Raw genomic sequence first — 91,638 nt, 5'->3', positions numbered from 1 at the left:
ACTTTGACGCGGCGGCGTGACGGCATCTGCTTCGTTGCTCCTCAGTTACAGAGCGCTGGCGGCTATGCTCCTTCGTCGCGCCTCGCATCTGCCGCCACGGCGCTCGCGCCAAAGTGTAAATCTTATTTCCTGACAGCCCCTAACTTAACTTGATGCGCCCCGGTGGTCGCGGCGGATCTTCTGGGCCCGGAGGGGGGCGCCGGCCGGTTTCTGCTTGCCCGGCCAATTCGAGCAAGATACACTTTCCCACTCGGAAGACTTGCGAAAGGCTATCGAAAATCAACGGCTCTCATCGGTCTTTCGATTCTCGCGGCGCGCTTAGCTCAGCGGTAGAGCACTTCCTTCACACGGAAGGGGTCGCAGGTTCAAACCCTGCAGCGCGCACCAGAAGTGCCGGCGGGGGTGACTATCCCGGTTGGATTTCGTTATGCCGTTAAAGGCACTTGACTCCGCAGGTCAATAGCGCCTATTCTCTGGAAAATCCGAGGCATATGCGGCTGCACGAGTGATTTCGATATGTACCCGCGTGGGACGCATATCCGTTGCTTTTGTGTCTGCGTTTTGGCCTCGAAACAATCGGGAGAGAAGTATATGGCAAAAGGCAAAGTCAAATGGTGGGACAATAAGAAGGGTTTGGGCTTCATCGCTCAGGATGGGGGGCAGGATGTGTTTGTGCATCATACCGCCATTCTTGGGAATGGCTTCAAAACCCTCCGTGAAGGCGAGGAAGTGTCGTTTGATGTGGTAACTGGTGAAAAGGGACCCAAAGCCGAGCACGTCCAGCGCCTTACCGCTCAGTAACTGACGCGCCCCATCCTGTTTGGTGGGACGCTTGTTTTTCCGGCAGCCTCTCCGGCGCAGAGAGAGAGAGTGGCAGCAGCGGGAGGGCGCTGTCACTTTGCCGGCGCGCATTTTAGACCCCAGGTAAATGAATATACAGGTGGCAGTGCTGTGTGACGCGGCAACTGATGACAACGGCAAATTAAACCTGCTGGGCGCTTTTGACACAATTTACACCCAGCAACTCCCGGCCGTGCACCCGCAGTGTTCCGTGGCCCTGCGCGTGACGTTCTTCAACGGGGATGAAGGCAAACACAATTTGCGATTTAATTTCGTCGATGCAGATGGCCGATCGATAATGCCCGATTTCCCCCCTATCCCTGTCGAGGTGGCCCTCCCCGAGGACATGCATTTCGGGACGCGCAATTTCATTGTTAATATCCAGCAACTCAAGTTCGAGAATCCCGGTCTTTATTCGATTGATATTTCACTCGATGACCAGCCCCAAGCGAGCATCCCGCTGCTCGTGAAGCATAATCCACCCTCCACCTAGCTAGAAAGAGTCTAGTGTATCTATCGGGAGGCACGATTCGAGGATGGTCAGGTAACCCTTATCCTCCACGAGCTACATGAGCGAGGTCCTGGACGCCGAGGATGGCCACGTCGATCTATCGCACCAAGGCCACACTCTGACGGTCGTCGTGGGCGTTAACGAATCTCGTCGGCGGCAATGCCGGTTGCGGTAGGATAGAGCGCCTTAATCATCGCAATCGCCAGCGATTGGCTCGGCGCGTCGATGGCCGTCTGCTGCCGGATGCCAAATAAGGTGAATCTGACTTTCCATTTCTTCATAAAGTGGGGTGGATGTTGAAGTATTTTTGAGCCTCTTCTTGGTCTTGAGCGACCAGTAGTTCGACCGGATTTTCTCGGGCGAGTTGCCAGCCAACTTTGCCGTACGACCGATGTCGTCGTGCAGTGCCAAGTGATACTCGGGTTAGCAGGTCTCGGTACGACGCAGGGCGAAGCTCACCGCTGGCCAGTTGGGTTTCTTTGCAGGACAAGAACTGGCTGGCGAGGTCGCCGAAAGGGGTCTCCTTGACTGGGGCCGGGGGAGGCGTCTGCGGGGCCTGCCCGCCAAGTTCCTTGATGACCTTCTGGATGGCCTTCTCAGCCACGGCCTGGAGGCGAGCCTCTTCAGCCTGCACGGGCGTCAGTACCGGCTCCGTGAGCCTGCTGGCGGCTTGCCTGGCCTTCTCGATGGTGCGGGAGCACTTGGCTTTGCGCTTACCTGTTGTCGGGTCTTTGTAGTCGAAGCGGAACTCCCAATGGTCGGTAAGCCAGTAGCGGCGCACAGGAACCAGGCGGCCCTGCACTTGGACGTGTTCAACCAAATTGTCTGCAATCGTCTTCACTGTTGTCATGCAGTGAAGAACGGGATTCATGATAAGAGCTATCATCCGGCGATGTTAGCCCATGTTAGCCCCAAAACCCCTTGAAAATCAGGTAATTTGGAGCGGGTGATGGGAATCGAACCCACGTGGCCAGCTTGGAAGGCTGGAGCTCTACCATTGAGCTACACCCGCGCTTGAACCAAATAGTAGGCAGGCATGGAAAAATGTCAATTCAGAGGCTGTTCTCTGTTCTCGGGTAACAGCTACTTTTGGCGCGCGGGGCTCAGAGCGTGTGTTGGCTGTTTTCAGCCAGGGTTTTTACTCTGCCGCATTGAGTTTTTCGCGAGCTTTTCTCTTTATCGATTGCTTTGAGGAATGATTGAGGATTGTTTCGAGGGCGTTTCTGCGTTCTTCTTTTGATACACCGGGCAGGTCCTTGCCTGCCAAATCCAGGATAGCTGAGCAGGCCTCGTCCGAAATCCCGGGGTCGCCCGCGAAGTTCATAAGAGGTTGGAGCGCCCCGGCGCTTGAGCTTTCGCGCAGCACGGCAATGGCCAGGCGCTTTTCTTCTGGCCGCTGGAGCAAGGGCAGCACCTCGCCCAGGTTCGTTACCTTCTGCTTATCGTTGAGTTTTTTGTCGCCTTGCAGGAACTGCAGATACCCACGCAACGCCAATACCTGGTAGGAGCTTTTCTTGTCCGAGCGCGCCAGTTTCAATAGCGGCTCGGCCACCGAACCATCCTCCGGCCATGTATTGGGCCAGCTTGCCAGGGTCCGCACCGCCTCGGCTTGAACATTTTCGTCCGGGTCCTCGATGGCTGCGGTGACGGCATCCAAGGCTTCAGGTCCGCCTGCCGAGGCCAGTGTGTGCAGGCCCACTGCGCGGAGTGTGCCGTCGTTGCTCTTCAACAGGGGCAGCAAACTCGGCACGCAAGAAGACCCTTCACGGCTGCTGATGTCCATCAGGGCATTCTCGATGGGCGAAGTTTGGGTGTCCTGGCCGGACTTCAAAAGCCTCACCAGGCCGGGTATCTCTTTCCGAGTGCCGAGGATGCCGATGGCCTCGACAGCGGCCACCCGGACTGCGGTGTCTTTGTCACCTGCGGCTTGCAATATGACGGGCAGACTGGCCCCAATCTGCCGTTGCGCCGCGACCCGGACCAGCACCTCGCGAGTTTTGCCTGAAGCATTCTGAAGCCGGTCGATGACCGCGCTATCCACTTCAGCCCCCGGCAAGCGGATTAACGCCGCTGTGGCTGCTTTTGCCAACGGCTCGTCCGCTCCCACGGCGTCCTCGAGCAATACGGGAAAACTCGCGCTGTCCCCTGCGCGGTCCAGAACCTGAACGGCGACCAGGCGCAGCCTGGGCGAACCGGTCCTTGCCGCGTCGAGGATGGCGGGGTTTGCCGCGGGGTCATGTCGCCCAGCCAACGCCAGCAGTAGCATGGGCTGGCGATCGCTGCTGGCGCGATGCATCTCCGTAACAATGGCCCGGGTCGCTTCGGGGCCGGCCAGCTCGCGCGCGGTGCGCAAGCCGATCCCGAATTGGGCCTTGTTGGTCGAGCGGAGCGTCGCTATCAATAGCCCAACGCCTTTCGGGCCGCGGGCCAGAATTGCCCCGCGCGTGGCTTCCAAAACCCTTTCTTCGGCCACTTTGGCCTTGCGAACGGCATCATAAAGCTTCACGGCTTGGGCCGAGTTTTGTTGCTGCATGAATCCTTCGGCGCACCGGATGCAACCCTCAGCGATTCCTGAGCGGGCATCCTCGGGCGCGCGCGCGAGGGAATGCTGCAGGGCCTTTGCCACCCGCGCGCCGCCAATCCGTCCCAGGGCATCAGCCGCCGCCGCGACGGTTTGCGCGTCGGCATCGTTTAATTTCAAGACCAATGCATCGACAGCATTGGGGTCCTTTCGGACGCCAATGGAATTGATGGCGCCAATCAGGAGCCGGCCATGCAAATTGGGCAGGGCTGTGCGCAGCGCCTCGTCCGCCTCGGGACCGGGGATGACTTCCAGCGCGATTCGTGCCCAGGAGGCCAGTTCCTTATCAGCCAGCAAAGGCGCAAGCACTGGAACCGCCTGGCTGCTGCCGTAAATGGCTAATTTTTTGCAAGCGATCGCTTTGTCACCGGGGGCAGCGTCTGATTTGAGTATGGCAATCAGGTCGCCTTCGGTGGGCGGCGGTTGATCCTCGGCAGCGAAGGTCTGACCGGCAATCAAGCTGAAACCCAGGAAGGTCAAGGCGTACAGCGCAGCGAGTCTGCGATTAAATCGCGCTAAGCATGCCGGGTGTGAGGCATCCCGCCGCTCGTCCAAGGCCGCATGCTGTCTTCGGCTGGCTTGATTCGCGTGAATGGTTAAGGGGGATAGAAAGCGAGCATCCATAAAGTTAAGATTTCTGTTGGTTCTCGCGGGTCCCTTCGAGGTGAAGCTGAAGACGCCCGCAAGGTTCAGTGGTTTAAATTCGCCACGGTTCCCGCAAGGCTTCGGAGCGGAGACGATTGGCCTGTTCATCACCGATGAACTCGCTCTTCACCGGATCGAAGTTCACCTTGCGATTCAAGTAGAGGGCGATATTTGCGGCGTGGCAGGTGATGTGCGAATAGCACATCGCGTCAGCATTGGCCCTGGTCTGGCCACGCGTTTTGACGCAATCCAGGAAATCCCGGATGTGGAAGTTGGCGGGGTAACCCGTGACTTTGGCGCCTTCGCCGACCAGCAGTGCTTTCGAGCTGGCCACCAGGTCCCCATCGTCGCCGGTCTCCACCCAGCCGGTCTCGCCTTCGAACCGTACCGGGCACGAGCCCAATCCAATCCAGCCGTCGTCGCGCATGACCAGGTTTACGCCATTGGCGTAGCGGGCGTGCAACTCCTTGCCGGCCGGCTCGTACTCGACGGGGGAAGTGCCATCGGCGTCATTGGCCCACTGGCAAAGATCGACGCAATGCGAGCCCCATTCCAGGCAGCCCCCGCCAACCATCCCCCCGCCTTTTTCAAAATTAAAACCGTCCAGCCACCGTTTGTTAAAGGGTCTCCAGGCGGCCGGTCCTAGGTACAAATCCCAATCCACTTTTTCCTTGGGCGGCTCGGGTTCTGCCGGCGCCCAACCGCTCATCGTGGTGGCCAATCCGTCGGGATGCGCGTACACCGTTTTGAGCTTGCCGAGCTTGCCGCGCCGGGCCAAATCGACGGCGAAAGCGAAGTTGGGCAGGCTCCTTCGCTGGGTTCCGGCCTGGAACACGCGCCCGGTGCGGCGGATAGTGGCAGCCAGGGCGAGGCTTTGGACGATGTTCTTGGTGCATGGCTTTTCGCAATACATGTCCTTGCCTGCGTTGGCGGCCAAAGTCGCGGCCGTCGCATGCCAATTGGGGCCGGTGGCAATGAGCACCGCGTCAATATCCTTGCGGGCAAGCAACTCCCGCATATCGCGGTACATGGCGCAATCCTGGTTGCCGTATTTGTCGTCGGCCTTTCTCTTGACGGCTTCTCGCCGCTCGGCTTTCACGTCGCAAACCGCGACGAACTGCACGTCGGGCTCTTCGAGGAAACACCCCAGGTCATAGGTGCCCCGGTGGCCGATTCCGATGCCGCCCAAGACAATCCGGTCGCTTGGCGCTACCCCGCCATCCATGCCCAGCACGGCCCCGCGAACGATTTGCGGGGCAGCCAGCAGGGCGCCGGCTTGCAGGGTTCTTGTTAAGAAATGGCGCCGGTTAAGCGGATTTCGGCTCTCCTTCGCTGCGGATGTATTTTTGCTCATGGCTGTGGCGGATTGTTGTCCCGGTTAGACGCCACAGCAACCAAATTCTTCAAATCCAGAAGAATGCGGCAGTTGCGGTTTATTCCCCAAAGGCGCAATATCGCCTTAACGAATTCATGGCGGACATCGAGCAAAATCAATCGCGGATTGGCGGTCCCGCCCGATTTTCCTATTTCTTTATGCTTGGCGCCATTCTGCTGATGGGTTGGCTTGGGTTGGCAGGTCCGCTCGTTGTTGCCTTATTTACCTTCCTTGCGCTCAGCCGTCTGCGCCTGCCGATTCGGGGCGGCAAGTGGCTTGCCTTTGCTACGGTTTTGATTTTGCTGTCTGCTATCGCTTATGGTCTGGGCTATTTTATCCACGCTACTATCGACGCGCTCCCCCAAATAGCTGATAAAGCCATTCCAGCCATCATTGCCTGGGCAAAAGAACACGGCATCCAATTGCCCTTTACTGACTACGATAGTTTGAAAGACCTCGCCTTTGAAACCGTTAAGAGCCAGGTGCAGTTCTTTGGCAATGTTGCCCGATTCGCCCGCGGCGCTTCGAGTCAATTGTTGTTTCTGGCCGCAGCCTGCATCATTGCCATCGGCCTGTTCCTCAATCCGCAGTTCCAACGTCCTGTGCAGGGGAGGGTTCAGGACGACAATCTCTACTGGGCTGCCAGCGCAGAAATAGCCGCTCGTTTCAAAACTCTCCACCAAAGTTTTTCGACCGTCATGGGCGCCCAGGTAATTATCTCGGCAATTAACACCGCGCTGACCGGTATCTTTGTTGTCGTGACAGGGCTGCCCTACGCCTTTGTGATCATCGGCATGACTTTTTTATGCGGTTTAATTCCGGTGGTGGGCAATCTGGCCAGCAACTCCATTGTTGTTGCCATCGGGTTCACTATCTCGCCCAAAATGGCTCTTGTTGCCCTGATTTTCCTGGTGCTGATTCACAAGCTGGAATACTTCCTCAACAGCAAAATCGTGGGCTGGCGCATCCACAATCCATTCTGGCTGACCCTCCTGGCTTTGATCCTGGGCGAAAGAATTCTTGGCATCCCCGGCATGATCCTCGGACCGGTGCTGTTGAATTACCTCCGCCTCGAGGCCTCAAGATTCAAGACCAAATCATTCGCCCTCGATGAGGCGCTTGTTTCTTAGAGAATTCGCGTTCATCGACGCTCATTGGCGTTAGCAACTAATGGGGTATTGACCTCGTTGTTTTGTTCGGGCTTGGGAGGATAGAATCCTGCTCGCATGTGTGGAAGAAGTTTGCCGTTACTCGTTGTTTCTCTAATCCCTTTGATCGCTGGTCCTCAGGTTTTTGCCCAGGTTCCTGCAGCAACCGCCTCTCCGAATGCTTATTGGGAAGGAATTGCCTCGTCGGCCGACGGGAGCAAACTGGTGGCGGCAGCCTATGCGGACCAAAACCTGAACTCCGGTGAGCTTTATCTCTCAACCAACGCGGGGGCAACCTGGGCCTCGACAAGCGCCTCCAAGGCCTACTGGGAGCGGGTTGCCTCATCGGCAGACGGCACAAAACTGGCCGCAGCAGCTTATACCGATGCCGCAGGGAACCCCGGCGGCGTGTGGACCTCGCCGGACTCGGGCCTGAGTTGGAGCGCCACCAGCGCCCCGGCGCGAAACTGGATGGGGCTGGCTTCCTCGGCAGATGGCCAAAAGTTGGCGGCGCTCGCATGGGGCGACCTTATTTATGTGTCCTCCGATGCAGGCCTCACCTGGATGGCCGCCGGGGTGCCCCGGCAGTACTGGCAGAGCATCGCCTCGTCCTCTGACGGAACAACGCTCCTGGCGGCAGCTTTCAGGGATGCCGACATGAAGCCCGGACCCCTGTACCTCTCGACCAATTCCGGAGCAGTTTGGGTCCAAACCAGCGCCCCTGCAAACTCCTGGTTCTCGGTTGCCTCGTCTGCTGACGGAACACGGCTTGCCGCCGCGTCAACGACCGGCGCGATTTATACGTCTGTGGATTCAGGGCTCACCTGGATTTCGAACAATGTGCCCGCCCTCGAATGGTTTGCGCTGGGTTCGTCGGCTGATGGCACCCAACTGGCCGCCGCGACCGGCGGGGAGTCGCCCGGCCCGGTTTATGCCTCAAGCGATTCGGGCAGGACCTGGAGGCCCGTCGGGGCGCTTAGTGGCTATTGGGCCTTTTTGACCTGCTCGGCCGACGGCAGCCAGTGGGCAGCAGCACCGGGTGGTTTTAAGCCAGGTTCTGTTTACACCTGGCAAACGCTGCCTGCCTTGCAGATTTCTTCATCGAGCAGCGGCGTGGTGGTTTCCTGGCCGGCCAACGCGAAGGGATTCGTGCTTCAAGAAACCCAGGATACCGCTTCGCAAAACTGGTCGGACATCACCAACGGCATCGAAAAAACCTCTCTCGAAAATCGCGCCATCATGTCGCAGCCTGGAACCAAAGCTTTCTTCCGGCTGCGCAAGTAAAACTTTCTGGAGTTGGTTGGAGAAGGGCAGGGCAATTGACAAAGTAGCGCAGGCGTCTCGCCTCTTTGTTTTAGAATTATTCCAAATATTGACAAAAAGGCGCGCTGCGCTAAGGTGGTGGACATGGGTGTGCCTCCCAAGAACAAGCTCCGCGCGGATTTAAATGCGCGGCTGACGACCGGCGGGTTCCGGTTCACGCCGCAGCGCGACCACGTGTATTCTGTCTTGTTGCAGAGACGTGATCACCCGACCGCCGAGGAGGTCTTTATCCGGGCCAAACGGGAGCTGCCGGATATTTCCATGGCAACGGTTTATAACTGCCTGGACGCCCTGGTGCAGTGCGGGCTGGTGCGGCAGTTGAGCCTCCAGCGCGGGGCGGCCCGGTTTTGTCCCAATATGCAGGAGCATTGCCATTTTTATTGCGACACCTGCCAAAGCGTGTTTGATATGGATTTGCCGGGAAAGACGGGCGCGCGCTTGCCCAAGGGTTTTAGGGCCGAGCGCTACGATGTCACCATCCATGGCTGCTGCCCGGCTTGTTCGCGCGCCGAAAAATGAGGAGAGCCGGCGCGTCTTCGGGGCGCGCCTGGTGACCAATTTAAATGATTTGCAGTCGTATTATCTTTTGTTAATGGAAAGAAGCTGATGAGCACCGCAACTGAAACCATCGAGGGCCTGGTCAAACAGGAGTACAAGTACGGTTTCTACACCGATGTCGAAGCCGATTCAGCCCCGCCGGGATTGAGTGAGGATACCATCCGGCTGATCTCGGCCAAGAAGAACGAGCCCTCGTTCATGCTCGATTGGCGGCTCAAGGCCTATCGACATTGGCTCACAATGAAAGAGCCGGCCTGGCCGCATGTCCATTATCCCGCCATCGATTATCAGAAGTCGGTTTATTACTCCGCGCCGAAGAAAAATGGGGAAGGCCCAAAGAGCCTTGAAGAAGTCGATCCGAAACTGCTCGAGACCTACGAGAAGCTCGGCATCCCGCTCAAAGAACGCGAGCGCCTGGCAGGCGTGGCGGTGGACGCCGTGTTCGATAGCGTCTCGGTCGGCACCACCTTCAAGGACAAGCTGGCTGAGCGAGGGATTATCTTCTGCTCGTTCACGGAGGCCGTCCATAATCATCCCGACCTGGTGAAGAAGTATCTCGGGATGGTGGTGCCTTACACGGATAATTATTTCGCCGCATTAAACTCCGCCGTCTTCAGCGATGGCTCATTCTGCTTCATCCCTAAAGGCGTCAAGTGCCCCATGGAGCTTTCGACTTATTTCCGCATCAATGCCGCCAACACCGGCCAATTCGAACGGACGCTCATCGTCGCTGAGGAAGGCGCCTCGGTGAGTTATCTCGAAGGCTGCACCGCCCCGATGCGCGACGAGCACCAGTTGCACGCGGCGGTCGTCGAGTTGATAGCCATGGACAATGCCCAGATCAAGTATTCCACAGTGCAGAATTGGTACCCGGGAGACGAGCAGGGGCGCGGCGGCATCTATAATTTCGTCACCAAACGCGGGCTGTGCAAAGGCCGCAACTCCAAAATCTCCTGGACCCAGGTCGAGACCGGTTCGGCCATCACCTGGAAGTATCCAAGCTGCGTGTTGCAGGGGGAAAACTCGGTCGGCGAATTTTATTCCGTGGCGGTGACGAACAATTACCAGCAGGCCGACACCGGCACCAAGATGATTCACATCGGCAAAAACACCCGCAGCACCATTGTCTCGAAGGGCATCTCGGCCGGTCACGGCCAGAACAGCTACCGCGGGCTGGTTAAAATCCAGAAGAGCGCGGCCAATGCGCGGAACTTTTCTCAATGCGATTCCCTGCTGCTGGGCAACCAATGCGGCGCCCACACCTTCCCGTATATCGAGGTAAAGAACACCTCGTCGCGCATCGAGCACGAGGCCTCGACCTCAAAGATCGGCGAGGACCAGATTTTCTATTGCAATCAGCGCGGGCTTTCCACCCAGGACGCCGTCAATATGATCGTCAACGGTTTCTGCAAAGAGGTCTTCCGCGAGCTGCCGATGGAATTTGCCGTGGAAGCGCAGAAGCTGCTGGGTGTCAGTCTCGAAGGAAGCGTCGGGTAAACCAACTGTCAATGAGCAAACAACCGATATTGGAAATCAGGGACCTCAGCGCGGGTGTTGAGGGCAAACAGATTCTCAAAGGCGTGAACCTGGAGATTTCCCTGGGCGAAGTTCACGCCATCATGGGCCCCAACGGCAGCGGCAAGAGCACCCTGGCCGCCATTCTCGCTGGACGCGAAGGATACGACGTGACCTCCGGGCAGGTCATTTACCAGGGAAAAGATTTGCTGGACATGGACCCGGAAGAGCGCGCGCGTGAGGGCGTGTTCCTGGCCTTCCAGTACCCGGTGGAAATCCCGGGCGTCAACAGCACTTACTTCCTCAAGTCGGCCCTCAACGAAATCCGCAAACACAACGGACAATCCGAACTGGACGCGATGGAGTTCCTGACGCTGGTGAAGGACCGGATGAAGGTGCTCGAGTTGAGCGACGACCTGTTGCGACGCTCGGTCAACGAAGGGTTCTCAGGCGGTGAAAAAAAACGAAACGAGATTTTCCAAATGGCCGTGCTCGAACCGCGCCTGGCTATCCTCGACGAGACTGATTCGGGCCTGGACATTGACGCGCTGAAAATCGTTTCCAACGGCGTCAACAAACTGCGCCGGCCAGATAATGCCCAATTGGTGATCACGCATTACCAGCGGCTGCTCAATTATATCATCCCTGATTTTGTGCACGTCCTGGTCGATGGCCGGGTCGTCCGGACGGGCAACAAACAACTCGCCTTCGAACTGGAAGAAAAGGGCTACGACTGGATCACCCATGGCGAGGCCTTGACGGTGTAGAGATAGCCTCATGATGCAGTGCCCCCCATGCCCGAAAGGGTGACTTCAGCCGGGTTGCGGGGTAGGGCATGTATGGTGAGCCGTTTCAACGGCTTTCTGGGTTCTTCTGTCGTAACCACACAAAAATCCATTGGTCTTGAAAGCCATGGTGGCTTATGAGAGTTTTTGCCCATGAACACCGCGCCGCGCCTCTCAGTACGCCTGCCTGATCTCACGTTGCTTTTGGCCTCGACCTTCGCCTGGGCGGCCACTGACGCCCCGGGTCAGACAAACTCCGCCTGGTTAGCCGAGCATTACACAAAATACGAGTATCGCATTCCCATGCGCGATGGCATTCGGCTCTTTACCCGGGTTTATATCCCCAAGGACGATTCCCAGCCGTGGCCCATCTTGCTGACCCGAACGCCCTATGCCCTTAAACCCTACGGCGTGGATAATTATAACGACCCCAGCGGCTCGTTTGAAACGCTTGCCAAAGACAAGTTCATCCTCGTCACACAGGACGTTCGCGGACGCTATGCCTCGGAGGGGACCTACGTTCATGTGCGGCCATATAACCCAAATAAAGGGCCCAAGGATGCCGACGAAAGTTCCGATGCCTGGGACGCGATTGATTGGCTGGTGAAAAATGTCCCCGATAACAACGGCAAGGTCGGCATGTTCGGCATTTCCTATCCGGGCTTTTATACCTCGATGGGAATGATCGACTCCCACCCGGCCCTCAAGGCTGCTTCCCCGCAAGCGCCCATCTCCGATTGGTTTATGGGCGACGACCTGCATCACAATGGCGCGTTTTTCCTCTCTCAAAACTTCGGCTTCTTTTATTGGTTCGAAGAGAAATCCGATGACCCGTTGCGCGACGCCGGCAAGCATTTCGTTTTTAATGACCCGGACGGCTACGATTTCTATCTGCGGATGGGGCCGCTCGCGAACTCCGACGCGCTCTTCCAGCACGCCATCCCGGCTTGGACAGAGTTTCTGGCGCATCCCAACTACGACTCGTTCTGGCAGGCGCGCAATATCAGGCCCCATTTAAAGAACATTCACTGCGCCGTCATGACCGTGGGTGGGTGGTTCGACGGCGAAGACCTCTTCGGCGCGCTCGAGACCTATCGCTGGGTTGAACGGTTAAATCCCACCATTACCAATGTGCTGGTTATGGGGCCCTGGGCGCATGGCGATTGGGGCCGAAAGGAGGGCGATAAATTGGGCGAAGTACTATTTCACGCCAAGACAGCCGCCTTTTACCGCCAACATATTGAACTGCCTTTCTTCCGGCATTTCCTCAAGGGCGATACAAACAAACCGCCGCCGGAGGCATACGTGTTCGAGACAGGCACGGACCGATGGCGGCGCTTCGATGCCTGGCCGCCGCGCGGCGCGCGTGAGCAAACGCTCTTCTTCAATCAATCCGGCAAACTCTCTTTCTCAGCGCCCGCAGCCGTCTCGGATGCCTACGACGAGTACGTCAGTGATCCCGCCAAACCTGTCCCCTTCACAATGGAAATCACAACCGATTATCCCCGCAGCTATCCGGTGCATGACCAGCGCTTTGCCGCCTCGCGCCCGGATGTGCTGGTTTATGAAACCGAGCCGCTCGATGAGGACCTCACCTTGGCTGGGCCGGTCAAGGCTATTCTCCATGTCTCAACGACCGGCACCGACTCGGATTGGGTCGTTAAGTTGATTGATGTTTATGACCCCGACTTCCCCAATCTCCAACCCAATCCTGCTTACGTCGTTATGGGCGGCTACCAGCAATTGGTTCGCGGCGATGTCATGCGCGCGCGGTTTCGCGATAGCTTCGAGCATCCAGAGGCCATGGTCCCGGGCAAGGCCGCAAAACTCGAATTCACTATGGCCGATGTCTGCCACACCTTCCGCCGCGGCCACCGGGTGATGGTGCAAGTGCAAAGCTCGTGGTTTCCTCTGGTGGACCGCAACCCGCAAACCTTCGTCAACATCGCCACGGCCAGGCCGGAGGATTTCCGCAAAGCCACAGAACGCGTCTATCGTACCGCAACGGCCCCCTCGGGTCTTACAGTGGAAGTGCTCCCCCGGGCCAGACCTTGAGAGCACGTTTTAACAATAGATTGCCGCCATCCTCTCGTCCTCGTTCTCGAACACGCTTTTGATATCCCATTCTCCTTGGGGCAAATACCCCATATCGGTTGAGAGGGGCTGGAACTAAATTAGCCCCGAGCTAAGATGTCCACCGCCTTTCACATCAACCAGTAAACACGATTTATGGAAACCAAATCCGCTGCGGAAATTGAACAATCCACAGAGAAACTGCTGAGGGATTTAAGAGCTGTTGTTGCCGACGGAGAACAACTGTTAAGAGCTGGAGCAAAGGATTTGAGCGAACGCGGGATGGCGGCGCGAGAGCGCCTGGCGGCTGCTCTGGAACTCGCCAAAGACACGCGGCGCAAGCTTGAAGAGCGGGCAGTGGCGGGCGCCAGGGCGACCGATCGCGTGATTCATGATTATCCCTATCAATCGGTTGGCGTCGCCTTCGGAATCGGAATGGTACTGGGCGTCCTGCTGAACCGCAAATAATGGCCCACGACAACCCAGATGCGCCCGGGTTAACGGCGCTGGCAGGCCGGTTGGCTCGAACAGGGCTGAGCGCTGTCGAGAACCGGCTCGAGTTGTTGGTGGTTGAATTTCAAGAGGAGCGGATTCGGATAACCGAACTGTTGTTGTGGGCTTTTAGTCTGATGTTTGCCGGGCTCCTGGCTGCCTTATTATTTACCGCCACGATCATTCTTTTGTTCCGGCCAGGGTTGCGTCTCTATGTTGCCGCCGGTTTCACTGTTTTGTACCTTCTCGCCGCGCTCCTGGCCTGGCTAGGGCTTCGCTCGGCCCTCAAACATGAGCCCTTTTCCGCAACGCTCGAGCAAGCCAGGAAAGACCGGGAGTGGATCGAGTCCTTAAAATGAACGACCTGGAAGCTCGCAAACGCGCCTTGGTTGTCGAGAGTGAACTCTACCGAAAAACACTTGCCTTGGAGTTCCACAATTTGACCCTTCACTTAGAGAGCCTCAGGAGCAAGCTCAGCCCGGTTCGCGCAATGCGTTCTTTGCTGCCGCTGCTTCCACTGGCCGGCGCATGGTTGGGTTCACAATGGTTCGGCCAGCGCCGGGCCAATCGCGCGGCGCAGTCGCGCTCGGGTTTCCAACGAGGGATTGGCCTGGCTGTCATGGCTTGGCGGGTTTACCGCCAGGTAGCTCCAGTTTTGGCCATGGTGCTCTCGAGGCGCCGCCGCAAGAAATCTGAGTCTGATTCGGCCGACGGCAGCATCCCTGCGGAGTTTACCCAGTACCGCAAGGAACGGGATTGAATCGAGATCGCCGAGGTAGAGCGATCACCCCATTTGCAGGCGTCTGGCAGCGCTTAGGTTCTATCCGGTAATTCAACGGGTTCTGAAAACAAGTAAGGATTAGGGAATATGACTATGAAAAAATGGATTCTCAGTGTGTCTGTCTTCTTTGTAGCTGCCGGGATAGTCCACGCCGCCCATATCTGGGATGACCCCAGTGCCTGGTGGAGCGGCCACTTGAGTTATGATGAGAACACGCCCAAGTTTACTGCCCAGGAATTTTCCCTGGACCTCTTTGGCAGCTATATCAATCCCGAGGGCGAATTCCACGAGGTTTTCGAGCACAATATCCGCCACGGTTACTGGGGGGGTGGCGTCGGGGCGAATTATTTCATTACGCGCGAACTCGGTGTGGGGGCCGATTTCAATATGTCGGACAAAGAGGGTGCGCGGCTGGTGGATGATGTGGTCGGCAGTGTGATGCTGCGTTTTCCCATCGAGAGCATCGGGTTGGCCCCTTATCTGATCGGCAGCGGTGGTCGCGCCATCAGTCCGATTTATCAGTGGACCTACGGGTGCGGAGTCGGTTTGGACCTGCGATTTAATCCCACCACAGGCATCTTTTCCGATGCCCGATATTTTTTTGGGGACCAGGGCACGATTTATAATCGTCTCCTGATTCGGATGGGGTTGCGTCTGATCTTCTGATTGGCGGGATTCACCCTATGGCCTGGCGTGGCCTGAGGGAAGAGCTTGCTTTAAGAACAAACTGCCTTGCGGAGTTACCCGTGAGGCGAGAAGGAAAAGTATATGCTCCTAACTCTGGCTCTAATCCTGATCATTCTGTGGCTGCTGGGGATCATCAGTTCCTACACGCTGGGCGGCTGGATTTACCTATTGCTGATTGTGGGTGTCATTATGCTCGTCGTCCGGCTCATTGTTGGCCCGCCCCGTCCGCCGCCCTATTGACCCGTTTGCTGCTGTGAACGCCTTGCCCAGGCCTCCCGGTAGAGACCCGAGCCTGCCTCGCGGCTGGCGGCGATTGTCTCCTGGTAAGGCGTGTCCGCCACATCCACGAAGCCGATCTGATAATTCTCCTCGTCATAAACCCGGCCTGTGACCGGTTCGTCCTTGTACTGGAACCAATGGCAGCCCACAAACTGCGGATGCTGCAACGCTCCACGCACATATTCTTTATAGGCCTCGGCGCGGGCCGCCTGGCCGGCTACCGGGACCAGGCCGGTGTGAAACATCCCGCGGTCCAGCGCTCCGAAATGGAATTCGCCGATCAGCAACGGCACGTCCGCTCCACCATTGAAGCGGAAGTCTGCGACACTGCGCCGATAGAGATTGTAGCTGACCACGTCGCAGTATTTGGCGGCAGCGGCAGCCGCCAGCGGATTGACCCACGCAAAGCGACAGCCCAAATACAATTGATGCGGGGCGAGGGCTTTGATGGCATCGCGCGCCGTGCAAAAGTATCGTTCGGCTGTTTTGGTGTAAAAGGCGGTTAAGTCGGCGTGTGTTCTGGGATTTTGAGGAGGGGTTTTGCGGGCCTGCAACAGCCCGTCCCAGGATTCATGTTTGGCGCCCCAGGCCTCATTTAAGCGCGCGATATCGCCATACTCGGTTTTGAGATCGGACACGAACGCAAGTTTTGCCGCCTGGTCCGGCGGCGAGCGCAGCGCCGCTACCGCCAGCGACACCTCGTCACCCCACGACATCTCGTTGTCCGAGAAATATCCAATGCACCAGGGGTCGCCGGCACTCTTCCCATTCCTGGTTTGCATGCTCCGCCTCAAGGCCTCGCCAAACGACGAATCGAACACATCTGGGAATTTACCCCAATAACCCTCACTGCCGGCCAGCATCCGGCAGCGGCCACTGCCAATGGCATCGGTATAGGGAGTCCGGCGCAGCAGGCGGGTTGCCTCATCGGACCAGTTTCCGATCGTGTTCAAGCCCCAACTGCGCAAGCGCCGGTGAATCAATTCGGGATAGGTCTTCTTCCAATCCGGTCCGTACTTGCGCGCCAGGTTCGCCCCCGCAAAGGAAAAGCAGCGCGGGCTGCGCCCCTGGTAATGGCCCTTGAGCGCGAAACCCGTCGAGACAAATTCCTTGAATTCTGGACGGCTTGCCGGCAGGTCCTCAAACCACAAATCGCGCTCCTCAATCGGAGTCGTATCCACCTCCCGCACACAATCAATGCCATGCGAGAAAAAGAGACGCCCGGCGGGGTCCACCAGCCACCATTTGCCATGGACTTTTTCCGTCCGGAAAAAGCCGGTAGCCTGGCGCTGAGGCCCGACAGCCCAACCACCGTATTTATCCCAATCGGCAGGCCCGTGGTTTGCTTCCAGTTCTTTTGCTTCCGCCCTGCCCTTGAGTTGAAGGTCATCCAAATCTTTTGTCTTTCCGGGCCAACTTTTGTGGCGATACTGCCCGAAAGTATCGATGAACGGGAAAAATGGGGCCGCATCCGTTGTCCAGGCCGTGGGTGCAATATATTGGCCCTCGGCCTGGATAGCCGCCAACTGGAACCGGTGGTCGGCGCTGGGCTTGCTCAAGAAAATGAGCAATTGCGTGATATGAGAGGCCTGCACTGTCCCCGGCCCGCCAGGGGCGACGGGGTAGCCGCGCATCCCAAAGAGTTTCCCGCCCAGGTTGTTATCGCCCGCGCGCTTCAGGATAACTTTGAGCCTGCCTGTTCTTCCGGGCGCCAGGTCTAATGACCCGGTGACACAATGCTCGGTGCCATCTGCGCCCGGGTTATCCGCGCGGCAGGAAACCGTGATCGGCTCGACGCCCGAGTTACTGAGCTGGACGGCAATTTCAGAGTAGGGGGAGAGGTCCCAGGACCCGGTGGGGGCGGGCAGCGCGATGCCAGGCCAGGGCTGCTGATGGCCGGTGACCACACGCAATTCCACGCGGTCGCCTGATGTCACCTTCGCAACTCTTGCATCTGTGGTTTGGACTCTGTTCAAGTCGAAACTATCGCCGAATCCAAAGAGCAACTCGCTGGATTGGCAGTGGGCGTTTAGCGCGCAAACCGCAATGAGGGGAAGGAGAGCGCACGGGGGGTGTAAGCGAGTGAGAGCAACAGGCCGTTTCATGGCATGCAAGTGCTTGACGTTACCGGCGCCGCTCCTCGCTGACAAGCTCGGATCCAGGTTTGGCGAGCTTACAAGGGTTATTGCTCCTGGCACAATCGCTGCTATATTCAGGCGCGCCCTTTTAGGCGAAGAGCTAACGTATGCAGATTCTTAAGTTTACATTGATTTTTTTGGAAGTCTTGTTGCTGTTCAACCTGCTGATTTTTGTGCATGAACTGGGCCACTTCCTGGCCGCGCGCTGGCGCGGTCTCAGGGTGGACCGTTTCGCTGTGTGGTTTGGCAAACCCATTTGGAAAAAGAAAATCAACGGAGTCGAATACGCCTTGGGCACAATCCCCGCCGGCGGTTATGTCTCGCTGCCTCAAATGGCGACTATGGAAATGATCGAAGGCAAAGGCGAGAGCTCCGGAAGGCCTCTGCCGCCCATTTCGGCCCTGGACAAGATCATTGTGGCGGTGGCGGGACCGCTGTTCAGTTTTTTGCTGGCCTTGACCTTTGCGGTGGTGGTGATGGTGGTCGGGCGTCCGGTGAGCGAAGACAGCAACACTACCAAATTGGGCTGGGTCGATCCAAGCGGTCCGGCCTGGAAAGCGGGGCTGCGGCCCGGGGATGATATCATCGAGATCGACCATTATCCTATCCACCATTGGGCGCCGCCATCCCAAGACAGCGTGATGTGGCGAATCATCACCAGCCAAGGCACCCATCTGACGATTAAATACCGCCGAGACGGCCATGATTACGAGACCGAGGCCCTTCCCTATAAGCGCCCCACCCAATGGTACGAACGCAAGGCACTCCGGCAGCTCCTCATTGCGCCGGCGCACCAGGCCATTATCTACGAAGTCGCCACCAACAGTCCGGCAGCACTCGCCGGACTCAAACAAGGTGACGAGGTTGTGGCGGTGAACGGCGAAAAGGCCTACAGCTTCATGCCTGTTATTTACGAGGAAGATTTGATGACCAATGGCCCGATCAAGCCGGTCGCCCTGACAGTTCGGCGGGGCAATAAACAATTCGACACGGTGCTGATGGCCGAGCGCCCGCTCAAGCCCGCTAACAGCTCCCCGTCTTTCGGGATACTGGCGTGGCAAGGACTCACCAACGTCACTCTGGTTCACCCCGGGCCTTTCGACCAGGTGCGCGAAAGCACCGGACAAATCCTGGCGACTTTGGGGGCGGTGTTCTCTCACAAGGGCGATATTGGCGTGCAGCAGCTCGGCGGGGCGGTGATGATCATTCGCCTCTACACAAACCTCTTCGAGAGCCCAGACGGCTGGCGCCAGGTCCTTTGGTGGAGCGTTGTCATCAACGTGAATCTCGCCTTGCTCAATCTCCTGCCCTTCCCCGTGCTGGACGGCGGCCATGTGGCCCTGGCGTTGCTGGAAGCCGTGCGCCGGCGGCCCATCAGTGCCCGGGTCCTGCAGTACCTGCAAACTGCGTGCGCGGTGATCCTGATAGGCTTCATGCTGTTTATTGCCTTTTTTGACACAGGGGACTGGGTGCGCAGCGCGCGCAGCAATCACGAACAACCAATTGTCTTTGCCCCTAAAAAGTAGCTATGCGCTATTGCGATTCGCCGCTGGTTTATAGCCGCCGCCGCGCGCGGGAAGTGGTCGTTGGCGACCCGGCCAATGGCGGAGTGATCATTGGCGGCGACCATCCGGTGGTCGTGCAATCCATGTTGACCTGCGACACGATGGACACCGCCGAATGCATCCAGCAAACGCTGGACCTGGTCGCAGTCGGCTGCCAAATCGTGCGCATCACCGCCCCGACAGTCAAAGACGCTGCGAACTTGAAGAACATTGCCGCTGAACTGCGGGCGCGCGGCTGCAATGTCCCCATCGTGGCGGACATCCATTTCAAGCCCGAGGCCGCCATGGAAGCGGCCAAGTGGGTTGAGATGATCCGCATCAACCCGGGCAATTACGCCGATTCCAAGAAGTTCGCTGTGAAGGAGTATTCTGACGAGCAATACGCGGCGGAACTCGCGCGCATCGAGGCCAAGTTCACACCCCTGGTGAAGCTCTGCCAGGAGCTGGGCCGGGCCATGCGCATCGGCACCAACCACGGCTCGCTCAGCGACCGCATCATGAACCGCTTCGGTGATTCGCCCAGGGGGATGGTTGAAAGCGCCCTCGAATTCGCCCGTATCGCGCGGAAGAATAACTTCCATAATTTCAAGTTCTCGATGAAGTCGAGCAATCCCAAGGTGATGATCGAATGCTACCGGTTGCTTGTCGCGCGCCTGGAACAGGAAGGGCCGGATTGGAACTACCCCATTCATCTCGGGGTGACGGAAGCGGGCGAAGGCGAAGATGGCCGCATCAAGAGCGCTATCGGGATTGGGTCGCTGTTGTGCGACGGTTTGGGCGATACCATTCGCGTGTCTCTCACCGAGGATTCGCCCAGGGAAATCGAGGTCTGCCGCGACCTGCTGGCCCAGGTTCCGGCTTTGGTCAATACGCAGCCGGTCCCTTTTACGGGCCTGCCTTCTTTCGACCCCTTTACCTATACGCGGCGCGCTTCGCCGGAAATCGAGCTGGCCGAGGGCGTCAAATGCGGCGGTGACCAGACGGTTCGCGTAGTCGTCACGCGCGCCACCTGGGAAAAAGTGGCTCCAAAAGTCAGCCTCAAAACCGATGTAAAGCCCGAGGCCGTTTATGAGGACCTTAACGTGCTCGAAGTCGATCCCACCACGGATTTCTCAGTAAACTGCCATACCCAGCTTGTCTCCGTGCGCGATGGCGTCTCACTGCCGCCGATACCGGCTTTTCGGCTTTTGGCGGCGCGGCTGAAGCGGCTTGGGTCGAGCAACCCCATCTTGCTCAAGGACTGCCTGCTTTTTGAATCCACGCCGCTCGAACCGAAAGTCGCCCTGTTGCGCGCCGCAGCGGTGATTGGCGCGCTCCTGGCGGACGGTATTGGCGACGCTATCCTGGTGCGGGTCGAACCTGGTGCGGGGCAATCGCTGCGCCTGGCCTACAACATTCTCCAGGCCGCCGGCTGCCGCTCCTTCAAGACCGATTATGTGGCCTGCCCTTCCTGCGGGCGCACCTTGTTTAACCTCCAGACCATCACCGCTCGCATCAAGGGCCGCACCGAGCATCTCAAGGGGGTCAAGATTGCCATCATGGGCTGTATCGTCAATGGCCCCGGTGAAATGGCCGACGCGGATTTCGGGTATGTAGGCGGCGCACCGGGCAAGATCAATTTGTATGTGGGTAAAACACCCATCAAATTCAATGTTCCGGAGGCGGAGGCGGTCGATCGGCTGGTCGATCTCATCAAGGAACACGGCAAATGGAGCGAACCGGAACCCGAACCTGCCTTTGCCTTCGCCGAGACCTCCAGGTAATTCGTTTTCGTTTGGGAATTCAGTCAGCCAGGCCGCCCGAGGAATTTGGCAAAGATTTGTCTTTCACCGACCGCGCGAATTTTGCGATCATGGGCGTGCTCAAGCCGTTGAAGCCTTGACCCCGGATCATCACTTCACTCGAATGGGCTTCAATGTGCAGCCATGAATTTCGTTACCCGCTGTCCCGGATGGGCGGGGTGTCGATGGACACAGGCAGTTGTCAAATCTAAATAACATGTTACTCGAAGGAAAACTCGGGATTGTTTTTGGTGTAGCCAATAAACGGTCCATTGCCTGGGCGATTGCCCAGGCCTGGGCCAAGGCCGGGGCGCGCCTGGCCTTCACTTACCAGGGCGAGCGGCTCAAGGAGAACGTCGAGGAATTGGCAGGGGCTTTCGGTCCGGACACGCTGATCCTGCCTTGTGATGTCACGCGGGATGACCAGATCGCTGAGATCTTCCGCACCGTAGGAGATAAGTTTGGGAAGCTGCATCTGCTGCTGCATTCCGTCGCCTTCGCGCCGCGAGATGCGCTCGAAGGAGAATTTGTTAACACGAGCCGGGAAGCTTTTCGCGTGGCGCACGACGTGAGCGCCTATTCGCTGGTGGCCCTGGCCCGCGCTGCCACCCCATTGATGAGCGATGGCGGAAGCATCCTGGCAATGACCTATTACGGGGCGAAAAAAGTCGTGCCGCACTATAATGTGATGGGTGTAGCCAAGGCCTCGCTCGAAGCCAGCGCGCGGTACTTGGCTTATAACCTCGGGCCCAGCCGCATCCGGGTCAACTGCATCAGCGCGGGGCCGGTGAATACGCTGGCTGCGCGGGGCATTTCAGGCTTTACCGAGATGCTAAAGCATTACGAAACCCATTCGCCGCTCAAACGTAATGTCCAGCCCGATGAATTGGGCGCCGCCGGTCTGTTCCTGGCCAGCGACGGGGCCGCTGCTATCACCGGCCAGGTGCTCTACGTCGATTCGGGCTATGAGATTATGGGGATGTGCTGAGGAGTCCGTAACATGAATTACATCTCTAATCTGGCAATGCTTCTTCCTCTCCCCTTCCGAACGAGAGGGGTCCCTCCCTATAGTCTATGCCACGGCCCGATGCATTAAGCCATGGCGGAACAGTTGCCGATCTATGAAATTGAAGATGGGATCGTGGCGGGGGCGCGCGAATACCGGCGTCTGATCATTTCCACGCCCACCGGCTCTGGAAAATCCACACAGGTCCCGCAAATGCTGCTGAAGCACGGCCTGCTGGGAGAGGGGCAGGTGGTCGTGCTTCAACCCCGCCGGTTGGCGGCGCGGCTGCTGGCCGCCCGGGTGGCGTGGGAGCGCAACAGCGAGCTGGGGCGCGAAGTCGGCTATCAAATCCGCTTCGAGAATGTCACGAGCAACCAAACGCGGATTCGGTTTGTTACCGAAGGCGTGCTGCTGCGCCAAATAATCCAGGACCCCCAACTGCGCGGCGTGGCGGCCATTATCTTTGACGAATTCCACGAACGCCATCTCTACGGTGATATTACTCTGGCCCGCGCGCTGGACCTGCAGGAGTCCCAAAGACCCGAACTCAAGCTGCTCGTCATGTCCGCCACACTCGACGCAGCCCCGCTCGAGGATTATCTCCGGCCCTGCCGGGTGCTCGAATCGCAGGGCCGAACTTTTCCGGTGGAAATCGAGTTTGCCAGCGGCCCGGGTTACCTGGACAAGCGCCCGGTTTGGGAGCAAGCGGCGGCTGCTTTTGGCCAGTTCGTCAACTCGGGCGTTCCGGGCGGCGTGCTGGTGTTCATGCCTGGGAGTTTCGAGATTGCCCAGACCATCGAGGCGCTCCGCCATTGCGATGAGTCGAGAGGGTTTGTCTTGCTCCCATTGCACGGCGAGCTGGCCCCGCGCGAGCAGGACGCGGCGGTGGCGCGTTACGAGACCCGCAAAGTGGTGGTGGCGACCAACGTGGCTGAAACCTCGATCACCATCGAGGGTGTCCGGTGCGTCATCGACAGCGGCCTGGCCCGCATCCCCCGCTACGACCCCTACCGCGGGCTCAACACCCTGCTTATCGAGAAGATTAGCCGCGCCTCAGCTGACCAGCGGGCTGGGCGCGCGGGCCGGACGGCGCCCGGAGTCTGTCTTCGGCTCTGGTCGCGCGAGGAGCACGGGCATAGGCCTCAGCAGGAACTGCCCGAGGTCAAGCGGCTGGATTTGGCGGAAGTTGTTTTGACACTGAAGGCCGCAGGCGTTGAAGATTTGCGCCGATTCCGATGGCTCGAAGCTCCATCCGAGCAATCCCTGGCGCACGCCGAGGAGTTGCTGGTGGACCTGGGCGCCCTTAGGCCCGCAACGAGGGCCCCTTCAGACGCCGCCCCGCATCCCGAGCCTGTTGCCCCCGTGGTTTCCAAGCCAATGGAGTCCGAGGGTGGGAGTTCCTTCATTCCTCATCCTTCATCCCTCAACCCTGAACTGGAAATCTCGCCTGTGGGCCGCAAGATGCTGGCTTTTCCGCTGCATCCGCGCTATGCGCGCATGTTGCTTGCGGCACAGGAGAACGGGTGCGTACACCAGGCCTGCCTCCTGGCCGCCCTTACCCAAGGCCGGGATTTGCTCCTGCGCAACATCGATCGCGACAGCGCCCGTTTCCGCGAGGACCTTCTGGGCGACAAAGCCGCCAGCGATTTCTGGATTCTAATGCGGGCGTGGAATTACGCCGCGAAAAATCAGTTTCGTCTCGAGGCCTGCCGGCGCCTGGGCATCCACATGGTCACGGCGCGCCAGGTCGGCCCGTTATTTCAACAGTTCCTCGATATTGCGCGGCGCGAAAAACTCCAAACCGAGCCGCGTCAGGTCCCGGAAGAGGCGTTGCAGAAATGTATTCTCATTGGATTCAGCGACCGCGTGGCGCGCCGCGTCGATGGCGGGACGCTGCGCTGCGAGTTAGTCCATGGGCGTCGCGGGGTTTTGGCGCGCGAGAGCGCAGTCCAGAGCAGTCCGTTGCTGGTAGTAGCGGAGGTGCGGGAGGTGGAAGGCAAAGACAAAACGGTGAACACTATATTGAGCCTGGCCACGGCCATCGAGGAGGCCTGGCTGCGTGAGTTGTTTCCCGATGATCTCACAACCGCGGTGCGCGTCTTTTATGATGCAACGGCCAAACGGGTTTGCGCCGAAGAACTACTCCGGTTCCGCGACCTGGTCATCGGCACGCGCCGCTTTGAGCCGCCGCCGGCCCAGGAAGCGGCTGGTTTGCTGGCCGAGGAAGTGTGTGCTGGCCGGCTAATTCTAAAGGAGTGGACCCATGATGTGGAGCAGTGGATATTAAGGCTCAACTGCCTTGCCAAGTGGTGTCCGGAACTCGATCTGCCGCCCATCACCGAGGAGGACCGGCGTCATCTGATCGAACAGCTTTGCCATGGCGCATCGGGCTACAAGGATATAAAAGACAAACCTGTCAAACCGCTGATAAAGAGCTGGCTCAGCCCGGCTCAGCAAGAATTGCTCGAAAAACACGCGCCCGAGCGCCTGACGCTGGGAAATGGGCGCGCGGCAAAGGTGGTTTATGAAGCCGGAGCGCAGCCGCATATCGCTTTGCGCATCCATGACCTCTTCGACGTGAACTCCACGCCACTCATTGCCTTGGGACGCGTCCCGGTAACCGTTCAGATTCTGGCGCCCAACATGCGGCCAGTGCAAATCACCCAGGACCTTGCCAGCTTCTGGCGCGAACATTACCCCCGTATCAAACAGGAACTGCAGCGGAAATACCCTAAACACCATTGGCGGTGAGGGCTATGCTGCGTGATGAAAGTTCATATCGTAGGCCAATAACGTCACGAATACCACCGCCGCCACCAACAGGAGGCCCACCACCAAACCAAAAGCCAGCGCCTGCATCTTGCGACGCCGCAAAAACGGGTCCGCATTCGGAAATAGCCTTTCTCCAAGCGTTCGAGCCATAAGCTGCAATTCGACGAGGAGGATGCTAGCGCAATTCATAAGTCAAACGCAAACAAAACCTCTGCACCTCTGCAATAATTGCGCAGTCGATGCGAACAAAGCGAGCAACTCCTGCGCAGAGGTTTGCGGAAATATCTGAAACCAGGGCCTTTTATGCTTGGCACGTGAACTGCCCTGAGAGCGCTGGACGTGTGCAGAGCAGCGAATGAGCGGCTCTGTACTTGAAAACCGAAAAAGCAGCAGAGCAGTACCGAACCAATACAAATAATAATAAATATGAAAACGAACCGATGGCTGATGCTGGCTGGCGTGGCGGGCGCCTTGTGCCTGGGCCTAATCAACGCCCCGGCGCAGGCCCAGCAAGATACTCAGGGCAACCCGGGCCGGCGTAACTTTGATCCTGCGCAATTCCGCGCGCGGATGATGGACCGGATAAAAGGGGAACTCGAAGTCACCGATGATACGGAGTGGAATGCTCTCGAACCGCTGGTCCAAAAGGTGATGGATGCCCGCATGGCAGCCATGAGCGGCATGGGCCGGGGCATGTTTGGCCGGCGCGGGGGTGGCGGCAATGGCGGGCCCAGTCAGGATGCCGCGCCTCGCCGCGGTCCTTTCGGCCAGCCGCCGAGCGCGGAGGCGGAGGCACTTCAGAAGGCCATTGACGCCAAAGCGCCCAAGGCGGAAATCAAGGCCGCTCTGGCGAAGTACGTCGAGTCGCGCAAAGCCAAAGAGGCGGAACTCAAACAGGCCCAGGAAGACCTGCGCAAGGTGTTGACCTCGCGGCAAGAGGCTATCGCCACTCTTAGCGGGTTGCTCTAATCCACCCCTTTGCCGGAAATCCAGCCTTAATTATTCATAAGTCAACCATGCCAACCATGAGCCAGACCGTAGCGCAGGAAAGCGGCTTCAAACCGCTGCTTGATAAGATGGTCGCTGGCCGGCAATTGTCGGCCACCGACGCCGAGGCGCTGGTCCGGCAGCACGGCGTGAGCGCCCCGAGCATCTCAGGGGAGGAAGATGTTCTGCGCTGGCTGGCGAGTGAATACGGGTTGAGCTTCACTGACCTGGCGGACGTCGAACCGGACCGCCAGCTCCTCTCGCTGTTCCCGGCCCGGATTCTGCTCAAAGAGGAACTGCTGCCGCTGCGCAGGCTCAATGGGACGGTTGAGGTAGCGACCAGCCGATTATTTGCCACCCAAGGGCTCGATTCGCTCAAGACCATGACCGGCTTGAACCTCAAGCCGGTCCTGGCTTGCAGCGAGGCGATCCAGCGTGAGATGAAAAAGCGCCTGGGAGTGGGGGCCGATACCATTGGCACTTTGGGTGAGGAGGGCTCCTTTCAGGTCGTGGATGAGAACCCCGAGGAAGACACCGACCTGGACAACGCGGCGGAGGACGCCTCAATTATCCGCTTTGTCAACCAGGTGCTCCGCGACGCTATCGAATTGCGCGCTTCGGATATTCACCTTGAACCATTCGAGGACGAAATGCGCATCCGCTACCGCATCGACGGCGTGCTGCAGGATGTGCCGGTGCCCCCGCAGATCAAACGCTTTCAGCCTGCCATTGTTTCCCGCCTAAAAATTCTCAGCCACCTGAACATCGCCGAGAAACGGCTGCCCCAGGACGGGCGCATTAAAATCCGGATCGAGGATGCCGAGGTGGACATCCGCGTGTCAGTCATTCCCATGCTCCACGGCGAGGCGGTCGTCATGCGGTTATTGCGTCAGAACTCGACCCTGCGGGGCATAGTACAACTGGGGATGGACACGCACGAGCTCGATTCCTTTCAACGCGTACTGCAATTGCCCCATGGCATCATTCTGGTCACCGGCCCAACCGGCAGCGGCAAGACCTCGACTCTCTACACTGCCCTCAATGAAATCAACGATGCCGAGCGCAAAATCATCACCATCGAGGACCCGGTCGAATACCAACTCAAAGGCGTGAACCAAATCCAGGTCTCCGAAAAGGCGGGCCTCACCTTTGCCCGGGGGCTGCGCTCGATCCTGCGTCACGACCCGGATGTCATTCTGATTGGTGAAATTCGCGACCAGGAGACCGCGCAGATCGCCGTCCAGGCCTCCTTGACCGGTCACTTGGTCTTTTCGACTTTGCACACCAATGATGCCCCCGGTGCATTGACCCGCCTGGTGGATATGGGAGTTGAGCCCTACCTGGTGGCGTCCTCTCTCGAAGCGGTTCTGGCCCAGCGGCTCGTCCGTGTGCTGTGCGTGCATTGCAAACGGGAAGACCAATCGCCCGCCGCAATGGCATTCAAGGAACAGGTTGGCATCCCTGCCTCGACTACGATCTATACCTCCGTGGGCTGTCGCGAGTGCCGTCAGACCGGCTTTTTCGGACGGCACGCCATCTTCGAGTGGATGGATAGCAACAATGAAATTCGACAGTTGATCCTTAAAAATGGCTCGAGCGACTTGATACGCGACGCAGCCCGGCGCGCCGGGATGCGCACGCTTGCTGAAGACGGCTGGCGCTTGGTGGCCTTGGGCGTCACGACTGTTGAGGAAGTCCTGAGCGTGACTACCGCAAAAGAAGTGGCAGCGACAAAGAAATCAATCGCTGTGGGCGGTGCTCCCCACGAGAATTCCCCGGCGGAAGCGGCGCTGAGCCGGCGCTAATCTATGGCCCTCTTTCAATACAAGGCCTTGCAAGCTAACGGCGCGGTGGCCGAAGGCCAACTCGAGGCCCCGGGCCGCTCCGAGGCCTTTGCCCAGATGGCCAACCTCGGCTTGCGCCCCGTGAGCCTCTCGGAAAAAGCCGCTGCTGCCGCGCAACCGGGACTTAAGCTGCCGGTTTCCTTCTCGGGGACGTTCTTCAAAAGGGCTCAGAAGGTCTCGGGCCGGGCCTTGGAAAACTTCACACGGTTGCTCTCGAGCCTTCTGGCTGCAGGCGTGCCCCTGAGCCGGGCGCTGGTCATTCTACACAAGGAATCCTCCAACCCGGCGGCCCAGGCCAAATGGAAAGAAATCCATGACTTTGTTGTGGACGGCATGTCGCTGGCCGACGCGATGGGCAAATCACCTGACACCTTCCCGCGAGTCTATACCGCCATGGTGCAGGCGGGGGAGACCGGCGGATTCCTGGACCTGGTGCTTGCCCAAATTGCTGACTTCCACGCGCGGGAGAAGGACCTGCGCTCGAAGGTGACTGCCGCCATGCTGTATCCGTGCGTGCTCCTGGTTCTGGCCTTGGCGGTACTGGTGTTCCTCTTGACGTTTTTCATTCCGAAGTTCCAAACCATCTTCAATGGATTGGGCGCCGCGCTCCCTTTGCCGACGCAGATAGTCCTGGGCGCCAGCCATATCGTGCGTCATTACGGCTTCTTCGTGCTGATGGGTCTTGTGCTCCTGTTCCTGCTGGTCCGCAACTGGGTTGCTTCTGAAAAAGGACGCCGGGTCTGGGAAGGGCTCATGTTGCGCACCCCCATTGTGGGGCCGCTGGTGGCTCAATTTGCCATGGCCCGCTTTTGCCGCATGCTGGGCACCTTGCTGAGCGCCGGCGTGCCTCTGGTCAAGGGCCTTAACGTCGCCCGCAAATCCATTGGCAACCAAATCCTGGTCGATGCCGTCAACCAATCCATCGAGCGGGTCCAGCAAGGCGGTCAGCTCGGGGCGAGCCTGGCCGAGTGCAGAGGGCTCTTTCCTGGGTCGGTTGTGGAAATGATAGCGGTTGCCGAGGAGAGCGGCAAACTTGACCAGGAACTCATTCGGATTGCCAATGTCACCGAAGGTGACCTGGATCGCGAACTCAAAACCGCCGTGGCTTTCGCCGAGCCTCTGTTGCTGTTTTTCATCGCCGGCTTTATCGGGACCATCTTCATCAGCATGGTGCTGCCGATCTTCACTATGCAGGAATACATCAAGTAAGAACCGCCACTCAATGCTCATTCGCAGAATATGAAAATACGAGAACTGACGAAACAAACCGGCCCGAGCCGCTCCGGGTTTACCCTGGTGGAAATGCTGCTGGTACTGGTCATTCTGGCCACCCTGGCAGCCATTGTTTATCCCAAGGTGATGGGACGCAGCGAACAGGCGCGCGTGACGGCTGCACAAACCCAGATAGCCAATTTCAAGACGGCCCTCGACGCCTTTGAGGTCGATACCGGCTACTATCCCAAAGGCCGAAACGGCCTGGGCGACCTGCTGCAACAGCCACGCGATGCCGTGGGCTGGCACGGGCCGTACCTCGAAAGCATCCCCAAGGACCCCTGGGGCGGTGATTATGTTTATGAGTGTCCAGGTAAACATAATCCCAGCTCCTACGACATCAGTTCCCCAGGCCCGCCCGGACAACAGAGCCCAATCGGCAACTGGCCTGTCCAGAGCCATTGAAGATGAAGCCGTGGACGCAAAATGCAGTGGAAATGCGGAGCGCGCCATTAGGACCTACGCCGAGGCTCGTGGCGGTCAAACCCAGTGCACCGACTGTCCCGGAGGGACATCCGATAATAGCCCAACGCTTCAGCGTTGGGGAGGGGATGTTGCAGCCCTTTAGTCCCGAAGGGACGGCTGAACCTGCACACTTGCGTGCTCCATTCAGCCGTCCCTTCGGGACTCGTGCCACCAAACGTCTCCCCAACGCTGAAGCGTTGGGCTATTCTCAATCGTCCCTCCGGGATGAGAAACAAAATCCTAACGAGGGGGCTCCTCAGACCGCGCGGAGCCAGAGACCAATTGCACGAAGCCACCCTGTTTCCGCCTTCACCCTGATCGAACTGATTCTTGTGATGGCCATTCTCACCATGGCTGTCTCTCTCACTGCGCCGGCGTTGTCGAATTTTTTTCGTGGTCGCTCACTCGATTCCGAAGCGCGCCGGCTGCTGGCCCTGACCCATGGCGGCCAGAGCCGCGCGGTCTCGGAAGGCCTGCCGATGGACCTTTGGATTGATGCGGCAGATGGCAAGTTCGGATTGGAAGCCGAGCCGAGCTACGAAACCACCGATGGGCGCGCAGTCGAATTCAAGCTCGACACGGGCCTGCAAATCGAGGCCGCCAAACCGCCGGTTGCAGCTACTCCCCAAGTGCTCACGCCGGGGCAGATGCCTAGCATTGCCAGTGTGCCCCCGGTCAAACTGGCTCACCCGACGTTGCCGACTATCCGGTTCCTGCCGGACGGGACTATCAGCTCGACCAGCCCCACCCAGTTAGTGCTAACCGCCCGTGACGGCTCCTCGCTCTGGCTGGTCCAAACCAGCGACAAGCTCAGTTATGAAATTCGGAATAGCCAGAAATAGCCGCGGCCCAAACCCTGGCTGCCGTTTGAAAGAACGCGCAACAAATGGTTCCTGGGCTCGGGGCGCACACCTGTTGGTGAGCGCCTTCACGCTGGCCGAGGTTCTGGCGGCGCTGCTGTTCATGGCTATTGTGATACCCGTTGCGGTTGAGGGATTGCACATCGCCAGCCTGGCCGGGGCCGTGGCCGCGCGCAAAGGCCAGGCCGCCCGCATTGCTCTGCAAGTGCTCAACGATAATGTGGTCAATACCAATTGGACCCAAACCCTCCAAGGCACCACCACCGAAGACCAACGGCCTTTCCGTTGGACCCTGACGAGCGACCCCTGGATACAGGACCCCGGCCAGAGCGTCATTCGCCAGCTCTCCGTCGAGGTGATTTACAACGTCCGCGGCCATGATTATAGCGTGAAAATGAGCACACTGGTGGACAGTTCGCTAACCCTGGGTTTGCCGGCAACTTCAACGCATTAGAAACGCATGCGAGCCCACCTGGAGAACAACGCAGCGCAGGCAACCTCGCCGGCAGGTCGAGGCGGCGTCTCTCACGGATGCGGTGCGGCGTCTAACAATCACTCCGGGGTGGGAGACAGCGCATTTACGCTGGTCGAAGTGCTTCTGGCCCTGGCTATCTGCGCCATCATTCTGGTGGCCATCCAAGCCGTTTTTGCGACCGCTGTGCGCTTGCGCGAGCGGACTTCCAGTGCCGTGGCCGCCAGCCAACCTGCCGAGCGGACCTTCGAGATGATGCGCCGCGATTTGAAAGGGGCGGTCGGGCCCGGGGGCTTTTTAGCCGGGGATTTCAAATGCGGGGTGCAAACGGTGGGCGCAAACATGGGCATTACAGGCGCCGCTGCAGGTGGGTCGGGTCTCGATTTCTTTAGCGCAACGGGGCAGGTTGGCGATGACGCCCCGTGGGGGGATTTGCAGGAGGTTTTTTATGCGCTGAAGGCCTCGACCGATTCTGGCCAGCCCGGCATGGAGTTGGTGCGATACGTCAATCGCAACCTCCTGGCCACGACACTCGTCACGCCTGATCCACAAACTTTACTTAGCCATATCTCAACCATCGACTTCGATTGTTACGACGGCTTCCAGTGGCGCAACTACTGGGACACCAGTTCGGGCGATACTAATCTCCCGGTCGCTGTCCGGGTGCGCATCCAGTTGGCCCCACAGGAGGGCCAGGCAGTCGCCTCGATGCAACCGCTGGAAATGACCGTGCCGTTGATGACGGTCACGCGCACAAACTTTACGGCGATGCCATGAACATTCTTCGCCATGACCTGACCGCAGGGCTTTCCGAACGCAGTTCGGTGCTCATCATCGTGCTTTGGATAGCTTTTGGGCTGGTCAGCCTGGCCATTTACTTCGCCGATTCGATGACTTCCGAACTGCATGCGGCCGATAACCGGGTCTCGGCCCAAGTTGCCGATGAGGCCATCGACGGCGCCACCCGTTACGTCAATTACCTGCTCGAAACCCAGATTGTGAACGGGTCCAATGGTTGTTTCCCGACTTTGTTCGATTATCAGTGCCAGGCAGTGCCAGTTGGGGACGCGCACTTTTGGCTTATTGGACGGGATACCAACAACCCCGTGGGTCCCGGCACAATCTGCTTCGGGCTGGTGGATGAGGCCTCGAAACTCAATTTGAACCTGGCCCCGAGTAACGCGCTGATTTGGCTCCCCCGCATGACCATTGACATCACGCAGGCCATCCTGGATTGGCGGAGCACCAATGCCAATGGCCCCACGGTGCTTTACTACGCGATGCAGCAACCGCCTTATCAGTGCAAAAGCGAGCCCTTCGAAACCCTCGGCGAATTGCGCCTGGTGTATGGCGCGAATATGGACATCCTGGTCGGTGAGGATGTCAACCAAAATGGCATCCTTGACCCGAATGAAAACGACGAGAACCAGAACAACATGGTGGACCCGGGAATTTTCGAGTACCTCACTCTCTATACGCGCGAACCAAACACCAACAGCAACGGCTCGGCCAAGGTTGATATAAACCCGGTCAATGTCGCGGCGATTTCTTCGCTGTTGCAGACCAATTTAGGAGCGGCCCGCGCCGGCCAAATTCTGGCCCGCCTGGGGTTGGGAGGAGGAGCGGCTACGGGTCCGGGCACAAGAGGCCGCGGCGCCAGCAATGCGCCCGTTGCCATATCCAGGAGCTTTCCAAGCCCGCTGAGCTTTTTTGTGCAAAGCGGGATGACCAGCGTCGAGTTCGCCCAAATCTCAACTAACATTACTACCACCAGCGGCGCGTTCATCCAGGGGCGCGTCAACGTCAACTCGGCGCCCCTGCCGGTGCTGACTTGCCTGCTCAACGGGGACCAGGCCGCCGCGCAACAACTGATTACCTACCGCCAAACCAATCCCAACAACCTCGCTTCCATTGGCTGGGTGATGGATGCCTTGGGACAGAGTTATTCATCCGACCTCTCGATGCTCCAGACCAACGATTGTATTACGACTCAAACCTACCAATTCTGCGCCGATGTCGCCGCCTTGGGGCCGCATGGCCGGGGCTATCGCCGGGTGAGGTTCGTTTTCGATACCAGCACCGGCACGCCGCAGATCGTTTATCGACAGGACCTGACCCAGCTTGGCTGGGCGCTGGGCAAACCGGTGCGTGACAAATGGCTTTTCGCAAAGAGCACCCCATGAATGAATTGGTCAAATTGAATTTTGGCAGGCACAAACGGCTCACCTCGCTGTTGGGGCTGTCGCTGGATGGCAGCCGGCTCGATGGCCTGGTGCTGCGCCGCACCAACGGCGGCCTTACCCTCCAACAGACCTTCTCCGTCTCGCTCTCGCTGGACCCGCTCACGAATGCCCCGGAACTGGTCGGACGCGAAATTCGCAATCACCTCGACGCCGCCGGAGTTGGGGAACGCAACTGCGTGGTGGGCCTGCCGCTCAAATGGGCGCTGGTGACGCATATCGAAATCCCCGATTTGCCAGAGGCGGATGTTGCCAGTTTTCTGCAAATCGAAGCCGAACGCGGGTTTCCGTGCGATAGCGGGACTCTGAACATCGGCTCGTCGCGCTGCCAGGTCTCTCCGGGCAAGACCCAGGCCCTGCTGGCAGGCATTCCCAACAACCATCTGGCCATTCTTGAACAGGCGCTCCGCGCGGCCAAGCTCAAGCCGGTGAGTTTCTCGCTGGGTATTACCGCTCTGCAGCCGCCCGGAACCAGTGCGGGCCCCGGGGTGCTGGCGCTGGGAATCGGCGAGAGCCAGCTTGCGCTCCAAGTCATCGCGGGCGGGGGCGTGGCCTCCTTGCGCGCTCTGGAAGGAGCGCTGGAATTGGAAGGCAGCCGGCGCGTGTTGCACGCGGACCTCGTTGCACGGGAGGTGCGCATCACCCTCGGGCAGTTGGCGCCCGAACTTCGACAAGCCGTGCGCGCGATTCGCGTGTTCGGCCCTCGCGACCTGGCCCAGCAATTGACTGACGAATTGGATTTGCGGCTGGATTCTCTCGGGTTGAAGGCAGAGCCCGTAACCCGCTATAGCCCGGGGGAATTTGGCGTGGCGATGCCTGCCGATGCTCCCGTCAGTCAGGCATGCAGCCTCGCAGCCCAGAAACTTGCCGGCAAACCAGCCGTATTCGAGTTCTTACCGCCCCGCCTCACCCCCTGGCAACAGATGTCCTCCCGCTATGCTTCGGGACGGTTGCGGACTGTCCTGACCGCCACGGGGGCTGCTGCGGTGCTGGTGGGCGGCTTGTTTTTTTATCAGCAATGCCAGCTTTGGAGCGTGGAAGCGCAATGGGCCCGCATTGCTCCCACGGTTACCCAGCTCGAAATCATCAACAAACAAATCAACCAATACCGTCCCTGGGACGATGAGACGGTGCGCGGCCTGACTTTGCTGCGCTGCCTGACCCAGGCATTTCCTGAGGACGGCAGCGTCACAGCCAAAAGCGTTGAAATCCGTGATTTAAAAACCGTTACTTGCACTGGGACCGCCCGGAGCTACCCGGCTTTGCTCCAAACCATCCAACGGCTGCGCGCTGAACCTCAAATCCGCGACGCCAATCTCGGCCCGACTCGCGGCCAATCCCCCGCGCTCCAGTTCAGTTTCGTCTTTGCATGGAAAGGAGGAGTTGCCAGTGCAAATTAAAAACCGCCAGCAACTTCTCATCATTGTCGCGGTAGCCGCAGTGTCTCTGTTCGCCGCTGACAAACTATTATTGTCCCCGTTGACGAATTTGTGGTCCGCGCGGGCCGCCCGAATTGCCGTTTTACGCAATCAATTGACGCGCGGGAAAATGCTGGCCCAGCGCGAACGGGGCGTTCGTGAGCATTGGGACCAAATGCAGCGCCGTGCGTTGACCAACAACACCTCGGCGGCCGAACAGGCGGTCTTCCACGCGATCAACAACTGGGCGGACAACACCGGGGTCATCATTAATGCCATTACCCCGCAATGGAAAAGCGATTCCGATGATTACGCGACTTACGAGTGCCGCGTGGACGCCAGCGGGGACATCAACCGGCTCAGCCGCTTTCTTTACCAGGCCGAACGCGAGCCACTCGCCTTGAAGCTCGACTCGGTCGAAATCACCTCCCGCGACAAAGACGGCCAGCAACTTTCCCTTGGCCTGCAATTCAGCGGCCTGGTGCTCCATCCCGAACCAAAATGAAGCTAAGCAGTAAAAGATGTCACGGGAAACACTGGTTGCTCGCCGCCGGTCTGGCACTAGCCCTGGGCCGCTGCTCATCGCAGGCACAAGACACTAATGATTTGCCCCCAACCAACGAAGTCATCCAGGCGGAACAAATGCCGCCCGATCAACCCGCCCTCAAAGAAATGGAATCGGCTGCCGAGGTCTCCGAGAGCACTAATGGCCCCCCCGCCCCTACCCAAACCCTCACAGGTACGCCTGGGCCGGATGCCCACTCTCTTTGGCGGGAACGCCAGCAACAAAATCGCCGCCGCGCCTACAACTTGCCCCCCGCGGCTGAAGCTTCAGCCGCTACAAATAGCCCGTCCTCATTGGACTTCTCTGCCTTCCGGCTCATCACCGAGCGGAACATCTTTGACCCCAATCGCATGGCGCGCAGCGGCCCGCCGGTCCAGGCCAAAACCGTGGATGCCTTTAGCCTCGTCGGTACCATGAGCTATTCCAAAGGCGACTTTGCCTTCTTCGATGGCACGAGCGCAGATTATAAAAAGGTCTTGAAACCGTCCGAGACCATCGCCGGCTACACTGTTCTGGCCATTTTGCCTGATTCGGTCAAACTAACCCAGGACAACAAGCAGATAAATTTGCCGGTGGGCGCCCAGTTGCGCCGGCAGGACGATGGCACTTGGGTCGAGGTCGCCGGCGCAGAAACCTACGCCGCCGGCTCCAATAGTTCCTCCAGCAATTCGCAACCCAGCTCTGCCAGCAATGGAGGGGAAAGCGAGATACTCAAACGCCTGATGTTACGACGTGAAAAGGACTGATTTACCATGAAACCACTAATCCTCTTTGTACTCTCAACCGCCTTGGCCAGCTTGGCGACCGCGCAATCCAACACCCCTTCAACCAACCTGGCCGCGCCACCAGCCGGCCCCACAAACCAAGCCGCCACTGCTCAGCCGGACACCACAGCCACAGCCGCGCCGGCCACAGTCCCGGCATCAGAGGCCGCTACGAACGCCGCGGCGCCGCCCATCACCTCCGAAAACGGGACCAACGGTTTGCGCATCAACTTCCATGGCGCCCCGCTCAACTTGGTGCTGGATTACCTCAGCGATGCCGCCGGGTTTATCATCAACAAAACCGCCGATGTTCATGGTACCGTCGAGGTCTGGAGCAAGCAGCCAGTCACCAAAGACGAAGCCGTTGATTTGCTCAGCTCGGTGCTTTCCAAAAACGGTTACGCCATTGTCCGCAACGGGCGCATCCTGACGATCATGCCCATGGACACCGCAAAGACTTCTTCGCAACTTGAGGTGGTTAGCGGAAGCGACCCCAATAGCGTGCCCGATTCCGATGAGATGGAGACCCGGATAATTCCGGTGCATTACGCCAGCGCGACCCAACTGGTCCCGAATTTGGAGATTCTGTTGCCAACCAGCGCCACGCTGACCGCCAATGAGAGCGCCAACACGCTGTTGCTGGTGGCCACCAAGAGCGACATCAAGCGCATGCTCAAAATCGTCCAGGCCCTCGACACCTCGATTGCCACTGTCTCCACCATCAAAGTCAGGCAACTGCAATACGCCGACGCGAAAGATACCGCCACTTTGATTACCCAAATCTTCTCCCCGCAAAGCTCCAGCCAGACTGGCGGCCAGGGCAACCGCGGCGGCCCCAATTTCGGCGGCCCCGGCGGTGGCGGTCCAGGCGGCTTCTTCCGCGCCATGGCTCAGGCGGCCGCCAGTGCCAACACACGTGGCAACACCGCCGGCGCCCATGTCGTGGCCGTTGCCGATGATCGCTCCAATTCCGTCGTTATCAGCGCCCCGCCCGATATGATAACCACCATTGACGAAATGCTCGATCAAATTGACCGGCAAGTCTCCGATGAAACCGAGTTGCGCGTCTTTCGCCTTGCCAATGCGGACCCCTCCGAGATGGCCGACCAGCTTTCCCAGTTGTTCCCCGACGAGACCAGTTCCAACAACAATAATAATAACCAAAACGTGCCCTTCTTTTTCCGAGGCCGATTCGCCGGCGCCAATAACAATAACGCAGCCAACACCAGCGACCGCGCCCGAAAAATGGGCAAGGTGCTTGCGGTTCCGGACCCGCGCACCGCTTCCGTCATCGTCACCGCCTCCAAGACCCTCATGCCGCAGATAGCCGCCATGATTGCCGAATTGGACTCGAGCAAAGGCAAAAGAGAGGTGGTCAGCTATTTCGAGTTGCAGAACGCCGACCCGCAGGATGTTTATCGCAACCTGCAGGACCTCTTCAACCGCAGCACGGTCCACATGCAAAACAACAACAACAACAACTCACTGATGGGCCAAAATAACCCGCTGACCTTGCGTGAGACCACCGGCAACCAGCAATCCACCATCGGCACGAGCTTAATGCGCTCCGGCGTGGGCGCCGGCGGCGGCGCCGGTGTCGGCGGGTTGGGCCGGTAACGACTCTCTCACATAAACCTACCGAGGCATCTATGATTAAAAAACACCCATTGCGGCCGCAATACCTCAGCGCCATATTGAGTTTCACATTCGCATTCACCCCTTGCATCCACGCACAGCAGCGTGCCGGGGGTGGCGGAGCTGCCGGCGCCCGGCCCGCTGGCGCCGGCGCCACCAGCGGCGCCTCCACCGCCGGACGCCAATACCCCAATAACGGCACCATTGGCGACGCCTATTTTTCCATAGACCCGGAGACGCACCGAGTTGTGTACATCGCCGATGAGGACACCGCTCGCTACATCTCCCAAGTGCTGACCAATCTGGACCGACCCAAACCGCAAGTGCTCATCAAAGTCGTTTTTGTCGAAGTCACCTATAACAACGCCTCCGACATCGGCCTCGAGGGCGGATGGGGCAGGCAGAACATGAATGGCGCCATCAGCAGTGCCAGCGCGGTCAATGGCTTCGGCCTGTCCGGCCTCAGCTCGGTGGTCGGCACTAACATCAATCAGTTCGGCCAGCCACTCTCCAGTTTCTCCGCTGTATCTCCCATCACGCAGCCGGGCGCCGGGTTGTACCAGATTCTCGGTCAGGACTATCAGGTGACCTTGCGCGCAATCGCTCAAGCTGGCCGGGCCAAAATCCTCTCCCGTCCCTCGATTCTGGCTCGCAATAATCAGCCGGCCACCATCAACGTCGGGCAGTACGTCCCGCTAATCACCAGCGTTTCTTACAATCCACTCAATGGGACTCCCATAAACTCCATCACCTACACGACCATCGGCGTCACGCTCCAAGTCACGCCCTTCATTACGGCCGACGGCCTCATCCAAATGATGGTCTCACCCTCGATTTCTTCCCTCGATCCGACCATCACCGTCCCGATCGCCGCCGGAGTCAATGCCCCTGTCATCGATAATCGTTCCGCCGATACGGTCGTCGTCACCGCTGACGGCGAGACAGTCATCATCGGAGGCTTGATGGAAAGCGACAAGTCCTATACCGACACCAAAATCCCGCTCCTGGGGGATATTCCGATTTTAGGGAACCTTTTCAAACGGCAGCAGCGCAGCAACGCCCAAACCGAGTTGCTCATCTTCCTCACACCGCGCATCGTGCAGAATCCCACCGCATTGGCCGCCCTTTCTGCGAGCGAACGCGCCAAAGCCGATGCCCCGAAAGCCTTCCGTGAAGAGGAAATTAATAAATTCCTGGACGCTCTGCCCGCCAAACCGCCGTCCAACTCCAGCTTGCCCAGCACGCATAAATAAGAATAATCTAATCGTTTAACCGCTATTATTGTGGATTTGGCTCGGCGCAATTTGGTTCTCTACTCGTTGCTTGCCTCCGTTTGGGCGCTGGTGGTGGTGTGGCAGGCCGAGGAACATTATCGCGTCCGGGAGGCCGCCAAAACCAATCTAAGCAATCGTTCCAAAGATATAGCCAACACGGTCAGCGCTTGTCTGCGGGGAATGCGTTTTCGCAGCGGGGCGGTGCTCCAGGAGCGGATAGTGCCGGTGCTGGATGAACTAGTCAATGGACGCACCAATGAATTGGTCAAGTCCAGCGAACTGCTCGCCCTGGTGCTGCTCAATGCCAGCAATGAATCGGTTGCCGAGGCAGGCAGGCCAATTGACCTCAGCCAACAGGACATTGCCCAGCAAGGCGAGCGCTGGGGGCAGCGCACCGTGGTTTTTGTCCACCCGGTTGATCTAGGCACCATGAGCCCGGAAGGGGCCACTAATCCGACAGTCATTCTCCCTCCGATTCCCCGCGATTTCCATCCCGGCCCACCGCCCTCTTCGCACCCTGACCCAGCAGCCAAAACTCAAATCGAGACAAATATCGCCTCGGCTCATCCCCATCCCCCACCGTTTCGGCGTGGCGAGCCCCGCAGGCCACCGTGGCTGCGGAATCTCAGCGACGAGGAGTATCAGTCACTCATGGAAAAGCGCGCCTTGCACGGGTTGGCGATTGCGATGTCCACCGAATCGTTCGATGCAGCTTCCACACGTGACCTCTATCTGCGCAGCATCATCGTGCTGCTGGCCACCGTCTCGGCGCTGGGCACAGGGGTTGCCTGGCGCAGCCTCATGAAATCCTCCGATCTCCAAATCCGGCTGGTTCGCGCCAGCGAACTGAACACCCACCTCAAAGAGATGAATCTCGCCGCCGCCGGCCTGGCCCATGAAACGCGCAATCCATTGAACATCATCCGCGGCCTGGCTCAGATGATCTCCAAACAGCCTGAGACTTCGCCAGAGATAGCCAAAAAGTCCCACGAAATTGTGGATGAGGCCGACAAAGTGGCCGCGCAACTCAATGAGTTTATCAATTATTCCAGGCCGCGTGAAGTACGCCGCGCGTCCCTGGTCCTCAACTCCGTAGTCAACGAGGTGGTCCGCACGTTGAGTTATGACCTGGAAGAGAAAAAAATTACGTTGCAGGTCCAGGGCGATTCGCTGCAGATTGAAGCGGACGAACAACTCCTGCGCCAGGCCCTGTTCAACCTGCTGCTCAATGCCGTGCAGGCTGTCAACGGCGCGGGCAACATCCAAATCGTTGCTTCCCGCAAGAGCGCCGCCGAAGCCGCCTTGGAGGTGCGTGACAACGGACCCGGGGTGCCCCCGGAGCGCCGTGCCGAAATCTTCAAGCCTTACTTCACTACGCAGAAGACCGGAACAGGTTTGGGCCTGGCTGTCGTACAACAGATTGTCCTTGCCCATGGCTGGGAAATCGAGTGCCTGCCCAACCAACCTCAAGGGGCTATCTTCCGCATCACTCATCTCAAGATCGCCCAGGGATAGGGCGATTCCAATATCCCCAGGCATCGACCTTTGTAAACTCTGCGCCATGCAGCTAACTAACTGCCGAACCCGAGAACCATTTCAGTCGGCACCGAATGAGTAAGTTTGCCGACCCGTACTTGGTCGCTTCCAAAGGCATGAAAGACGCGCACTTTGCGCGAGCGATTTAAAGGGTGTTTGTCGAGGCTTCGCAACGTAAACATGGCGGGCGCATCGTACCTCACCCCGCCCCAACTCAACGCATGAAACGCAACGAACGTTGGTGATTGCACCAAGAACCCGTATGGCGGGAGGACCACGACGCCGCTCTTCTGGGGATATTCGAACGCATTAGTGCTCATATTGACCACTACCTCGACCGCAGTGGCGCCCTGCCCAAACACGGTTCTCTGCACCTTCCGATCGGGTGTGAGAAACTCATGCTGGGACATTTGGCTCCGGGCGGTCAATTCGTTGAGAGGAGATAGGATTTCGCAGGTGTTTTTAACGAAGCGGTCCAGGGGGTGGAGTCCGGATGCCCAGCCGTTTTCGGCCCGCGTGAACACCGCCGGGTCAGGCGCGCCTGAAGAAGGGGTGGGAGCTTCCCGGCCAGACCCCCGCAGCCAATATAAATGGGGTGGGACTGAGTGATAATTGAGCGGGCGCCCGATGCTGATATGGCGCAGAACATATTCCGCAGCCCGGTTCGGGTCGTAGCCATATTTGCCGTAGATCGCGATGCAATCCCGATAAACCAAATCGAACAAAGGCACAACAGAGGCCCCCAGCTTCGCCTGCAAATTCGCGTCATGGTAAGGATGGCCGCTGACGCCGGTCAGCCCCTCGAAAAAGTCGCTGTGCGGAATGGCCCACTCGCGCCCATCCTCGCTGCCAAAAACCCCAAAAACCTGCCGCGCATAATCGGAGAGGGCCTGTTTCCATTTCATATCATCCCCGCGGGTGAGGGCATGGGCCGGGTCATAGCATTCCTGCAGACCAGCGGCATAGGTTGTGTCGATGAAATAGGAATTGGCATCCGAAAGCTGCTTCACACCGGGCAAATTCTGAGGACGTTGCGCAAGGCCAACGGCCATTCTGGAACAGATTAAATAGGCCATTCCGCCGGCCCAGTGGCCGCCGTGGGCAAGCTGGTGGTCCTCGGTTTTCATGATAAGCCCTTCATTCCAGGAAGGTGAGTCGCGGTAGATGTCCTGGTAATTATCGTGCAGACAAAACAGGTAGCCAAGCTTCAGGACGCGCCGGGCGCAGTCGGCAAACGCGGCGTCGCCGCCGCACTCCGGGGCGGCGGGCAGGATGTCCGGGTGCTGGTTGTCGTAGCCGCGATGAATCCACCCGCCCAGCGTGAAGAGCACCTTGTCGAGCTTGAGATCGTTTTTGAGGTGCTCGGCCACTTGCGCCGCTTCGGCAAAAGTCCAATTGGTGCGAACAGATTCTTGCTGGGTGCTTTGCTCGTTCATGCGGCGGTCCAGCGCGCTCCACAACTTGAAATTCGCAGCCCCGAAAAGCTTCGCCCGCTCGGGGTGACCCTTGAGTTTTTGCTCCCAAGTGGTCAGCAAGCCCTTCTCTCGCGCGACCTGCCGATAGGCCTTGGCAATCGTCACGTAATCGCCTTTGCCAAGGAACTGAACACGGAAGCTGCGCGCCGAGCCGGTCAGCACCAGAGCGGGTGAAAGGCGCTGGCCTGGCATGTCTGGATTGCTCCTATCAACCACGCTGCGCAATTCCGCCGCGACATAGGGATCACTCCACGTCAAGAGCGTTGCCGCGCCATTTTGCACCGCGCCCAGCATGGCCATGTGGCAGCCTTCGTAAGCGTAGGTATCGAACCGGTTTGTAAAACTGACACCGCTGTCGGCGGGGACCAGCAACCCTTCGCGCACCGGCACCACGACGTAACCGTTTTGCGAGTTGGCCACGCTGAACACGGTGTCGAGCAGCGAAACGCTCTCAACCTGCAGTTCGTCGTCTTCCTGGTAACTGATTTCAAGCGTTCTCTGGTCCGGCAACGCGCGCACGCTCACATTAAACTTCGACCATGGCCTGGAATCGAACGGCTGGAACGAGGCAATCAGCTCGGTCCCCAGCGAATGCAAGTCGCACCGCTTGAGTTGAGCGCGATAGGGTTCCTCATGAAAGCTCAGCCGCACCCAGCCGAAGTGGGGGTGCTTGGCATCCGAGCGCCAGGTGACGTGCGCTTTCTTATCGACAATTTCACACGTGCCATCGACATGCGAGACAGTGAAACGAACGAAGGGTGTTTCAAGAGATGCCGTTTGCGGCGAACTTCCTGCTTCGCAGGTCGTCAAGGCCGCAAACACGCACTCGGCGAGCCCAAGCGTTTGGGCCAGGCGTTGGATTGTATTCATCCTGGTGTCCCAAGGTCACTCTGCGGTCGGCTGCAGTTTGGCGCGTTTGCTCTCTTCAATCACCCGCTGCTCGGCCTCTCGGGGCATCTCTTCGTAGTGATTGAAGCTTTCCGAGTGCACCCCGCGCCCGCCGGTCAGGGAGCGCAATGTGCTCGAGTAGCGGTAGAGTTCTTTGGCCGGCACATGAGCTTTGATTAACTGAAATCCCCCCTCCATATCCATGCCCTGGATTTTCCCGCGACGGCTCGACAGGTCGCCCATCACCTTGCCCATGCAATCTTCCGGGATGCGGATTTCGACCAGGTGAATGGGTTCGAGCAGGCAGGGGCGGGCCATGGTGAAGGCCTCTTTGAACCCAAAATAGCCCGCGATCTGGAAAGCGATGTCCTTGGAATCGACCGGGTGCATCTTGCCATCGTAGAAATCGATCTTCACATCGACCACGCGGTAACCGGCCAGGATGCCTTCCTCGCAGGCCTTCATTACCCCTTTTTCAACTGAGGGCACAAAGACCCGATCCACGTTCTGCCCGGAAAGGCTTTGAGTGAACTCGACTCCGGTATCGCGCGGTTTAGGTTCGATCTTCATCCAAACTTCGGCGAACTGGCCGGCGCCCCCGGTCTGTTTTTTGTGCCGGTACTTCGAGTCGCCGCGGCCCTTGATGGTTTCGCGGTAGCGCACGCGCGGTTCGATGAGTTCGACATGGACGTTATAGCGTTTGCGTAATTTATCCGCGATCACTTCCAGGTGCAGCTCGCCTTGAGCCGAAAGGATCGTCTGGCGCAATTCCGAATCGACCATGTACAGAAAGGTTGGGTCTTCGTGATGCAGCGCCGCCAGGCCGGAGGCGATTTTGTCCTCTTCACCCTTGCCGCTGCTCTTGAGGGCGGCATGGATGTTGGGTTTGGGGTAATCGACTTTGGCAAGGGAGACCGGCTTTTTTGTCGCGCATAAAGTGTTGACTGTCTGGGTGTCCTTGAGCTTGACGACCGCGCCGATGTCTCCTGCTTTGAGTGTGGGCACGCTGGTCCGGGTTTTGCCGTTCAGGAGATAAATTTGGCCGATCTTCTCCGTGGTGCGGCGGTCGGTGTTGTACAGTTCGCTGCCAAATTTTACCGAGCCCGAGTACACCCGGAAAAAAGAGAGTTCGCCGAATTGCGCCTCGCTCATCGTTTTAAATATGTAGAGGACGGGGTCAGGGTCATTGAGGCCGAGTTCGATTTCGTTGCCGTCGGCGTCTTCGGCGGGGGCTTTGGGCCGGTCCACAGGTGAAGAGCCGTATTTGGCGATGAGGTCCATCAGGCGCGCCACGCCGATATTATTTTCCGCCGAGGTGACGAAGAGCGGAGTGAACACCTGCTTCTGAATGGCCGCGTGCAGCCCGGCCCGCATTTCCTCTTCCGAAAGCCCCCCTTGATCGAAGAATTTCTCCATTAACGCATCATCCGATTCGGCAATGAGCTCGATGAGTTGCCCGTGCAGTTCCTTAACGCGGTCAGCCCAAGCCCCGGTGGCGGTGGCTTCGGTGAACTTGCCGCTCTTATCGCCGGCGTAAGAGATGATTTCGCTGCGCGGCACATCCAGCACCTGGTTGAAACCAGGCCCTGGATTGACCGGAAGCATCAGGGGGAAAATGCGGCTGCCAAAATGCTCGCGGATTTGGGCCAGGGCCTTTTCGAAATCAACCTCTTCCTTATCGAATGCGTTGATGACGATCATCTTGGGGATGCCAAGCTGGGTTGCATATTTCCACACCGCATCAGTGCCAACGCCCACTCCGTGATTGGCGTGCACCACAATCAACGCAAAATCGCTTACCCGCAGCGCCCCAAGGCCCTCACTGATGAAGTCGGCGTAGCCGGGCGAATCCAGGAGGTTGAACTTCTTCCCGAGCCATTCCAGGTGCATGAGCGTGGTGGAAACGGAGATTTGCCGATGCTGCTCGCTGTCATGATAATCCGAGACGGTCGATCCCCCCGCAATGGTCCCCATGCGGTTGATGACGCCGGCCGTGGCCAGCATGGCTTCACTGAGCATGGTTTTTCCCGCAGAGGCATGGCCGACGATGGCGAAGTTGCGAATATCAGCAGCATGGTATTCTTTCATAATTAAGACTGTCCGATAAAAAACAGTTCTTTAGAAAGCACGAAGAAAGAAGCGCACGCAATGAAAAACAGCGTAATCCCGCCGTAACGCGGCGGGCGTCTCGCGTGTCATGAATAGAAACGACTTGGATTTGGACGTTGCAGAGTGCCTGGCGCGAGTGCGCAAGCAAGACCAGGATGCCGCCCGCTCGCTGGTGGAATACCTGTATCCAACGGTGATCCGAATCGTGCGCGGTAATCTGCCGCGGCGAGCGGCTGAAGAAGATTTGGCGCAGGAAATTTTTGTGAAAATGTTTGCGAAACTGGATCAGTTTGAAGGCAAAGTGCCTGTGGAGCACTGGGTCTCTCGCATTGCCGTTAATCATTGTCTGAATGCCATCCGTGCTCAAATGGCCCGCCCGGAATGGCGGATGGCGGACTTATCTGAAGAGCAAGCAGCGGCTCTTGAGACAGTGATAAGCCCGGACGCGGAGGATGCAGACCCTGCCCATTTGCTCGGTGTCCGCGAACTGGTCAACAAGCTGCTTGAGGCTTTGGGGCCCGAGGATCGCCTCCTAATGCGCATGCTGGAAATGGAGGACCGCTCGGTGGACGAGATTCAGCAGGTGACCGGTTGGTCCTCCGTGGCTATCCGGGTGCGAGCTTTCAGGGCACGACGCCGGTTGAACAAGGCCTTTAGAAGCCTGAAAGGAGAAGCGCATTTATGAATCGGATGGACCCTGAACTGAAACGGTTGCTCAAATGGGCGCGGCGAGCGTCACCCGTCCTGCCAGAGCAGGCGCCGTTTGGTTTTTCCGGGCGTGTTTTGGCTTCCCGAAAACCACCCCAAGCCCCCACGGTTTTTGAAGAACTGCAAAGCAGTGCGTGGGGGTTAAGCTGTGCGGCCCTCGTGTTGATTCTTTGCGGCACACTTGTGTTCGTGAGCCAGCGCTCTGCTCCTTCCCCAGCCGAGCCGTTTTCTTCGGCCTTGAGCTTCCTTGTCAGCAATCTTTCCCAATGAGAATTCTGAAGCACTGGAAGGTCATTCTCGCAATTGTGCTCGTGTTTGCCGCCGGTTTGGTAACGGGGGCGGTGACGAGCTTCTTCCATTTCAAGCGCGCTTTCGAGCGAGGGTTTACGGTCGAGAATTACGACTCAATGACGATGCAGTTCCTCCAAAAGGAACTCAAGCTGACTCCAGAGCAGGAACCAAGGGTGCGGGCGATTGTGGAGGAGAGCGGAAAGCAATTTGGCCAGACTTTCGGCCAGGCAGTTCGTGTTTCAGGAACGAATCTGGTCGAGTCCTGGCGGCGCATCGACCAGGTGTTAACGCCGGAGCAGCGCGTCATTTATCGGCAAAAGTGCGATGAGTTCCGTGAAAAGCTTAACAAAGGGCTCAAGATCGAGTTGCCGCCCGATCCGTGGCCCAGACAACAACGATGAGCCTTCGCTTTGGCGTGGAACGGAAGCCGTGCGCACGTGCTTGCCGAGGCCGCGGGCGGTGTCGGCTGCCTTCGGGCGCGCTCCTACGGCGGCGCCAGCTTCATCAGCGGACGAGGTGTGTCTTGAAATCCAGGCATCCCGGGGCCCGGCACCCTTCCAGCCTGGCCGCCTATCCAGCCGCTGAGGCGCACCCGAGCGATGCGAAGCTTCGACCAAAAGTCCGGCGCAGCCTGGCGCCAGGCGTCAAAACCCCAGGTCCAGAGCGTCCCGTCCGCTGTTAGCCCCAAGGCCGTCCCGCCCCCACCCCAAACCGAAGTCCAATCCGACCGCTCCCCCACTCGACGCCACTGGCCCTTGGGCGGGCTTGTCGTTTCATACGAGTAATCCCGTTCCCAGAGCGTGCCATCGGCGTGAATGTGGTACAGCTTCGGCATGCCCGGAAAGGCTACCGCGGCTTTGCCGGGGCGGCTGTTTGTGAGCACCAGGCGGCAACTCGCCGAGGCATGGCCTTCCGGCTCGGGTGGCCCGTAGGAAAGGTCCCATAATTCGCCAGAACGCGTCCAGGCCTGCAGCAGCAATCCGCCGTTGAACGCTGTCCAATCCATTTCGCGGCATACGCGGGTCGGTTTGGCATAGGTGTTCACTGCCATCGTGCCGGTTCCGAAAAAGAAAGGACGCCCCCATACCCATAGCGAGCCGTCCTTGCGCAATCCAAACATGCAGCTCCAATGCGCGCCGATGGCCTTCCAGTCGTCGTTGGTTCCCACCTGCACCAGGTTTGTCCCGGTCAGTTGGGCTCCCTCGAATGGGGCGCCCCCCCTGGCCCATAACGTCCCATTGCTGCGCACGGCCACTGTGTAATCGTGTAGCGCTCCAACACTCATCCAGTCGTTGCCCGAGCCAGCCTGAGCCGGCCCCTCTCCCCATGTATAAGCGCTCGAATGCCACTGCCAAATTGTGCCGTTATCCTGCAGCCCCAGGTAGCGCCCTCCGGCTGCCGAAACCTGCATCCAATTGCGATTGGTCCCGACCTGCTCTGGAAAGGGAGCCGGCGTGGGCCAAGCTGTGCCCGGGATGCCCCAACGCCAGAGCGAGCCGTCGGGCAGAATGAACATCACGCCTTGCGTCATTGCCAGGACCCGCATCGGTCCTTTATGCGGTCCCAAAGTCACGCTCAAAGGCCGTGGAACGTTGCTGCGCGAGCTAAGCACCAGCACCGCAACGCATCCAGTTGCCAAACAGATCGCCATCCATGCCCACCGCTTCCCGGGCCGCACACAAGCCGTTCCTGAACCTTCCAGACGCCCTAGCTGAAGGCCGTCCGGCTGGGGCTGTGCAACCGGATGCGCAATTTCTGGCCGCGCTTCCGCCGCAACCGGTGCTGCTGCCGGGCTAAACCGCTGTAGCGCCAACTCACGGAAATGGTGGTGCAACTGCCACCAAGCCCTTAAGCCGAACAGGAGATCCGCTCCCAGCCCCAGGGCGAACCAAAGGGCCAGGTCGAATTTCCAGCCGGGCGCCCAGTACCTATATTGGGTGAGGGTGTACCAGGCATTGCCGAGTCCCAACACCAAGCCAAACAGCACCCAGGGCAGGGCCAGCACCCGCAGCAGTGCGCTAATCGTTGCGTGATTATGATTCTTTGCCGTCAGGGCGCGCGCCATTGCTACCCAAGCCAGAGTGACCACATCCATCACCAGCATCACCGGGGCTGCCAGCCACATCGCCAGGATGCGCGCCTCGTGCGACCGCCGATACAGCGCCGCCATGAAAATCAATTCCACCCCAATGACCACCAGCAGCGGGCTTAAAAATTGACGCCGCAACGCCAGCAGTTGCCCCCGGAGAATGTCCTCGACGCTCAGCGGCACCGATAAGAGCAACTCGACTGCGCCGCTGCGCTGGTCATCGGCGATTTCCTGCCCCGCCTCGGTGGTTATCCATACCTTGAGGCCAAAACTGAGCAGTGCTGCAGAAAGAATGTACTCGGCTTCATCGAACCAAAAATGACCCGAAGCGGCCCAGCCCACCAGCCACCACACGGCCATGCAGGCCAGAAAGACCCAAACATGTGCCGGCTTGAGACGCGCCCGCGCCGCCAGCCAGTAAAACGCATTCCTATCGAGCAATCGTCGGCGGTACTGAGGCCGCTGGGCTTCTTTGCCGTAACTCCAGGCCTGCCACAACTCGCGCCAGCGTTTCTGGCCGGACTGCGCGGGCCTATCCTGCCATGACCGGGGCACAATCGAGCTGGCCAGCACTATCAGCAGCCAGGCCATAGCTTGGATGAGCGCCACCGAGCACCAATAATTTGCCCGATCAAACTTGTAGGGCGCGTCGAATGAGAGGTAAAAGCCGTAGGCCGGGCAGCACCAGAGCAGTTGCGGCAGCAGCCCTATAGCCGGCAGCGAGTAGGCTATGGCCAATGCGCACGCCGGCAGCGCCCCGGTGATGAGCAGCAGCAGCAGGAAATTCGCCGCCATCGCCCACCGGAATTGCCGGGTCAAGGCCGAACCCAGCATCCCGATCGACAGCGACAGCAGAAACGTATCCACCAGCACCAGGACCATCCGCCAGAACTCCCCGCTCGTGATGCCCCCTAGCAGCAGGCACACCGCCAACACCGGCAGCGCGGCCAGCAATCCGTAAAAGTCATTCAAGGACGTTGCGGTCAGTTTCCCCAGCACCACGTCGTGTCCCTTCAGGTCCGTCAGGAACAACAACCCGAGTGTCCCCTCCCGCTTTTCGGAACTGAGACAATCCGCTGTCGCCCGCCGCCCATACGCCAGCCCATAGAGCAACAGCAGACCGGAAAGGCCTCTGAAAATGAATTGCCCGGTCTGCTGCAATGTGACCGACCCGAGCGTGACGATGAAGGTGCCGGCGCCCACGCAAGTGGCCAATAGCGCGATAGCCAGCCGCATCCAATAAGTGGCGCGCCGGCGAGCGGTGGCCCGCAATTCGCGCCGCACAATGGGCAGGAACGTCATCTCTTCTATGTTCGATCTTCGAGAGTCGCGCCCCCAATGTCAACCGCTAGCCTCATCCTGGTCCGTAGCAGCCGCCGCCAGGAGGCTCTGTTCTCAGCCCTCAGTTTCACCGGGCCAAGCCAGCGGCACACCAACAGAAGAAGGATCAGTTCAGGCGGTGGCCTCGATTCCACGCATCGGGCGAGTCTTCGGCGGGGGAAGGACCAGACCCGCAGCCTCCGCAGTCTTGACGGTATCTTGCAGGTCGGAAACCAATTGGCGTATCTTGCGCGGCGCCTCAGGAATCTGGCGGATAAGAGATTCTCTTTCCAGTTTCTTTAGGCAACAAAATCCGAGGCCGGGCGCCGAGAACCCTTCAAGGCGCCCAAGCCTCGGCCCCGCGCCTCGGAGGAGGGGCGCGGGGAAAGAGCAGGGCCGCGTATTTAAGCAGCGCCCCCGGCCAGCGTCTCAAGCGGTTGAGGCGCGCCGCGCGCATTCGACCCGCCGGTTGCCAGGCTGGCCTGGGCGCGCAGGAATATGTCACGGCGGAAAATGTTCTTCAGGACAGGAGTCCGTCCGAGGCTCCTGGCGATGAAGCCGCGTTGACAAAGCAATTCGTATAGATTGTTCATTATCCACGAGGCCTTCTCATCGCTGGGTTCATTGGCTTTGGCGCCATGAAAGATGCTCAAGCCGCTCGTGGACTGAGCGCCCTCGAAGGCCTTCCCGAACCCGCTCTGGACCCATTCTGCGGGGGCATTCACGTATTGCGGGTCCGACAACAGGTCACCCAGAAACTCTCGGTTCTGTGGCAACTCGCAAAAGGCGCAAGCCTCCAGCAGGGCTGCCAGCAACCGTTCATGCTCTTCAGCGCGTCCAGCGGCGAAGCTCTGGCGGAGCATCAGGACTTTTTCGGGGTGCATGGGCGCCAGTTGAGCGCTCGTGGTCACGCAAACGCCGGCGCCGGCCTGCGCGGCCAGTGACAGCCACGGTTCCGATGCGCAGAACCCGTCGATGTATCCCAGTTTCAATGTCGGAAACATCTGCGCTGGCGGGATGGCTACCACGCGGACCTCGACATCCGGGACAATGCCCGCAGAGTGCAACCATTGGCGCAGGAGGATTTCCTGGGTAGAAAACGGGAACACCACGCCGAAGGTATAAGTGCGTTTGCGCCATAGTTTATAGATTTGTTCGCGCAAACCGGGTGCGTCATGCACACCTTCTTCCCAAAGACATCGAGACAGGGCGATGCCGTTGCCTTGCAGGCTGAGCACCAGCGCGCTGACGCAGGCGCACGGGTCGGAATCCAGGCCGAGGTTGGCCAGGAACGGCAGGGTGGCAGGGGCATGGGCGGCATCCAGCTCGCCGTAAATCACTTTGTCACGCACCTGCGCCCAACTGCTCTCGCGCTGGAGCTGTACCTCCAAATCGAATTTCTCGAATAGGCCGGATGTGCTGGCATAGACCAAGGGGGCGCAATCGCTCACCGGCAGAAACCCAATCCGCAACGGCTCCCTCCTCTTCAGTATCTCTACTCTGGCACGACTCATGACAACACCCAAAGCAGAGGGCAGGCCAAGAGCTGTAACTGGCAAAACTCGCGGCAATATTCACCACGGTACCTGGCAACAAATTGGAAAAGAGCCGGAAAATCAATGCAATCCAAGGAACGCTAGGCGTTTCATTTGAATCGCTTCGTGCTTCAAATTCGAGAAAGGGCAGTCACGAAGGCAAAACATCCTCTCCACGCTGAATAACTTTGGCCATAATGGATAATTTGGCTCTGACAAGTCGCGCCAGACCTGCTAGAACCCCTGCATGAATATTGGAAAACGGCTCTCTCTCAACTTGCTTGCCGCATTTGCGCTTATCCTGGCTTTCGCGCCGCTCTCGTTCACCGCGGCAGCGGAACCCACCTCGCCGCGCGAGCGGCTTCTGATGGATTTCGGATGGAGGTTCCACCTCGGTGATGACTGGGGCACGGGCGAAGATTTGGCCAAGGCAGGGTCGAGCGGCGGGCCGGCGCGCCCCGGTTTTTCGGACATGGGCTGGCGCTCAACCAATCTTCCCCACGACTGGGCCATCGAGCTGCCTTTTGACGAGCAGGCTGATGGTTCGCATGGCTTCAAACCTGTCGGGCCAGGTTTCCCCCAAAACAGCGTCGGTTGGTATCGCCGGGTCTTCACATTGCCCAAGGAGGACGCCGGAAAACGGCTCTGGCTGGAATTTGACGGGGCCTACCGCGACTGCCGGGTTTTTCTGAACGGCTATTTTGTCGGCCACCACGAGAGCGGCTACAGCAGTTTTCGCTACGACATCACCGATGTGGCAAACTGCGGTGGCAAAAATACCCTTGCCGTGCGCGTGGACGCGTCGGAGTTCGAGGGCTGGTTTTATGAAGGGGCGGGCATTTACCGCCATGTCTGGCTGGTCAAGACCAGCCCGCTCGCCATTGCGCCGGATGGTGTCTTTGTCTATTCGCAATTCAAGAATAACGTGCCGGAGGGGCCCGTCACGCTTTACATGAACGTCGAATTGAACGATTCACAGGGCGCGCAGGGGGATGCGGCTGTCAATTGCCAGGTGCTGGACCCCGACGGCAAAGAAGTGGCCCAAATAAAAGAATCATTTATGGTCCAGCCTTGGTCCAACCAGCAGGTCCTGCCACGTATCACTTTCAATTCCCCCATTCTTTGGTCGCCCGAATCTCCGAAGCTCTACCGTTTAGTCACCACCGTCCTGAGCGGGGGGGAGGTGGTGGACCGCAAAGACACGGAGTTTGGAATACGGACCGTGGCATTCGATCCCAATCAAGGCTTCCTGCTCAACGGCAAACATTATGAGATAAAAGGCACCTGCAACCACCAGGACCATGCAGGGGTGGGCGCCGCGCTGCCGGACAGAGTCCAATATTTTCGTATCGCGCGCCTGAAAGAGATGGGCGACAACGCTTACCGCACCTCGCATAATCCTCCAACACCGGAACTGCTCGAGGCCTGCGACCGCTTGGGCATGGTGGTCATGGATGAGAACCGCTTGCTCGGCAGCGACGCGGCCAACCTCGATCGGCTCGCAGGGCTGGTGCGCCGCGACCGCAACCATCCCAGTGTCGTGGTCTGGTCCATCGCCAATGAAGAGGGAGTGCAGACCACCCCGACCGGGGGGCGGGTGGCTGAAACGATGCAGGACCTGATTCACCGCATGGACCCAACCCGCTCGGTCACGATGGCGGCGAACGTCGGCAACACCTTCGCCGGCCTGAATCGCATCATCGACGTGCGGGGCTGGAATTACCACATCGGCAAGCAAATGGACAATTACCATGCCGCCCACCCGGCCCAACCCAATCTGGGGACAGAGCAGGCCAGCACCGTGTGCACCCGCGGCATTTATGCCAATGATAAGGTGCGCGGCTATGTCAGCGCTTATGACGATAATGCTCCCCCCTGGGCGCATACGGCTGAAACCTGGTGGACCTTCTTTGCCCCCCGCCCGTGGCTTTCCGGCGGATTCGCCTGGACTGGATTTGATTACCGGGGCGAGCCAACGCCTTACGGGTGGCCCTGCATCAATTCCCATTTCGGCATTGTAGATACCTGCGGGTTTCCAAAGGATAACTTCTATTATTACCAGGCCTGGTGGAGCGACAAAACGGTATTGCACCTCCTGCCCCATTGGAACTGGCCGGGAAAGGAGGGCCAAGACATCGACGTGCGCTGCTTCAGCAATTGCCAAGAAGTGGAGTTGTTCCTCAATGGCCAAAGCCTGGGCAAAAAGTCCATGCCCAGGAATTCTCACTTGCAATGGCAGGTCAAATACGCCCCAGGCACGCTCTCCGCGCGAGCTTTTAATGGCGGTGTGGCTGTAGCCGAGACAAAGATTGAAACGACGGGAGCCCCGGCGAAAGTGGAGCTTGCTCCCGACCGAGGTCAAATCGACGCCGATGGACAGGACGTCAGCCTGGTTACTGTGTCGGTGGTGGATGCCCAAGGCCGTGTGGTGCCTGTGGCGGGCGACCTCGTGAATTTCGAACTGAGCGGTCCCGGCAAAATCCTGGGCGTAGGCAACGGCGACCCCAGTTGCCACGAGCCCGATGTGTATCTGGACCAGATGCCGGTTCGGGCCATCGCCCTGGAGGATTGGCGGATGAAAATCGTGCCGGAGGCCAAGGAAGGGCCCGAAACAGCCGAGGATGCTCCAGAGGCCGGTTTTCGTAGAGTCAATGTGCGCCGCAGCGCCGGCCCCTTGCAACCTGAGCAAGCGGCTGTGTTCCGCGCCCACTTCTCGGCCACCGCCGAGGATTTAGCCGCCACGAACATCCTGCTCCGCTTCGGGATGATTGATGATGAGGGCTGGGTTTATATCAATGGCCGTTTCGCAGGCGAAGCGCATGACTGGTCGGTGCCCCACAGCTTCGAGATTCACAAGCTCCTTCATGCCGGCGAGAACACCGTGGCCGTGGCCGTCAAGAACCACGAAAATTCGGGAGGATTAAACAAGGGCGTGGCTGTCGAGATCGAACAGAAGCCGGTCCCAACGGATTGGAAACGCAGCGTCTTTAACGGCTTGGCGCAAGTGCTGGTGCAATCAAGCAAAGAGGCCGGGACCCTCACCCTCACTGCCCGGGCGCAGGGCCTGGCACCGGCCACGACAACAATTCAGGCGAGGTCATGCACCCCTCGCCCGGCTCTCGAGTAACGGACTTTACCGTTATGGGGTTTTAATGATAAGCCGCTTCCCGCCAAGCGACGCAGACCCCTTTTGGATGCTGCGGCGCAGGGCGCGACCATCCAAAGTGGCGTCATTATGTGGACTCGCGCGAGTTGGCCTCTCCGAGCACAGATTTAGCCCTGTGGCGCCGAGCTTTCGCACGGTTGCCGCAATCCCGCATATCGCACCAGCGGCGGCTATGATTTTTGCTCGAATCCACAAACAGCCAGCCACAGGTATCCCCCTGGCAAAGGCGCACTTGGCCCAGCGAGTGCCCATTCGTTAACAGCTCCGCTGCGGCCCGAGCGATTGGCCCCAGAATGATGCGATGGTAACCATCAAAACATGATTTTGATGGCTATACGATTTGCATGCTGCTTGCGTTTGTGTAATCCCTGTGGTGTGACGGAGAAAGATACCATCTATGCGTGCGAATGGAGCACCTGAAAAAGAGCGGTGCCAAACAGAACCTGGGACGGACAAGCTAAAAGCGGAGGCCGTCCGCACGCGTGCCGACGCCTAGGGCGGCGTCGGCTGCGCCCCGCGCGGGCGCGCTCCCCATTTTGGGCACCTCGTTGGCTCAGTAATTTGCGTTGCTCCGTTTCCAGAAAACGGCGGGGTTGCCGAGCTGAAGCTGATCGTTTACCCGCTGAACGCCGGGCAGGCTGGCGACCATTTGGGTCACCTCGCGCCGCTGGGTGTCATTAGGCACTTCGCCCCGGAGCGTGACTTGGCCGTTATTAACGACTGCGGTGACCGGCGAGGCCTTCCATGCGTGATCGGTCGTGAGCCTGTCGCGAATTTCCTCCGCCAGGTTCCAGTCGGCCGGCGAAGCTCCCGGGGGCGCCGAGTAATCCTCCGCGAACCCGGTCCCACCCGCATAAATTCGCGGTTCAGCGCGGTTCGAGGTAGGCGCCAAGGCCGCTGCAGGCAAGGGCGCGAATTGGGCCGTGGCATAATTCTGTGTATGTGCGCATCCGACGGTCAAGCCAAGCGGTAGCGCGAGCCAAAGTAGTCTGCTAATCCTTCTCATATTTTCTTTCTTTTTTGCGTTTGGGTTTGTGGTGGCACCGGTCGGTTCTATCGAAGACAGTCACCCCTTATTCATCCCCGGCCAATAGGGTTTAACCCGTCCGTTCTGAACAGGGCCTACTGCCTGAAAAAACCAGCGATGTGTCATTTTTTGGCACGGAAAAGGCTCTTTCTGTACAAGAAGCCCTTGGCGCCTGATGCACTAAGACAGCGGAAGAGAAAGAATGAGCGGTATATATGGTGATGCCCATAAACCTGTTTGACCTCCTGATGGCAGCCTTATTGGCCTGGGGTGTCGTCCGTGGTCGCCGGCAGGGGTTTTCACGGGAGTTCCTGAACCTGCTGAAATGGCTGGTGCTGTTGTTTGGTTGCGCGGCCATTTACGAACCGGTTGGGGAAATGATCGCCCAATACGGCGCGTTTGACCTCCTCTCGGCGTATCTTTTGACCTATCTCGGGGCGGCGCTGGTCATTTTTCTCTTCTTTTCACTGGTCCAGCGGCGGTTGGAGCCCAAGCTGGCCGGGAGCGACATTTTTGGACGGAGTGAATATTATTTGGGCATGGGCTCTGGACTGGTCCGTTTTTGCTGCATGCTGCTAATGGGCCTGGCGCTGCTCAACGCCCGCGCGTTCTCACCGGTAGAGCTAAAGTCGATGGAAAAGTTTCAGGAAGACGCCTATGGGAGTAACCTGTTTCCCAACCTCCATAGCCTGCAGGTGGCCATTTTTGAGGATTCCTTTGCCGGGGCCTTTGTGCGCAATGAATTGGGCTTTCTATTAATTCATCCAACCTCGGTTAATTCTTCCCCCGACCAGGTCCAAAAGGCAGCCAGAAAATAGGGAGCGAGTCACGAGCGCGAGCCGCTGCCCAGGGCCAAGGACAAGATCAGTTCCACACCTTTGTAGCAGACGACGTAAGGGGTCTCCGAGCAAGATTGCCAACTGGCGGCCTTTTGGTTTACCCGGAAGTTGCTGATCAGAGACTCCTTACGTCGTCTCCTACACTCAGGAATGATTACAATTGGACCTGAACGCAGGCTGGGCCATAATGAGCCTATGCCAATTCAACCTGGACCTTTAAACCAGCAGGAACACAAGGCAATCCTTTGCGTTTGCATACTGTCGGCCTTCGCCGATGGCGAACAGGATGAAACCGAACGCGCCCAGATCGAGCGCATCGTGCAAGGTTTCTCGGAGGACCACCTGGACCTGGCTTCGGCCTACCAGGATATGCTCGGTGGGAAGTTGTCGCTGTCGCAAGTCGCCGGCCAACTGCAGGCGCCTGCTGCCAAGGCGCTGGCGTATGAAATGGCCGTCTGCGTCTGTCATGCGGATGGCGTCCTGAAAGAATCCGAACAGATATTTCTGACCGACTTGCGCCAGGCGTTGCAGCTCACAAACCCAGCGGCGGCGGACGTTCACCAACAGGCGGCTCAAGCGATGGCCGCGCAGCCATTGGCCGCGCCCCCCATAATGGACATTGGGAAAGAGGCGGAACTCGACCATTTAATTCTGAACGCAGCCATTCTCAATGGCGCCTTGGAAATCATGCCGCACACATTGGCGACCATGGCCATCGTGCCGCTGCAGATGCGGATGGTTTATCAAATCGGCAAGCGCTGTGGTTATGAACTGGATGCCGGCCATATCAAGGACTTCCTGGCAACGGTGGGCGTTGGATTGACCTCGCAGGTTTTCGAAGGATTCACCCGGCGGCTCGTAGGCCGCTTGGCGGGTGGCCTGGCCGGAGGCCTTTTGGGCGGCCTGGCGGGAGAGGTGACAGGCTCGGCCTTCGCTTTCGCAACGACCTATGCCCTCGGACAAGTCGCCCGGCGTTATTACACCAGTGGACGCACCCTCAGCACCAGGCAATTGAAGGATGCATTCTCGTCCCTGCTCGAGGAAGCGCGCTCCATGCAAAGCCGCTACTCAGGTGACATTGCCCAAAAGGCGCGCCAGGTGAACATCTCCGAGCTGCTGCCCTTGGTCCGGCATCCGTGATATGGAACCTCAGTTTTAGCTTGGGACGGAAACTTCCGCATCTGGTCGGGGGCGATGTCCATATCCAAACGACTTCCTGGAATGGGGCTGTAATGTTCGGGTAATGGATTTAACAGCAGGCCAGAGCGTGACGCCACTGCGCGATGAACTCGACGCATTGCTCAGGCGCGCGCTGCGGCTCGACCTGGAAGTTTCTCATCAAGGCAAACTCCTCAAACTTGGGGCGCTTCTAGGGGACTCGACTCTAACCTATTCAGCGAGCCATTCCGGCCCAGGGTTTCTTGATGAACTCAATCGCCTGGCAGAAGGGGCCGCTTGTCTGCTGGGACATAATCTCCTCCGTCACGATCTGCCGATTTTGCGCGAGAGCGCCCCGGGATTGGCGCTGCATCGGCTCCCGGTGATCGATACCCTGGCGCTTTCGCCCATTTGCTTCCCGGAAAACCCCTATCACCGGCTGGTCAAAGATTACAAGCTGGTCCGGGAGAGCGTGAACGACCCTGTGGCCGACGCCCGGCAGGCGGGCGTCCTCTTTAGGGACGAATTCCGAGCCCTTGCCGGGCTGCAACGAACAGAACCGCGCATTTTCGAACTGCTTCACTTTTTGCTTTCGACAGCAGAGGGCCCTGGGGATGGCTGTTCGTCAGGAATGGAGATGCTCTTTGAAATTCTGGGCGGAACCAAGCCAAGCAAGTCCAAGGCACTAAAGATTTGCGGTGAAGTCTTCTCTCGTTGGGGTTGTGCCAGTGTTCCGGCAGATGAGGGTCTGCTCTTGGGTCTGCTCTCGACACAGTCCCAAAGGCACGCCTTGGCTTACACAGTGGCCTGGCTGCGGATCGCGGGGTCTAACTCCGTACTGCCGCCTTGGGTCCGCCTCGAGCACCCGGCGACAGGCGCCTTGATCCGGCGGTTGCGCGAAGTGCCCTGCCGCTCTGCGCAATGCTCGTATTGCAGAAAAGTCCACGACGCGCGCGAGCAGTTGCGCGTGTTCTTTGGCTGGGAGGATTTCCGCCCCGCGCCCCTCAACAAGCAGGGCGGCAGCCTGCAGCGGGAAATTGTCGATGCAGGGCTTCGCAACGAATCTTTGCTGGCGCTCCTGCCGACTGGCGGCGGAAAATCGCTCTGTTTTCAATTGCCTGCGTTGGTTCGCAATTTCCGCAGAGGCGTGCTCACGATTGTCATTTCCCCCCTTCAGGCCCTGATGAAAGACCAAGTGGATGGATTAGTCCGGCGCACGGGCACCCCATTTGCCGCTGCTCTTTACGGCTTGCTAACGCCGCTCGAACGGGGCGAAGTGCTTCGAGGGGTTCGCATGGGGGATATAGCGGTGTTGTACGTATCACCGGAGCAATTGCGGAATCGCTCCTTTCGCGAGGCTATCTCGCAGCGGGAAATCGGCTGTTGGGTTTTCGACGAAGCCCATTGTCTCTCCAAATGGGGCCACGATTTTCGTCCGGACTATCTTTATGCCGGGCGGTTCATCCGCGAGTTCTCACAGAGGCAAGGTGTCGAGATTCCCTCAGTGGCCTGCTTTACCGCCACGGCCAAGCAGGATGTCAAGGAAGAGATTCTGGCTTACTTCAAAACCCAGACGGGGCGTGATTTGGTTTTGTATGAAGGCGGCGTCGAGCGTCAAAACCTGCGATTTGAGGTGCAGGCCATCAGCGATTACTCGAAATTAGAGCGCGTTCACGATACCCTTTCGGAACGCCTCACCGAGGGCAGCGCAATCGTTTTTCGCGCCACCCGCTCAGACACAGAAGTGACCGCCGAGTATCTTCGGGAAAAGGGTTGGAGGGTGGAGCATTTTCACGCCGGGCTGACACCCCCTGAAAAAAAGAGGATTCAAGACCAATTCCTGGCAGGCGAAACCCAAGTGATCTGCGCCACCAACGCCTTTGGGATGGGCATTGACAAAGAAGACGTCCGGTTGGTCATCCACGCCGATACCCCCGGGTCGCTTGAGAATTATCTCCAGGAAGCCGGGCGCGCAGGCCGGGATGGGCGCTCGGCTGAGTGCGTGCTGCTCTTTGAAGAAGCCGATTGCGAGCGCCAGTTCCGCATGTGCGCTTTCTCGCAACTGACCCGGCGCGATATTGCTCAAATCCTGCGCGGCCTTCGCAAAGCTGCCAAAGGCGACCGCGGCGAGATTGTCATTACCTCCGGAGAAATCCTGCGCGACGAGGATGTCGAAACCGGCATCGACTTGGAAGATCGAGATGCCGACACCAAAGTGCGCACGGCCATCTCTTGGCTGGAGAGGGCGGATTTTCTCCAGCGCGATGAGAACGTGACGCAGGTCTTTCAAGCCAGGCCCCTGGTAAAGGACATCGAGGAAGCTGCCGCCAAAATCCAGCCGCTGAACCTGTCCCCGCAGGAACAGCGCCTGTGGATGGCCATCCTCCGCGAGGTCATCAACTGCGGGCCCTCGGACCAATTGACCATCGATCGACTGGCCCTCCTGCCCGAATTCACCGAATACGCCAAAACCAATACCGCCGCCAATCCCGAATACATAAGCGCCAAGGTTCTCAAGATTCTAGGGAGCATGGCCCAATCCGGGCTGATGAAGCGGGACATGCTCCTGAACGCATTTATCCGCTACAATGTCGCTGATCATTCGCGGCTGCGGTTGGATAACGTGCTGCGAGTGGACCGCGCGCTGGTAGATGTCCTGGCCAGAGAAGAACCGGACCCGGAGGGTTGGATGCCTTTGTCATTGGGGCTTGTCAATCAGCGCCTGTGCGACGAGCAACTGGACTCCTCAACTCAGCTCCTGCGTTCTTTGCTCAAGAGCCTCAGCCAGGATGGCCGCGGGTTCGCCGGCACCTATGGCAGCATCGAGCTGCGGCACATCGGGCAGGATTCCTGCCGGCTGCGCGTGAAGCGGAGTTGGACGGCTATAAGTGAACTGGCCGAAAAGCGCCGCCGCGTGGCCTCGCTGGTTCTCGATGCGCTGCTGGCCAAGGTCCAAGCGGGTACCCCGGCGCAGGCGGACTTGCTGGTCGAATTCTCATTCCAGGAGCTTCAGGATGCTATCGAGCGCGACCCCCTCCTCCGGGCGGAATTAAAAGACCTGCCCGCGGCACTCGAACGGGCGCTGATGTACCTGCATGAACAGCGGGTTATTATTTTGCAGCAGGGCTTGGCCGTTTTCCGGGCGGCTATGACGATTCGCCTCCAGCCCGGAGCGAAGGGTGAAAGATACAAGCCCAGCGACTATCAACCTCTGGAGCACCATTATCAGGAGCGCATCCTCCAGGTCCACGTGATGAGCGAATTCGCCCGGCGCGGCCTCGATCGGATTCAGGAGGCCCTGGGGATGGTGCTGGCTTACTTCTCCCTGGGTAAAGAGGAGTTCATCCGGCGGTTCCTGAACACAAAGCCGGATTTGCTTGTTCATGCCACGACCGCCCAATCGTACCAAGGAATTGTTAGCGACCTGGCCAATCCGGTCCAGATCAAGATCGTCACCGCTCCGGTCGGGCGCAACATGCTGGTGCTCGCCGGACCCGGGTCCGGCAAGACCAAAACCGTCGTTCATCGTTGCGCGTATCTGCTGCGGGTTGAGCGCGTCCGCCCCCAGAGTGTGCTGGTCTGCTGTTTCAACAGGCAAGCTGCCATTGAGTTGCGCCGACGCCTGCGCGAGTTGGTCGGGGATGATGCCAAAGGGGTGACGGTTCTGACTTATCATGGGCTGGCCATGCGGCTGTTGGGTTACTCCTTTACCGGACGCGCCCAAAAAAATTCCAACGGAATTGATTTCGATGCGCTCATTTCCAGCGCAATAAAGCTACTCCGCGGCGAAAACACCCCCGCAGGGATGGAGGCCGACGAAGTCCGGGACCGGCTGCTGGCAGGTTATCAATACATTCTGGTGGATGAGTATCAGGACATTGACAAGCCGCAATACGAGATGATCAGCGCTATCGCCGGCAGAACCCTCGAGGACCCGGACCTTAAACTTTCGATCCTGGCAGTCGGCGATGACGATCAAAATATCTACGCGTTTCGCGGCGCCAACGTCGAGTTCATTCGCCGTTTTCAGCAGGATTACGACGCCGACGTGCATTACCTCGTCGAAAACTACCGGTCCACACGCTATATCATCGAAGCGGCAAACCAATTGATTGGCGCTAATACAGATCGAATGAAAACCGGCCAACCACTCCGCATTGATCGAAGCCGGGAAATGCTGCCCGCTGGGGGTGAATTCAGCCAACGCGACCCAATCACCGCGGAAAGGTGCAGGTAATCCGGGTCGCCAATGAGCGCGCGCAAGCTCAGGCAGCTATCGCTGAGGTCAGTCGCTTGCTTCAATTGGGGGCGAGCGACTGGTCCCCAATCGCCGTCTTATCCAGCACGCATCGGGAATTGGCCGACGTCCGGGCCCTGGCCGAGGCGGGCGGGATTCCGATTCGGTGGGTGGCGCATCGAGATAAAATGCCAACTCTGCACCAGATAAGGGAGCTCGGGCGTTTCCTGCTGCGCCTCGAGCCGGCGCGCAATCAGATGAAACGAGCAACACAACTCACCGCGGTTGCGGTTCAGATGTTTGGTCATGACAGCACGAACTCCTGGGTACGGTTTCTTTTTCGATTGCTCGATACATGGCAGCAGGAATCGGGGGATGCAGAACTGCCGGTCTATGAGGCGATGGAGTTCCTCTACGAAATGTGCGCAGAAAGCCGGCGCGAATTTAACTACGGAGCCGGGGTAACTCTGAGCACGGTTCATGCCGCTAAGGGCACGGAATACGAGCACGTCCTGGTTGTTGGCGCCTGGCCGGCGCACCAGGACCAAGCCAGGCTCGAGGAAAGCCGGCGGGCACTCTACGTCGGAATGACTCGCGCACGAAGAACGCTGGCTGTTTTCGAACGACAGGACATTCGGCCGGCGCTGCCCAACGCGCTCAGCGGCCCCGCTGTCATGATTCGCCAATTTGCCCACACATCGCTGAATGCCCCCAATCGATTGAACTACGAAACTTTGGGGTTTGAAGATATTCACCTCGGATTTCCAGGAACGTTCAGCCCGGGCGCGGCCATTCATGCCGCCCTGGCGCGCTTGGAGCCGGGAGACAACCTGATGCCGGGCCGGCTGGAAAATGATGCCATCGGGCTTTTTGCCGGAGACGTATGTGTCGCCCGCCTTTCGCACAAAGCTGAAGCGGAATGGGCCAGTCGCATCGCGGCCATTCGCGAGGTCCGCGTATTGGCCATCGCTCGCCGAACCGCCGAGCAGGACACAGACCAAGAGCGCCGTGAGCGCTATCAGGCGACAGAATGGGAAATTCCAATCGTCGAGCTGGTCGTCGCAGAGGCCTAACTGCTGCTTGGCTTTGCTCAGATTTGGCCGACGATTTTTCTTGTGCGGCGGTTGGAAACCCCTTAAAGGCCAGCAGCAATCAAACGGAAATGACACGCCTCGAGTCCATTGCAGCCCAGCACGGCACACCGCTGGTGGTAATCGACCATGACATCCTGCGGAAGAATTACGCTGCTTTTAAAAAGTATCTGCCCAAAGTCCAGGCCTATTACGCGGTCAAGGCCAATGCCGAGCCCGCCATCGTGCGCACCTTGTACAAGGCCGGCGCCAGTTTCGATGTGGCCTCGCTGCCGGAGTTCATGCTCGTTTACGAGAATATCAAAAATCTGCCTCCGGCACAGCAGCAGGATTTTATTTGGGATAAGATCATCTATGCCAATCCGACCAAACCCAAGGAAACGCTGCGCGCATTGGACCAATACAAACCGCTGGTCACCTATGACAATCCGGGTGAGCTGGACAAAATCAAACGCTATGCGCCGCATGCGGGGGTGGTGCTCCGGGTGCGCGTGCCCAATACAGGCTCGATGGTCGAGCTCTCGTCCAAATTCGGCTGTCATCCGGGCGAGGCGGTGGATTTGATCCTGGCGGCCTTTGAGCAGGGCCTGACGGTCGAGGGGCTCAGCTTTCACGTGGGCAGCCAATGCACCAATTTCCAGAATTTCGTCCAGGCCCTGGACATCTCGGCGGCCGTGATGCGCGAAGCCAAGTCGCGCGGGCACGAACTCAAAATCCTCGATATTGGCGGAGGTTTTCCCGCGCCCTACGACCGGCACGTCAAGCCTTTCAGCGCGCTGGCCAAAAAGATTAATGCCGAAATCGATCGGCTCTTCCCCAAAGACATTCAGATTCTAGCCGAGCCGGGCCGGTTCCTGGTCGCGACGGCTGCCACCTCGGTGGCCTGCATTATTGGCAAAGCGGTCCGCGACGGCAAAACCTGCTATTACATCGACGACAGCGTTTATCACACCTTCAGCGGAATCATTTTCGATCATTGCCAATATCATTTGAAGTCGTTTAAAAAAGGCAAAACGGAGGTATGCGCCGTTTTTGGCCAAACGTGCGACGCGCTGGACACCATTTCCCTTTCGGAAGAGCTGCCGGAGTTGGAAATTGAGGACCTGGTGTGCGCAAAGAACATCGGGGCCTACAGCTGCGCGTCGGCCACCTGGTTCAACGGGTTTGCCCCGGCAAAGATTGTCCACCAAAATGAATGAGAAGAAATCCTCTTGGCCGTCAGGCAATCAGGGATTACTCTGCGGTTATGGCTTGGCGGATTCACCAAAACGTTATTCGAGGCGAAATCGATAATCGGCAACGCGGCGCGGTACGGGGTAAGATTTGGCTCAAGGGCCAGCCCGCCCCGATGCTTCTGGATTTGCAGGGCAATGCCGCTGCCGATCTCGCCGGCTGTTTGCTCACGTTCGACAACCCCGGCCCTGCAATTGCCCTGGACACCGAAATGAATCTGCTGCAGCGCGGGGCTATTGGGGATCTGACTGCCTCGCGCAAGGTTCGCGTATTCGATATCCCCTTGGAAGAGGTTCACCGACGGCTGGACCAGGGCTTGCCGGTCCCCGAGCATCGCGCCAATTGCCTGTACCTGGAATGGTTCAGCGAAGCCAACGGGCGGGTCGTCGTCGAGAGCACGGACTACAAGCTGACCATCTCGGCGCCGGCCTGGCGGCTTACCTCCGAGGAGGAAAAACAAAGGCAGATCGATGCCGCCAATGGTTTCAACAGTTTCATGGAAAGGCTCAGCAAAGTTTTGGCCGCCCAACAACATCACCCGCCTGAAGATAAGGAATGGGACGAATTCGATTACGAACGGTTCATGCGCGAGTGCGATGCGCGCACCAATAAATATTCCGAGTTGTTGGACAAGTACATGGACCACCCCGACCGCGACCGACTGATAGCCAAAGAAATGGGCTGGTCAGACCCGGAGACAACCAACGAAACAACCGAGCGGGGGTCTGCCGGGCAAGATAAGGGCAGTCCGGCAGCTTCCGAAGCCGTCTCTGAATCGGCCCAGGCAGAGCATGAGGTTGAGGATGCATTTTCATCTGCCGAGGAGCCGCCGGAGTTGCAGCCCGAGCCTTCTACTGAGGGATTGGATTGGGTGCGCAAGGAGGACGGCTACATCAGTCATCCACTGGCCTTGCGCGCGATGGATGGAGCGGTGGCCCTTTGCGACAAACTCAAGGAATTGGGCCTGGAAGAACCTGCCGACGAGGACCTATGCGGATTGCTCGCTGAGTATCAAACCCTGGGAGCCAAACTGGCCGGGGCGCTCGATGGCCTGGCTTATGGCCGGGACCTCAACGAAGGGCCGTTCATTGTGGCTTGTCTCAAACGGGCCTTGTCTCACCTCCACGCCGCTCAAGGGGCCTTGGACCAGGCGGCGCCCAAAAAGCTTCTGCCTGCGCAAACGGTGACATCAATTCGCGGCGAGCTCTTTGCCATACGCGAGGAGGTCCTCCGCTTGATGCAGGAGTTTCGAGGCAAAACCTAGAATTCACACCGATGTTCCAGAATATCGGCGAGATGGTGATTTTGCTCTGGCGCACACTGCTGGCACTGCCGCAGACCTGGCGCCAGCGCGAGAAAGTCTTTGAGCAGTTTTTCGAGATCGGCAATGCCAGCCTGTTGATGGTTTGTATCCTGTCGTTTTTCATCGGGGGGGTCATTGCGTTGCAGACCGGCCCGGTGCTGGTTGATAGCGGCCTGGCGAGCGCGGTTGGGGGAGTGGTGGGCATATCGATTTGCAAAGAGCTGGCGCCGGTGATGATGTCCATTCTGATTGCTGGCCGCATCGGCTCGGCCATGGCGGCTGAGATTGGTTCGATGCGTGTGTACCAGGAAATCGATGCCTTGCGCACCATGAACATCAATCCGATTCAGTACCTCGTGCTGCCCCGGCTGGTTGCCATTGCCGCTGCCCTGCCGCTGCTGGTCATCTTCTCCATCCTCGTCGGCTGGCTCGGCGGCGCATTCGTGAGCACCGCCGTGCATCGCATCGATATTTCCTTTACCAGCTTTTTCTCCGCCCTGCGCAATGTGGTCCAACTCAAAGACGTGGTGAACGGGGTCTTCAAAAGTTTCATGTTCGCCTGGGTTATTGGCGTGGTTTCCTGCCACCAGGGTTTGATTACCATCGGAGGCCCGCGCGGAATTGGCCGCTCGGTAACCAAGGCGGTGGTCAACTCCATCGTGCTCATCGTTATCTTTGATTACATCCTGACCCGGCTCCTGCTGCGCTAGGGAACTATGGCTGCGGACTCAACCAATACCAGTTCCGGCCAGGGGGTGAGTGTCCTCGTGCGCGGATTGCGCAAGAGCTTTAACGGGCATGAGGTGCTCAAAGGCGTCGAATTTGATGTCATACCAGGAGAGATTTTCGTGCTGATGGGCCCTAGCGGCAGCGGCAAATCGGTCCTGCTCAAGCATATCATCGGGCTCGAAGAACCGGATGAGGGCGAAATCCTTGTTGAGAACCAGCCCATCCAGTCCTCCAGAGTCATGGAGCAGTATCGCCTGGCAATGGTTTTCCAATCCGGCGCCCTGCTCAACTCGTTGACGGTCGGCGAAAACGTCGGCTTGTATCTCGCCGAACACCGGCTCAAACCGCCTGAGGAGATCGCGCGCATTGTGGCTGAGAAACTCGAAGTGGTTGGCCTCAAAGATGCCGCAAACGCCATGCCCACCGAGTTGTCGGGGGGGATGAAAAAGCGAGTGGCTATTGCGCGCGCGCTGGTGATCGAGCCCCAGTTGATTCTCTACGACGAACCGACCAGTGAATTGGACCCGCTCTCCTCGGTTGTCATTGCCGAGGAGATTGTCAAACTCAACGAGCGGACTCATGTGACCTCGCTGGTCGTATCGCATGACCGCGACTTGGCCTTTGGGGTAGCCGACCGCGTCGCCGTCATTAACGAGGGCCGGATACTGACCATCGGCACGCCCAATGAGGTGCGCCACAACCAGGAGCCGCTGGTCCAACATTTCCTGAACGCGCATTTTACTAGAACTTAGATGGCCAGTTGGATTTGCTTTTAAACAGATTCTGAATTAACCAAAAGACACACTATGAAAAATTCTTTGGAAACCCGGTTGGGCATATTCGTCGCGCTGGCGGTTATCGCCGCGGTGCTCATCCTCGAAATCGTGGGGGGCGTCGAGCGGTTCGAGCGCGGCTACGAATTGAAGGCATTGTTCAACACCGTCCAGGACCTCAAAGAAAGTGACCGTGTGAAAATGGCCGGGGTCGAGGTGGGCAGGGTTTCGAGCATCTCCCTCGATGAAACCAATAACAAGGTGCTGGTTGTGATGAAATTGCGGGAAGGGGTCAAGGTCAGGACCGACAGCGTGGCCACGGTGAAATTCACGGGGTTGATGGGGCAGAACTTCGTTTCACTCGACTTTGGCACGCGCAATGCCCCTATTGCGACCCCGGGCACGATGCTGGCCACCCAGGAACAACCTGACCTCAGCGCGGTCATGGCCAAGATCGATAATGTCGCCACCGGTGTCGAGAACCTGACCAAGAGCTTCACCGGAGATAAAATCGACAACTTGCTTGGTCCCTTTACGGATTTCCTCAAGGCCAACCGCGTCCCGCTTACGGCCACCATTGCCAATCTCCAAGCCGTTTCCAGCCAGATCGCCCAGGGTAAAGGCACCGTGGGCAAATTGATCTATGACGATACGCTATATAACTCCGCTTACACCGCAGTGACAAATCTCCAGGAGACAGCCACTCAAATCAACCTGACGGTCGCCGATGCCCGCAAAGTCGTGGACCAGGTCAATGCCGGGCAAGGAACGGTGGGGAAGTTGCTGCACGATGACACTCTCTATCGCGAGACCACCGATTCAATGACCAACCTCAAGGAGATTCTTCAGAAGATCAACCAGGGCCAGGGGTCTGTTGGCAAACTCGTCAACGACCAGGACCTTTACAAAAACGCCAAATTGACCCTTCAAAAGCTCGACCAGGCCACCGAAGGTCTCGAAGACCAAGGACCTTTAAGCATTCTTGGCTCCGCCCTCAGCAAGCTCTTTTAAAAAGTCCAGGTTAGAACCTGAGATAAATCGCCTTCAAATACTGGGCTTCATTAAAGGCAGCCGGGTGGTCCAGCGCGTGGCCCGTGGTTTGGATTTCATCAAACCTGCGGCCAGACTTGGCGGCAGTCTGGCGGATGACACCGAAAAACTCGCTGGCATCGACATGGGCTGAACAGGAACATGCCAGGAGATAGCCCCCTGGCGCGAGGTGGCGAATGGCATCCGCTGTCAGCCGGCCATACGCCCGGAGAGCGCCCGCTCGCTCGGATTCGCGCCTGGCCAACGAGGGCGGGTCAAGGATGATCAAACCGAACCGCCGGTTGGAGGCGGTACCCAGCCAATCAAAGGCATCCGCCTGCACCGTTTCATGGTGGCAGGCGGCCACAGCGGCGTCTGAAATATTGAGCGCGAAGTTCCTGTTGGCAGCCGTCAATGCGTGCGGGCTGATGTCGAGGTCCGTCGCCGCCCTTGCCCCGCCTCGAGCTGCATAGACCGAAAACGCCCCGGAAAAGCTGAAGGCATTGAGAACCGCGCGTTCCGGCGCGAGGGACTGCGCCAACCGGCGGTTCTCGCGTTGGTCCAGGAAAAAGCCCGTTTTCTGGCCTCGGAGCACGTCGGCTTCAAACCGAGCGCCCGATTCGCGAAAGATAATTGCTCCGGACGGTGGGACTCCGATTAATACCTGGCCATCCACCCTGCCAAAACGCTCCGCAGCGGCTTGCAGATTTCGGCTCAAGCGCAAAACGATTCGTTCCGGGCGCAACTCGGCGCATATTAATTCTATCAACTCGTCCAGGCGCGGGAGCCACGCGGTTGTGTACAGCTTCAGAACCAGCGTCTCTTCGTAGCGGTCGAGAACCAAGCCGGGCCAGCCGTCGCTCTCACCATTGATCCACCGAAACCCGGTTGTCTGCGCGTCAAAAGCGCCGCGCCGCAGTTCGAGGGCTTGTTCGAGGCGTTGACCCCACCACCTCTGGTCAATTCTTTGTGGGCGGCCAGTGTGCAGCGCGCGCAGGCGAATGGGAGAGTCCGGATCGAATAATCCAATCGCCAGAAACCGGTTGCTCCGATCATAGACTACACCCAATTCGCCTGCTTGCCCTTCTCGGTTCTGCTCGGTGATGCTTTCGGCAAACACCCACGGATGGCCCGAGCGCAGCCGGGATTCGACCGCCGGCCTTACCCGTAAGCGCAGCCGGGAATTTTGGGGATTTGAGGGGGACAATCGGCCAATCCTTTTTACCAGAGAGGCACGGAGACACAGAGAAGTAAGGAACCTGCTTCATTGAATCGTCTCTGTGTCTCTATGCCTCTGTGGTTCATATCATGCAATCTACCTTTTTACTATACGGAGGCGGAGAGAGCGTGTGAACCCGGTTCATTGAATCGCGTTCTCGGCATCTCGGTGTGTCTGTGGTTCAGCCTCAGGCGCGGCGGGAAGCCAGCGGCGCGCTACCCACGCCGTGCCCAGGGTTATAATGGCCCCGATCAGCGTGTACCAGGGCCAAAAAATTTCCGTGCCGACCTTTTCCATCCAGAACCTTCGCGTCACGTGCCACTGGGGCAGGACCTCAATCGCCGTCATGGCCGTCAGCGAAACGAGCATTGCCGCCACCACGGGTCCGGCACGGCCCTGCCGCCAGAAGACCGCCAGTGCCAAGCCCCCGACCAATGCCCCGCTGGTCAGGCCGCGCAAGGAAAAGGCTGCGTTGAGCACAAACTGCGCTTGCCGGCTGCAATAGGCGACCAGGATCAAGGCCGTCGCCCAAAACACTGTCGAGACCTTGCTAAACCGCAAAAAAAACCCCTCGCTGCGGCTCGGAAGAGCATGGCGAATGAAATCCATCGTTAAAACAGAAGAAAGCGAGGTCAAGGCGGAACTGACCGAAGACATCGCAGCGGATAAAACGGCCACGATGAGAAAGCCTTTCATGATGTGGGGCACTTCGGTCATGATGAAGACCGGGAAGACGAAATCGGTCGCCTTCAATCCGGGCCGCGGTTCGGGCAGCGGTATCTGAAAGGGATGTCCCTGGTAGAATACCCATAACATAGCGCCCACGAGCAAGAAAATGAGGAAGAGAGGAAAGATGATAACCGCGCTGAGCACCAGCGCCTTTCGTCCATCGCCAACGGATTTGCAGGCAAGCACCCGCTGCACGATCAATTGCTCGGCCCCATGGGATGAGAGCACCACAACCGTACCGCCGATAACGCCCATCCAAAGATTGAAAGGAGGCCCGAGCAGAAACGTCAAAACCGAGGTTCCCGCCGGCGGTGTCACCTCCAGCCAATGCAGTTTGCCGGCTTCGAGGGCCTGGGTCAGAACAGCGCTCACTCCCCCTTGGACACGCGATGGGATAAAACAGAGCGCGAAAATGCCGCCGAACAGGAACAAGCCAAATTGAACCGCATCGGTCCAGATGACCGCCTTAACGCCGCCGACGTACGTATAGAGCAGCGCCAGCACGACGAACAGGAAGATGGCCCCCAGGAGCGGGTCGCCGGTGCCTGCCCCTAACAGCCGGTCTCCAAACAGCAGCTTGACAGGAATGCTTGCCACATACACCCGCACCCCCGCGGCGAGCGTTTCGCTGAGGAGGAAAAAGCCCCCGGAGGCCTGGCGCGCCGCGGGGCCGAATTTGTCCGCAAAGAGCTGATAGGGCGAATAAATCTCTCCTTTGAAATAATGGGGGACCAAAACGACGGCCAGGAGTATCCTGGCGATGACGTAGCCGATGACCATTTGGAGGAAACCCATGTTGCCCCCGAATGCCATTGCCGGCACTCCAATGATGGTCAGCGCGCTGGTCTCGGCAGCCACAATTGAAAAGCCAATCCCCCACCAGGGCACCGTCTTGCTGCCCAGGAAATAATCGCGGGTATTGTGTTGGTCCCGCCCGAACCAAACTCCCAAAAGAATGATGCCCGCCAAATACAGGAAGATAATCGCCCAATCTCCCAGGCTGAAGTAGCTGTTCATTTTTTGGCCGCCACTACCAGGAACTGCTTGCCAAAAATACGCCAGGCCAGCCGCAACTTCAGATAGAGTCTGAGCAAGAAAACCGGGTATTCCCTGCTCTTGACCATCGTGTAAGGCAGAAAACGCTCATGGCATTGCTCGATTCCAAAACCCTGATTCACCAGACCCTCGCAGAGCGATTGCTCCGTCAAGGGCAAATAATGGTCCCAAAAATCCCAATAGGCCCCCGGGAGATACTTGATATTGGGTCCCATGGCTATCAACCGGCCGCCCGGCTTGAGGCACCGCCGCGCTTGTTCGAGCGTGAGTCCCAGGGTCGCTTTATCGGGCAGGTGTTCGAAAAAATTGCTGGTAAACACCGCGTCGAGCTTGCCCTCCGGCAATGGCCAGGTTTTTGAGCAATCCTGCTCGAAAAAGCGAATACCACCATCCAGCTTTCGGGCGGAGTCGGGGTTTAAGTCCATCCCGTACTTTTCTTGCGCCTGGATTTGATTGATGAATTCGCCATAACCGCAACCAAGGTCCAGCACGGCTCCGGAGGGTCTGATCAGCGGTTGGAAGAACTCCGCTGTCAGCACCTGCCAAACCTGCCTGCGGTAATCCCGATTGCCGGCAAAGCGCAGGCTGTAAATGGATTGAACGTTGTCGGCGCTCATGAGGTCAGGTCGAGCCAATCCGGGAGCGCCTCGGCGTGCCCTGCGATTTCTTCAAGGATGGCGGGCAATTTGTGTTGTGGCCGCCAGCCCCATCTTTTTGCCGCCGCGCCCGAATCGAGCACCACCCACGGCAGATCGAATGGCCGCGGCTTGGGGTCGGCATCGATAGGATGGGGGCCGAACCGGCGGCTGCACCAATCGCTCAGTTGGGCAAGGGACATGCTGTTTTCAATGCCGCCCCCAAAATGTAGTGGCGGCTCAGGCCGTGAGGAGGGCGAGCGCATTTGCCGCGCGAGAACCGGGGCCAGGTCTGATGGGTGGAGGCAATCGCGAACTTGGCATCCTTGGCCGTCAAAACCGATGTACTTGAGCGGGCGGCGCGCTGCATAGGCATGAATCCAATAAGAGAAAATCCCCTGGTCAGCGCGCCCGAATTGGCCGGCTCCGGCCAGAACGCCGCAGCGATTGATCCAAACGGGCAGGCCGAAGGCTGCTCCATACTCCAGCGCCAGGATTTCCGAAGCCAGTTTGGTGCTGCCGTACAGGGAGAGGGGCGGTTGGGTGGAAAAGCTTTCGACAATGCCTCTGGTAGAACAGCCCGCCGGCCAGGCCTGTTCGGGCCGAGGTTGGAAGGCGCTGTTCTGAACAACCATTTCCAGCGAGGCCAAGGGCTCAATGGAATAGACTCGGCTGGTGCTCAGCAGGATGAGCCCAGCCTGGTGCCGGCGGCAATACTCGAGCAAGTTGATCGTGCCGTCCAGGTTGTGCTCGACCAATTGCCGGCTGGCGCCTGGATGTTCCATCCCCGCCAGGACACTGGCGTTGGCAGCCGCATCCAGCACCCAGTCGGCGGGAGGCAGGCCTTCCATGTCCGACGCGCTGCGCACGTCGGCGTGGAAGAATTTCACCAGTTTGGCCAGCGAACGCCGGTTCTGTTCGCTGCCGGGGCGGATCAGATTATCCAAACCGCACAATTCCAGCCCTGGCAACTGTTCGGCCAGAGCGCGAGCTAAGACCTGGCCAACAAATCCACAGATGCCCGTAATCAGAATTCTCATCAGGCCGGGAACTGGATTGAGGCCAACATGCGGGAGAGCTAACCCGAGAGTCCTTTCAGAGGCAAGCGGTTTAATGGAATTCTGTCCCTTCTGCAAAAGACTTTCATTGACCAGACACTTCACGTATAACGCGCGTATGAAAACAACCAAATGGTTCGAGGCGGTGCTCGTGGGTGGATTGCTTGTGTGTGGCGGCTGCAAGCCCAAAGCGCCGCAAGTGCCGCCGCAGGTCGCCACGATGCAGAGCTTGCAGCAGGCCTTCGCCAGCGGAACACCCGAACAACAGGCCGCCATTCAGAATGCCTACATGGGAATTCGATATGGCCAGTATGTGAACACGCTCTCGGCATTGGACAAGCTCAGCAGCGACCCGAGCATCACCGAAACCCAAAAGACGCTCATCAATAATATGATCGAGCAACTCAAAGCGACCATGGCCACCAATCCCCCGGCCCGCTAACATTACCGGAGTCATCAGAGCCGCCGAATGCATTGGGCTCTAATTAACCCGCTAATTAAACTCTCCTATGTCTTTACCAGTCGATTACCACATGCACACCCCCCTCTGCCGCCACGCGGTCGGCGAGCCGGTTGAATTGGCCGAGCAAGCGCTGCGGGTGGGGCTGGAGGAGATAGGGTTTTCAGACCACAACCCGATGCCTCAGGATAACTTTGACGAGTGGCGGATGAACCCAGGAGAGCTGGACGAATATGTAACCAAAGTCGAGCAGGCCCGCCGCAAGTATCCCCAGATGCGTATCAAGCTGGCCCTCGAGGTCGATTTTATACCCGGTTACGAAGACTGGGTTCGCGAGCTGCGCGCCCGGCATCCCTGGGATTACTTCATCGGCTCGGTGCATTATCTGACGCCACCCTGGGCGATTGATAACCCGGCCCAGATGTCCGAGTGGAAACGCCGCGAACCATTCGAGGTCTGGACCGGTTATTTTGAGCGATTAACACAGGCCGCTGAGTCCGGCCTGTTCGATATTATTGGCCACGCCGACTTGTGCAAAAAATTCTGCTTTTATCCCAAAGAAGATTGCACAGGGCTGTTCACCCGGTTTGTGGAGGTGGCCAAACGCCACGATGTCGCCATCGAGTTGAATACGGCCGGCCTTCGCAAGGATTGCAAGGAAATCTATCCCTGCCCGGCGCTTGTCGGGCTTGCTTTTAAAGCCGGTGTGCCGATTACCTTCGGGTCCGACGCCCATGCCCCAGCCGAGGTTGGCCTGAATTTTGCCGAAGCTGTTCACTTGGCCCGCAGCGCCGGTTATACGCACTCGTGCCGCTTCAAGGCCCGCCGCCGCGAATCGGTTCCTCTTTAGAGCGACACCGCCGCCACATTTCAACTCGAGGGCGGCCTTCCGGCTCTGGGGAGGACGATGCCAAAAGTGGTGCCGCGGTCCATTTGGGTTTGGTACTGCAACGCGCCGCCATGTTTCTGCACAATCCGCGCGGCAATCGAAAGCCCCAGCCCGGTGCCGTCTTCCTTGGTAGTAAAGAAGGGGTCAAAGAGGCGTTTCTCAACTTCCGGAGGTATTCCTTTGCCGCTATCGGACACCTCCAGAATCACCACCTCACCCACATTTGACGCCAGCCGTTTTGTCCCCGTTTTGACTCTCAAAGTAACCGTCCCGTGAGACCCAATGCTATCAGCGGCGTTTTGGACCAGATTGATCAGGACCTGCTGTATTTGCTGGGAGTCGATCTCGATTTTAGCGGAAACTGAGTTTTCGAACACCAGCCGGATGTCTGCGTTTTGCAATTCAGGAGCCAACAGCGTTTGGACCTGGCGCAAGGGCTCATCGGCCTCAATGATGGCCAGGCGCGGTTCGGAAGGCCGGGCAAAGAGCAGCACATCTTTGACGATGCGTTCGAGGTGGTTGACCTCATGGCTGATAATTTCGGCGTCCGCATGTTCCGGAGTGCCCGGCTTCAGGTGTTTGCTTTGGATGAACAGCCAGGCCTTGATGGCCGTCAGCGGGTTGCGGATTTCGTGCGCTACCCCGGCGGCGAGCATCCCCAGAGAGGCCAGCTTTTCCTGACGCTCGATCAGCTCCTGGCTGTGGACAAGCCGGACCCGCAGGGGCGCGATTAATTCCCCATACACCACCACGGCCAGTCCGCCCCCCGCCACCAGCAGCAACCCCAGCGAGGTCACCAGCAAAAAACTCAGATAACTCAAGGCCTTGTTCGATTCATCCAGGAACACGTTCATGGATTCGCGATGCGCCCCCGCCAGTTCAAACGACAGTTTCAGAATCCTCTGCGATTGGTCTTCGAAATTCGCAAATTCCAATAACGGCGTGGTGGGCGCGCCGCTGGTCCGCACTTTGGCTTCTATAGCGCGCGCGGCGGCTATGTAAAAGTCATAGTTCGTATTGATCCGGTCCAGGATCGTTTTCTCCCGTTCGGTGTTGAGAATGGGCCGCTGCTCATCAATCCAGTGGTCCAGGTTGGTGCTCGCTTCCTGGAAGTTCCGCCAGTCATTGATATGGTGGTAAACCCCGTAGCGCAGTATCCGGTTGTTGAGTTCCAGAATGCTTTGCTGAAAATGGTCTGCGATTTGGAAGCTCTGCAACTGCACGACCGTCAATTTCTCACGCAACTCTCCGGCCCGCCTCCACGCGCTTTGGGCCGTCCAGGCGATCAGCGCGACCATCCCCGCTATCGTCAGGATAAAAGCGGCCAATCTGAACTTGATGCCGCCGCTCATGGGTTGATGTTCCAATGCCATTCAGGCGCCTCCGGCCTATTTAACCAACTCTGCCCGCATCCGTATAGGCCTTAGTTGGAGGCTAGTGAATGGTAACCGCAACTCAACGCAAATGAACGCGAATTCTGTCGAGACCTCGCTTAACAAATTTTTTTCGAACCGCGGAGCTTCAAATGCCCTCGCAATGGCGCGGGGCCTGCTCGGGTTGAAACTGCGGGCGGGTCATTTGGTCCCCGGCCTGAACCCGCTCTCCCTCTCCACGGCGTGCCGAGTTCCAACAGGGCCTGAAATTATTTCGGCGTGCCCTCGACCAATGCGCCGTCGCTGGCCACCTGAATCGGCGTGTGATCCTTGAACTTCACCTCATAGACCATTCGCCCATTCTCGTCGTGGCGGCTGATCCCGGTTATCTCCGCGTGCGGGGCCTGGTCCTGGATCGTCTTTTGCGCGGCGACCGGCAGTGCGCTGAAGGGCGTGCCAATGGCCCCTGTGGGCGTTAGCAATTTCTGGATCACTCCGGCCCGGTTCGGCAGCTCCGAGCTGAGCAGAGTCCCGTTCTGCCCCACTACAATCTTGGGACTGCCTCCTTGCTCGCTAAACTCAATCTCATACGCCATCATGCCATTCGTAGTGATTTGCGTCACGCTGGTGATTTCCGCGTTGGGCGCCTGGGCCCGAGCGGTTTTCTGCACCGCCGAGGGCAGCGCGTTGAATTGGTCTGATGCCGTTTGGACGCTCTGGTTGCAGCCTACCAGCAGGGCAGACGCGGCCAGGAGACTGATTGCACATTTCTTCATAATGAATCCTTTTTGAACTAATCTAAGCTCAATAACCCATACCTAAAGTGGGTTTAACCCTTAGAGCGTGTTTTAGTGCGCCGTGGAAAGGCGCAGAACTCCAGTGGGAGAGTATTAAACCCACCCGGCAACTTACGCTCCAGCCGGTAGCAGCCGAGGCGAGCATGGAAGTAATGAAATGTCCGAAGCCCTTGGTGCAAAAGGCCCGGAAGCGGGTCAGCGAGCAGGCAGGCCGTAATGTGAATGAACACTGAGCAAGTCCCGAAACCATCTAATGTGGATGCTGACCCAGCTAAAACGTGGGGAAAGCTGCCACCGGACAGTACGCGAGCGAAGCAAACGCTGTTCGGGTCCACCGGGGCATTGGTGACGGCATGTCGGCAATTGGAGTCCTGTAGCAACACGGGATCTCCCGCTCAGTGCAACGCCAAGTGGCGAAGCAACCGGCCACCCGCGAGGGCAGGGCAGGGCTGGGTGGGAAGTCGGAGAGGCCTATATTACCGAAGAAGCCGGGTAATGCCGGTGGAGGGAAGGGGCCTTGGTTCAAGAGCAATGCAAGAAGAAGCAAAAGCAAGGAGATTGGCGTGAGCCTAATAACTCCGGAAACTGTCTGGCAGCTTCAGGAAGCGTTGCATGCTAAAGCGAAGAGAGAGCCGGCCTGCCGGTTTCATAGTCTCTATGACAAACTGTATCGAAAGGACGTGCTCTGGCACGCCTGGAGGTGCTGCCGTGCCAACGGCGGCGCACCCGGAGTGGACGGAGTGAGTTTTCGGCAGATTGAGCAGGAGGGTGTGAACGGCTGGCTGGAAGAACTGGCAAAGGAATTGCAGGAAAAAACCTATCGGCCACAAGCAGTGCGGCGGGTTTGGATACCCAAGCCCGGAACCGACAAGCAGAGGCCTTTAGGAGTACCCTGCATCAAAGATCGGGTAGTAGAGATGGCAGCGGTCATCGTGCTGGAACCGATCTTTGAGGCGGACCTGCCCGAGGAACAATATGGGTATCGACACGGGCGCAGCGCTCATGACGCCATCCGTAATATCCATGGGCTGCTCAACCAGGGACACCGTGAGGTTGTCGATTGCGACCTGAGCGGCTACTTCGATTCCATTCCCCACGCGCAATTAATGAAGAGTGTGGCACGGCGCGTGAGCGACGGGGCCATGCTGGCATTGATAAAAGCGTGGTTGCAGACGCCGGTAGAAGAGGACGACGGACACGGCGGCAAACGCCGCACGACCGTGGCTAAGGACAGCGGAAGAGGAACTCCACAAGGGGCACCGATTTCGCCGTTGCTGAGCAACCTCTATATGCGGCGGTTTGTACTGGGATGGAAGAAACTGGGATGGGAACAAAAGCTGCAAGCGCGCCTGGTGGTCTATGCAGATGACTTCGTCATCCTCTGCCGCAGCAATGCGGCAGAGGCCAAGAAGCAGATGCAAGCCATCATGAGCACGCTCAACTTGACGGTCAATGAACAGAAGACGCGCATCTGTCGGGTGCCCCAGGAGAGCTTTGATTTCCTGGGATACACCATCGGCCGGTGTTACTCGCCCAAGGATGGCCGTGCCTTTATCGGCACGCGTCCCTCCCGCAAGCGAATCGGCGCCATCTGCCAAGCCATCAGCCAAATGACTCAACCGAGCTTCTATTGGAAGCCGGTGGAGGCAATGGTTGAGGATCTCAATCGAACCTTACGCGGCTGGGTAAATTACTTCTGCCTGGGCGCGGTCAGCCGAGCCTATCGAGCGGTGGATAACCATGCCCGACATCGGCTGCGTCAGTGGTTGAACGGCAAGCATCGGAGTCAGGGCGTGCCTTCCGTGCGCTACGCTCCCCTGTATCTGCACCGGGACCTGGGTTTGCTCAGACTGGCACCCCTGACCGGCAACCGCTCGTGTGCGAACGCATGAGTCCTCTTGAACGAAAGCCGGATGCGGGAAAACCGCACGTCCGGTTTGATGAGCGGGGAGTGGAAACGGAGTGCATGACTGGATATTCAGGCACCGGCAACCGAAAGGGCCGGACACCGCTACGGCCAGGTCTAAACGCCACCGCGCCACTCCTCGACTCTACGAAAATGTAGCACCCGGCGTAAGGAGGCTCTTGTGTCGGGTGCTACCTGAACAAGGTTTTTCAAATGCCCTCTTAGAACCCTGCGGTGGGACGTTGAGACTGCGTTTCTTCTTTTGACAGTCCCTCTCGCGTGCTATCTTGGCCGCCTGTGAGCATGTTCGCGATTGGTTTGATGAGCGCCCTGGCATTAGGCAGCGCGAGCCCAGGGAACAACTTTTCCCTTAGCTCCACAAAAGTGGCCGGGACGAACGCCATAGCCACAAATGCCGCTACCGGGGCGGCCGAATCCAAAGAGGCTGTGGAACGCCAGTTCAAGGAATTGATGGCCCAGGATGATGACGCCCAGACCGAAGTGGACCGGTGGATTCAAGAGAACGCTCAGTTTGCGTCCAAAGGGGCCGGCGTTCCGGCGGAGGAATTGAGGCAACGTATCCTGCAACGGCTCGAACCGGTCGGCAAGGCCTACCAGGATTTCATTCAGCGGCATCCTAAATTCTCCACCGCGCGCATCGCCTATGCCAGTTTTCTGGGGGACACTAAGGACGAAGACAGCGCCCAGGACCAGTTGGAAAAGGCGCTCGAACTGGATACGAATAACCCGGCGATTTATAATAACCTGGCCAACATCTACGGACATCATGGGCCGGTCAAGAAGGCCTTCGAATATTACGCCAAGGCCATTGAACTCAACCCCCTCGAACCGGTCTATTATCACAACTTCGGCACCACAGTTTTCCTGTTCCGGCAGGATGCCAAGGAATATTTTGCGCTCAACGAGGACCAAGTCTTCGCGAAGGCATTCCAGCTTTATAGCAATTCAATGCGGCTGGACCCGCAGAATTTTCCGTTGCTTTCTGATGTGGCCCAAAGTTATTACGGCCTTCAACCCGTGCCGATTGATAAGGCCCTGAACGCCTGGACCAATGCCCTGAAAATCGCCCACGACGAAATCGAGCGCGAAGGGGTCTATATCCATTTTGCGCGGCTAAAGATCATGGCGCGCCGGTTCGCCGAGGCGCGCTCTCACCTCGATGCCATCACTAACGATGTGTACTTGGACCTTAAGAAGCGCCTGGCGCGGAATCTGGAACAACGACAAGCCGAAGCGAACGGCACAAACGCGCTCAAGGCTCAAATTCCAACCGCTCAAACGACAAAGTCCCAGGAGACTTCGAACTCCAAACCCCATTAACGCCCCGCCTTCACGGGGTCAATGACAAGGCCGGTTCCAAATCCTTGTAGGAGACGACCTAAGGAGTCTCTGATCAAGATTGTCTGCCGGTCACGCCTCGCCTTTGCTTACCCGGAACTTGCTGATCAGAGACTCCTTACGTCGTCTCCTACAGTGAGCGGCACTGAGCGACGAAGGTCGGCTGTTTTTTCTTGCCCGCATTTCCAGTCTGTATATTGTTCACCCTCGATTAAACAGTCTTTGCAGGAAAGCAGTTTGAAAAAATACAGCCGGAGATTTTCGCGTCGCCGTTTCTTGACAGTCGGTTCCCTCGGCCTGGCCGGTGTATGGGCCGGATGTTCCAATCAATTGGGGGCCCGCGCAGTGCGCGAGCTGGTCGCCGAAACCCGCCGGCCCATTCTCGAACCCAAGATCATCCCCGCGCCCGAGTTGTGGTCGAGCCAAGCCCTCACGGCAGCCTGGCTGGGACACGCCACGGTGCTTCTGAACTTTTATGGCGTGACCATTCTGACCGACCCTGCCCTGCTGCGACGGGTGGGGGCCAATACCCGCATTGGAACCATCGGCGCGCGGCGCTTGATTGCGCCGGCCCTCAAACCGCAGCAGTTGCCGCCCATTGATTTGGTATTGTTGTCCCACGCCCATATGGACCACATGGACTTGGCCACCATTGCCGATTTGCCCGGCCATCCCCAAGCCGTAACGGCGCACGCCACCGACGACCTGCTCGCTGGAACCCGGCTCCAAACACCCATTCCACTCCGTTGGGGCGAGCAAACCCGGCTCAGGACCCGCAACGGGTGTGTGCAGGTGCGCGCCTTCGAGGTCAACCATTGGGGCGCCCGCTGGCGTTACGACAAATTCCGCGGCTACAACGGCTATATCGTCCAGCGCGAAGGGAAGAGGATTATTTTTGGCGGCGACACAGCCTGGACCGATTCTTTTCGTTCGCTACGTTCTAAAGGGCCATTCGAGCTGGCCATCATGCCGATTGGCGCGTACCAGCCGTGGATTTGCTCCCATTGCACACCGGAGCAAGCCGTGCGAATGGCCAATGATGCGGGCGCTGAGCATCTACTGCCCATTCACTTCAAGACGTTCCCCCTTGGTCGCGAAGGGGTGGTCGAACCGCTTGAACGGCTCCAGGCCGCGCTCGAACCGGAGCGGCTGGGCTGGCGCGACGTCGGTGAGACATTCGTGACGCTCGCAGGGTGAAGATTCTGCTCGATGCGTGCGCGCCCCGGCCGTTGCGCATTGCGAAGGGACGTTTTGTCTTGCACACTTGCGGGCCACCGATGGAACCGCGTCTCAAATCGATTCGATGGCTTGCTTGTTTGTGTCTGGGGATGAGCGGCATGGGCGCTTGCGGGGCGGCTGGGAAGGAACAGGCTGTTTCCCTGGCCGGCCAGTGGCGGTTTGAAATCGCCGATACGAATGCGCAGGAGTTCAGCCGTGAACTGCCAGGCGCCATTCATCTGCCGGGAACCATGGATGACGCCGGGCTCGGCCCCAGGAATTCCAAAGCCCCCACTCTGGAAGGCCCTTACCGGCTCTATGACTATGCCGGGCCGGCGTGGTATCAACGAGACATCGAAATCCCGGCCACGTGGCAGGCACAGCGCGTGACACTGTTCCTCGAACGGGTGCGCTGGGTCACGCGTGTGTGGCTCGATAGCAGATTCATCGGCACACAGGACAGCCTGATCGCCCCGCACTTTTACGATCTGGGGACGGGTATTACTCGGGGCAAACATCGCCTGACCATTTGCGTCGATAACACCGTCAAAATTAACCTGGGCCCCTTTGTGTCCGCCCTTTTCGGCGGAACATGGGGCAATATGAACGGCATCATTGGGCGCATCGAACTGAGAGCGACACCGCCAATCTGGATAGACGACTTGCAGGTCTATCCGCACCTGGCGACAAAGACCGTCACTGTCAAAGGGAGGATTGGGAATGAAAGTGGCAAGGCCGGCCAGGGGGCGCTCGATTTGAGGCTGCAGTTCCGGGGTAACACTCAGGCTACGCCTGTTCACGAGATACAGGCTGCCTGGGGATCGGCTGGCGGCCCCTTCACGGTGGACCTGCCCATTGCCGAGGCCGGACCGGTTCATTATTGGGACGAATTTGCTCCTGGCCTGTACGAACTGCAGGCTAACCTGAACCATGGCGCGGATATAAAATCCACGACCTTTGGCTATCGGGAGTTTGCGGCGCAAGGGACGCAATTCACCATGAATGGCCGGCCCGTGTTTCTGCGCGGCACCCTGGAATGCTCGGTTTTCCCATTGACCGGCTATCCCCCAACGGAGCCGGAGGCATGGCAGAAGATTTTCAAGACCATCAAAACCTACGGTCTGAATTTCATGCGGTTTCACTCGTGGTGCCCGCCCGAGGCGGCGTTCCAAGCGGCTGACGCCGAAGGCATCATGCTCCAGGTCGAAGGGCCGCAGGCCAATGTCCAGGCCGGCACAGACCCGGTCCGCGACGCGTTTATCGAGGCAGAGTTCAAGCGCATCGTCGATACCTACGGCAATCACCCGTCGTTCTGCACCATGACATTGGGGAACGAATACGGTGGCAAAGCCGACTTGCTGGCGCGTTGGGTCGGCATGTTAATCGACCGTGATCCACGCCACCTCTATTCGTCGGCTTCGGCGGCGCAAACCACGCCAAACCGGCAGTGGACTGAGAGCGCCGCCGGACGCGGCATCCAGGGACCGGGCACTGAGCGCGATTTGCGCGACGTGGTGGCCGGCGATACCCACCCCACAGTCGGCCACGAAATCGGGCAATGGATGTTTTTCCCCGATTTCAACGAGACGAAGAAATACACCGGCGTCATGGCGACGAAGAATTTCGAACTGATCCGCCAGGACATGCAAAACAAGCACCTGCTGGAGTTGGCGCCGAAGTTCGTCCGGGCCTCGGGCCGGTTCGCGGTGCGGCTGTACAAAGAGGAAATCGAAGTCCTGCTTCGCACGCCGGGTTACGCAGGATTTTCGCTGCTCGACTTGCACGATTATCCCAACCAAGGCACGGCGCTGGTCGGGCCGTTGGACCCGTTCTGGGATTCCAAAGGCTTTATTGCGCCGAAATCTTTTCGTCAATTCTGCGGCCCCACTGTCCCGCTGCTGCGCCTGCCCAAGCGGACCTACACGACAGATGAACCTTTCGAGGCCGAGGCTGACCTGGCGCACTACGGCGCCGCTGACATTGCCCATGCCCAACCGGTCTGGACGATTAAGCACACCCAGGGCCGCGAGCTGGCCTCCGGCAGACTGCCGGCCATAACCGCGCCGACTGGCCGATTGACCTCGCTGGGCGTTATCCGCGCATCGCTGGCCAAGGCCGCTGCGCCTGCAAAGCTCAACGTGTCCCTCGCTCTCGAAGGCACCCCGTTCGCCAACGACTGGGATATTTGGGTTTACCCGGCCAAGACCAACCTTCAGCCGCCCGCGAACGTCGCCGTGTGCGAACAATGGGAATCCGCCAAAGCGGCGCTGGCGCAGGGAAAGCGTGTTGTGTTCTTCGCGACGTCGGCCAATCCGGCGGAATCCATGCGCGGCAGGTTTTTACCGGTGTTCTGGAGCCCGGTGTGGTTTCCGAACCAAAAGCCCAACACCATGGGCCTGCTGTGCGAGCCGACGCACCCCTTGTTCGCGCAGTTCCCAACCGATTCTCACAGTGACTGGCAATGGTACGACTTGATGCAGCACTCGCGGGTCTTTGTGCTCGATGACGCGCCTTCTGGTCTTTGGCCTATCCTCACAGTAATCGACAACTTTGCCCGCAACCACAAACTGGGGATAATCTTCGAAGCCCGCGCCGGTGCCGGCCAGTTGCTGGCGTGCGGATTCGATTTACCCTCGTTGTCCAAAGACCCTGCCGCGCGGCAATTGCTCGCCGGCCTTTACGCCTACGCCGGTTCCGCAGCATTCAATCCGGCCCAGGACCTGAGCGAGACTTGGCTGGACAAGCTGTTCGTGCCCAAGTTCTCAAATAACCTTCAGGCATTGGGCGCCAAAATCCGCGCGGACAGCGCCGAGCCGGATTATCCTGCTGACAATGCAATCGACGGGGATGCAGACACGCTGTGGCACACGCCTTGGGGAGAGTCGGCGACACCATTCCCGCATCACCTCATTATTGAACTTCCGAAACCGGCGCGCATCACCGGCCTTACCTGCCTGCCGCGCCAGGATAACAATCATAACGGCTGGATAAAAGATTACGCCGTGTATGCCAGCGCCGATGGCCAAGGCTGGGGCCGGCCAATAGCCCAGGGGGCATTTGAAAGGAACGATAACCTGCACCGGATCAAATTTGTTCAGCCCATGGAAACCAGGTTCCTGAAGTTCGTCGCCTTGAGCAGCTTCGATCCAACAGCGCCATTTGCTTCGCTAGCAGAGCTGTTCCTAACTACCGAGTAGTTCACGGCCATTGAACCTTTGCAACAGTTTGATTCGCTTTTGACCCTATGGGAAATCCCTTTCTTGGCGTCTTCTTCCATTGGCTCGGCGGATTGGCTTCCGGCAGTTTTTATGTGCCATACCGGGGTGTGAAGAAATGGTCGTGGGAAACCTACTGGCTGGCAGGCGGGTTTTTTTCATGGATTATTTGCCCGTGGCTGCTGGCGTCTTTTTTGACACACGACCTTTTGGGTGTTCTGAAGCAACAGTCTTTCGGCACGCTTTGGTGGACCTACTTTTTTGGCGCGCTGTGGGGCTTTGGCGGGCTCACGTTCGGTCTGGCGGTGCGCTACCTGGGCATGTCGCTAGGGATGGGTGTGGCGCTGGGTTACTGCGCGGCATTCGGAACTCTGGTCCCGCCGATCTTCAAGCAATTCAAACCGGCCCTGCCAGTCGGTTCCAGCATCGGCGAGATCGCCCGCTCGACAGCGGGCCAGGTCACGCTGGCGGGCGTGGCGGTGTGCCTGCTCGGCATCGCTATCGCGGCTTTGGCCGGGTTGACCAAGGAAAGAGAAATGCCCGAGGCGCAAAAGAAAAAGGCTATCGCAGAATTCAATTTCCGCAAAGGCATCCTGGTCGCGACATTCTCAGGCATCATGAGCGCGTGCTTTTCATTCGCGCTCACAGCCGGCAATCCCATCGGTGCGGCCGCCGCCCAGGCCGGCACTTCGACGTTGTGGACCGGTCTGCCCAAACTCTGCGTCGTGCTCGGCGGCGGGTTCACGACCAATTTCATTTGGTGCCTGCTGCTCAACATCAAGAACCGCACCGGCTACCAGTATCTGGCCCTGCATGTTCGTGAACCGGCGCATCAGGGCGCACCGAGGGCCGGCGAACATATCGGCAGCGAACGGACTGCTCTGCTGACGGCTGTGGAAGCAAATGTCACTGCTCTGAAGATTCCCATGTTGAGCAATTACCTCCTTTCGGCTTTGGCGGGGACCTGCTGGTATTTCCAGTTTTTCTTTTACACCATGGGCGAGACCCAGATGGGCAAGTTCAGTTTTGCTTCCTGGACACTGCACATGGCCAGCATCATTATTTTCAGCACGATGTGGGGCTGGATTCTCCACGAATGGAAGGGGTCGAGCAACAAGGCCCACCTGCTAATCGGCGGTGGCATCCTGACCCTGATCCTTTCAACGGTCGTGATTGGCTACGGGACGTATCTGAAAGGCAAATGAACTATCCGCTTCGCGTTGGGCTTTTCGGGATTGGCCTTGATACCTATTGGCCGCAATTCAAAGGTCTCAAGCCTCGCCTGGAGGGCTATGTCCGCGCTGTCGAGAAGAAATTGCAGCGCCCCGGCATCAAGGTTGTGAATCTCGGCCTGGTGGACAACCCCAAGAAAGCCCTGGAAGCCGGACACACAATGCGGGCGGCTGATGTGGATTTGGTTTTCCTCTACGCCACCACTTACGCGCTGTCCTCGACCGTTTTGCCTGTCGTGCAACGGGCCAAAGTCCCGGTGATTATCCTGAACCTCTCGCCCGGGGCCGCAATCGATTACGCATCCGTTAACCGCATGCAAGACCGCACGGCGATGACAGGCGAGTGGCTGGCCTTTTGCGGCGCTTGTCCCGTCCCGGAAATCGCCAACGTCTTCAGCCGGGCACGAATTGCTTTTCATCAAGTCACAGGGATGCTCGATAACGATCCGGTTTGCTGGGGCGAGGTCGATGCGTGGATCGACGCCGCGCGCGTGGCGCACACGATGTCCCATAATCGCCTTGGTTTGATGGGCCACTATTACGGCGGCATGCTCGACATTTATTCCGATACGACCCTGCAATGCGCCGTCTTGGGCGGCCACATCGAGATGATTGAAGTGGACGAACTGGCCGCTTTGCGCCGCGGGGTTTCCAGCGCCCAAATCAAGGAACGCGTCGCCAAGTTCAAGAGGGCTTTTGACGTTCAGCGCGATTGCTCACGCGCCGAGTTGGAACGCGCGGCGCGAACCTCCGTGGCGCTCGACCGCCTGGTCAAAGAGCACGAACTCGGTTCGCTGGCCTATTATTACATGGGCGCCGGCAACGCGGAAAACGAAGAGGCCATCAGCTCTATCATCCTTGGAAATTCGCTCCTGACCGCCCGCGGGATTCCTGTAGCCGGTGAGTACGAGGTAAAGAACGCTCAGGCCATGAAAATAATGGATGCCTTCGGCAGCGGCGGTTCGTTTACTGAATATTATGCTATGGATTTCAAGGACGATGTCGTGCTCATGGGCCACGACGGACCCGCCCATATCGCCATTGGCCAGGGCAAAACCAAGGTGCGCCCGCTCAAAGTATATCACGGCAAAGTCGGCAGGGGCTTGTCGGTCGAGATGTGTGTAAAACACGGGCCGGTGACCTGTCTTTCGGTTGCCGAAACGCCGGGTGGGAAATTGAAACTGCTCGTCGCGGAGGGCGAGTCGGTTCCCGGCCCGATTTTGGAAATTGGGAATACCAACAGCCGCTACCGGTTTAGCATTGGGGCGAGGGAGTTCGTAAAGGCCTGGAACGCCCAGGGCCCAGCCCATCACTGCGCCGTTGGGGTCAGTCACATCGCCTCCAGGATTGAGAAGCTGGGCAAGTTGGTGGGCGCCGAGGTGGCGCAAGTGTGTTGAGGCGGGGAATGATGCAGTTTCCCCAACGGCTTGCCGGCTATTCTCACATCCAACAACGTCTTTACCTGACTAACTAAGTCGCTTGGTCCGCCATGAGCGGGGTGACCGGGCTCAAAATCCTGGACGTTTACGCTTCAGTCCTTGCCAATTCCTGCCAAAGATGGGCCCCCATGGCCTGGCCTTTGGCGAAGCATTCGAGGCTGAACTTCTCGTTGGGGGAATGGGCGTTATCGTCCGGCAAGGCCAACCCCATCATGAGGGCGTCGGCGCGGAGGATTTGTTTGAATTCGTTGACGATTGGGATCGAGCCGCCTTCGCGCATCAGGACGGGTTCATGGCCGAAGGCGGCGCGCAAGGCGCGCAGAGCGGCCTGGGCCTGGGGACTCGATGGGGAAACCATGTAAGGGACCGCGCCGTGGCCTGAGCGGATTTCGATGCGGACGGTGGGCGGGCAGAGTTTTTTGAGATGCTGTCGCAGGAGTTTATTGATGCGCTCTGGTCGCTGATCGGGGACCAGGCGGGTGGTGATTTTGGCGCGAGCCCAGGAGGGGATGATCGTTTTGCTTCCCTCGCCCTGGTAACCGCTGGTCAGGCCATTGATTTCGAGCGTGGGCCGGGCCGAGCGTTGTTCGGTGGGAGTGTAGCCGCGCTCGCCAAAGAGCTTGGGCACGCCCAGGAGCTTGCGGTATTGGCTCTCTTTGAACGGAAGGCGTTTGAGCTCTTTCCGTTCGTAAGCTGAAAGGGGACGCACATCATCGTAGAAGCCGGGAATCGCGACACGGCCATTTTTATCGCGGAGTTTAGCCAAAAGCTGGGACAAAGCCATGGCAGGATTATCGACTGTGCCGCCAAAGATGCCGGAGTGGAGGTCGCGCGCGGGGCCGTGGACGATGACCTCGAAGGCGCAGATGCCGCGCAAGGCGTAAGTGAGGGCCGGATGCTTGGGGCTGGGGATGCCGGTATCCGAGATGACAATGGCCTCGCAGGCCAGGCTGGTCCGATGTTCTTTGAGAAACGGCGCCAGGCTGGGGCTGCCGACTTCCTCTTCGCCCTCGATGACGAATGTGATGTCGCAGGGCAGTTCAGTGCCGGTTTTGAGGTAGGCCTCGACCGCTTTGAGATGAGCGAGGTTCTGGCCTTTGTTGTCACAGGCGCCTCGAGCGAAGAGGGAGCCGTTTTCGATGCGGGCTTCGAACGGAGGCGATTTCCAGAGCTCAAACGGCTCGGGTGGCTGGACATCGTAATGGCCATAGACCAGGAAACGCGGGCGGTGTTTGCCAGGGGCTTTGGCCGGAGGAGTGGAAGCCAGAACAACGGGGTGGCCTGATGTGGGGCAGAGGCGGGCGTCGAGGCCAATGGCCTGGCAGTGTTTTACCAGCCATTCGCCGCAGGCCTGCATATCGGGCTGATGCTGCGGTTGAGCGGAGACGCTGGGGAAGCGAACGTACTCAGTGAGTTCCGAGATGAAACGGGCCTGGTTTTGTTTGAGGTACTCGAGGACGGCTTGCATAGGCGGATATTATTCTGGGGGACTAGGATGGGCTACACAGAGAAGGACCCTCGCCTCCGGCCCTCTCCCCTCCAAGGGGAGAGGGAGAGCCAGAGGGAGAAAGTCGTGGAACGCGGCCCTCCAAGGTCCTATTTTTTCGGCCCGAAAATTCCATGGAGGAGATTGTTAATAGATTGGCCCGGGGCGTTGGTGGCTGTGTTCTGTGGGGCATTCGTGCCGGCAGTGGTGTTCCCTCCGAGCAGGCCGCCCAAACCCCGCAGAACATCGCTCGCGGTCCCACCCGGCACTATGCCGCTGATGCCCTTAAAGACGGTGCCGGCCAGCGCCAGCTTGTTAATATTCTCTTTGGGTTGGCCAACAGTGCCGGTGAGAGTGAGAAACTGGGGCAACTTAACATAGGCGACATTGGTGTCGGCGTTGGCAGGCGTGAGGTTCACGCGGTCAGCGATGGAACGGCTCAGGGAGACCGAGACGGGGATTTGAATGGCGGAATTGGTCAGGACCGCAGCAAGGGCGACCGTGCCCTCGGCCTGGGCTTGGAAGGCCGCGCTTTGAATGAGGGCCTCCTGCAGGTTCACTGTGCCGCTCCCGATTGTGCCCCGCGCAATGATTTGGTCGATCGGAGATTTCTGCAGTTCATCGGATAAGCTGCCGGTTTTGCCCGCCCCCTGACCAGGCATGACGGCTCCAAGGACGCTGCCGAGGCTTGAAGCCGGATTCCGCACGAGTTCGGGCAGGACAGCGACGACGTTGATGATGGTCTTAAGGATGGGGCTTCGGATATTGATGACGGAGAGGTTGAGGTTGGTGGAGGCGACATCAAACTGACCGGCCAGATTCTTCTGAAGGCTGGCCCCGGTAGTGCCTGCGCCGTTAATTTTTGCCTGCGCAACCATGGCGCCGCCGATCTGGCCTTTGCGGTCGGGTTGAAACGAGTCAACCAGCGGCGCCAGAGGGACGCCTTGGGCGCTAAAGGAAAGGTCGTATTTATAGCCTGGGATACCCAGGTCGAGGTTAATGACCGAGTTCACGGGGGCGCCATTGAGCGAGAGTTTGAATGGGTCGAGAATGACGTGGCCGCCATCGATTTTGGCCGTCGCCAGGAAATCGGCGATATCGACTTCATGCAAATAGAGGTGGTGAATGGAGGCCTCGGCGGTGAAATTGCTTAGAGGGAATTGTTTGGCCGGGGCCTCGGTTTCAGGGCCTGCGGGAGCGGACGGGGCCGACGCGGGTTGTGAGGGGGAGGGGGCCGCCTGGGCAGGAGGAGCGGTCTTGGATGGACCCGCGAAGAGGTCATAGTAACTGGTGAAATCGAGGGAATCGGCGGCCAATTTGACGTTGCCGGTGATATTGGTCTGGGACATATCGATATGACCGGTGAGATCAACCTGGTTTGTGGCGCGAGCGGTTGGAGTCAAGCCGAGCTGGCATTGGCGCAGGTCGAGCACCTTTTGGTTCAGCGAACCATCCAGCAGCATCGTGGCGGCCAGAGGTGTGGCAGGGAACTGGCCTTTGGGGTCTGACACCACGAGGTTGGTTACCTGGAGGCCGGCTTTGACAGAGGACGCAGCCTGGGGATCGTACTGCACGGTGGCGTCCGCGTTGAGGTCAATGGACTTGAGCTGCTTATCCGCGAGCGCCGGCTGCAGGAACGGCCCAAGGCCATTCTGGTTAAAGCCGGTGAGCGTGGCCTTGAGAGCGGCGACTTTATTGCTTAGGCCGTAAGTGCCGGACAAGTTGAAGGCCCCGCCCGGGTTGTTTGCTTGGGAAATGTTGCCGGCGATTTTGCGGATTTGGACCTGCTCGGTGTTCATGGTGACGTCGAGGTCGGCGGTGGCGCCAAAGCTCTTAAAGGAATTGCTGCCGACCAAGCCCGTGAAATCCGTGAGCGCAAAATTGCCGGTAATGTTTTGCTCAGACTGATTCTGTGTCAGGCGCGCTTTGATTTGAGCGGAACCGGACGAGACGCTGAGGTCAGGCCGCGGGAGGGCCTGCAGAAGGCGGGCGAGCAGGAACTGGCCATCGAGCTGGAGATCGGCGGTTTTGGCCGTCTGATCGCAGGTGCCGGCGCCGGAGAGGACGACGAGCGGCTGGTTTTGGCGCGAGACCTGGAACTTATAGGTGCTGAGGTTGAACTGATTGAGATTGGTGGCGGTGCCGGCAACCTGGAGGGTGACGGTGGCCCCTGAAATCTGGTTGCTGCCCGAGCCGGCAGTGAGGTCATCGATTTGGGAATTGAGGTCGAAGCCGAGCTGTTTGCCGCCCTGATGCGAGTTCAACTCGAGTTGGAGATTCACCAGCCCGGCCGGGGCGACCTCGCCGAGGAATACTTTCCAATTGGCAAGGTCAAAGCGGGTGACGGTGACCTTGAGTGCGGCGTTGCCGACGCCGCCGGCTGTGCTGCCCCAATTAAAGTTCATGGGGCTGGTTAATTGGCCTTGGAGGAATTGGTTTCCGTTTTGACTGCCGCTCAGGTCAAAGGCCCGGAGCAGCGCCGTGCCGGCTGCCTTGTCCACGCTGACATCATATTTGGCTTGGAGATCGAGCGGAGGAGTCGTTTCGTTGGTGCGTGTCAATTGGAGATGGCTGAGGTCCAACTGGCCGACGGTGGTGATGGCGGAGCCGCCTTTGGCTAGGTCGATTTCGTTGGTCGAATCGATCGTGGTAGGGCCGAAATCAATACCGCTGGGAGCACCGGCGAGATTCAGGAGGTTTTTATCAATATGAATGATCTCCACTTTGAGTTTGCCCTCGACGTTCTGCATATCAAATGGCCCGCTGACCCGCAGTTCGCCCAGGCGGGTGTCGGCTTTTTGAAAGGTGAGGGTGACGTGCCGGATGTCCGTCGGTGTGACATCGCAATCGAGTGTTGTGGCCAGGGCATTGACCTGGGCCAGGGCCCCTTCGGCGCGCGAGACCTGCACGCGCGCATTGCCCTGGATGGCCGAGGGCTTCAGGTCAGGCGTCAGCCCGAAAGTGTATCCGGCCTGGATATTGGCCTGGAGAAGGCCGTTGGTTCCTGGGGGGGGCGGGTTGTTGCGCATGCTGAGATCAGAATTGAGAGCGAGTTTGCCCGTTTGTCCGTTCTTGACGTTCTCAATCGTGACGGTCAGGTGCGATAGTTCGGTCGTGTCGCTGAAATTACCCTTATAGAGCTTAACCTGGCGCAAGGTCGCTTCGGTGAGGGCGATTTTTTTGATGTCCAGCCGCAGCGGCTTCGAGGGCTTGGACGGCTGGGCAGGCTGGGCGGGTTTCGCCTTTTGCCCCTTGAGGATGGGATCGAGATTGCTGGTGCCGTCGGGGTTTTGGACCAGGACAATGGCAGGGGCGGAGACGGCCACTTCATCCACGTTGATGTTGCCGCCGATGATGTCCATGAGGCTATAGCGCAGGCGCACTTCGGGCGCCGTCAGGAGCGGTTCGGTGCCGGTGGTTTGGACCTTGAGATTGCGCAGGATGACTTCATGGAATGGGCTGATAGACGCATCCGAGACGGTGATTTTGGCGTTCAGGGCCTCGCTTGCCTTGGGCAGGATGACCGCTTTAAGGAAGGCGGAGCTGGTGCCAACGAAGTAGGCGACCACTATGAGAACAACGAGCACGGCGACAATCCAGCCGATAACCCGGAGCCAGCGATGGCGCCTTGAGGGCGCCGGCGAAGTGACTGTTGAATTAGCCATAAAAAATCCTCAATGAAAACCCATTAGCGCCGTAAGAGGCAGGGCCGCTTCGATCATGCGCCAAAGACAGCCTGAACAAAAATATAGTGCAGAATCGTTTTCTGTCATGGGGCCAACAGCCCATGGCGCTGACTGCTGCTGCCGGGGCAGTTCCCAGAAGTTTCCCGGAGGGCGCTGCTCGGTCCGGGATCGACCCTGCTCTTGAGGGGAGGTGAATAGCATGGCGGTATTTTTTAGCAACGGAAAAAAGAAGGGAAAAAGAAGGACACGGAAAAAAGAAGGACACAAAGTTCCGTAAGGAGGCGGGCGGGTTAGGGTGGCGCCCCGCCGCCCTGAAAATCGGGCGAGACGCCCGGTTAACTGGTCGGCGAGGACGCCTGCGTTATTGAGGGTTTGAGACGCGCTCAGGCAATGTGGCGGGTCGATGGTCCAACCGAGAGCCGGGGCGAAAGCGCCAGAGGACTGGCGCAGCCCAAAACGCTTGGCGAGGACACGGGATGGACGGTTCGGGTTTAATGAGCGGGTTCCGGGTTTGGGGTGACTGGGGCTGCGGGGGCAGAACGGCGGCGGAGACAGTCGAGTTGCATTTTGAGCATCTCCTGCATGGGCAATGGTTCGGGGGTGGGTGGCGGGACGGGTTCGAGTTGCTTGGGGATAAAGTTTCGGTGGGGAATGTCGGCTTCCGCAGGGCTTTTTCCCATTTTTGAGTCTCATG

General features: G+C 58.6%; 73 protein-coding genes and 2 tRNA genes. 53 read left to right on the top strand and 22 right to left on the bottom strand.

What is annotated here, in order from left to right; translation table 11 throughout:
• The first annotated feature begins 312 nt into the window (after positions 1–312).
• The 3 genes from VG146_05035 (at position 313) to VG146_05025 (ending at position 1,333) form a co-directional block, all read left to right on the top strand.
• Positions 313–387, top strand: a tRNA-Val gene (locus VG146_05035).
• Positions 388–591: 204 nt separating this feature from the next.
• The gene (locus VG146_05030; protein HEV2391712.1) at positions 592–801 is read left to right on the top strand and encodes a cold-shock protein; all 210 of its coding nucleotides are present in this window, start codon (positions 592–594) and stop codon (positions 799–801) included.
• Positions 802–928: 127 nt separating this feature from the next.
• Positions 929–1,333, top strand: a complete 405-nt coding sequence (locus VG146_05025; protein HEV2391711.1) for a hypothetical protein — start codon at positions 929–931, stop codon at positions 1,331–1,333.
• A gap of 155 nt (positions 1,334–1,488) precedes the next feature.
• Here VG146_05025 and VG146_05020 read toward each other — a convergent pair whose 3' ends face one another.
• The 5 genes from VG146_05020 to VG146_05000 all read right to left on the bottom strand — a co-directional run bounded on the left by VG146_05020 (position 1,489) and on the right by VG146_05000 (position 5,931).
• Positions 1,489–1,632 carry a hypothetical protein gene (locus VG146_05020; protein ID HEV2391710.1) on the bottom strand — a complete coding sequence of 48 codons (144 nt, stop codon included), beginning with the start codon at positions 1,630–1,632 and terminating at the stop codon, positions 1,489–1,491.
• Complete coding sequence (locus tag VG146_05015; GenBank protein ID HEV2391709.1) at positions 1,629–2,222, bottom strand: hypothetical protein; 594 nt, start codon at positions 2,220–2,222, stop codon at positions 1,629–1,631. The genes VG146_05020 and VG146_05015 overlap by 4 nt, the downstream gene beginning before the upstream one ends.
• 67 nt (positions 2,223–2,289) lie before the next feature.
• Positions 2,290–2,363, bottom strand: a tRNA-Gly gene (locus VG146_05010).
• A gap of 126 nt (positions 2,364–2,489) precedes the next feature.
• A complete protein-coding gene (locus VG146_05005; GenBank protein HEV2391708.1) occupies positions 2,490–4,556 on the bottom strand; it encodes a HEAT repeat domain-containing protein in 2,067 nt (688 codons plus the stop codon).
• Positions 4,557–4,629: 73 nt separating this feature from the next.
• A complete protein-coding gene (locus VG146_05000; protein HEV2391707.1) occupies positions 4,630–5,931 on the bottom strand; it encodes a Gfo/Idh/MocA family oxidoreductase in 1,302 nt (433 codons plus the stop codon).
• On the opposite strand from VG146_05000, the gene VG146_04995 reads away from it, so the two are divergent.
• The 11 genes from VG146_04995 to VG146_04945 all read left to right on the top strand — a co-directional run bounded on the left by VG146_04995 (position 5,916) and on the right by VG146_04945 (position 15,554).
• Positions 5,916–7,082: an AI-2E family transporter gene (locus tag VG146_04995; GenBank protein HEV2391706.1), complete on the top strand. Its 1,167-nt coding sequence runs from the start codon at positions 5,916–5,918 to the stop codon at positions 7,080–7,082. The genes VG146_05000 and VG146_04995 overlap by 16 nt on opposite strands.
• Before the next feature lie 141 nt (positions 7,083–7,223).
• A complete protein-coding gene (locus VG146_04990) occupies positions 7,224–8,384 on the top strand; it encodes a sialidase family protein (GenBank protein ID HEV2391705.1) in 1,161 nt (386 codons plus the stop codon).
• Positions 8,385–8,507: 123 nt separating this feature from the next.
• On the top strand, positions 8,508–8,942 hold the full coding sequence (locus tag VG146_04985; GenBank protein HEV2391704.1) for a transcriptional repressor: 435 nt from the start codon (positions 8,508–8,510) through the stop codon (positions 8,940–8,942).
• An 87-nt stretch (positions 8,943–9,029) separates the two neighbouring features.
• Positions 9,030–10,478 carry a Fe-S cluster assembly protein SufB gene (gene sufB / locus VG146_04980; protein HEV2391703.1) on the top strand — a complete coding sequence of 483 codons (1,449 nt, stop codon included), beginning with the start codon at positions 9,030–9,032 and terminating at the stop codon, positions 10,476–10,478.
• A 26-nt stretch (positions 10,479–10,504) separates the two neighbouring features.
• Positions 10,505–11,263, top strand: a complete 759-nt coding sequence (gene sufC / locus VG146_04975; GenBank protein HEV2391702.1) for a Fe-S cluster assembly ATPase SufC — start codon at positions 10,505–10,507, stop codon at positions 11,261–11,263.
• A gap of 171 nt (positions 11,264–11,434) precedes the next feature.
• Positions 11,435–13,336 (top strand): CocE/NonD family hydrolase, encoded by a 1,902-nt coding sequence (locus VG146_04970; GenBank protein ID HEV2391701.1) that lies wholly within the window; start codon positions 11,435–11,437, stop codon positions 13,334–13,336.
• 174 nt (positions 13,337–13,510) lie between these two features.
• Positions 13,511–13,822, top strand: a complete 312-nt coding sequence (locus tag VG146_04965) for a DUF883 domain-containing protein (GenBank protein HEV2391700.1) — start codon at positions 13,511–13,513, stop codon at positions 13,820–13,822.
• Positions 13,822–14,205, top strand: a complete 384-nt coding sequence (locus VG146_04960; protein ID HEV2391699.1) for a phage holin family protein — start codon at positions 13,822–13,824, stop codon at positions 14,203–14,205. Before VG146_04965 ends, VG146_04960 begins: the two co-directional genes overlap by 1 nt.
• A complete protein-coding gene (locus tag VG146_04955) occupies positions 14,202–14,606 on the top strand; it encodes a hypothetical protein (GenBank protein ID HEV2391698.1) in 405 nt (134 codons plus the stop codon). The genes VG146_04960 and VG146_04955 overlap by 4 nt, the downstream gene beginning before the upstream one ends.
• A 114-nt stretch (positions 14,607–14,720) precedes the next feature.
• Positions 14,721–15,293: a hypothetical protein gene (locus VG146_04950; GenBank protein HEV2391697.1), complete on the top strand. Its 573-nt coding sequence runs from the start codon at positions 14,721–14,723 to the stop codon at positions 15,291–15,293.
• 102 nt (positions 15,294–15,395) lie between these two features.
• Complete coding sequence (locus VG146_04945; GenBank protein HEV2391696.1) at positions 15,396–15,554, top strand: lmo0937 family membrane protein; 159 nt, start codon at positions 15,396–15,398, stop codon at positions 15,552–15,554.
• Here VG146_04945 and VG146_04940 read toward each other — a convergent pair.
• A complete protein-coding gene (locus VG146_04940) occupies positions 15,548–17,530 on the bottom strand; it encodes a beta-galactosidase (GenBank protein HEV2391695.1) in 1,983 nt (660 codons plus the stop codon). The two genes, VG146_04945 and VG146_04940, sit on opposite strands and share 7 nt — an antisense overlap.
• 308 nt (positions 17,531–17,838) lie before the next feature.
• Here VG146_04940 and rseP point away from each other — a divergent pair, with 308 nt between their 5' ends.
• From rseP to VG146_04920, 4 genes are all read left to right on the top strand, one after another.
• Complete coding sequence (gene rseP, locus VG146_04935) at positions 17,839–19,257, top strand: RIP metalloprotease RseP (protein ID HEV2391694.1); 1,419 nt, start codon at positions 17,839–17,841, stop codon at positions 19,255–19,257.
• Between the two features lie 2 nt (positions 19,258–19,259).
• Entirely contained in the window at positions 19,260–21,059 is a 1,800-nt protein-coding gene (gene ispG / locus VG146_04930) for a (E)-4-hydroxy-3-methylbut-2-enyl-diphosphate synthase (protein ID HEV2391693.1), read from the top strand.
• A 235-nt stretch (positions 21,060–21,294) separates the two neighbouring features.
• Positions 21,295–22,065 (top strand): enoyl-ACP reductase, encoded by a 771-nt coding sequence (locus tag VG146_04925; protein HEV2391692.1) that lies wholly within the window; start codon positions 21,295–21,297, stop codon positions 22,063–22,065.
• A 111-nt stretch (positions 22,066–22,176) separates the two neighbouring features.
• Entirely contained in the window at positions 22,177–24,834 is a 2,658-nt protein-coding gene (locus tag VG146_04920) for an ATP-dependent RNA helicase (protein ID HEV2391691.1), read from the top strand.
• A 3-nt stretch (positions 24,835–24,837) separates the two neighbouring features.
• On the opposite strand, the gene VG146_04915 is transcribed toward VG146_04920, so the two are convergent.
• Positions 24,838–25,044: a hypothetical protein gene (locus VG146_04915; protein ID HEV2391690.1), complete on the bottom strand. Its 207-nt coding sequence runs from the start codon at positions 25,042–25,044 to the stop codon at positions 24,838–24,840.
• A gap of 237 nt (positions 25,045–25,281) precedes the next feature.
• On the opposite strand from VG146_04915, the gene VG146_04910 reads away from it, so the two are divergent.
• The 14 genes from VG146_04910 to VG146_04845 all read left to right on the top strand — a co-directional run bounded on the left by VG146_04910 (position 25,282) and on the right by VG146_04845 (position 40,166).
• On the top strand, positions 25,282–25,824 hold the full coding sequence (locus VG146_04910) for a hypothetical protein (protein ID HEV2391689.1): 543 nt from the start codon (positions 25,282–25,284) through the stop codon (positions 25,822–25,824).
• A 56-nt stretch (positions 25,825–25,880) separates the two neighbouring features.
• On the top strand, positions 25,881–27,647 hold the full coding sequence (locus VG146_04905; protein ID HEV2391688.1) for a GspE/PulE family protein: 1,767 nt from the start codon (positions 25,881–25,883) through the stop codon (positions 27,645–27,647).
• 3 nt (positions 27,648–27,650) lie between these two features.
• A complete protein-coding gene (locus VG146_04900) occupies positions 27,651–28,895 on the top strand; it encodes a type II secretion system F family protein (GenBank protein ID HEV2391687.1) in 1,245 nt (414 codons plus the stop codon).
• A 30-nt stretch (positions 28,896–28,925) separates the two neighbouring features.
• The gene (gene gspG / locus VG146_04895; protein HEV2391686.1) at positions 28,926–29,363 is read left to right on the top strand and encodes a type II secretion system major pseudopilin GspG; all 438 of its coding nucleotides are present in this window, start codon (positions 28,926–28,928) and stop codon (positions 29,361–29,363) included.
• A 395-nt stretch (positions 29,364–29,758) separates the two neighbouring features.
• A complete protein-coding gene (locus VG146_04890) occupies positions 29,759–30,265 on the top strand; it encodes a hypothetical protein (GenBank protein HEV2391685.1) in 507 nt (168 codons plus the stop codon).
• A gap of 25 nt (positions 30,266–30,290) precedes the next feature.
• Positions 30,291–30,737: a hypothetical protein gene (locus VG146_04885; protein HEV2391684.1), complete on the top strand. Its 447-nt coding sequence runs from the start codon at positions 30,291–30,293 to the stop codon at positions 30,735–30,737.
• Between the two features lie 6 nt (positions 30,738–30,743).
• Positions 30,744–31,532: a type II secretion system protein GspJ gene (locus VG146_04880; GenBank protein ID HEV2391683.1), complete on the top strand. Its 789-nt coding sequence runs from the start codon at positions 30,744–30,746 to the stop codon at positions 31,530–31,532.
• The gene (locus tag VG146_04875) at positions 31,529–32,938 is read left to right on the top strand and encodes a hypothetical protein (GenBank protein ID HEV2391682.1); all 1,410 of its coding nucleotides are present in this window, start codon (positions 31,529–31,531) and stop codon (positions 32,936–32,938) included. Before VG146_04880 ends, VG146_04875 begins: the two co-directional genes overlap by 4 nt.
• The gene (locus VG146_04870) at positions 32,935–34,395 is read left to right on the top strand and encodes a hypothetical protein (GenBank protein HEV2391681.1); all 1,461 of its coding nucleotides are present in this window, start codon (positions 32,935–32,937) and stop codon (positions 34,393–34,395) included. The genes VG146_04875 and VG146_04870 overlap by 4 nt, the downstream gene beginning before the upstream one ends.
• The gene (locus VG146_04865; GenBank protein HEV2391680.1) at positions 34,385–34,918 is read left to right on the top strand and encodes a hypothetical protein; all 534 of its coding nucleotides are present in this window, start codon (positions 34,385–34,387) and stop codon (positions 34,916–34,918) included. The genes VG146_04870 and VG146_04865 overlap by 11 nt, the downstream gene beginning before the upstream one ends.
• Positions 34,915–35,724, top strand: a complete 810-nt coding sequence (locus VG146_04860) for a hypothetical protein (protein HEV2391679.1) — start codon at positions 34,915–34,917, stop codon at positions 35,722–35,724. The genes VG146_04865 and VG146_04860 overlap by 4 nt, the downstream gene beginning before the upstream one ends.
• Positions 35,725–35,730: 6 nt before the next feature.
• The gene (locus VG146_04855; GenBank protein HEV2391678.1) at positions 35,731–37,359 is read left to right on the top strand and encodes a secretin N-terminal domain-containing protein; all 1,629 of its coding nucleotides are present in this window, start codon (positions 35,731–35,733) and stop codon (positions 37,357–37,359) included.
• Positions 37,360–37,391: 32 nt separating this feature from the next.
• Positions 37,392–38,630, top strand: a complete 1,239-nt coding sequence (locus VG146_04850; GenBank protein ID HEV2391677.1) for a hypothetical protein — start codon at positions 37,392–37,394, stop codon at positions 38,628–38,630.
• A gap of 36 nt (positions 38,631–38,666) precedes the next feature.
• Positions 38,667–40,166 carry an ATP-binding protein gene (locus tag VG146_04845; protein ID HEV2391676.1) on the top strand — a complete coding sequence of 500 codons (1,500 nt, stop codon included), beginning with the start codon at positions 38,667–38,669 and terminating at the stop codon, positions 40,164–40,166.
• 56 nt (positions 40,167–40,222) lie between these two features.
• Here VG146_04845 and VG146_04840 read toward each other — a convergent pair whose 3' ends face one another.
• Both VG146_04840 and VG146_04835 read right to left on the bottom strand, forming a co-directional pair.
• On the bottom strand, positions 40,223–42,532 hold the full coding sequence (locus VG146_04840; protein HEV2391675.1) for a DUF5696 domain-containing protein: 2,310 nt from the start codon (positions 42,530–42,532) through the stop codon (positions 40,223–40,225).
• A gap of 15 nt (positions 42,533–42,547) precedes the next feature.
• The gene (locus VG146_04835) at positions 42,548–44,638 is read right to left on the bottom strand and encodes an elongation factor G (protein HEV2391674.1); all 2,091 of its coding nucleotides are present in this window, start codon (positions 44,636–44,638) and stop codon (positions 42,548–42,550) included.
• Between the two features lie 109 nt (positions 44,639–44,747).
• On the opposite strand from VG146_04835, the gene VG146_04830 reads away from it, so the two are divergent.
• From VG146_04830 to VG146_04820, 3 genes are read left to right on the top strand one after another with little or no spacing between them, the layout of a single operon-like run.
• The gene (locus VG146_04830; GenBank protein ID HEV2391673.1) at positions 44,748–45,344 is read left to right on the top strand and encodes an RNA polymerase sigma factor; all 597 of its coding nucleotides are present in this window, start codon (positions 44,748–44,750) and stop codon (positions 45,342–45,344) included.
• Positions 45,341–45,637, top strand: coding sequence for a hypothetical protein (locus VG146_04825; GenBank protein HEV2391672.1), 297 nt, complete (start codon positions 45,341–45,343; stop codon positions 45,635–45,637). The genes VG146_04830 and VG146_04825 overlap by 4 nt, the downstream gene beginning before the upstream one ends.
• Positions 45,634–46,059, top strand: coding sequence for a hypothetical protein (locus VG146_04820; GenBank protein HEV2391671.1), 426 nt, complete (start codon positions 45,634–45,636; stop codon positions 46,057–46,059). The genes VG146_04825 and VG146_04820 overlap by 4 nt, the downstream gene beginning before the upstream one ends.
• An 83-nt stretch (positions 46,060–46,142) precedes the next feature.
• Here the strand turns inward: VG146_04820 and VG146_04815 are convergent, their stop codons facing one another.
• Entirely contained in the window at positions 46,143–49,049 is a 2,907-nt protein-coding gene (locus tag VG146_04815) for a hypothetical protein (GenBank protein ID HEV2391670.1), read from the bottom strand.
• Between the two features lie 422 nt (positions 49,050–49,471).
• Positions 49,472–50,581 (bottom strand): CmpA/NrtA family ABC transporter substrate-binding protein, encoded by a 1,110-nt coding sequence (locus VG146_04810; protein ID HEV2391669.1) that lies wholly within the window; start codon positions 50,579–50,581, stop codon positions 49,472–49,474.
• A gap of 268 nt (positions 50,582–50,849) precedes the next feature.
• Here VG146_04810 and galA point away from each other — a divergent pair, with 268 nt between their 5' ends.
• A complete protein-coding gene (gene galA, locus VG146_04805; GenBank protein ID HEV2391668.1) occupies positions 50,850–53,729 on the top strand; it encodes a beta-galactosidase GalA in 2,880 nt (959 codons plus the stop codon).
• A 106-nt stretch (positions 53,730–53,835) separates the two neighbouring features.
• On the opposite strand, the gene VG146_04800 is transcribed toward galA, so the two are convergent.
• Together VG146_04800 and VG146_04795 are read right to left on the bottom strand one after the other, a co-directional pair.
• Positions 53,836–54,000 carry a CGNR zinc finger domain-containing protein gene (locus VG146_04800; protein HEV2391667.1) on the bottom strand — a complete coding sequence of 55 codons (165 nt, stop codon included), beginning with the start codon at positions 53,998–54,000 and terminating at the stop codon, positions 53,836–53,838.
• A 321-nt stretch (positions 54,001–54,321) separates the two neighbouring features.
• Positions 54,322–54,774, bottom strand: coding sequence for a BON domain-containing protein (locus VG146_04795; protein HEV2391666.1), 453 nt, complete (start codon positions 54,772–54,774; stop codon positions 54,322–54,324).
• A 236-nt stretch (positions 54,775–55,010) separates the two neighbouring features.
• On the opposite strand from VG146_04795, the gene VG146_04790 reads away from it, so the two are divergent.
• The 9 genes from VG146_04790 (at position 55,011) to VG146_04750 (ending at position 67,169) form a co-directional block, all read left to right on the top strand.
• Positions 55,011–55,613 carry a CvpA family protein gene (locus tag VG146_04790; protein HEV2391665.1) on the top strand — a complete coding sequence of 201 codons (603 nt, stop codon included), beginning with the start codon at positions 55,011–55,013 and terminating at the stop codon, positions 55,611–55,613.
• A gap of 216 nt (positions 55,614–55,829) precedes the next feature.
• Positions 55,830–56,774 (top strand): DUF533 domain-containing protein, encoded by a 945-nt coding sequence (locus VG146_04785; protein ID HEV2391664.1) that lies wholly within the window; start codon positions 55,830–55,832, stop codon positions 56,772–56,774.
• A 103-nt stretch (positions 56,775–56,877) separates the two neighbouring features.
• A complete protein-coding gene (locus VG146_04780) occupies positions 56,878–61,029 on the top strand; it encodes a RecQ family ATP-dependent DNA helicase (GenBank protein ID HEV2391663.1) in 4,152 nt (1,383 codons plus the stop codon).
• Entirely contained in the window at positions 61,020–62,102 is a 1,083-nt protein-coding gene (locus VG146_04775) for a 3'-5' exonuclease (protein HEV2391662.1), read from the top strand. Before VG146_04780 ends, VG146_04775 begins: the two co-directional genes overlap by 10 nt.
• A gap of 89 nt (positions 62,103–62,191) precedes the next feature.
• Entirely contained in the window at positions 62,192–63,319 is a 1,128-nt protein-coding gene (locus VG146_04770) for a type III PLP-dependent enzyme (protein ID HEV2391661.1), read from the top strand.
• Between the two features lie 47 nt (positions 63,320–63,366).
• Positions 63,367–64,617 carry a hypothetical protein gene (locus VG146_04765; GenBank protein ID HEV2391660.1) on the top strand — a complete coding sequence of 417 codons (1,251 nt, stop codon included), beginning with the start codon at positions 63,367–63,369 and terminating at the stop codon, positions 64,615–64,617.
• 11 nt (positions 64,618–64,628) lie between these two features.
• Positions 64,629–65,366: an ABC transporter permease gene (locus VG146_04760; GenBank protein ID HEV2391659.1), complete on the top strand. Its 738-nt coding sequence runs from the start codon at positions 64,629–64,631 to the stop codon at positions 65,364–65,366.
• A gap of 6 nt (positions 65,367–65,372) precedes the next feature.
• A complete protein-coding gene (locus VG146_04755; GenBank protein ID HEV2391658.1) occupies positions 65,373–66,137 on the top strand; it encodes an ATP-binding cassette domain-containing protein in 765 nt (254 codons plus the stop codon).
• A 54-nt stretch (positions 66,138–66,191) separates the two neighbouring features.
• Positions 66,192–67,169, top strand: a complete 978-nt coding sequence (locus VG146_04750; GenBank protein ID HEV2391657.1) for an MlaD family protein — start codon at positions 66,192–66,194, stop codon at positions 67,167–67,169.
• 10 nt (positions 67,170–67,179) lie between these two features.
• Here VG146_04750 and VG146_04745 read toward each other — a convergent pair whose 3' ends face one another.
• From VG146_04745 to VG146_04730, 4 genes are all read right to left on the bottom strand, one after another.
• Positions 67,180–68,394, bottom strand: coding sequence for a class I SAM-dependent rRNA methyltransferase (locus tag VG146_04745; protein HEV2391656.1), 1,215 nt, complete (start codon positions 68,392–68,394; stop codon positions 67,180–67,182).
• A gap of 153 nt (positions 68,395–68,547) precedes the next feature.
• Positions 68,548–70,152: a sodium:solute symporter gene (locus VG146_04740; GenBank protein HEV2391655.1), complete on the bottom strand. Its 1,605-nt coding sequence runs from the start codon at positions 70,150–70,152 to the stop codon at positions 68,548–68,550.
• A complete protein-coding gene (locus tag VG146_04735; protein HEV2391654.1) occupies positions 70,149–70,808 on the bottom strand; it encodes a class I SAM-dependent methyltransferase in 660 nt (219 codons plus the stop codon). Before VG146_04735 ends, VG146_04740 begins: the two co-directional genes overlap by 4 nt.
• Positions 70,805–71,866: an NAD-dependent epimerase/dehydratase family protein gene (locus tag VG146_04730; protein HEV2391653.1), complete on the bottom strand. Its 1,062-nt coding sequence runs from the start codon at positions 71,864–71,866 to the stop codon at positions 70,805–70,807. The genes VG146_04735 and VG146_04730 overlap by 4 nt, the downstream gene beginning before the upstream one ends.
• A 136-nt stretch (positions 71,867–72,002) precedes the next feature.
• On the opposite strand from VG146_04730, the gene VG146_04725 reads away from it, so the two are divergent.
• Together VG146_04725 and VG146_04720 are read left to right on the top strand one after the other, a co-directional pair.
• On the top strand, positions 72,003–72,326 hold the full coding sequence (locus tag VG146_04725; protein HEV2391652.1) for a hypothetical protein: 324 nt from the start codon (positions 72,003–72,005) through the stop codon (positions 72,324–72,326).
• Between the two features lie 67 nt (positions 72,327–72,393).
• Positions 72,394–73,194, top strand: coding sequence for a histidinol-phosphatase HisJ family protein (locus tag VG146_04720; GenBank protein HEV2391651.1), 801 nt, complete (start codon positions 72,394–72,396; stop codon positions 73,192–73,194).
• 20 nt (positions 73,195–73,214) lie between these two features.
• On the opposite strand, the gene VG146_04715 is transcribed toward VG146_04720, so the two are convergent.
• Entirely contained in the window at positions 73,215–74,606 is a 1,392-nt protein-coding gene (locus VG146_04715) for an ATP-binding protein (protein ID HEV2391650.1), read from the bottom strand.
• Between the two features lie 269 nt (positions 74,607–74,875).
• On the bottom strand, positions 74,876–75,382 hold the full coding sequence (locus VG146_04710; GenBank protein HEV2391649.1) for a PepSY-like domain-containing protein: 507 nt from the start codon (positions 75,380–75,382) through the stop codon (positions 74,876–74,878).
• A gap of 584 nt (positions 75,383–75,966) precedes the next feature.
• Between VG146_04710 and ltrA the strand changes: the two genes are divergently transcribed.
• The 6 genes from ltrA (at position 75,967) to VG146_04680 (ending at position 85,730) form a co-directional block, all read left to right on the top strand.
• Entirely contained in the window at positions 75,967–77,295 is a 1,329-nt protein-coding gene (ltrA, locus tag VG146_04705; protein ID HEV2391648.1) for a group II intron reverse transcriptase/maturase, read from the top strand.
• Between the two features lie 317 nt (positions 77,296–77,612).
• Positions 77,613–78,650: a tetratricopeptide repeat protein gene (locus VG146_04700; GenBank protein ID HEV2391647.1), complete on the top strand. Its 1,038-nt coding sequence runs from the start codon at positions 77,613–77,615 to the stop codon at positions 78,648–78,650.
• Positions 78,651–79,013: 363 nt separating this feature from the next.
• Positions 79,014–79,865 (top strand): MBL fold metallo-hydrolase, encoded by an 852-nt coding sequence (locus tag VG146_04695; protein ID HEV2391646.1) that lies wholly within the window; start codon positions 79,014–79,016, stop codon positions 79,863–79,865.
• A complete protein-coding gene (locus VG146_04690; GenBank protein ID HEV2391645.1) occupies positions 79,862–83,083 on the top strand; it encodes a discoidin domain-containing protein in 3,222 nt (1,073 codons plus the stop codon). Before VG146_04695 ends, VG146_04690 begins: the two co-directional genes overlap by 4 nt.
• 47 nt (positions 83,084–83,130) lie before the next feature.
• Complete coding sequence (gene rhaT, locus VG146_04685) at positions 83,131–84,306, top strand: L-rhamnose/proton symporter RhaT (protein HEV2391644.1); 1,176 nt, start codon at positions 83,131–83,133, stop codon at positions 84,304–84,306.
• The gene (locus VG146_04680) at positions 84,303–85,730 is read left to right on the top strand and encodes an arabinose isomerase (protein HEV2391643.1); all 1,428 of its coding nucleotides are present in this window, start codon (positions 84,303–84,305) and stop codon (positions 85,728–85,730) included. Before rhaT ends, VG146_04680 begins: the two co-directional genes overlap by 4 nt.
• Positions 85,731–85,857: 127 nt before the next feature.
• Here VG146_04680 and VG146_04675 read toward each other — a convergent pair whose 3' ends face one another.
• From VG146_04675 to VG146_04665, 3 genes are all read right to left on the bottom strand, one after another.
• Complete coding sequence (locus tag VG146_04675) at positions 85,858–87,240, bottom strand: dipeptidase (GenBank protein ID HEV2391642.1); 1,383 nt, start codon at positions 87,238–87,240, stop codon at positions 85,858–85,860.
• Between the two features lie 128 nt (positions 87,241–87,368).
• The gene (locus VG146_04670) at positions 87,369–90,923 is read right to left on the bottom strand and encodes an AsmA family protein (protein ID HEV2391641.1); all 3,555 of its coding nucleotides are present in this window, start codon (positions 90,921–90,923) and stop codon (positions 87,369–87,371) included.
• Between the two features lie 512 nt (positions 90,924–91,435).
• The gene (locus VG146_04665; GenBank protein ID HEV2391640.1) at positions 91,436–91,624 is read right to left on the bottom strand and encodes a hypothetical protein; all 189 of its coding nucleotides are present in this window, start codon (positions 91,622–91,624) and stop codon (positions 91,436–91,438) included.
• Positions 91,625–91,638 lie beyond the last annotated feature (14 nt).

It is taken from the genome of Verrucomicrobiia bacterium, from assembly GCA_035946615.1.
Taxonomy (GTDB): domain Bacteria; phylum Verrucomicrobiota; class Verrucomicrobiia; order Limisphaerales; family UBA8199; genus DASYZB01.
The sequence above is the reverse complement of the archived record's forward strand: the minus strand, read 5'-3'. Positions and strand labels throughout refer to the sequence as shown.

What these genes read in the sequence shown, in the direction of transcription:
- VG146_04790 (HEV2391665.1), top strand. Translation starts at nt 55,011, where the DNA reads ATGGTGATGCCCATAAACCTGTTTGACCTCCTGATGGCAGCCTTATTG.
- VG146_04915 (HEV2391690.1), bottom strand. Translation starts at nt 25,044, where the DNA reads ATGAATTGCGCTAGCATCCTCCTCGTCGAATTGCAGCTTATGGCTCGA.
- VG146_05030 (HEV2391712.1), top strand. Translation starts at nt 592, where the DNA reads ATGGCAAAAGGCAAAGTCAAATGGTGGGACAATAAGAAGGGTTTGGGC.
- VG146_04860 (HEV2391679.1), top strand. Translation starts at nt 34,915, where the DNA reads ATGAAGCTAAGCAGTAAAAGATGTCACGGGAAACACTGGTTGCTCGCC.
- VG146_04765 (HEV2391660.1), top strand. Translation starts at nt 63,367, where the DNA reads ATGGCTTGGCGGATTCACCAAAACGTTATTCGAGGCGAAATCGATAAT.
- VG146_04820 (HEV2391671.1), top strand. Translation starts at nt 45,634, where the DNA reads ATGAGAATTCTGAAGCACTGGAAGGTCATTCTCGCAATTGTGCTCGTG.
- VG146_04810 (HEV2391669.1), bottom strand. Translation starts at nt 50,581, where the DNA reads ATGAGTCGTGCCAGAGTAGAGATACTGAAGAGGAGGGAGCCGTTGCGG.
- VG146_05015 (HEV2391709.1), bottom strand. Translation starts at nt 2,222, where the DNA reads ATGAATCCCGTTCTTCACTGCATGACAACAGTGAAGACGATTGCAGAC.
- VG146_04970 (HEV2391701.1), top strand. Translation starts at nt 11,435, where the DNA reads ATGAACACCGCGCCGCGCCTCTCAGTACGCCTGCCTGATCTCACGTTG.
- VG146_04680 (HEV2391643.1), top strand. Translation starts at nt 84,303, where the DNA reads ATGAACTATCCGCTTCGCGTTGGGCTTTTCGGGATTGGCCTTGATACC.
- VG146_04950 (HEV2391697.1), top strand. Translation starts at nt 14,721, where the DNA reads ATGAAAAAATGGATTCTCAGTGTGTCTGTCTTCTTTGTAGCTGCCGGG.
- galA (HEV2391668.1), top strand. Translation starts at nt 50,850, where the DNA reads ATGAATATTGGAAAACGGCTCTCTCTCAACTTGCTTGCCGCATTTGCG.
- VG146_04985 (HEV2391704.1), top strand. Translation starts at nt 8,508, where the DNA reads ATGGGTGTGCCTCCCAAGAACAAGCTCCGCGCGGATTTAAATGCGCGG.
- VG146_04855 (HEV2391678.1), top strand. Translation starts at nt 35,731, where the DNA reads ATGAAACCACTAATCCTCTTTGTACTCTCAACCGCCTTGGCCAGCTTG.
- VG146_04825 (HEV2391672.1), top strand. Translation starts at nt 45,341, where the DNA reads ATGAATCGGATGGACCCTGAACTGAAACGGTTGCTCAAATGGGCGCGG.
- VG146_04945 (HEV2391696.1), top strand. Translation starts at nt 15,396, where the DNA reads ATGCTCCTAACTCTGGCTCTAATCCTGATCATTCTGTGGCTGCTGGGG.
- VG146_04770 (HEV2391661.1), top strand. Translation starts at nt 62,192, where the DNA reads ATGACACGCCTCGAGTCCATTGCAGCCCAGCACGGCACACCGCTGGTG.
- rhaT (HEV2391644.1), top strand. Translation starts at nt 83,131, where the DNA reads ATGGGAAATCCCTTTCTTGGCGTCTTCTTCCATTGGCTCGGCGGATTG.
- rseP (HEV2391694.1), top strand. Translation starts at nt 17,839, where the DNA reads ATGCAGATTCTTAAGTTTACATTGATTTTTTTGGAAGTCTTGTTGCTG.
- VG146_04965 (HEV2391700.1), top strand. Translation starts at nt 13,511, where the DNA reads ATGGAAACCAAATCCGCTGCGGAAATTGAACAATCCACAGAGAAACTG.
- VG146_05020 (HEV2391710.1), bottom strand. Translation starts at nt 1,632, where the DNA reads ATGAAGAAATGGAAAGTCAGATTCACCTTATTTGGCATCCGGCAGCAG.
- VG146_04720 (HEV2391651.1), top strand. Translation starts at nt 72,394, where the DNA reads ATGTCTTTACCAGTCGATTACCACATGCACACCCCCCTCTGCCGCCAC.
- VG146_04675 (HEV2391642.1), bottom strand. Translation starts at nt 87,240, where the DNA reads ATGCAAGCCGTCCTCGAGTACCTCAAACAAAACCAGGCCCGTTTCATC.
- VG146_05000 (HEV2391707.1), bottom strand. Translation starts at nt 5,931, where the DNA reads ATGAGCAAAAATACATCCGCAGCGAAGGAGAGCCGAAATCCGCTTAAC.
- VG146_04850 (HEV2391677.1), top strand. Translation starts at nt 37,392, where the DNA reads ATGATTAAAAAACACCCATTGCGGCCGCAATACCTCAGCGCCATATTG.
- VG146_04735 (HEV2391654.1), bottom strand. Translation starts at nt 70,808, where the DNA reads ATGAGCGCCGACAACGTTCAATCCATTTACAGCCTGCGCTTTGCCGGC.
- sufB (HEV2391703.1), top strand. Translation starts at nt 9,030, where the DNA reads ATGAGCACCGCAACTGAAACCATCGAGGGCCTGGTCAAACAGGAGTAC.
- VG146_04830 (HEV2391673.1), top strand. Translation starts at nt 44,748, where the DNA reads ATGAATAGAAACGACTTGGATTTGGACGTTGCAGAGTGCCTGGCGCGA.
- VG146_04900 (HEV2391687.1), top strand. Translation starts at nt 27,651, where the DNA reads ATGGCCCTCTTTCAATACAAGGCCTTGCAAGCTAACGGCGCGGTGGCC.
- VG146_04780 (HEV2391663.1), top strand. Translation starts at nt 56,878, where the DNA reads ATGGATTTAACAGCAGGCCAGAGCGTGACGCCACTGCGCGATGAACTC.
- gspG (HEV2391686.1), top strand. Translation starts at nt 28,926, where the DNA reads ATGAAAATACGAGAACTGACGAAACAAACCGGCCCGAGCCGCTCCGGG.
- VG146_04815 (HEV2391670.1), bottom strand. Translation starts at nt 49,049, where the DNA reads ATGACGTTCCTGCCCATTGTGCGGCGCGAATTGCGGGCCACCGCTCGC.
- VG146_04835 (HEV2391674.1), bottom strand. Translation starts at nt 44,638, where the DNA reads ATGAAAGAATACCATGCTGCTGATATTCGCAACTTCGCCATCGTCGGC.
- VG146_04740 (HEV2391655.1), bottom strand. Translation starts at nt 70,152, where the DNA reads ATGAACAGCTACTTCAGCCTGGGAGATTGGGCGATTATCTTCCTGTAT.
- VG146_04880 (HEV2391683.1), top strand. Translation starts at nt 30,744, where the DNA reads ATGCGAGCCCACCTGGAGAACAACGCAGCGCAGGCAACCTCGCCGGCA.
- VG146_04920 (HEV2391691.1), top strand. Translation starts at nt 22,177, where the DNA reads ATGGCGGAACAGTTGCCGATCTATGAAATTGAAGATGGGATCGTGGCG.
- VG146_04960 (HEV2391699.1), top strand. Translation starts at nt 13,822, where the DNA reads ATGGCCCACGACAACCCAGATGCGCCCGGGTTAACGGCGCTGGCAGGC.
- VG146_05005 (HEV2391708.1), bottom strand. Translation starts at nt 4,556, where the DNA reads ATGGATGCTCGCTTTCTATCCCCCTTAACCATTCACGCGAATCAAGCC.
- VG146_04955 (HEV2391698.1), top strand. Translation starts at nt 14,202, where the DNA reads ATGAACGACCTGGAAGCTCGCAAACGCGCCTTGGTTGTCGAGAGTGAA.
- VG146_04910 (HEV2391689.1), top strand. Translation starts at nt 25,282, where the DNA reads ATGAAAACGAACCGATGGCTGATGCTGGCTGGCGTGGCGGGCGCCTTG.
- VG146_04715 (HEV2391650.1), bottom strand. Translation starts at nt 74,606, where the DNA reads ATGGCATTGGAACATCAACCCATGAGCGGCGGCATCAAGTTCAGATTG.
- VG146_04795 (HEV2391666.1), bottom strand. Translation starts at nt 54,774, where the DNA reads ATGAGAAGGATTAGCAGACTACTTTGGCTCGCGCTACCGCTTGGCTTG.
- VG146_04925 (HEV2391692.1), top strand. Translation starts at nt 21,295, where the DNA reads ATGTTACTCGAAGGAAAACTCGGGATTGTTTTTGGTGTAGCCAATAAA.
- VG146_04750 (HEV2391657.1), top strand. Translation starts at nt 66,192, where the DNA reads ATGAAAAATTCTTTGGAAACCCGGTTGGGCATATTCGTCGCGCTGGCG.
- VG146_04725 (HEV2391652.1), top strand. Translation starts at nt 72,003, where the DNA reads ATGAAAACAACCAAATGGTTCGAGGCGGTGCTCGTGGGTGGATTGCTT.
- VG146_04755 (HEV2391658.1), top strand. Translation starts at nt 65,373, where the DNA reads ATGGCTGCGGACTCAACCAATACCAGTTCCGGCCAGGGGGTGAGTGTC.
- VG146_04700 (HEV2391647.1), top strand. Translation starts at nt 77,613, where the DNA reads ATGTTCGCGATTGGTTTGATGAGCGCCCTGGCATTAGGCAGCGCGAGC.
- VG146_04710 (HEV2391649.1), bottom strand. Translation starts at nt 75,382, where the DNA reads ATGAAGAAATGTGCAATCAGTCTCCTGGCCGCGTCTGCCCTGCTGGTA.
- VG146_04875 (HEV2391682.1), top strand. Translation starts at nt 31,529, where the DNA reads ATGAACATTCTTCGCCATGACCTGACCGCAGGGCTTTCCGAACGCAGT.
- VG146_05025 (HEV2391711.1), top strand. Translation starts at nt 929, where the DNA reads ATGAATATACAGGTGGCAGTGCTGTGTGACGCGGCAACTGATGACAAC.
- VG146_04785 (HEV2391664.1), top strand. Translation starts at nt 55,830, where the DNA reads ATGCCAATTCAACCTGGACCTTTAAACCAGCAGGAACACAAGGCAATC.
- VG146_04905 (HEV2391688.1), top strand. Translation starts at nt 25,881, where the DNA reads ATGAGCCAGACCGTAGCGCAGGAAAGCGGCTTCAAACCGCTGCTTGAT.
- VG146_04870 (HEV2391681.1), top strand. Translation starts at nt 32,935, where the DNA reads ATGAATGAATTGGTCAAATTGAATTTTGGCAGGCACAAACGGCTCACC.
- VG146_04760 (HEV2391659.1), top strand. Translation starts at nt 64,629, where the DNA reads ATGTTCCAGAATATCGGCGAGATGGTGATTTTGCTCTGGCGCACACTG.
- VG146_04665 (HEV2391640.1), bottom strand. Translation starts at nt 91,624, where the DNA reads ATGGGAAAAAGCCCTGCGGAAGCCGACATTCCCCACCGAAACTTTATC.
- VG146_04995 (HEV2391706.1), top strand. Translation starts at nt 5,916, where the DNA reads ATGTATTTTTGCTCATGGCTGTGGCGGATTGTTGTCCCGGTTAGACGC.
- ispG (HEV2391693.1), top strand. Translation starts at nt 19,260, where the DNA reads ATGCGCTATTGCGATTCGCCGCTGGTTTATAGCCGCCGCCGCGCGCGG.
- VG146_04670 (HEV2391641.1), bottom strand. Translation starts at nt 90,923, where the DNA reads ATGGCTAATTCAACAGTCACTTCGCCGGCGCCCTCAAGGCGCCATCGC.
- VG146_04890 (HEV2391685.1), top strand. Translation starts at nt 29,759, where the DNA reads ATGGCCATTCTCACCATGGCTGTCTCTCTCACTGCGCCGGCGTTGTCG.
- VG146_04730 (HEV2391653.1), bottom strand. Translation starts at nt 71,866, where the DNA reads ATGAGAATTCTGATTACGGGCATCTGTGGATTTGTTGGCCAGGTCTTA.
- VG146_04840 (HEV2391675.1), bottom strand. Translation starts at nt 42,532, where the DNA reads ATGAATACAATCCAACGCCTGGCCCAAACGCTTGGGCTCGCCGAGTGC.